Here is a 111,205-nt window from a genome sequence, read left to right as displayed (position 1 = left end):
CGGCAGGGTAGGGATAGCGTTCCCAGCCCAAGCCTTGGGTCATCGCGCCGACCCGGAAATAACCGGCCTGGGTGAGGGCAGCCGCTTTTCTCACGGCGGGTGGCAGTTCGTCTGGCTGCATGTGTAGGCGCACGTAGCGCAGCAGGTCGCTGGCGCTGGTCTTGATGCCGTAGGCCTCGTCTGCGTAGGGGCCGGGGCTGACCCGAACTGGGCGGTCCTGGGCATCGTAACCTTGAGCGTAGAGGTCTTGAGCGTTGGCGGGGATCTCCAGATAGGTATGCTTCAGTCCCATCTGCGGCAATAGGCCCTGGGTCATCAACTCGGCGAATGGCTTCTGCTGTGCGCGTGCGGCCAAATCACCGAACAGCCCCAAGCTGGGGTTCGAGTAGCAACGCTGGGTGCCGTGTTCGCTCTTGGGCTGCCAGTTACGGAAAAAGTCCAACGCCTGTTCGTCGGTTTTCACTGCATCGGGGAATTGCAACGGCAGGCAGTCGGCGCTGTAAGCACCCAACTCGAGCACGCTGGCTTTGCCAAGCGGCGTGCCGGCCAGAGCGGGTTGGTAGCGTTGGGCTGGGGCGTCGAGGTCAAGCTTGGCCTCGGCGCTGGCCAAGGCGGCGAGTGTGGCGGTGTAGGTCTTGCTCAGTGAACCGATCTCGAACAGCGTATCGGCGGTGACGGGTTGATTATCGGCCTTGCTGGCCACGCCATAGTTGAAATAGTGCGCCTGGCCATTGGCATACAGCGCTACGGCCATGCCAGCGATTCCCTGATCCTGCATCAGTGGGCGGATGACTTCGTCGACTCGCCGCTGCAGTGGATCAGCTGCGAGTACAAAGGTCGTACTCAACGCCAAAGTCGTGGCGGCAGTGAGCGACGCGAGGCGAACGAGGGGCATGCAAGGTTCCTTTTCGGGTATGTGTCCGTTGAGCGACACCGGTGGGGGTTCCGGCGTTAGCAGGAAAAAGCCTCAGACCTTATCGTCTGCCCCTGCACAACGACAAGATGGATATGTTCATGAAGTATTTGCGCATGTTGTTCGACAACTTCACCTTGGCCTTACTCGGGGTCGTGCTCATCGCCACCGTGCTGCCCTGCTCGGGCGACGGCGCGGTGTATTTTGGCTGGCTGACCAACCTGGCCATCGGCCTGTTGTTCTTCCTGCACGGTGCCAAGCTGTCGCGTGAGGCGATTATCGCCGGTGCCGGGCATTGGCGTCTGCACTTGCTGGTGTTCTCCTGCACCTTCGTACTGTTCCCGCTGCTGGGCCTTGCGTTCAAGCCGCTGTTCGTGCCGCTGGTGGGCAATGAGTTGTATCTTGGCGTGCTGTATCTGTGTGCCTTGCCAGCAACCGTGCAGTCGGCGATTGCCTTTACTTCGTTGGCGCGTGGCAATGTGCCGGCGGCCATCTGCAGCGCTGCGGCCTCCAGCCTGATCGGTATCTTCCTGACCCCGCTGCTGGTGATGATGTTGCTGGGTGCCAGTGGCGATACCGGTTCGGGCCTGGATGCGGTGCTGAAGATCACCCTGCAGTTGCTCGTGCCCTTCGTCGCCGGGCAGATCGCCCGGCGCTGGATCGGTGCCTGGGTCAAGCGCAATGCGCGCTGGCTCAAGGTCGTGGACCAGGGCTCGATCCTGCTGGTGGTCTACACCGCGTTCAGCGAGGCGGTGGTCACGGGCTTGTGGCACACGGTATCGCCACAGCATCTGGCAGGGTTGTTCGCCGTCTGCGGCATTCTGCTGGCGGTGGTGCTGTTCGGTACGCGCCTGCTGGGCAAAGCGTTCGGCTTCAATCTTGAAGACCGCATCACCATTCTGTTTGCCGGCTCCAAGAAGAGCCTGGCGACCGGCGTGCCGATGGCGCAGGTGCTGTTCGTGGGGAGTGGGATCGGGGCGATGATCTTGCCGCTGATGCTGTTCCATCAGATTCAGTTGATGGTGTGTGCGGTATTGGCGCAGCGGTATGCCAGCCGCGAGGAAGATGGCAAGGTGTCTCCAGTGTCTTCCTGATAATCGTGTGTCGTTAGTACCTGCCTCTTCGCGGGACAAGCCCGCTCCCACAGAGATCGGGTTGCCATCGGACCTGTGGGAGCGGGCTTGCCCCGCGAAGGGGTCAGTCCAGTCTACCGAGACTGCCCCGAGCTGCGCTGGCGCAATGCCTTGCTGACTTCGGCTTCGATCTTGTACGCCGGCCCCTCCAGTTCATCGTAATTGCGCGTATAGCGCCGGGCGAACTCTTCCACCCCCAATTCCTGATACTGCTGCACATGCTTGAGCTCGTGCGCCCACAGCGCCACGTTGTCCTCGGCATCACCGGCATGCCGGAAGATGATCGTGTCGATCAAGGTCACCGCATTCACATCCGGGTTTTGCAGCAGGGCGTTGGCGGCACTGATCTGTTGTTCGTCACCCACCCGGTAGCGCGCAGCATCGAGCACGGCAAAGTCATACCAGGGTTCGAGTTGGGCGCGGATATGCAGCGGGATTGGTTGGCTGCCGCTGGCCGTTGCCTCGTCACGGGCCTGGCGCAGGGCGAAGGCCAGGCTGCTGGAGGCCATGACTTCGACATCCTTGAGCACCTGGCCTGCCTGGCCGGGGTCGATGGGCGCGCAGAAACAGCCCATTAGGCAAACCTGGTACTGCCCAGGCGGGCAAGCTTGCTCGGCGTGGGCTGCGGTGCTCAGCAACAGGGCACCCAGTAGGCTAGCGGCTTTCATTCAGCGCCCTGTCGACGAAGCTGCGGCTGGCGTCCAGCACCTGTGCCTGAACCACCTCAGTGGCCAGCATGCGCCCGACCACCAGCGCCCCGACGCATTGGCTGATCAATACCCAGGCGATCGCCTCGTCTTCCAGCGTCTGGCTCCAGGCAGCGTGCAGACTCACCAACCAGTGCTCGGCTTCTTCGCGTACTGGCCGTTCGGCCCGGGCGATTTCCACGCCCAGCGGCGGCAGCGGGCAGCCACCCTCGGTGTTATGCAGGTGCGCCAGGCTCAGATACTGCTGCAGGCAGCGCGCCAGGCGCTCGCGGCTGGCGCCCTGGTTGGCCAGGCGGGCCAGCGGGCTGTTGCAGAGCTCCTGACGGACCACTTCGGTAAACAGGTCGTCCTTGGACGGGAAGTGGTTGTAGAACGCACCACCGGTCAGGCCGATGGCTTTCATCAGCCCGGCAACGCCGGTGCTGGCAAAACCCCCACGCTTGGCCAGTGCGCCGCTGCTGGCCAGCAGCTTGTCGCGAGTCTGTTGCTTGTGTTCGCTGGAGTAGCGCACCGGAAACCTCTGAACGCTGGCTTGACGATGGCGCTGATCATAACATAGCGTTCGTTTACTAAACGATCATTCATCAATGGAGGCGCGCATGACAGAACAACAAAAAGTGGTGCTGGTGATTGGCGCGGGGGATGCCACGGGCGGCGAAATCGCCAAGCGCTTCGCCCGGGAGGGTTATATCGCCTGCGTCACCCGTCGTCAGGCCGAGAAGCTACAGCCGCTGGTGGATGAGATCCGCGCTGCAGGCGGGCAAGCCCACGGTTTCGGCTCGGATGCGCGCAAAGAAGACGAAGTCGCGGCGCTGGTCGAAACCATCGAGCGTGATATCGGCCCCATCGAAGCCTTTGTCTTCAATATTGGCGCGAATGTACCGTGCAGCATTCTCGAAGAAACCCCACGCAAGTACTTTAAAATCTGGGAAATGGCGTGCTTTGCCGGCTTCCTCACTGCCCAGGCAGTAGCGCGGCGTATGGTGGCTCGTGAGCGCGGCACTGTGTTGTTCACGGGGGCTACCGCGGGCACGCGAGGGGCGGCTGGTTTTGCCGCCTTCGCCGGCGCCAAGCACGGCCTGCGAGCCTTGGCGCAGAGCATGGCGCGGGAGTTGGGGCCGCGCAATATCCACGTTGCCCACGTGGTGGTGGATGGTGCTATCGACACCGCCTTCATCCGTGACAGCTTCCCTGAACGCTATGCGCTCAAGGATCAGGACGGCATTCTCGACCCTGCACACATAGCCGACAGCTACTGGTTTCTGCACGCACAGCCGCGCGATGCCTGGACCTTCGAACTGGACCTGCGCCCGTGGATGGAGCGTTGGTAAGCCCCGACTCATCAAGGAGTGTGCTGCATGAACAAGACCATGGAGTTCTTTTTCGATCTGGGTAGCCCGGCCAGTTACCTGGCCTGGACGCAATTGCCAGCCTTGTGCGCCCGCCATGGCGCAACACTGCAGTTTCGGCCGATGTTGCTCGGCGGAGTCTTTCAGGCCACGGGCAATGCGTCGCCCGCGATGATCCCGACCAAGGGGCGTTACATGTTCACCGACCTCGGTCGATTTGCTGCGCGCTATGGCGTGCCGTTCGGGTTACCGCCAGGCTTCCCGCTCAATACCCTGGCCCTGATGCGGGGCGTGATTGGCATTCAGCTACGCTCGCCGGATCGCTTCGAGGCCTTGCTGTCGGCGTTGTTCAACGGGATGTGGGCGCAGCGCCGTAACTTCGCGGATATCGAGGTAGTGGAGCAGGTGCTGGAGGAGGCGGGCTTCGATCCTGCTGAGTTTCATGCCTTGTCGACTGACGTAGAAGTGAAGGCGGCGCTGAAGCAGGTGACCGAAGAGGCTGTGGAGCGTGGAGTGTTTGGCGCACCGACCTGTTTTGTCGACGGGCAGATGTACTTCGGCCAGGATCGACTGGATTTCGTCGAGGAGGCGTTGAAGCCATAAACACCACGGCCTCTTCGCGGGTTACCACGAAGAGGCCGCCAGGCTTACAACGGGATCAGAAGTTGGCCGGGGTGTTGGCGCTGATGATTTCCGCTTCGTCCTGGCCAATGTTCTTGAAGCTGTGCGGCAGGGTCGTCGGGATGTAGTAGCCATCGCCAGAATTGAGGATGCTGACCTGGCCATCGACCCACAGCTCCACGGTGCCGCGTGTGACCAGCCCGCATTCCTCGCCTTCGGCATGCACGATCGGCTCGCCCGAGTCGGCGCCCGGTGCGTACAGTTCGCGTAGCATGCGCATCTGCCGGGCTTCGACGCTGGCGCCGACCAACAGCATGCGCAGGCCATTGCGGCCCAGGTCCGGCTGCTCGCTGGCACGAAACACGAAGCGCTCTTCCCGTACCGGTTCGTCGAAGCTGAAGAACTCCGCCAAGGACATCGGAATCCCTTCGAGCAGTTTTTTCAGGGAGCTGACCGAAGGGCTGACGCGGTTCTGTTCGATCTGCGAGATCGTCGAGTTGGTCAGCCCGCTGCGACGGGCCAGTTCCCGCTGGGAAAGGCTGTTGCGTTCACGCACCAGTTTGAGTCGTGTCCCTGTGTCCATAGCCGCCTTGTAATCAGAGGTGTTAAAAATAATGAGCGACGCATTAAAACACACTCTGCACGCTTGCGCGCTGTGCGTGTCAGGCGCGTTGTTCGCGGGGCATTGGCCACAGTCCGACCAGCAGCAACAGCAGTGCCACCGCCAGGAACGGTAGCCGAGGGTCAAGGGCGTAGACCAGCGTACCGGCCAGCGGGCCGATCACCGCGCCCATTCCCTGCGCGGCGCCTATGGAGCCGGCCGTAGCGCCTTGTTCGGACGCTTGCATGGCATTGGCCGCCAAAGCCGAGAACGATGGGAACACAAAGCCCATGCCCGCGGCGGCGACGAAGTAGCAACCCCACAGCCAGGGAGCGCTGGTTGCCAACGCACCTGCAGCGAAGCCCAGTGCCGAGACGCTGGCGCCAACGCGGATCATTTTCAGCGGCGGCCACTGCAGTTGGCGCAGGATCACCTGCGACAAGATCAGCGCCACGCCCACCGTGGTCAGGGCGATGCCCGCGGTCTGAGCCGCCTCGGCCGGCCCGAGTTGCAGGCGGTCGAGGGCGAAGAAACCGACGATGATCTGCGATACCGTCACGCTGAGCATCGCGCTGAAGGCTACCAGCAGCGGGCGGCGCAGGCGCGGGTCGCTCAACCGTACCGGGCTGGGTGCATGGCTGACGGCCAGCGGTTGTGGCTTGAGTTTGAACAGTAGCACCAGGAACGCGCAGGCGGGCAGCAGCGACATCACATGGAACGGCAGGCTCAGGCTGTGCCGTGCCAGCAGCGCTGCCAGCGCAGGCCCCAGCACCAGGCCGACAGCGTTTGCCGCGCCCAACGAGGCCATGGCCCGCGCCCGCTGTTGCGGCCCGACATGGTCGGCGATCAGCGCATTGCAGCCCACCGGGATGGCTGCATAGAAGGCGCCGATGCAGCCGCGCGCGATCATCAGCCCGACAAATGCCAGCGTTGCCCCTGGCACCCAGCGCAGGGCGCCTTCGACGAACAGGCATAGCAGCCAGTAGGCCAGGGTGAACCCGGCGCTGCCCAGCAACAGAATGCGCCGCCTTCCCAGGCGGTCGGCGGCGCGGCCCCAGGGCCTGGCGAGCAAAACCCACACCACGCCGGCCACGGTCACCGCCGCGCCGGCTTGCCAGGTGGACATGCCAAGCAGGCGGGCGATGGGCCCGATCAGGGCGACGAAGGCCATCATCGACATGGTGCAGGCCATGTTGGCCAGCAGCAGCGGGCGTAAGTCCAGGGTGCTGGCGGGGGTCAGGGTGGCAGGGTCCTTTGCGGCATTCATTGGGCAGTCCAGGGCAGGGGAGCAGAAGCGGCTCAGCTTAATGAGAATATTTATCGCTTGTCGAGCCTGCCCTGAATTGCCTGACTTCGTTCACTGCGACGCAGGGGGCCTGGCCACATGCTACGCAACACCCCGTCCCGGCGCACCAGTGCATGCATCAATGCTGCCCCCAGATGCACCAGCACTGTGGCGAACAACAAGTAGCCGGCCCAGCCGTGGGCCTGGCGCAATACTGCGTAAAGCTGCAGGTCGTGCGGGGTGATCGCCGGCAGTTGCAGCGGGCGTGGATAACCGCCCGCCGACAGCATGGCCCAGCCCAGCAGCGGCATGGCCAGCATCAAACCGTAGAGCAGCAGGTGCGAAGCGCCGGCAGCGATGCGCTGCAGGGTGGGCAGATCCTGTGGCAGGGGCGGATGGGGCAGCGTCAGGCGCAGGCCGATACGCACGATCACCAGGGCCAGCAATGCCAGGCCGGTGGCCTTGTGCAGTTCGACCAGCAAGGGGTGACGCAATGACAGGTCGCCGACCATGCTCACGCCAATGAACAGCATGGTCAGGATCAATATTGCCATCAGCCAGTGCAGCAGGCGGGCCAGCGGATGGAAGGCTTCAGGCTTCATGGGTGGGCTCCTGCGCCGAGGGATTCGCGGCTGCGGCGGTTGAAGGATTCCGAGTAGGCAGCCGAGCGGGCGGCAAGGATCGGGTCATTGGAAGGTTGGATGCCGGTTGGCAGAATCAGCGGGTCGAAGTTCAGGTCGCGACAGGCGCCTTGCTCGGGCGCATCCACCTGTTCGATGACCAGGGTGCCGGCATCGACGCTGCGTGGGTCGGCGGGCCAGGGGCTGGCGGGGTCGTCCTGGGTATCGCCGGGGTCGGCCAGGACCAGGCGCATCGTCCAGCGCAGCGGGCCTTTGGCCAGCCGCTGTTGCAGGTCATGTTGCAGGAACTGTTTGTCATCGACCTGGCCGGGCAATGCCGCGAAAGGCGTCTGCGGCTCAAGCTGCCAGCGCACCGGCTGGATGGCCCCGCTGCCATCGATCAGGCGGAAGGCATTGATGCTGTGATACTGCGTGTTGGCGAAACTGTCGCTGGCTTTGTAGCCCGCAGCCCATTGACGGAACGCTGCGCTTTCCGGGTGAGCAGCAAAGAATGCCTGCTGCTTGGCCGGGTCCGGTTTACCGGTGGCCGGGTCCGGCGCGCCCGCCAGCACCAGGTCGTAGAAGCCTTGCGGCGTGCTCACCGCCAGCACCGGTGGATTGTTCATTCCGGTACGCCACACCTGGCCGTCGTCGGTGCTCAACTGGATCGCCAGGCTGCGCACCGGTATGCCGGTGTCGGGTGCGAACGGGTTGGCGCCGCCGATGGCGAAACGGCCGATCACCGGCACGTGGTTTTGGCTGAAGGCGCGCGCCGTCGACAACGCGGCGGCCTGCCCGCTGGGCTGGAAGTAACCACTGACGCACAGGCCCTTGGCGTGGTTCTTGCGGTAGCCCGGGTAATGGCCGGCCTGGGCTTCAAAGGTGTCGATGATGCGTTGCGGCGTCAGTTGCGGCTTGCCGATCCAGCCGGCTGCGTAGGCAAAGCCTGCGCCCAGGGCCAGCATCACGGCGCCGATACCGACCAGGCGCAGGGCCTTGGCCGGCCCTTGCAAGGGTGAGTTCATGGTGTGCGTCCGGTTCATTGAAGATGCCGGTACGACGGCGAAGGGATAAACTTATTCCATGGGCGGGAATAGATTTTCCTGCCAGGCGTCTGCCCCATACACTGATTAACCCCTAAGGCCGGTACCTAGCCATGCACGACCTGGACGAACAGCAGTGGCGCGAGCTGCTGCAGCGCCTGCGCCGCTTCGCCTTGTGGCTGACCCGCGAGCCGGGGAGTGCCGACGACCTGGTGCAGGGCACCGTGGAGCGTGCCCTGAGCCGTAGCGGCCAGCAACGCGACGCCGATGCGTTGCGCGCCTGGCTGTTCACCATCCTTTACCGGCTGTTTCTCGACGGTAAACGTCGCGAACGCCTGCATGCGCGCTGGCTGTCCTGGTTTGGTCGCGGCGAACGCGAAGATGAAGCCATTGGCGGCAACATCGAGAACATCGTCCTGGCACAGGCCGACCTTGAGGCTTTTGCCCAGTTATCGAGCGAACAGCGCGCCCTGCTGCTGCTGATCAGCGTCGAGGGGCTGAGCTACAAGGAAGCGGCCCAGGCGCTGCAAATCCCCATCGGCACGGTGATGTCGCGCTTGTCGCGTGCCCGCGCCGCCTTGCGTGACCTGACCGAGGGCAACCCCCAGCCCCCGGCCTTGCGGAGACTGAAATGACACGCCTGATACCCAGCGAAGATGAGCTTCATGCCTACGTCGACGACCGGCTCGAGCCACCGCGCCGCGCTGAGGTGCAGGCGTGGCTTGCGGCCAATCCACAAGAGGCAGCGCGCCTTGATGCGTGGCGTAACGATGCCCGGCGCCTGCGGGCGGCACTGGCAGGTTTTGGCGAACAGCCTGGGGCGGTGCAGCTCGACCTGGTCCAGGTGAAACGGCGCTTGCGCCAACGTCGGCAACGGCGTTTGGCGTCGGCAGCGATGCTGTTGTTGGCCTTGGGCGTGGGTGGCCTGGGAGGCTGGCAGGCGCGGCAGGTGACCTTGGCGGGCAATGCGTTGCCGATGGCCGATGCTGTTCAAGCGCACCGGTTGTTTGCCGGCAGTGAGACGCTGGATATCCAGGCCAGTGATCCGACGCAGTTACGCGACTGGCTTGGCAGGCACTTCAATCGCGTGGGGCAGCTGCCCGACCTGGCTGGCTACGGGTTTCAGCCAGTGGGCGCGCGGTTGCTGAGCAACGAACAGGGGCCGGCGGCTTTGTTGGTGTTTCAGGACCGCAATGGTCAGCGCATCAGCCTGTTTCTGCGTTCGCCGGGCGAGCGTTACGAACGCATGCCGCAAGGGCAGCGGGTCGATGGGCAGTTGGAGGCGCGTTACTGGTCGCACGGGGCGTACAACTTCGCCTTGGTCAGCGCGGCAGACGATGTGCGTGGGGCGGGGGTGGGGGAGGCGTTGCGGTTGGGGCTATAGCGGATCTGTGGGAACGGCTTCAGCCGCGAACACCGGCGAAGCCGGTGCCATGCATTGTGTCGTTTGCTTCGCGGCTAAAGCCGCTCCCACAGGGTAAGCGCAGAGGCGCTGGATCAGCTCAACTCCAGCCAGATCGGCGCATGGTCCGAAGGCTTCTCCATTGCGCGCAGGTCATAATCCACACCCGCTGCCTTGATCCGCGGCACCAGGTTCTGCGAAGCCATGATCAGGTCGATGCGCAGACCACGCTTGGGCTCATCCTCAAACCCGCGGCTGCGGTAATCGAACCAGCTGAAGCGGTCGGTCACTTCCGGATGCAGGTGGCGGAAGCTGTCGACCAGGCCCCAGCCCTTGAGGCGCTCCATCCACTCGCGTTCTTCCGGAAGGAAGCTGCACTTGCCGGTTTTCAACCAGCGCTTGGCGTTTTCCGGGCCGATACCGATGTCGCAGTCCTGAGGCGAGATGTTCACGTCGCCCATCACCAGCAGCGGCTGGTCGTTCTTGAACTGCCCTTCGAGCAGCGCCTGCAGGTCGCTGTAGAAGCGCTGCTTGGCCGGAAACTTGGTGGGGTGATCGCGGCTTTCGCCCTGGGGGAAATAGCCATTCATGATCGTGATCGGTGTGCCGTCGGCATCGGCGAAGGTCCCCCAGATGAACCGACGCTGGGCGTCTTCTTCATCGCTTGCGAAACCTTTGAACAGGCTCAGCGGTGCCTGGCGCGAGAGCAGGGCGACACCGTAATGGCCTTTCTGGCCGTGGTAATGCACGTGGTAGCCCAGGGCTTGCACATCGGCCAGGGGAAACTGATCGTCACTGACCTTGGTTTCCTGCAGGCCGATCACGTCCGGCTGGTGCTTTTCAATGAGCGCCGCCAGCTGGTGCGGGCGGGCCCGCAGGCCGTTGATATTGAAACAGACGATCTTCATGGAAAGACAATCCTGGATAAAAGGCCGGATGCTAGCCGACATCGGCCATCATCACCAGCGTGGCAGCTTCGTACGGGCACTGCTAACGTGCACGAAGAGGTGAACGAAGCGCTGTGGGGCACCTCCAAGGCACTGTATGCCCATTCCAGGAGGATTGCCCGCAATGCCCGAAGCCACCGTCGCCCAGGCCCGCATCTGCACGCTCGATGACGGCTATAGCCGTGAAGCACGCTCGCTGCTATACAACGCTTATCGCCACGAGCCGACCTTCGCCTATATCTTCGAGGCCCAGCGCCCCGGCTATGAACGACGCTTACGCGTCATGGTGCGCGAGTGGGTTCGTCAGCATTTCTATCTGCAATTGCCCGCCATTGGCTTGCTGCTGGACGACCGGCTGATCGCGCTGGCGTTGATCGTGCCACCGCAGCGCAGGTTGGGGGTGGCCGACAGCTGGGCCTGGCGCCTGCGCATGTTGCTTGGCACTGGTCAACGCTGTACCCGACGTTATATGGATTACCAGGCGGCGCTCATCAGTTGCCTGCCGACAGAGCAGGTCCACATGCTGCCGTTGTTGGGCGTGCACCCACAGTTCCGTGGTCAGCACTACGGTGAACAGTTGTTACAGGCTGTGCACGACTGGTGCGCGGAAGACCCCAATACCCAAGGTGTGGTACTGGATTCGGGCAATGAGCACTACCTGGCCTTTTATGAGCGCCAGGGATATGAAGAGATTGGTGAGGTGGCTGTAGGACCAATCCGAGAGAGGGTGTTCTTTCATTCCAATCCGGTATCATCCTTGTCTTCAATTGCCTGACAGGCCGCTGCCTTGAGCGTCCGGCTCTGGTAGCATGCGCGGCATGACGTATTCAGGAAGACTAACCTGGGGCTTGGTAATCTGGGCCGCCAGTTTCGCAGCATGGGGCCAGAGCGAGTTGCTGGTGCAGGTAAAACCGGCCAACAAGGCGCTCAAGGCCAATGTCGAAGGCTATATCGGTACCCTTGGAGACCGCGACGAAGAGGCGCTGTTGCGCTTCAGTCGCGGAGCGCAGGAGCAGGCGCGCAAAGCCGCACAGGCACTTGGCTACTATCAAGCGCATATCGACACCGAGGTCAAGCCACCCGCCAAGGCCGACCAACACGCCAAGCTGATCATCCAGATCGATCCCGGTGAGCCGGTGCGCTTGCGTAACGTGACCGTGCGCATCGAAGGGCCAGCCAGCGAAATGAAGGCATTTCGCGTACCCGACAGCAAGGCGTTGCGTGCTGGCGAACAACTCAACCATGGGCTGTATGAGGACGCCAAACGGCTGATCCAGAACCAGGCTTCGCGCTATGGCTTTTTCAGTGGGCGCTTCAGTCGTCAACGCCTGGCGGTTGATCCGCAGGCCGGAGTGGCCGATATCGAATTGGTTTACCAGAGCGGCCCACGCTACCGCCTGGGTGCGGTCAGATTCAGCGGTGACACGCCGTTGGATGAGGACCTGCTGCAACGCATGGTGTCCTTCAAGCCAGGCACCCCCTACGATTCCGAACTGATTGCCGAACTGAACAACGACTTGCAATCGAGCGGCTATTTTGAAGGCGTACGGGTGGACGCTGCGCCCACTGCGGCAGTGGCCGAACAAATCCCCGTGGATGTTCGCCTCGACACCCGCAAGCCGCGGACCATGGGCCTGGGCCTGGGCTTCTCGACCGACGTCGGCCCGCGCGGCAAGGCCAACTGGACGCGCCACTGGGTCAACCCCCAGGGCCATAGCTATGGTTGGGAAACCGAACTGTCAGCCCCCCGGCAGAACGTTGGCCTGTGGTACGACGTGCCCCTCGACCCGCCACTGACAGACAAGCTGCGCTTCGCTGGCGGCTATCAGAATGAAGAAATTGCTGGCACCGACACACTCAGTAAGTTGCTGACCGTCGGCCCCGAGTGGCATAGCAAGCTGCCCAGCGGCTGGCAGCGGGTGATTTCGCTCAAATACCAGCGTGAAGAGTATCGCCTGGGCGACGATTCGGGCTTGAGTAACCTGCTGATGCCGGGTGTGAGCTTCTCCTACTTGCGCAGCGACAACCGCATCGATCCGCACAATGGCTATCGCTTGCAGTTCGACACGCAGGTGGCCAAGGAAGGCTTGGTTTCCGATACCAACCTTTTGCATGGCAATGTCCTGCTCAAGGGCCTGACCACGCTCGGCCACAACCACCGCCTGCTCGGCCGTGTGCAGTTCGGTGGCAGTGCCACCAACGGTTACAAGAACAACATTCCGCCGTCGCTGCGCTTCTTCGCCGGTGGCGACCAGAGCGTGCGCGGTTACGACTACCAGACGTTGTCGCCGAAAAACAGCGACGGAGACCGCATCGGTGGCCGCTACCTGGTCGCCGCAAGTGCCGAATACCAGTACTCACTGAGCGAAAAGTGGAGGGTGGCGACCTTCGTCGACCAGGGTAATTCCTTCAATACGCTGGAGTTGCCCAGCCTCAAGACCGGGGTTGGCTTCGGTGTTCGCTGGGTTTCTCCGGTTGGGCCGTTGCGCCTGGATCTGGCCAAAGCGCTCGATGACGACGGTGGGATTCGCCTGCACTTCTCCATGGGGCCTGAGCTGTGATGCGTGTGTTCAAATTCGTTCTGCTAGGCGTGCTCACCAGTGTGCTGGTGATGCTGTTGGCCGTGGGCATGTTGCTTGGCACTGAAGGCGGGAGCCGTTGGCTGCTGGGGCGCGTGCCGGGCCTGGAGGTCGACGATTTCCAGGGGCGTCTGGCAGGCACTTGGCAGGCCGGTCGCTTGAGCTGGATGGACGGTGGCAGCCGGGTCGACGTGCAGTCCCCGCTGCTGAACTGGTCGCCCGCGTGCTTGCTGCGTGCCAGGCTGTGTATCAATCAACTGCACGCCCAACGTATCGACATGGCCTTTGCGCCGAGCGACCAACCGGCCGAAGAGGGCCCGTTGCAGCTGCCGGCGTTGCATCTGCCGGTGGCCATCGAGCTGGGTGAAGTCAAGGTTGGCCAACTGCGCCTGGATGGCAGCGACCTGCTTGGCGACCTGCACCTGGCAGCACACTGGACGACCACCGGCTTGCGCATCGACAGCCTGCAACTGCAACGCGATGACCTGCATTTGAACGTACAGGGCGACGTGCAGCCGGAGGGTGACTGGCCGGTGCAACTCCAGGGGCAGGTGCAATTGCCTGCCGTGGAAGGGCAGGCCTGGCAATTGGCGCTGACCGCCAAGGGTGAGTTGCAGAAAACCCTGGCGCTTGATGCGACCAGCAGCGGCTATCTCAATGCGCGTCTGACCGGCGAATTACAGGCCTTGGCCGAAGATCTACCGGCCAAGCTGCAGATTCGCTCCGATGCCTTCAAAGCGGCCGGAGCGCTGCCCGACACGCTGCAGCTCAATCAGCTCAAGCTCGATGCCCAGGGCGATTTGCTCAAGGGCTACCAGCTGTCCGGCAGCGCCAACCTGCCAGCCGAACAAGCACCGATTGCCCTGGTACTGACGGGTAAGGTTGATGCCAAGGGGGCGAAGCTGGATGCCCTGAACCTGACAGCCAGCGATACCCAGCGGGTCACGCTGCAAGCCAGCGCTGACTGGCAAAAGGGGCTGGTAGCAGATGCAAATCTCGACTGGCAGGATTTCCCTTGGTTGCGCCTGTACCCCCTGGAGACGCCCCCGGAGGTTACGCTCAAACGCTTCAATGCCCAGGTGCAGTACCGCGATGGTACTTACCAAGGCACGTTCAATGGTGACCTTGATGGCCCCGCCGGGGCGTTCACCCTGACCAGCCCGTTCGAGGGTGACTTGGGCCAGGTGCGCTTGCCCCAATTGGCCCTCACCGCGGGTCAAGGCAAGGCTGCCGGCAGCGTCGCAGTGCGCTTCGCCGATACGCTGGCCTGGGATGTCGACCTGCAGTTGTCGGCACTCGATCCGGCCTATTGGCTTGCCGAACTACCCGGTACTTTGGCCGGCCCGTTGCGCAGCAAAGGGGAATTTAAGGGCGAACAGTTGACCCTCGATGCGCAACTTGACCTCAAGGGTCGACTGCGGGGCCAGCCGGCGGTACTCAAAGTCGAGGCTGAAGGGGCAGGGCAGAACTGGACCCTCGGCGCCCTTGCCGTGCAGTTGGGTGACAACCGCATCAACGGCAGTGGCAGCCTGCAACAGCGACTGGCCGGGCGTATCGACCTCGAACTGCCACGGCTCGGACAATTGTGGCCAGGGCTGCAAGGCCAGGCCAAAGGGCGGCTGGATGTTGGCGGTACGCTGAACGATCCCCAAGGGACCCTGAATGTGCAGGGCCAGCGACTGGCTCAGGAAGAGAACCGCATTCAGCGCCTTGACCTGGATGCGCGCCTTGACAGTGCCCAGCGTGGGGTGATCGACCTCAAGGCCAGCGGTATCCGAGTGGGCGAAACGGTGCTTGGCACCTTGCAGGCCAATGGCAAGGGCGATATACGCCAGCAGGCCCTGACCCTTGGCCTCGATGGCCCGCAATTGAAGCTCGACCTGGGCCTCGATGGCCAATTGAACAAAGGCGACTGGCGCGGCCGCCTGGCCAGCGGCAGAGTCCAGGCGGGCGGCCAGGACTGGCAGCTGCAAGCGCCGGCGCGCCTGCAGCGCCTGGCCAGCGGCCAGTTGGACTTCGGTGCGCATTGTTGGCGCTCTGGCCAGGCCAGCCTGTGCGGCGAGGACCAGCGCCTGGCACCGGAGCCGCGTTTGCGCTACCACCTCAAGCGGTTCCCGTTGGACAGCCTGGCCCAATGGCTGCCGAAGGATTTTGCCTGGCGAGGCCTGCTCAATGCCGACGTCAATCTGGATATTCCGGCCAGCGGCCCCAAAGGCACCTTCAGTGTCGATGCCAGTGGTGGCACGCTGAGGGTGCGGGACAACGGGCGTTGGATCGACTTTCCGTACCAGGCCCTGCGCCTGGACAGCACCCTCGCGCCTCGGCGTATCGATACCCGCTTGAGTTTCCGTGGCGAGCGCCTGGGTGAGCTGAATCTCGACGCCCGTATTGACCCGTTGGGCAAGGACAAACCGCTGTCGGGTGACTTCCGTCTGGCCGGCCTGGACCTGTCGATCGCCAGGCCGTTCGTACCCATGGTCGAGCGCCTCACCGGGCAATTGAACGGCAGTGGCCGGTTGTCCGGGACATTGCTGGCTCCGCAGGTCAACGGCAACCTGATGCTCAGCGGTGGCGAAGTCAGTGGTGCCGAGTTGCCAGTCAGTTTGCAGGACCTCTCGCTGCAAGCGCTGATCGCTGGCGAACAGGTGCAGCTCAATGGCAACTGGCGCAGCGGGGAGGCGGGCCGCGGTCAGTTGGCCGGTCACCTGACCTGGGGTCAGGCCCTGGGCATGGATCTGCGTCTGCAGGGCCAGCAGTTGCCGGTCACCGTGGAACCTTACGCAACCCTCGACGTGGCACCCGACCTGACCTTGCGCCTGATTGACGACAAGCTGGCGGTTACCGGCAAGGTTCGAGTGCCCAAGGGCAAGATCACCGTGCGCGAGCTGCCACCATCGACCGTCAAGGTGTCGGACGATACCGTCATCGTTGGTCATCAGACCGAAGAGGGCAAGCCACCCATGGCGATGGCCATGGACATCGATGTAGAGGTGGGGCAAGACAAGCTGTCGTTCAGCGGCTTTGGCCTGACTGCCAACCTGCTCGGCCATGTGCACATCGGCGACAACATGGATACCCGGGGTGAGCTGAGCCTGGCCGATGGTCGCTATCGTGCCTATGGCCAGCGCCTGACCATTCGCCGCGCGCGCCTGCTGTTTGCCGGGCCCATCGACCAGCCATACCTGGATATCGAAGCCATCCGCCAGGTCGATGATGTGATCGCCGGTATTCGCCTGAGTGGCAGCGCCGAGCAACCCACCACCAAGGTGTTCTCGGAGCCGGCCATGAGCCAGGAGCAGGCATTGTCCTATCTGGTGCTGGGGCGCCCGTTGGGCACTTCGGGTGAAGATAACAACATGCTGGCCGAAGCGGCTTTGGGCCTGGGGCTGGCGGGCAGTGCCGGAATCACCGGCAGCCTGGCATCGGGACTGGGTATCGAAGACTTCCAGCTGGACACCGAAGGCTCCGGCAATACCACCAGCGTGGTGGCCAGTGGCAACCTGACCGAGAAGCTCAGCTTGCGGTATGGGGTCGGGGTATTCGAGCCGGCCAACACCATTGCACTGCGCTACAAATTGAGCAAGAAGGTTTATTTGGAGGCGGCCAGCGGGCTGGCGAGTTCACTGGATATCTTTTACAAGCGCGATTTCTGAGGGCCGTCATCAGTACAAGACGGCCTTGATGAACGCGCTGGCGGTCAGCGAACGTAGGGTTCCTGGCGGCGAATGTTGCCAATCTGACGCAGGCTCAGGCCGTACTTGTCGGCCAGCAGGCTGCGCGACAAGCCATCGGCGCTCTCCTTCTGGATTTGCAGGTTGCGCAATTGCCGCAGGAAATGGTCCGCCTTGGGAATTTCCAGGGCCACTCCGGCAAAACGCTTGATCAGCGCATCCAATGCATCGCTGGGGAGGATGTCGGCAAGCTTGGTACGCTCGCGGTGTTTGGGGATGTACTTTGGCCTGCCACCGTATGCGCAGGTCAGCTGATAGGCGTTTTCAATACCGATGCATTCGATCAATGCCTGCAGCGAGTGCGGCAATTGACTGATATCGATGGCTGTAAGATCGGGCAATTCCATATGAGGCTCCCTCGCGCAAAATACAGCGCGATGTCTTGAAGATCCGTGAAAGCGGGTCGGCGATGGCCAGCGGCGGGCTGTCGTTGGCATGGCTGAATTGTCAGTGAGCGGCGGAGGCTGTCGCTAGGTGACAATTGGGCTGATGCTTGTAGTCTTGGTGGGCAGGACTTGCAGGCATAAATTTCCCGTAATGTAGGACATCGCCTCAGTTGTGCCCTTCAAGCCATGGTTTATCGCAACAGCTCTTTTTCAGAACTTCAGTGGGTACCTACACCCTCGTTACCAGGGAAAGGCGCTGAGGGAAGGAAAGCATGGCGGGGATGCCATCAGCGGTAAAACGATCGCCTGTGCTTTCAGGCCGGAAGTAAATACAGCGGCAAAGGCCATGGGCGTTGTATCATTGCCGCGGCTCGTCGCGAGCCGATTACCTCGATGTTGCTAGGAAATTCAGATGACACACGTGCAGCGCCTTAAATATTCCCTCCTGATCATCCTGGTGGTTCTGGGCCTCATGCTCGGCCTTTCTCATCTGCAGAAACAGGGCACGATCAGTGAGCAGACCTTCCAGATGCTGGCCATTGCCATTGCCGTGGTCGTGGTGGTGATCAACGGGATTCTGCGACGTAAGGTCAAACCCTGACCTGTGCCGGCCGACCAGCAATGGCCGGCCCTGCGCTCAGCGTGCCAAGGGTTGGTCCAGCACAGCCCGGGCTTGTGGGTTGAGGCTGTAGCACTTGTCACTGCCAAGGGTGATCACGCCCTCTGCGCACAGCCGCTTGAGCACTTCGCGTACGCTAAGGAACGATAGCGGGATGTCCAGTTGTTCGAGCTGTGCATGCACACCGCGCACGCCAATGCTGCGGCCTGCGCGGTTGGCGTTATGCAGGGCATCGATCACTTTCAGGCGGATCAGGCTGGTGCGCAGGCCGTAGGTGCGCAGAAGCTCGCGAATTTGCTCGTTGCCTACACGCTCTTCCCCGCAGGCGTCCTGTCCATTGGCCGCCTTGACCGGAGTGTGCCCGGTCTGCAATGAGGGTTGCGGGTTGTACATGTGAATGCTCCTTTTCGTGGACTATCCCGAAATATGGGTGCCTCACTTACTAGGACGAATGAGAACGGAAAATCTGCAGCTTTTGTGCGAAAAAAGATTATGCGCGGTTCAATGAAGACGATTTAGCTGCGTGTATTGCGTAAAATTTTCATCTGGCCATTCGTCTGATCGGGACTAATCCCTGGATCCGAGGAATGCCCGTGCTCTCAATTACGCGTCCCCTGACCTGTGCAAGCCTGGCGGCTGTGCTGGTTGCCTCCAGCATTGCCGTGCAGGCGCGGGAAACTGGCACTGATGCGAGTGCGCAGATTCGCCGCACCAGCTTCGGTGTGCCGCATATCGTCGCCAAGGATGAACGTGGCCTGGGCTACGGTATTGGCTATGCCTATGGCCAGGACAACCTGTGTCTGCTGGCAAACGAAGTGCTGACTGTCAACGGTGAGCGCTCGCGCTTCTTCGGCGCCCAAGGCAAAACCCTGGAGCAGCGCGATAACCTCGCCAGCGACCTGTTCTTCACCTGGTTCAACGCACCGGCGGCGGTGAGCGGGTTCCTTCAGGCCCAGCCGACTCAGGTCCGGGATTTGCTTGAGGGCTATGCCAGTGGCTTCAATCGCGCGCTGGCTGAGCGGCGGAGTCAAGGGCTGCCAGCCGAATGCGGGGGCGGTGAATGGCTGCGGCCGATCACCAGCCTGGATTTGATCAAGCTGACCCGTCGCCTTTTGGCAGAGGGCGGTTTGGGCCAGTTTGCCGAGGCGGTGGCGGCAGCTCAGCCGCCGCAACTGGCCAGCCAGCGTGGGGCGCCCGCGTTTGGCGCGGCCCTCGCCCAGCAGCAACGTTTCGCCTCGGAGCGCGGCAGCAACGCCGTTGCGGTAGGCGCCGAGCGTTCGGCCAATGGCCGAGGCCTACTGCTGGCCAACCCGCATTTCCCGTGGATGGGCGGGATGCGTTTCTACCAGATGCAACTGACCATTCCCGGTCAGCTGGATGTGATGGGCGCCGCATTGCCCGGCCTGCCAGTGGTGAACATCGGTTTCAACCAGCACCTGGCCTGGACCCATACCGTCGATACCTCGAAGCATTTCACGCTCTACCGTTTGCAGTTGGACCCCAAGGACCCGACCCGCTACCTGCTCGATGGCCAGTCATTGCCGCTGGCCCGTCAGGCCGTGAGCGTAACAGTCAAGGCTGCCGACGGCACGCTGAGCCAGGTCGAACGCCAGATTTTCAGTTCGAAGTTCGGGCCGGTGGTGCAGTGGCCTGGGCGCCTGGACTGGGACAACAAGGCGGCCTACAGCCTGCGCGATGCCAACCTGGAAAACACCCGCGTGCTGCAGCAGTGGTATCGCATCAACCGGGCCGATAGCCTGGAAGCCCTGAAGGGCTCGATCGAGCAGTTGCAAGGCATTCCCTGGGTCAATACCTTGGCTGTCGATGCCGCTGGGAAGGCACTGTACCTGAACCAGTCGGTAGTGCCCTATGTGGACCAGCAACTGTTGAGCCAGTGCAGCAACCCGGCACTGCAAGGACCGCTGGTGGTATTGGACGGTTCACGCAGTGCTTGCCAATGGAAAGTCGATGCGCAGGCGGCGCAGCCCGGCATCTTCCCAGCGCACCTGTTGCCGAGCCTTGAGCGTAGCGACTACGTACAGAGCTCCAACGACCCTGCCTGGATGACCAACCCGGCCCAGCCGTTGACAGGCTTTTCGCCACTGGTCAGCCGCAGCGACCAGCCGCTGGGCATGCGTGGGCGCTTCGCCTTGGAGCGCTTGCAAGGCAACGCCAAGGTCGGCGTGCAGGACCTGCAGCGCATGGTGATGGATGACGAAGTCTACCTGGCCAGCCTGGTGCTGCCAGACCTGCGGCAATGGTGCAAAGGCGCCGAGGTCGACCTGCAGGCGCTGTGCGCAAGCCTGGTCAGCTGGAATGGCAAGGCTGACCTGAACAGCGGCATTGGCCTGGTGCATTTCCAGAACATCGTCGAGGCGCTGGCCAAACACCCGGAAAGCTGGCGAGTGGCGTTCGATCCGGCGGACCCGCAACACACACCGCGCGGTCTGGCAGTCGAGCAGGCGGCGGTGCGCGCATTGCTGCGTGAAGCGGCACTGGCCTCGCTGCAGCAGGTAGCCAAGGCGGGTGTTGACGAGGGTAGCCAATGGGGGCAGATCCAACAGTCGGCCGATGGCACGCCAGTGCCGGGTGGTCCGCAGGGGTTGGGGGTATATAACGCGATCTTCAGTGTGCCGCACGGTCCAGGCAAGCGCCTGGTGGTCAGCGGTACCAGTTACCTGCAACTGGTCAGCTTCACCGAGCAGGGGCCACAAGCACGCGGGTTGTTGGCGTTCTCGCAGTCTAGTGAAGCCGCTTCGGTACACGCGAGCGACCAGACCAAGGCGTTCTCGGCCAAGCAGTTGGCGCCGATCCCGTTCACCGAGGCGCAGATCAAGGCTGACCCGGAGTACCGGCAGTATGTGATCAGCGAGCGGGACAAGGGAGCGGTGGCGAGCCAGAAATAACTTAAGCCTGTGCCGGCCTCTTCGCGGGCAAGCCCGCTCCCACAACTCCGCCACAATGCCTGAGAGCTGTGGAGAACCTGAGGGAGCGGGCTTGCCCGCGAAGAGGCCGGTATAGCTACCGCCTAAGTTTCAGGAAAACTCGAACGGCTCCAGCGCAAAGCCCTGGGCATCCACTTGCAGGGTCCAGCCACGACGGTCCCAATCCCCCAGCACAATGCGCCGGGCAGGCTCGCCGTTCACCACCAGTTTGTGTATCGCCGGGCGGTGCGTGTGGCCATGCACCAGGGTTTTCACGCCATGTGCCGCCATCACCTTCGGTACTTCCTCCGGCGTGACGTCGACGATGTCGGTCGCCTTCATGCGCGTCTGCGAGCGGCTTTCACGGCGCAGCTTGCGCGCAAGCTTGTGCCGCGTGGACAGCGGCAGGTGCCGCAGAATCCATAGCGTCAACGGGTTGCGCAGGTAGCGGCGCATCTTCATGTAGGCCAGGTCGCGGGTGCACAAGGTGTCGCCGTGCATCAGCAAGACCTGCTCGCCGCCGAGGCTGATCACGCTCGGGTCGGCCAGCAGCGTGCAGCCAGCGACCTTGCAGAAATCCTGGCCAATCAGAAAGTCACGGTTGCCATGCATCAGATAGACCGCCGTGCCGCTGTCGCTCAACTGGCGCAAGGCCTGGCAGATAGACTGCTGGAACGGTGTCATGGCGTCGTCACCGATCCACGCTTCGAAGAAATCGCCAAGGATGTACAACGCCTTGGCGTGGCGCGCGCGACCGTCGAGCAGATCAAGAAACGCCCGGGTAATGTCCGGGCGTTCTTCTTGCAGGTGCAGATCGGAGATCAGCAGTATCACCCAATGATCTCGGCTTTCTCGATGATCACGTCGTCTTTCGGCACGTCCTGGTGGCCAGCGTTGGAACCGGTGGCGACTTTTTCGATGGCGTCAACCACTTCACGGCCATCGGTCACTTCGCCGAATACTGCGTAGCCCCAGCCCTGGACATTCTTGCCGCTGTGGTTGAGGAAGTCGTTGTCGGAGGCGTTGATGAAGAACTGTGCCGAGGCGGAGTGCGGCTCCATGGTGCGGGCCATGGCGATGCTGTATTTGGTGTTCTTCAGGCCATTGTCGGCTTCGTTCTGGATGCTGGCACGCTTGTCACGCTTCTCGTTCATGCCTGGCTCGAAACCGCCGCCCTGGATCATGAAGCCCTTGATGACGCGGTGGAACACGGTGTTGGTGTAGTGACCAGCGTTAACGTATTCGATGAAGTTGGCCACGGTGATCGGGGCTTTTTCAGCGTTCAGTTGGATGACGATGTCGCCGTGGTTGGTGGTCAGTTTGACTTGGGTCATGCTCAAATTCGCTCTTTCAAGGCATTTGGGAATTAGGGTGCGCAGTGCGCCGGTAGTTCACCTGACGCAGGATCGGGCGACCACGACACATGGCGCGCACGGGCCATTTTGCCAGGCTGCGGCAAAAAGCTGCGATAAATCACGGCAGTTTGTCCGGGCGCGGCTGTCAGCAGCTTGACTGCTTCGGCTATGATAGGCCCTTTGATTCAATCGGCCTACCCAGGCCGGACACGTGCATTCAAGGATCCTATGAGCAAGCCCACTGCCGACAACGCGCCCAACGCCGCTGCCAAAGGCGCTCCCGCCGTCCCTGCGAACTTCCTGCGGCCGATCATCCAGGCCGACCTGGACTCGGGCAAGCACAGCAGCATCGTCACTCGTTTTCCGCCGGAGCCCAATGGCTACCTGCACATCGGCCATGCCAAGTCGATCTGCGTCAACTTTGGCTTGGCCAAGGAATTCGGCGGCGTCTGCCACCTGCGCTTCGACGACACCAACCCGGCCAAGGAAGACCAGGAATACATCGACGCCATCCAGAGCGACGTCAAATGGCTGGGCTTCGACTGGGCCGGCGACGTGCGTTATGCCTCCAACTACTTCGACCAGTTGCACGACTGGGCCGTTGAACTGATCAAGCGTGGCAAGGCCTATGTCTGCGACCTGACCCCTGATCAGGCCAAGGAATACCGCGGCAGCCTGACCGAGGCTGGCAAGAACAGCCCGTTCCGCGAGCGCAGTGTCGAAGACAACCTCGACCTGTTCGCGCGTATGAAGGCCGGCGAGTTCAAGGACGGCGAGCGCGTGCTGCGCGCCAAGATCGACATGGCCTCGCCGAACATGAACCTGCGCGACCCGATCCTGTACCGCATCCGCCACGCCCACCACCACCAGACCGGTGACACGTGGTGCATCTACCCGAACTACGACTTCACCCACGGTCAGTCGGATGCCATCGAAGGCATCACTCACTCGATCTGCACCCTCGAGTTCGAAGGCCATCGCCCGCTGTACGACTGGTTCCTCGACAACCTGCCAGTGCCGGCGCACCCGCGTCAGTACGAGTTCAGCCGCCTGAACCTGAACTACACCATCACCTCCAAGCGCAAGCTCAAGCAGCTGGTTGACGAAAAGCACGTCAGCGCCTGGGACGACCCGCGCATGTCGACCCTGTCGGGCTTCCGTCGCCGCGGCTACACCCCGGCTTCCATCCGCAACTTCTGCGAAATGGTCGGCACCAACCGCTCCGACGGCGTGGTCGACATGTCGATGCTCGAATTCAGCATCCGTGACGACCTCGACCGCACCGCGCCGCGCGCCATGTGCGTGCTGCGTCCGTTGAAAGTGGTCATCACCAACTACCCGCAAGGCCAGGTCGAGCAACTCGAACTGCCGCGCCACCCGAAGGAAGACATGGGCGTGCGCGTGCTGCCATTCGCCCGCGAGCTGTACATCGACCGCGACGACTTCATGGAAGAGCCGCCGAAGGGCTACAAGCGCCTGGAGCCGGCCGGTGAAGTGCGCCTGCGTGGCAGCTACGTGATCCGCGCCGACGAGGCGATCAAGGATGCCGACGGTAACATTGTCGAGCTGCGCTGCTCGTACGACCCGGACACCCTGGGCAAGAACCCCGAGGGCCGCAAGGTCAAGGGCGTGATCCACTGGGTCCCTGCCGACGCCAGCGTCGAATGCGAAGTGCGCCTGTACGACCGTCTGTTCCGCTCGCCTAACCCGGAAAAGGCCGAGGAGGGCGCCAGCTTCCTCGACAACATCAACCCGGACTCGCTGCAAGTGCTCACCGGCTGCCGCGCCGAGCCGTCGCTGGGCCAGGCACAGCCCGAAGACCGCTTCCAGTTCGAGCGCGAAGGCTACTTCTGCGCTGACCTCAAGGACAGCCAGCCGGGCCGCCCGGTGTTCAACCGCACCGTCACCCTGCGTGACTCCTGGGGCAGCTAAGGAACCGTCGTGCTTAATATCTACAACACGCTGAGCAAAACCAAGGAAGTCTTCACGCCGCTCGATGGCAACAAGGTGCGCATGTACGTCTGCGGCATGACCGTTTACGACTACTGCCACCTGGGCCACGGCCGCAGCATGGTGGCCTTCGACCTGGTCACTCGCTGGCTGCGCAAGAGCGGTTACGAGCTGACCTATGTGCGCAACATCACCGACATCGACGACAAGATCATCAATCGGGCCAACCAGAACGGCGAGACGTTCGACGCACTGACCGCCCGTATGATCGATGCGATGCACGAAGATGAGCGCCGCCTGAACATCCTCAAGCCGGACCTGGAACCGCGTGCCACCGACCATATCGCCGGCATGCACGCGATGATCCAGACCCTGATCGACAAGGGCTACGCCTACGCGCCGGGTAACGGCGACGTGTACTACCGCGTGGGCAAGTTCGTCGGGTACGGCAAGCTGTCGCGCAAGAAGATCGAAGACCTGCGCATCGGTGCCCGCATCGAAGTCGACGAGGCCAAGCAGGACCCGCTGGACTTCGTTCTGTGGAAAGGCGTCAAGCCGGGCGAGCCTTACTGGGATTCGCCGTGGGGTCCAGGTCGTCCGGGCTGGCACATCGAATGTTCGGTGATGTCCACCTGCTGCCTGGGCGAGAGCTTCGACATCCATGGTGGCGGCAGCGACCTGGAGTTCCCGCACCACGAGAACGAGATCGCCCAGAGCGAAGCGGCCACCGGCAAGCAGTACGCCAACGCCTGGATGCACTGCGGCATGATCCGTATCAATGGCGAGAAGATGTCCAAGTCGTTGAACAACTTCTTCACCATTCGTGACGTGCTCGACGTGTATCACCCGGAGGTGGTGCGTTACCTGCTGGTGGCCAGCCACTATCGCAGTGCGATCAACTACTCCGAAGACAGCCTGCGCGATGCCAAGGGCGCCCTTGAACGTTTCTATCACGCACTGCGCGGCCTGCCGCGCGTGGCGGCCAAGGGGGGCGAGGAATTCGTCGAGCGTTTCAGCGTGGCGATGAACGACGACTTCGGTACCCCGGAAGCCTGCGCTGTGCTGTTCGACCTGGTGCGCGAAATCAACCGCTTGCGCGACAGCGACCTGGAGGCTGCTGCTGGCCTGGCGGGTCGCCTGCGTGAGCTGGGTGATGTGCTGGGTGTGCTGCAGCTGGAGGCTGATGACTTCCTGCGTGCAGGGGCCGAGGGCAAGGTCGATGCGGCTGAGGTCGAGGCCTTGATCCAGGCGCGCCTGCAGGCGCGTGCTGACAAGAACTGGGCAGAGTCCGACCGTATCCGTGACCAGATCACCGCCATGGGCGTGGTACTGGAAGACGGCAAGGGCGGGACTACCTGGCGCTTGGCTGACTGATCAGCAATTGGGGCTGCTCTGCAGCCCTTCGCGGGCAAGCCCGCTCCTACAGGCTTGCGCGGTACCTGTGGGAGTGGGCTTGCCCGCGAAGGGCCGTAGAGCGGCCCCAATGTTTATCCGGCCAATGGGCAATGCAACACCAGCTTCGCCCCACCCAATTCGCTTTCACCAATCTCCAGCCCAAAGCCATGCAGGTCGACGATTGCCGCAACGATCGACAACCCCAACCCGAAGCCTGAGTGGCGGTGGCCTTCCTCGCTGCGATAGAACCGCTTCAAGACCGCAGTCCGTTCTTCCTCGGGAATCCCCGGCCCACTGTCTTCGATGGCGATATGCACGCCAGCATCGTCCTGTGTCGCGCTTACCACCACCTGGCCTCCTTCAGGCGTGAACTTGATGGCATTCCCCATCAGGTTGGCCAGCGCCTCGAACAGCAACTCACGGTCCCCATGCAGCGCTGGCAACTGGGCTGGCTGCTGCAGGCTCAGGCGTATGCCGCCGTCCTCGGCCAGTGGCAGGTAGAAATCGTGCAGTTCCACCAGCAAACCATGCGGGTCCAGCTGAACGAAGCCGGCCCGGCGCTGGCGATCTTCCAATTCACTGATACGCAGCAAGCCGCGAAAACGCGCCATCAGGGTATCGGTTTCGCCGATGGCCTGGTCCAGCGCCTCGGCCTGCGGTGAGTCCACCGCGCTCTGCTGGCGAATGCGGTACAGCTGTGCGCGCAAGCGGGTCAGGGGTGTGCGCAGGTCATGGGCAATGTTGTCGCACACGCCCTTGACCTCATGCATCAGCCGTTCGATACGGTCGAGCATGGCGTTGACGATGGCAGCCAGCATGTCCAGTTCGTCGCGCCGTGCCGACAGCGGCAGGCGGTGGGTCAGGTCGCCGGCGACGATCAACTCAGCCTGGGCCTGGATCGCGCGGATGCGCTTCAGGGGCCTGCGGCGCAGCAGGTACCAGCCGGCAAAACCGGGGATCAGGGTCAGGGAGATGCCCCACAGCAACGCATCGAGGATGATGCGGGTGACCACGAACAGTGAACCATTATCGCGGAACAGCACCAGCCAGCGGCCGTCCTGAACCTTGATCGCCACCGCGTCGCAGCTGTCACGCGGCATATGCGGGTCATCGGCGTCCAGGCAGCGCTTGAGCTCGTGCACCTTGCCATCCATGCCCAGCTCCGGCGGAATGGCGCGGATACGCCCGCCGATCGGGTTGAGCTTCGCGTCGAACAGGCCGTAGGCGTCAAACGCGCGCTCCTCGAACGCCTGGCTGGCGATCAGGGCGTCGTCCAGCTGTTTGCCACTCATGTGCGCGAACAGGTGTTGGCGCTGCAGCATGGAGTGGCGAGTGAGCTTGTTCAGGTAGCTGGATACCTCGAAGTACAGCACCCCCATGAGGATGCTGCTCCAGGCCACGAACAGGAAGCTGTACAACGCCAGCAGGCGGCTGGTCGAGGAGCTCCAGCCTTTAGACGGGTTCAGCAATGGCATAGCCCGAGCCCCGAACGGTACGGATCAGCGGCGACTGCCCGGGGGAATCGATCTTCTTGCGCAGGCGGCCGATGTGTACATCGATCAGGTTGGTGCCGGGGTCGAAATGGTAACCCCAGACTTCCTCGAAGATCATCATCCGCGTGATCACCTGGCCGCTGTGGCGCATCAGGTACTCCAGCAGTTTGTATTCGGTGGGCAGCAGGTTGAGCGTCAGCTCGCCTCGGCGGGCCTCGTGACTGATCAGGTCAAGCTGCAGGTCGGCAACCTGCAGGCGGGTCTGGGTCATTGGCACACTGTTGCGTCGTAGCAGCACTTCCACCCGCGCGGCCATTTCGTCCGAAGCGAACGGTTTGGTCAGGTAGTCGTCACCACCGGCGCGCAGGCCGCGCACGCGCTCGTCGACGTCGGACAGGGCGCTGATCATCAGGATCGGCGTGGCGATCTTCAGGTTGCGCAGGGTGGTGACGATGGTCAGCCCATCGACCTCGGGCAGCATGCGGTCCAGGGTGATCAGGTCGTAACCGCCGGCGATGGCCTTGGCCAGGCCCTCGCGGCCGTTGTCGGCCCAATCCACATCCAGGCCGTGGCTGGAGAGTTCGGCGACGATTTCCTGGCCGGTGACGGCGTCGTCTTCGATGGTCAGTACGCGTGGCATGCTGGTTCCTGGGCGTCTATTGGAGACTTGATTGTGCCAAAGAATAGCCAAACGGCGATTTAAGAAAAATTCATCTGCGCCGCAGCAAAACAAAACGGGGCATGCCAGCGACTGGCATGCCCCGTGGTTCAGCGTGGCGCGGCGGCTCAGGCGACCTTGACGATCCAGCCGGCTGGCGCTTCGACGTCACCGCTCTGGATGCCGGTCAGCTCGTTGTAGAGCTTTTGGGTAACCGGGCCGACTTCGGTTTCGCTATGGAACACATGCAATTTGCCGTTGTACTGGATGCCACCGATCGGGGTGATCACCGCAGCGGTGCCACAGGCACCGGCTTCGATGAAGCGCTCGAGGTTGTTGATCTCGACATCGCCTTCGATCACTTTCAGGCCCAGGCGCGATTCGGCCAGCTCCATCAGCGACAGGCGGGTGATACCTGGCAGTACGGAGGCCGACTTCGGGGTAACGAATTCGTTGTTGGCAGTGATGCCGAAGAAGTTCGCAGAACCAACTTCCTCGATCTTCTTGTGGGTCAGCGGGTCGAGGTAGATGCAGTCGGCGAAACCGGCTTTTTTGGCCTCGTAGCCCGGCTGCAGGCTCGCGGCATAGTTGCCACCGACCTTGGCGGCGCCCGTACCCTGTGGAGCGGCGCGGTCGTAATCGGAAATCAGGAACTTGTGCGGGGTCATGCCGCCCTTGAAGTACGAGCCGACCGGGATGGCAAAGATCGAGAAGATGAACTCGGGTGCGGTGCGCACACCGATGTTATCCCCTACACCAATGACGAAAGGACGCAGGTACAGCGCGCCCTTGCCGTGGGGCGGAACAAATCGCTCGTTGGCCTTGACCACCTGCTTGCAGGCTTCGATGAACTGTTCGGTCGGTACGCGCGGCATCAGCAGGCGGTCGCAGCTGCGCTGCATACGCAGGGCGTTCTGGTCAGGGCGGAACAGATTGATGGAGCCATCCTTGCAACGGTAGGCCTTCATGCCCTCGAAGCACTGCTGGCCGTAGTGCAGGGCGGTGGAGCCTTCACTGATGTGCAGCACATTGTCTTCGGTCAGGGTGCCTTTGTCCCACTCGCCATCGCGAAACACGGACAGGTAGCGCTTGTCAGTCTTGATGTAGTCGAAGCCAAGCTTGTCCCAGTTAATCTCGTTACTCATGACACCCTCGTTTGTCTTGCAAGTGCCCGATCGCTCGGGCTGCTGTTATATGCGCACCACGCCACGATAATACATCCGTCGCGGATCGGGAACGGCCAGTCACGAATTGGGTGGGGCAGCGGGCGCTTGACGGCAGATTTTCAGTGGCTAGCCGCCAGTCGCCTGTTCCAATCCCCAGCATGACCACGAACGCAAGCCTCTTCGCTGTCGAAGCGCACATGCCATGCAGGGTGATCCAGCTGAATGCCAGCGTCGTCGAGGGCCTGGGCGCTGAGCGTGAGCATGCGCGCTTTAGCCTCGCCTGCCAGGGCTGCGGCCTTGTCGGTCTCACGCTCGAAGACCCAGGTAATGCGCAGGCTGGCCGGGAACTGGTCAGGCTCCAGCCGATGCGTCAGCCAAGTGAACCCGACAATTTCCGCCTTGGCGGCTTCGCACGCATCGGTCAGGCAGGCGATCAGTTCACGCTCCAGGCGCGCCAGCTCGCGCTTGCCCAATGCTTTCATTGTGCGGCCTCGTCGTCGATCTGCTGGCAGAAGCGCAACAGGTTGCCGAACGGATCGCGAACCAGCATCTCCAGGCCCCAGTCGACACGGGATGACTGAGGACGGGCATAACCGTACTGTTTGTCCTGCAGCTCGCGCTCCAGCGCCAGCAGTTCTTTTGTGCGGGCGAATACGGTCGAGCCCGGGCAGGCGTCGCCGTGATGTTCGCTCAGGTGCAGGATCAGCCCGTCGCGGTGGATTTGCGCATAAAGCGGCAGGTCCGGGCTGAAGCGGTGCTCCCAATCCAGCTGAAAACCCAGGAAGTCCAGATAGAACTCCTTGGCCTTGTCGACAGAGAAAATCCGCAGGACCGGGATGGCGGGGGCGAGAGGCATGGCGATTCCTTGGCCGAAGGTTGAAGGCAGACTTTAGCGCAGCACCGAAAGAGGGCCAAGTGCCGCCCTCACACTGTGCGTCTCACGCTTGTATGCCCTATGCCAGAGCCATCGCCTTGAGGTTTCATGAGCCTTCACCTGCGGAGTTGGCCCGCAACCTGCTATATCCCCATCCATCGTATTTGATCGAGTGGTCAGGCCAGCAACACGAGGATGCGCCGGCCTGACCCTCATAATGGCTGCGGGCCACGTATATCAGGGGCTATAGGATGTTGCTGGGAGAGCACCTGGAACAATCTGATGGGGATGCAGGATGGAGCGCCCACCTGCAGCTGCGCTTCATCGAGCGCAATGGCGTGACCCGCCTTGGTGCGCGTCGGCATTTCGGCCCGCTTTTGGTGCAGCGCCCGTTCTACCCGGAGGGTGCGCCGTGCCACGTTTATGTGCTGCACCCACCCGGTGGAATCGTCGCTGGTGACCGGCTGGAACTGGACATTCATCTGGAACCTGGCAGCCATGCACTGCTGACCATGCCTGGCGCCAGCAAGTTCTACCGCAGCATTGGCCCCACTGCATGGCTGGCCCAGCGTTTTCACCTGCAAGCCGGTAGCACGCTGGAGTGGCTGCCGCAGGACAGCATTTTTTTCTCCGGCGCCCGTGTCAGCCTCGACAGCCGCTTCACCCTCGAACCCGGCGCCCGGTTGCTGGCCTGGGAAACCTTGTGCCTGGGCCGCCCGGTGATGGGCGAACGCTTCGATCAGGGGGCATTGGACAGCCGCCTGAGCATCGAATTGCCCAATGACCCCGGCCTGCACGAACGCCTGCGCATCACTGGCGGCCAACTCGACAAACTCGGCGGTCACCCGCTGCTCGCGACCTTCTGCGCCTCACCGGCATGCCCCAGCGTACTGGAACTGGTGCGGACCCTGCTCGATGAGCTCGAAACCCCCGCAGGCGCAACCTTGCTCGGTTCGCTGCTGGTTATCCGCCTGCTCGACCACGACAACCAACACTTGCAACACACCCTGCAGCGGCTCTGGCACCTGCTGCGGCCGGCCGTCCTCGGCCTGCCAGCGTGCCCGCCGCGGATCTGGGCCACCTGAGAGAGCGCCATGGAGCTGACCCCAAGAGAGAAAGACAAACTGCTGCTGTTCACCGCCGCATTGCTGGCGGAACGGCGCTTGGCCCGTGGCCTGAGGCTCAACTACCCGGAGGCGGTGGCGCTGATCAGCGCCGCGGTGCTCGAAGGTGCCCGCGATGGCCGCACTGTGGCTGAGCTGATGAGCCTGGGCCGCGAAGTGATCGGCCGTGAACAGGTGATGGACGGTGTCGCCGAGATGCTCCATGACGTGCAGGTCGAAGCCACGTTCCCCGATGGCACCAAGCTGGTGACCGTGCATGACCCCATCGTCTGACCTGGCCGAGGAGCCCAGCATGATCCCAGGTGAAATCCAGACCGCCGCCGGCGACATCGAACTCAACGCCGGCCGCGAGACGGTCAGCGTCAGCGTGGCCAACCATGGCGACCGCCCGGTGCAGGTTGGTTCGCACTACCACTTCTATGAGGTCAACGACGCGCTGGTGTTCGACCGCGAACCGAGCCGCGGCTTTCGCCTCGACATCCCGGCTGGCACTGCAGTGCGATTCGAACCGGGCCAGTCACGCACCGTTCACCTGGTGGCCTATGCCGGCAAGCGCGAGGTCTACGGCTTCCAGGGCAAGGTGATGGGTGCGCTGGAGGGCAGGGCATGAGCCGTATTTCGCGCCGCGCCTATGCCGACATGTTCGGCCCCACTGTCGGCGACCGGGTGCGCCTGGCCGATACCGCGCTGTGGGTGGAGGTAGAGAAGGACTTCACCATTTATGGTGAAGAGGTGAAGTTCGGCGGTGGCAAGGTCATCCGCGACGGCATGGGGCAAGGCCAGATGCTCGCGGCCGAGGCCATGGACCTGGTCCTGACCAACGCCCTGATCATCGACCACTGGGGTATCGTCAAGGCCGACATCGGCGTCAAGCACGGGCGCATCGCCGCGATCGGCAAGGCTGGCAACCCCGACGTGCAGCCGGGTGTCACCGTGCCGGTCGGCCCGGGCACCGAAGTGATCGCGGCCGAAGGCAAGATCGTCACGGCGGGCGGCGTCGACTCGCACATCCATTTCATCTGCCCGCAGCAGGTGGAGGAGGCGCTGACCAGTGGCGTCACTACCTTCATCGGCGGCGGCACCGGGCCGGCCACCGGTACCAACGCCACCACCTGCACACCCGGTCCTTGGTACCTGGCCCGCATGCTCCAGGCCGCCGATTGCCTGCCGATCAACATCGGGCTGCTGGGCAAGGGCAATGCATCGCAACCCGAGGCGCTGCGCGAGCAGATCGCTGCCGGTGCGGTGGGCCTGAAGCTGCACGAGGACTGGGGCTCGACCCCGGCTGCCATCGACTGTTGCCTGAGCGTGGCCGAGGAAATGGACATCCAGGTGGCGATCCACACCGACACCCTCAACGAGTCCGGCTGCATCGAAGATACACTGGCCGCCATCGGTGACCGCACCATCCACACCTTCCACACCGAAGGCGCCGGTGGCGGCCATGCCCCGGACATCATCCGCGCGGCGGGGCAGGCCAACGTGCTGCCATCCTCGACCAACCCGACCCTGCCGTACACGGTCAACACCGTCGATGAACACCTCGACATGCTCATGGTCTGCCACCACCTGGACCCAAGCATCGCCGAGGACGTGGCCTTTGCCGAGTCGCGCATTCGCCGCGAAACCATCGCCGCCGAGGACATCCTCCACGACATGGGCGCGTTCGCCATGACCTCGTCCGACTCGCAGGCCATGGGCCGGGTCGGCGAGGTGGTGCTGCGCACCTGGCAGGTGGCGCACCAGATGAAAGTGCGGCGCGGCCCGCTGGCGCCGGACACCCACTACAGCGACAACTTCCGGGTCAAGCGCTACATCGCCAAGTACACCCTCAACCCGGCGCTGACCCATGGCATCGCCCATGAAGTCGGCTCGGTGGAAGCCGGCAAACTGGCCGACCTGGTGCTCTGGTCGCCGGCATTCTTCGCGGTCAAGCCGGCGTTGGTGATCAAGGGCGGGATGATCGTCACTGCGCCCATGGGCGACATCAACGGCTCGATCCCGACCCCGCAACCGGTGCATTACCGGCCAATGTTCGGCGCCCTCGGCGCGGCCCGCCATGCCACGCGCATGACCTTTCTGCCCCAGGCCGCCATGGACGCTGGCCTGGCCCAGCAGCTCGGGCTGCAGAGCCTGATCGGGGTGGCCCACGGCTGCCGTCGGGTGCGCAAGGCCGACATGGTCCACAACACCCTGCAACCGGTGATCGAAGTCGACTCGCAAACCTACCAGGTGCGCGCTGACGGTGAATTGCTGGCGTGCGAACCGGCCCGCGAACTGCCGCTGGCCCAGCGTTATTTTCTGTTTTGAAGGAGCGAAGATGATTGTCCTGACCCGCCGCATCGCTGAAGCCGACACGGTCACCGGCACCGTTACCCTGGACGTCGACAGCCGTATCAAGAGTCGCTTGCGGGTGACCCTCGACGATGGACGCGAGGCCGGCCTGATGCTCGAACGCGGTCACCTGTTACGCGGTGGCGAACTACTCGCCGATGCTGCCGGTAACCAGGTGGTGCGCGTGCTCGCGGCCCCCGAAGCGGTTTCGACCGTGCGCTGCAGCGACCCCCACCTGCTTGCCCGTGCGGCCTATCACCTGGGGAACCGCCACGTACCCTTGCAGATCGAGCAGGGCCTGCTGCGTTACCAGCACGACTACGTGCTCGACGACATGCTGCGTGGCCTGGGCCTGACAGTGGAGGCCGAGCAGGCACCGTTCGAGCCGGAAGCCGGGGCCTATCAAAGCGCTGCGCACAGTCACGGTCATGGCAACGATCACCCGTTCGTGCGCCTGCCAGCCCATTCCTGAACTGCCCTTGGAGCCCACAATGAAAAAAACACTCGCCCTTGTCCTGCTGATGGTCGCACTGCCGGCCTTCGCCCACCCGGGCCACGACAGCAACCCGCTGCACGATGGCCTGCTGCACCCGCTGACTGGGCTGGACCACCTGCTGATGTTGCTGGGCACTGGCGTGCTGGCAGCGCTGACCCGACGCAACCTGACCCTGCCACTGGCGACATTGGCAGCCATGTTCGCCGGTGCCGTGTGCGGCCATCTGTACGGCGGCATGCTGGGCATGGAAACCGTGATTGCTGTCTCCGTGCTGGTGGCCGCCGTCGCCATACTGCTGCCCAGCCGCCAGATGCTGCTGGCACTGGCCATGCCAGTATTTGCCCTGTTCCATGGCTGGGCCCATGGCGTGGAAGCGACACCCAGCGCGTTCTGGCTGTTCAGCGCCGGTTTCGTCACCGTCAGCGGCTTGCTGCTGGTAGTCGGCTTTGCCCTCGGTTGCCTGCTGCGCCGCCACAGCGGCCTGCAAAAAGCCTTTGGTGGCGGCATGCTGGCCGGTGCCGCACTGGTGCTGGCCGGTTGATGAACAGCGACCTGGCACTGCTGCGCCTGCTGCAGTTGGCCAGCCCCGGCTTGCCGGTGGGTGGCTTCACTTACTCGCAGGGCCTGGAGTGGGCTGTGGAGGCCGGCTGGGTGCGTGACATCGCCGGCTTCGCTGCCTGGCAGCGCGAGCAGATGCACGACACCCTCGCTTACCTGGACTGGCCAATCCTGTCGCGCCTGTACCACGCCTGCCAGGTCGACGATGCCGAGGCGTTTGCGCGCTGGAGCCGCTTTCTGCTGGCCAACCGCGAAACCGCCGAGCTGCGCCTGGAAGAGCAGCAGCGCGGCGCCGCTCTGGCGCGCCTGCTCGATGGCTGGCAACTGGGTCAGGACCCGGCTTGGCGCGCCAGCCTCGAACTCAGCCAGCTGGGCGGCATGGCTTGGCTGGCCGTGCACTGGTCGATCCCCCTGCGCCAGCTCGCCCTCGGGCATGCCTTCGCCTGGCTAGAGGGCGCGGTGATGGCAGGCGTCAAGCTGGTACCGTTCGGCCAGCAGGCAGCGCAGACCCTGCTGCGCGACCTGAGCGCAGCCTTGCCCGAGGTCATCGACCAAGCGTTGACCCTTGGCGACGACCAGCTCGGCGGCGGCCTGCCGCTGCTGGCCATTGCCTCATCGCGTCATGAAACCCAATACACACGTTTGTTCCGTTCCTGAGGACTGCCACTATGCAAAGCTATCAGCAACCCCTGCGCGTCGGTGTCGGCGGCCCGGTCGGCTCCGGCAAGACCGCGCTGCTCGAATGCCTGTGCAAGGCCATGCGTGATCACTACCAGATCGCCGTGGTCACCAACGACATCTACACCAAGGAGGACCAGCGCATCCTTACCGAGGCCGGTGCCCTGGAGCCCGAACGCATCGTCGGCGTCGAGACCGGCGGCTGCCCGCACACCGCCATCCGCGAGGATGCTTCGATGAACCTGGCCGCGGTGGAAGGCCTGGCGCGCAAGTTCGGCAACCTCGAAGTGATCTTTGTCGAAAGCGGCGGCGACAACCTCAGCGCCACCTTCAGCCCGGAACTGGCTGACCTGACCATCTACGTCATCGACGTTGCCGAAGGCGAGAAGATCCCGCGCAAGGGCGGCCCCGGCATCACCAAGTCGGATTTCCTGGTGATCAACAAGACCGACCTGGCGCCCTATGTCGGCGCCTCCCTGGAAGTGATGGAGCGCGACACCCAGCGCATGCGCCCGCAGCGCCCGTGGACCTTCAGCAACCTGAAGAAAGGCGAGGGCCTGCAGGCGGTGATCGACTTCATCGTCGAGCGCGGCATGTTGGGCGTCAGGGGCTGACCCCGTCATTCATGGCAGCAGTGCGGCTTCCCGGTTTGCCCTTCATAGCGATCGTGATGCCGCACCCAGTCCATGGTCCCTTCCTCGTTGCGCCCAAGCGGTGCGATGTCGAGGAAATTGTAGGTGTTGACCAGTATGTCCAGCCCGCGGGCATAGGTGGAGTAGGTGTGGAAGACCGTGCCGTCCGGGTCCCGGTAGAAGGCGCTCAGGCCCGGTAGTTCGCTCTCGTCACCGGTGTAGGGCTCGTAGTTGTACTGCCGCTCGCCCAGATTGGCGATGCTCACGCCGAAGTCTTCATTGAAGTTGCTGCCGTTCGACGAGAACCAGGGGAAGCGCCAGCCCATGCGCTGGCGAAACGCCTGGAACTCGGCATAGGGCGCGCGCGACACGGCGACCAGCGATACGTCGTGATGGGCCAGGTGCAGGTTGGCGCCGTCGAAATGGTCAGCGAGAAACGAGCACCCGGGGCAGCCTTCGCTCCAGCCTTCGGCGAACATGAAGTGGTAGAGCAGCAGTTGGCTGCGACCGGCGAACAGGTCGGCCAGGGTCCGATCGCCGTCCGGGCCGTGGAAGCGGTAGGGTTTTTCGACCTGGACCCAGGGCAGGGCGCGGCGGGCGGCGGCCAGTTCGTCGCGCTGGTGGGTGAAGGCTTTTTCATGCAGCCAGAGCTGATGGCGGGCGGCTAGCCATTGGCTGCGGGAAACGGTTTGGTGTTTTGGGAGGTTCATGGGCTGACTCCGCGCTGGGGGGATTCAGGTAGTGGTCGAGTGGGGAAGGGGTGTATCGACAGTTGGCTTGTTTCTGGCGACGAATGGTGTGGGACCGGGCGCATGACGCAAGAGTTTCAGTGATGCATAAATCGAGCGCCGCCCGCGCGGCGCTCGATCTCAAGAACACTGCAAAGCCCAAGACGAGCACCCCAGGCAATCACCCCCGCATCGCGTCAATCACCGACCACAATCGCGGATCCTCAAAATCATCCACCACCAGCTGCGCCCCGGCGGCCAAGAGGCGCTCGGGTGTCTGAGTGGTCGCAATCCCCACCGTGAAGATCCCCGCACCGCTGGCAGCTTGCACCCCCGGCAACGAATCCTCGAAAGCCAACGCCTGACCGGCATCCGCGCCCAAACACTCAAGCCCGGTCAGATAGGGCAGCGGGTCTGGTTTGGGCCGCACCAGTTCCTCAGCCACCAGCACATGCTCAAAACGCGCGCCAAGCCCCATGGCCGACAGCATGTGCTCGGCATTGAGCCGGGGTGCATTGGTCACCACGCACATGCCGATCCCGTTCGCCTCGGCATGCTCCAGCAGGCGCAACAAGCCCGGCATGGGTGCGAGCGCCGGGGCCAGCTCGCGGAACAGGGCCTCCTTGCGAGCGGCCAGCGCCAGGCAGTCCACCGTGCTGGCCTGCGGAAACAAGTCGGCGAACAACGGCCCATTGGCGCGCCCACTGACCTGGGCATCGAACTGCGCCTGGGTCAGCTCACGGCCGTCATGCTCGCGCAGCAGCTGCCGGAAAGCCTGCAAGTGCAGGGTGTCGGTGTCGGTCAGGGTTCCGTCGAGGTCGAACAGCAGGGCAGTCAGCATCAGGTATCCATCTGGTTAAAAACTTAAGCCAGGGGATGATAACCAAACCTGACGACGAAGGGGGCTGTTCAGCGCATCACGAAAAGAGTACAAATGTGCTCCATGGACAATCTGACTCCCAAACGCCGCGCAATCCTCGACTTCATCCGTGAACGTATCGGCGATCACGGCCAGCCACCGAGCCTTGCCGACATCGCCAGCCGCTTCGGTTTCGCTTCGCGCAGCGTCGCACGCAAGCACATCACCGCCCTGTGTCAGGCCGGTTACATCGACGTCACACCCAACCAGGCGCGGGGTATCCGCCTGGCCGAGCCGTTGCGTCGCCCGGAGATCCTCGAAGTCCCCGTGCTGGGCCAGGTGGCGGCAGGTGCGCCGATCGGCCCCGACCTGGGTATTCACGAACAGTTGCTGCTCGACCCTAGCTTGTTCCGCCGCACGCCCGACTACCTGCTCAAGGTGCGCGGCGACTCGATGGTTGATGACGGGATCTTCGACGGCGACCTGGTGGGTATCCTCCAGCAGCGTGATGCCCGTGATGGCCAGATCGTGGTCGCGCGCCTGGACGGGGAGGTCACCATCAAACGCCTGCAACGCCTAGCTGGCGGCTACCGGCTGTTGCCGCGCAACCCGGCCTATGCGCCGATCGAGGTGGGCCCCGAACGCGAGTTCTTCATTGAAGGTGTGTTCTGCGGCCTGTTGAGGCGTGACTGATGGGCGCGGTAGTCGATCTCGATCGGCTGCTGGATCAGCGCCAGGTCTGGCGCGGTCGGCAAGTTCAGGCGCGACCGACCGGGTTGCAGCCCACGGGCCATGTCCTGCTTGACCAGCACCTGCCGGAGGGCGGCTGGCCGGCGGCGGCGCTCAGCGAGTTGCTGCTGGCAAGCCCTGGCTGCGGCGAGCTACACCTGCTGTGGCCAACGTTGGCACGGCTGACAGCCGACAGTGGGAGGGTGGTGCTGGTAGCGCCGCCTTTCATTCCTTATCCGCCGGCCTGGCAGGCGGCTGGCGTGGATCTGCGCTGGCTGGTCCAGGTCGATGCCGAACCGGCCGACGCGCTCTGGGCGGCTGAACAATGCTTGCGCTCTGGCAGTTGCGCCGCCGTCTTGTGCTGGCCGGATCGCGCTGATGATCGTGCCCTGCGCCGCTTGCAGGTGGCGGCCGAAACCGGCCAGGCGCTGGCTTTCGCCTGCCGGCCACAGCAGGCGGCGCACAACCCTTCCCCGGCAGCGCTGCGCATTGCCATCGACACTCGGCCCGCACAATGGCGCGTGCTCAAGTGCCGAGGCGGCATGCCGCCCGCTGCAGCCATTGCTAGCCCAGGGTTGGGCTGATGTATGCTCTGGGCTTGCATCCTCTTGCCACAACTGGCGCTTGACTCGATCCTGCGCGAACGCGATGACGCTGATACGCCACTGGCGCTGATTGGCGGTCCCCTGCAACGGCGTGTCCTGCAGGCTGTCAACCCGCAGGCGGCCGCACTTGGCTTGCGCGCCGGGCAAACACTTACAGCCGCCCGTGCCTTGGCCGATGGTTTCACCTGCGTCGAAGCCGATGCCTCGCGTATCGAACAACTGCAGCAGTTGCTCGCCGCCTGGGCCTATCGCTACAGCGCACAGGTCAGCCTGCACTATCCGCGCGCCCTGTTGCTGGAAGTGGGTTCCAGCCTGAAGCTGTTTGGCCCCTGGCCGTTGTTCGAGGCTCGCCTACGTGAAGAGCTGAAAGCGTTGGGCTTGCGCCAGCGCATCGTCCTGGCCACCAACCCGGTTGCGGCGCGCATGTTAGCCAACGGTCATGACGGCCTGGCGGTGACATGCGCCGAGGATACCCGCGTCGCATTGGCGCGCATGCCCATCGCGCGGATAGGGCTGCCCATCGATGCCGCCGAAGCCTTTGCCCGCATGGGCCTGCACCAGCTCGGTCAGGTGCTGGCCATGCCGCGTGATGCCCTGGCCAGGCGTTTTAGCGCCCAGGTGCAGTTGCACCTGGACCAGTTGCTTGGCCTGCGTACCTTGGGGCTGGATTTTTATCAGCCGCCTGACCGATTCGAAACGCGTCTGGAACTCAATTTCGACGTCGAATCACACCAGGCGCTGCTGTTCCCGCTGCGGCGCATGCTCAATGACCTTGGCGCATTCCTCGCCGGGCGTGATTGCGGCGTGCAGCGTTTCTGCCTGCACCTGGAGCATGCCGAAGGAGCGGACACACAGCTACAGGTTGGTCTGTTGGCCGCCGAGCGTGATCCGGCGATGCTGTTCGAACTGGCCCGCGGGCGTCTGGAGCCCCTGCGCATCCCGGCCCCGGTACGCAACCTGCGCTTGGTCGCCGATGACCTGCCAGCGTTCGTGCCTCAGCACCAGGCGCTGTTCGATCCCCGTGCCCAGCAGGCCCAGCCCTGGGAGCAATTGCGTGAACGCTTACGCGCGCGGCTGGGCGACGAAGCAGTCAAGGGCCTGCGGGCCGAAGCCGACCACCGCCCCGAATGTGCCTGGCAGCTTGCCGAGCAGGGTGCTCAGGGCAGCCTGTCAGCGCTGCCGGGGAGCCGCCCTGGCTGGTTGTTGCCCCAGCCACAGGCATTGGACGCCAACGCCCACACATTGCTCGGGCAGGCCGAGCGTATCGAGTCGGGTTGGTGGGACGGTGGCGATGTACGCCGTGACTATTACCGCATCGAAACCCGTGAAGGGCTGCGAGGCTGGGCCTACCGCGACCTGGCGCAACCTGGCCCGCTGTGGCTGCAGGGATGGTTCGCATGAATACGCCTGCGTATGCCGAACTGCATTGCTTGTCCAACTTCAGCTTTCAGCGCGGCGCATCCAGCGCGCAAGAATTGTTCCGCCGTGCCCAGGAACAGAGCTACCAAGCCCTGGCGATCACCGATGAGTGCACTCTGGCTGGCATCGTACGTGCCTGGCAGGCCGCCAAGGCGCAACAGTTACGCTTGATCGTCGGCAGTGAAGTACGCCTGCAGGACGGCCCGAAGCTGGTGCTGCTGGTGGAGAACCTCACGGGTTACCAGAACCTGTGTGCGCTGATTACCCGTGCGCGACGGCGCGCGGAGAAGGGCGATTACCAGCTGTTCAGCGATGATCTGCACCAGCACCACCAGGGGCTTCTGGCGTTGTGGATTGCCGAAGACCCCAGCGACCCGACACCAGGCCAATGGCTGCGCAGCTTGTTCGGCGAGCGGCTGTGGCTAGGCGTGCACCTGCACCGCGGCAGTGATGATGAAAAGCGCCTGGTCCAATTGCGCGGCTTGGCGCAGCAACTGGGCATCCGTGCCGTCGCCTGTGGTGACGTGCACATGCACGTACGTGGTCGGCGGGCCTTGCAGGATTGCATGACCGCCATCCGCCAACACTGCAACGTCGCCGACGCCGGGCGTTTCCTGTTCGCCAATGGCGAACGCCACCTGCGTACGCGTGAGCAATTGGCCGAGCTTTATCCGCCCGATCTGTTGTCAGAAAGCATCGGCATTGCCGAGCGTTGCCAGTTCGACCTCAGTGAATTGCGCTACCAATACCCGCATGAGCTGGTGCCGGACGGCCAAACACCTGCCAGCTGGCTGCGCGAGTTGTGCGAGCGTGGCCTGCCGCAGCGCTGGCCCTCGGGGCCGAGCGACAAGGTGCGGGACGTGCTGGCCAAGGAACTCGCACTGATCGAAGAATTGGGCTACGAAAGCTACTTTCTGACCGTACACGACATCGTCGCCTTTGCCCGTGACCAGCATATCCTTTGCCAAGGCCGTGGTTCTGCGGCCAACTCGGTGGTGTGTTTCGTGCTCGGTATCACCGAACTCGACCCTATGGAGCATCGGCTGCTGTTCGAGCGCTTCCTGTCCCGCGAGCGCAACGAACCGCCGGACATCGACGTGGACTTCGAGCACAACCGCCGCGAAGAAGTCATCCAGTACGTATTCCGGCGCTATGGCCGGCATCGCGCAGCGCTCACGGCAGTGGTCAATACCTACCACGCTGCCGGCGCGGTACGTGATGTGGCGCGGGTGCTGGGCTTGCCTGCCGATCAGGTGGACGCTCTGGCTAAATGTTGTGGCCGCTGGAGCGACCGCATCCCCGACGAGCAGCGTCTGGCCGAGGCCGGTTTCGAACCTGGCAGCCCTTCGTTGCGGCGCATCCTGGTGCTGGCTGGCGAGCTGATCGGCTTTCCGCGCCACCTGTCCCAGCACCCGGGGGGCTTTGTCATTTCCGAGCAGCCACTGGATCATCTGGTGCCGGTGGAAAACGCCGCCATGGCCGAACGCACGGTCATCCAGTGGGACAAGGACGACCTGGACATGGTGGGCCTGCTCAAGGTCGATGTGTTGGCCCTGGGCATGCTCAGCGCCTTGCGCCGCTGTTTCGACCTGCTGCAACGCCACCGTGGTCGGCGCCTGACCCTGGCGACCATCCCCAGTGAAGACCCGGCCACCTACGCGATGATCAGCCGCGCCGAGACCATGGGCGTGTTCCAGATCGAATCACGCGCGCAGATGGCCATGCTGCCACGGCTCAAACCCACGACCTTTTACGACCTGGTGATCGAGGTGGCCATCGTGCGCCCAGGGCCGATCCAGGGCGACATGGTCCATCCCTACCTGCGCAGGCGCTTGAAGCAGGAGCCGGTGACCTACCCATCGGAGAAACTCAAGGAGGTTTTCGCGCGCACCTTGGGCGTGCCGTTGTTCCAGGAACAGGTGATGGAACTGGCCATGGTCGCCGCGGACTACAGCCCCGGCGAGGCGGACCAGCTGCGCCGTAGCATGGCCGCCTGGAAACGCCATGGCGGCCTGGAACCTCACCGCGCGCGGTTGGTGCAGGGCATGTTGCGCAACGGTTACGACCTGACCTTTGCCGAGCGCATCTTCGAGCAGATCAAAGGCTTTGGCAGCTATGGCTTCCCCGAATCGCACGCGGCCAGTTTCGCCTTGTTGTGCTATGCCAGCAGCTGGCTCAAATGCCATGAACCGGCGATTTTTACCTGCGCCTTGGTCAACAGCTGGCCGATGGGCTTCTACAGCCCCGATCAACTGCTGCAAGAGGCGCGGCGACAGGGCATCGAAGTGCGGCCGGTGGACGTGTTTCAGAGTCAATGGGATTGCACACTGGAGCCCGTCGCTGAAGAGGGCCTGGCCATCCGCCTGGGGCTGCGCCAGATTCGCGGTTTCGCCGAAGCCGATGCCAGGCGGTTGGAAGCGGCCAGGTCCGACAGGCCGTGGCGCGATGTTGAAGATCTGTGCCTGCGCGCCGGGCTCGACAGCAGGGCCCGGGCCCGATTGGCCGATGCTGGCGCTTTACGTGCACTTGCCAGCGACCGCCATCAGGCACGTTGGCAGGTGGCCGCCGTGCAGCCGCAGTTGCCGTTGTTCGCAGAAGTCGAGGCAGCACCTGAGGTTGCAGTGGCATTGCCGGCGCCAACCGTCGGCGAGGATCTGGTGGCCGACTACCAGACCCTGGGCACGACCCTCGGCCCACATCCGCTGACGTTATTGCGCCCGCGGCTGCGCGCCTTGGGCTGTCGCAGCTCGGGTGAGCTGGAGGGGGTCGAGCATGGCGATGCAGTCGCCGTGGCCGGTCTGGTGGTAGGGCGTCAGCGGCCGCAGACTGCCAGCGGGGTAACTTTCGTGACCCTTGAAGACGAATTCGGCATGGTCAATGTGGTGGTGTGGCGTGATCTGGCCGAGCGGCAAAGGCGGGCGCTGGTCGGGTCGCAATTGCTCAAGGTGAGCGGGCGGTTGGAACAGGAGAAGGGGGTCAGACACCTGATTGCCCGGCGGCTGGAGGACATCAGCCCCTTGTTGCAGGGACTGGATGTCCGCAGCCGGGATTTTCACTGAATTCACCGGCCTCTTCGCGGGGCAAGCCCGCTCCCACAGGTTCAGGTCCTGCGCCGTACCTGTGGGAGCGGGCTTGCCCCGCGAAGAGGCCGGTAAGTTTCACACCATCGCCAAATGCTGCTTGCGTGTCGGCGCCGGAAACGCCCGATCAATCGCCCGCAGATCCTCGCTGGTCAAGGTCAACGCCCCCGCCGCTGCATTCAACCGCACGTGTTCAGGCGCCACCGCCTTGGGAATGGCAATCACGCCGTCATCGCGCGTAACCCAGGCCAAGCTGACCTGCGCCGGCGATGCGCCGTGCCGCTCGGCAATCTCGCTCAACAGTGGATGCTGCAACAGATGACCAGCCTGGGCCAACGGGCAGTAGGCCATGATCGGCAAACCGCGTTGCCGGCTCCACGGCAGCAGGTCGAACTCGATGCCGCGCTGCACCGGGTTGTACAGCACCTGGTTGGTGGCGCACTCGGGGTTGTGCAGCGCGCGCAAGTCATCGACATCGAAATTGGAAACGCCCCAGCGGCGGATCTTGCCCTCTTCGCGCAAGCGCTTGAACGCCTCCACGGTTTCTTCCAAGGGGTACTGGCCACGCCAGTGCAGCAGGTACAGGTCGATGACATCGGTGCCCAGGCGTTTGAGGCTGCGCTCACAGGCAGCAGGCACACCACCTTGGCTGGCATTGTGCGGATACACTTTGCTGACGAGGAACACCTGATCACGCCGCCCGGCGATGGCCTGGCCGACCACTTCCTCGGCGCCACCTTCGGCATACATTTCGGCGGTGTCGATCAGGCCCATGCCCAGCTCGATGCCTTGCTGCAGGGCAGCAACCTCAGCGGCCCTGCGAGCAGGATCCTCGCCCATGTACCAAGTGCCCTGGCCAATGGCCGGCACGTCGCTACCTGCCAGTTTCACGTATCGCATGTCACCTCCGGAGTCTGGGTATGGGAAAGCAGTACCTCCAGCAGCGCCTGGGCTGCCGTGGACAGTTTGTGGTCGCCAAGGGCAATCACGCCGATGCGCCGTTCGACGGCGGGCTCGACCAGTGTGATGCAGCGCGCGCCCAGTTCCTGCATCTGCTTGATGCACAGCGCTGGCACTGCGCTGACGCCCAGGCCGTTGGCGACCATGCGGCCGACGGTCGACAGCTGGTGGCTTTCGAACGCCACCGCCAGTTTGCCGTGCTGCGCCGCGACATTCTGCTCCAGCAGCAAGCGCACGGCCGAAGGGCGTTGCAGTGCGATGAAATCTTCGGCCAGCAACTGCGCCCAGCTGACTTCGCCATGCAAGGCCAGTGGCGAATCGGCCGGCACCACGGCGACGAAACGGTCCAGGTACAGTGGGTAGAAGCGCAGGCCTTCGGTATTTTCCGGCTCGAAACCAATGCCCAGTTCGACGCGGCGGTGGCGTACCAGTTCCAACACCTGTTCGTTGATCACGTCGTGCACGGTGACGTTGACCTTCGGGTAGCGCTGGCGAAACACCTTTAGCGTATGCGGGAGCAAGTTGCCGGCAAAGGCCGGCATGGCCGCCACCGAAACCCGCCCCAGTTGCAGGGTGAAACGCTGGCGTAGCATCTCTTCGGTATCGTCCCAGTCGGCCAGCAGGCGCCGGGCCAGCGGCAACAGCACTTCGCCTTCGGCCGTCAGGCTGACGCTGCGGGTGGTGCGGGTGAGCAGGGCGCCGCCGAGGTTGTCCTCCAGCGCCTTGATGGTCAGGCTCAGGGCCGGTTGGGACACATGCAGATGCTCGCCCGCCTGGGCGAAGCTCTGGTACTTGGCCACGGCGACGAAGGCGCGCAGTTGCTTGACGTTCATGGCGGGCTCACGGGTTATTTTGAAAAAGTTATCAATCGATGACGAAATCAAAATTAACAAATCAGTCGCCAGCGGTGAAGATGCATCTACACGCTCACCGACAGCCTCGTCGGTCAACAACTACAAAAGGCGGATCAGCATGGCCGGACTGGACAAGCGCGTAGCAACCTATGAACAGGCCCTTGAAGGCCTGACCGACAACATGACGGTACTGGCCGGCGGCTTCGGCCTGTGCGGCATCCCGGAAAACCTCATCGCAGAAATCAAACGCCGTGGCGTCAAGGGCCTCACCGTGGTTTCCAACAACTGCGGCGTCGACGGTTTTGGCCTGGGCGTGCTGCTGGAAGACCGGCAGATCCGCAAGATGATTGCCTCTTATGTGGGCGAGAACGCCGAATTCGAACGCCAGTTGCTCAGCGGCGAATTGGACGTGGAACTCACCCCTCAAGGCACCCTGGCCGAAAAAATGCGCGCCGGTGGTGCGGGCATCCCGGCGTTCTATACCGCCACCGGCTATGGCACTCCGGTGGCCGAAGGCAAGGAAGTGCGCGAATTCAAGGGTCGCAAGTACATCCTCGAAGAATCCATCACCGGTGATTTCGCCATCGTCAAAGGCTGGAAGGCCGACCACTATGGCAACGTGGTGTACCGCAACACCGCGCAAAACTTCAACCCGCTGGCCGCCACCGCCGGCAAGATCACCGTGGTCGAAGTGGAAGAGATCGTCGAGCCAGGCGTGCTGCTGCCCAGTGAAATCCATACCCCGGGCATCTTCGTCGACCGGGTGATCGTCGGCACCTTCGAAAAACGCATCGAAAAGCGCACCGTCAAGGCCTGAGCGCCGCCCATCAGAACAACAAAGAGATCCTGACCATGGCATTGACCCGCGAACAGATGGCGCAACGCGTCGCCCGTGAACTGCAGGACGGCTACTACGTCAACCTCGGCATCGGTATTCCGACCCTGGTGGCCAATTATGTACCGGCCGATATGGACGTGATGCTGCAGTCGGAAAACGGCCTACTTGGCATGGGCGAATTCCCCACCGAAAGCACGATCGACCCCGACATGATCAACGCCGGCAAGCAGACCGTCACTGCCCGCTGCGGCGCGTCGATCTTCGACTCGGCGCAATCCTTCGCCATGATCCGAGGCGGTCACGTCGACCTCACAGTGCTCGGTGCCTTTGAGGTGGACGTGGAAGGCAACATCGCCTCCTGGATGATCCCGGGCAAGTTGGTCAAGGGTATGGGCGGTGCCATGGACCTGGTCGCCGGTGCCGAGAACATCATCGTCACCATGACCCACGCCTCCAAGGACGGCGAGTCCAAGTTGCTGCCGCGCTGCAGCCTGCCATTGACCGGTGCTGGCTGCATTCGCAAGGTGCTCACCGACCTGGCCTACCTGGAGATCGAAGACGGCGCCTTCATCCTGCGCGAGACCGCACCGGGGGTGAGCGTTGAAGAGATCATCGCGAAGACCGCCGGCAAGCTGATCGTGCCGGATGACGTGAAGGAAATGACGTTCTAGGGCCCCACCGCCGACCCTGTGGGAGCGGGCTTGCCCGCGAATGCAATGGTGAATCGACCAAAGCATTCGCGGGCAAGCCCGCTCCCACAGGGTTTTGTGCTTTTTGCTAGCTACTGATCCAACTCACAAAACCAATAAAAGGAAGTCACAAGTGGCCGCTGATATCCAAGACAGCCGCTCCGCCCGTTTTGCCCTGCGCTGCTCGAACTGGGCCGAGCGCTGGTTCCCCGATTCCTGGGTATTCGCCGCCCTGGCGGTGATGCTGGTGTCGCTCGGCGCCCTGGCCATGGGAGGGAAACCCACCGATACCGCCAAGGCCTTTGGCGATGGTTTCTGGAGCTTGATCCCGTTCACCATGCAGATGGCCTTCGTGGTCATCGGCGGCTATGTGGTGGCCAGCTCGCCACCGGCGGCACGGCTGATCGACCGCCTGGCCCGTGTACCAAAGAACGGCCGCTCGGCGGTGTGCTGGGTGGCGCTGATTTCGATGCTGGCCTCCTTGCTTAACTGGGGCCTGTCACTGGTGTTCGGCGGCCTGCTGGTGCGTGCGCTGGCGCGCCGCAGCGACTTGAAGATGGACTATCGGGCGGCCGGCGCCGCCGCCTACCTGGGGCTCGGTGCGGTCTGGGCGCTGGGCTTGTCGTCCTCGGCGGCGCAGCTGCAGGCGAACCCGGCCAGCCTGCCGCCGTCGATCCTGTCGATCACCGGGGTGATTCCGTTCACCGAAACCATCTTCCTCTGGCAATCCGGGGTCATGTTGGCCGCGCTGGTCATCGTATCGTTGGTGATCGCCTATGCCACCGCACCTGGGCCGAACAGCGCGCGCAGCGCTGAGGACTGCGGCGTCGACCCCAGCTTTACGGCGCCGCCCGCACCTCAGCGCACCCGACCGGGCGAGTGGTTGGAGTACAGCCCGATCCTGATCCTGCTGATGGTTGCCCTGGCAGGCGGCTGGTTGTACCAGGAATTCGCCACCAAACCGGCGATTACCGCGATCTCCGGACTGAACACCTACAACTTGCTGTTCATCATGCTCGGTGCCTTGTTGCACTGGCGGCCGCGCAGCTTCCTCGACGCCGTGGCGCGGGCGGTGCCGACCACCACGGGTGTGCTGATCCAGTTCCCGCTGTACGGTTCGATCGCCGCCATTCTCACCCAGGTCAAGGGTGTCGACGAACAGACCCTGGCCCACCACATTTCGCTGTTCTTCACCCAGATCGCCACCCACGACACCTATGCCGTGCTGATGGGCGTGTACTCGGCGGTGCTGGGCTTCTTCATCCCTTCGGGCGGTGGCAAGTGGATCATCGAGGCGCCCTACGTGATGCTGGTGGCCAACGACCTGCAGTATCACCTGGGCTGGGCGGTGCAGATCTACAACGCCGCCGAAGCGCTGCCCAACCTGATCAACCCGTTTTACATGCTGCCGCTGCTGGGAGTACTGGGGCTGAAGGCCCGAGACCTGATCGGCTTCTCATTCGTGCAGTTGCTGGTGCACGTGCCACTGGTGCTGGTGCTGTTGTGGGCCTTGGGCACCACGTTGCAGTACGTGCCCCCTGTAATGCCGTGAGCTGACGGGTTGCTGCTGGCAGAAGGGCGACTGAACATCGCCCTTCTTTACGTTTTGTTGACAAATCGATAACGATTCTCACACGAGATTCGTTTTCATGTGAATGCCAGGCAATGGCAGCCACGGATCTTCAGCAAACGTACAAGGAGTAAGGCAGCGATGTTCGCGCCCATCAAACGTTCCACGACCCTGACCCTGGGCCTATGTGCCACCCTGATCGGCTCGGCCGAAGCGCATGCAGAGGAGGGGGTACTGGAACTTGGCTCCACCGAAATCCTCGCCCAAAGCCTGGGCAGTACCACCGAGAACAGCGGCTCCTACACCACCGGCAGCATGAGTGCGGCCACGCGCCTGAACCTGTCGATCAAGGAAACCCCGCAATCGGTTTCGGTCATCACCCGCCAACAGCTCGACGACTTTCAACTCGATACCCTGTCCGAGGCGCTGGCTCACGTCACCGGCGTGACCGTGCAGCGCAATGACTCCGAGCGGCCGACCTATTATTCGCGCGGCTATGCGATCAACAACTTTCAAATCGATGGGATGCTCAACACCTTCTCTGGGTTGAAGTCGGACTCGGACACCATCATCTACGACCGCATCGAAGTGGTGCGCGGCGCCACCGGCCTGACCACCGGCGCGGGCGACCCCTCCGGCACCATCGCCATGGTGCGCAAGCGTCCGACCCATGAGCTGGCGGTCAAGAGCGGCGTCAGCGCCGGCAGTTACGACAACTACTACAGCTACCTGGACGTCGGCGGCCCGCTGGGCTGGGACGGGCGCCTGCGTGGGCGCACAGTGCTGGCCTACCGCGACAGCAAGTCGTACATGGACAAATACGCCAGCCAGCGTGAAGTGGCCTACGGCATCCTCGAAGCGGACCTGACCGACAGCACGGTCCTGGCAGTGGGCTATGACTACCAGAACAAGGATGTCCAGGGCGCCTCGTGGGGTACGGTGCCGTACTGGAACGCCGAGGGCGGCAAGGCTGATCTGCCGCGTTCCACCAATATGTCGGCGCCCTGGTCGTCCTGGCCGCTGAAGGATAAGACGGCGTTCATCACCCTCGACCAACGCCTGGCCAATGACTGGCTGCTCAAGGCTGCCTACACGCACCGCGAGAGCGATACCGATGGCAAGGTCTACTACGGCGGCAGCGGTTTCCCCGCCGCCGACCGTAGCGGCATGGGTGCCTATATCAGCCACTTCTCCGGCGAGGAGAAGATGGATGCAATCGACTTCAACCTGGCCGGCCCCTATCAACTGTTCGGTCGTAGCCACGATTTCATGGTCGGCTATGGCGTCTCCGAACGTCGCAACCGCTCGCCCGCGTTTGCCGGGCGCAACGACCCAGCCGGCTACGGGGTGATTCCCGACTGGAAGTACATGGGCAATATCGTCAAGTTCAGCGATTACGACACCGGCCTGGATTCATCCCGTTCAAGCACCAAGCAAAAAGCCGGCTACATCGCGACACGCCTGAACCCGACCGACCGCCTGCACTTCGTGCTCGGCAGCCGTTATGGCAGCTGGGAAACCGAATCCAAGAACTGGTCCTATGACAACAACCTTGCGGTCACCCACAGTACGCGCAGCGAACAGACCCAGAACGATCAGTGGACGCCTTACGCCGGTGTACTCTACGACCTGACCGACCAATACACCGTGTATGCCAGCTACGCCGACATCTTCAACCCGCAGACGGTGCGTGATGTCGACGAAGAATACCTGGAGCCCATCGTTGGCAAGGTCTACGAGATCGGCCTGAAGGGTGGACTGCTGGATGATCGATTGAATGTGAGCACTGCGGTCTTCCGCAGCAAGCAGGACAACGTCGCCGAACAGGACGACTCTGTTCCTCCGGGGCCCAATGGCGAGATCTACTACAAGTCGGGTGGCAAAGGCGTCGTGGTGGAGGGTTTCGAAGCCGAGATCGCGGGTGAACTGACGCCCGACTGGCAGATGAGCCTGGGTTACAGCTATACCCACGCCGCAACCGGCGACAAGCAGCGCAAGAATACCGAGCAGCCGCTGAACCTGGTGCGTTTCTCCACCACCTACAACGTGACCCCGGCGCTGACCGTGGGCGGCACCGTGGACTGGCAGAGCGACAACTACAAGGCTGCCAGCCGGCCGGTAGGGCGCAATGCCGATGGCAGGATCATTACCGTTGCCGACACTATCAGCCAGAAGGCGTTCTCGGTCGTCGGGCTGATGGCCCGCTATCGATTCGACGAGCACCTGTCGGCATCGCTGAACGTGAAGAACCTGTTCGACGAGCATTACTACAACAACCTGGGGTTCTACAACGGCGTGTACCACGGCGAGCCACGGACGATGATGGTGAGCCTGGACTGGACGCTGTAAGCGTACGGCTCCCTGTGGCAGTGCAACCGCCCACTGCCACAGGGGTGGCTTTATACCTTGATATCGAGGCTGTTCAGCAGCGCCGCCAGCTGCTTGCATTCTTGCTCATCCAACCCGAACACCGGACGCCGTGGTTCACCTACTGGCAACCCGGTCATTCCCAGCCCGGCCTTGATGGTCGCCGGTAGCCCACCCTTGAGAATGAAATCGAGCAAGGGCAGCTGCCGGTAGAACAGCGCTTTGGCTTGCTCCAGGTCGCCGGCCAGTACGGCCTGATACAACTGCTGATTGAGCGCCGGGATCAGGTTCGGCGCCGCCGTGCACCAGCCCTTGGCCCCCGCCACGAACGCCTCCAGCGCCAAGGGATTGCAGCCGTTGTAGAACGGCACCTGGCCTTCGCCGAGCAATTGCAGCTTGTGCATGCGTTGGATGTCGCCGGTGCTTTCCTTGACCATGGTGACGTTGGCGACCTCGCGCACGATGCGCAGGATCAACTCCACCGGCATGTCGGTGCCGCTGGTGGCGGGGTTGTTGTAGAGCATGATCGGGATATCGATGGCGCTGCCGATGCTGTGGTAGTGCTGGAGGATTTCGGCCTCGCTGAGCTTCCAGTACGCCGCAGGCAGCACCATCACCGCATCGGCGCCGTGGGCTTGGGCGAAGCGGGCGCGGCGCACGGCGCCGGCGGTGGTCAGGTCGGAGACGCTGACGATGGTGGGTACGCGCTTGCCCACCTGGGCGAGGCTGTATTCAGCCACCTGCTGCCATTCGCTGTCGCTCAGGTAGGCGCCTTCGCCGGTGCTGCCCAGTGGTGCGATGGCCTGCACGCCGCCGTCGATCAGGCGCTCGATGGATTGGCCGAGGGCCGGCAAGTCAAGTTGCTCGCCGTCGGCGCTGAACGGGGTGATGGTGTAGCCGATGATGCCGTGGAAATCAGTGGTCATGGTTATAAGCTCCGCAAGCAAGGCATTCTGGAATCAGTTCAGGCAGTCGGCGTGGGCGCGCAGGCTCTGCCGGGCAAAGTAATTGAAGGCGGCGGCATGGCGCTTGGGCCGGTCGATCCAGTCATGCGCTTCGCGGCCCAATTCAGGTGCTATAGGTTTGACGGTGCCGGCTGCCATGGCCAGCAACTGCAGACGCGCGGCGCGCTCGATCAGTTGGGCGTACACGCAGGCCTGCTCGATGCTGGTACCGGTGGACAATTGCCCGTGGTGCGAGAGCAGGATGGCGCGTTTGTCTCCGAGGGCGGCGCTGATGATCTCGCCTTCTTCATTCCCAACCGGCACGCCTGGCCAGGCTTCGAGGAAGGCGCAGTCGTCATACAGCGGACACAGGTCCATGTGCGACACCACCAGCGGCACTTCGAGCATGGACAAGGCCGCCACGTGGGTCGGGTGGGTGTGGATGATGCAGTTCACATCCGGGCGTGCGCGGTACACCCAGCTGTGGAAGCGGTTGGCCGGGTTGGGCATGCCCTGGCCTTCGAGCACATCGAGATCTTCATTGACCAGCAGCAGGTTACTGGCGCTGATTTCATCAAAACCGAGGCCCAGTTGCTGGGTATAGAAGGTGCCTGGCTGTGGGCCGCGGGCGCTGATCTGCCCGGCAAGGCCCGAGTCGTGGCCGTGCTCGAAGAGAATTCGGCAGGTCAGGGCCAGCTTTTCCTTCACAGTCCACGTATTATCGGCGAGCGAGCCTTGCATCTGCGCCAATGCGTTTTGCACTAGCTGGTCTTTGCTGTGGGTCAGGGTCTTGGCCATGGGAAAGTCCTCTGTGGCGTGATGGGCGACGTCAGCGCTTGAACATTCCGATGCTTTGGTCGGTGGAGGAAGGTTCTCAGACGTGACACAAATTATCCTATATGACACAAAGTGTCATAAGCAAGCCTGTAGGTCCGGGAAAAACACGCGGCATGTCTAACCGACTGAAATTGTTGAGAAAGAAACTTGGCATCACCCTTGAGTCGCTGGCTGAAAAATCCGCCATGACCAAGAGCTATCTGTCGAAAGTCGAACGTGGCCTCAATACGCCGTCGATCGCTGCCGCGCTGAAACTGGCGCGGGCGCTGAACGTCAACGTGGAGGAATTGTTCGCCGAAGAGCACGCTGGGCAAAGCCGTTACAGCCTGGTGCGCCAGGGCGAGCGGCAGGCGCTGGTGGGGGATGGGCACGGGCCGGGATATGCGGCGCTGACCACTCAGGTCGGGCAGCGCAGCCTCTTGCCGTTCCTGATCCAGCCACCAAGCGAGTTCACCGACCCGACCTTCAAAGAGCATCAGGGCGAAGAATTCCTGTTCGTCCATGCGGGGCAGGTGGAGGTGGACTTCATGAATGAGCGGGTGCTGCTGGAGCAGGGCGATGCACTGCACTTCAACGCCCAGACCCCGCACCGCCTGCGCTCGGTGGGTGAACACCCGGCGCAGTTGCTGGTAGTGGTGCACGACGGCAACGAATGAGGGCCGGGCAATGATCGAGGTGTCGCGGTTCTGGCGGGATCCGGCATTGCCGTTCGTTGAGGCCCGGTGTGTGGGGGACGGGCGCAAGGTGTGCTACGCCGCGCACTCCCACGAGAGCTTCTCGATTGGCGTGATCACGGGGGGGCGGAGCACCTACCTGAGTGGCGGCAAGCAGATCGAGGTGGCTGCCGGGACCACGGTGCTGATGAACCCTGGTGTCGTCCACACCTGCAATCCGATTACGGGGCTGGGGTGGTCATATCTGATGTTGTTTGTCGATTGGCCGTGGCTGCAGGCGCTTGGTTTCGAACTGCCAGCGCAGGCCTGGAGCACCTCGCCGGCGCTTTACAGCCGCTTGCTGCAACTGTTTGCCGGCCTGTTCGATAGCGAACTGAATGACCGGGAAGGGCATTTGGCAAACTTTTTCAATGAGCTCCCAGGCTATCTGCAAACCATTACTGGGCAAACGCTGCCCGAGCATCCTGGTCTGCAGGCGGCAGCGGCGTTCATTCGCGCGCACCGGCTTGACCCGCTGACGCTGGAGGACATCTGTACCGCCAGCGGTTTGTCTCGTTCTTACTTGATCCGCGCCTTTGCTCAGCGGTTCGGCCTGACCCCGCATGGGTACCTGCTCGATCAGCGGGTACAGCATGCCCGGGCGCAACTGCGCAGGGGGCGGGCGATTGCCGAGGTGGCACTGGAAGCGGGGTTTGCCGACCAGGCGCATCTGCAGCGGGCGTTCAAGAAGCACCTGGCAGCGACGCCTGGGCATTATCGCGATGCAGTGCAGACACCTTCAGACAGCTAAATGCATCGCGCTAGCCATCAACAACACGGCCAGCCCCCAATTGAGCTGCCGGATGTAGCGCGAATCCAGCAGATACTGGCGAATCACACTCCCGGCCCAGGCCCAGCAGGCTACTGAAATAAAACAGATCGGCCCGTAGATCCAGGTGAACATCCACAACAACGGTTGCTCACCGCCGGTGTAAGCCCCTACGCCGGCCACTGCCGCCAGCCAGGCTTTGGGGTTCAACCACTGCATTGCCGCTCCGTGCCAGGCTGAGGGTGGGCACTGCGAGTGGGTGTCATCCAGCTGTCCAACATTCCTAGCCAGCTTCCAAGCCATATACAGCAGAAATGCCACGCCACCCCAATGCAGTGCTATAGCCATCACCGGCCAGCGCAACAGCAACTCGTGCACACCCAGGCCAACCAGTACCAGCAGCAGGCAGAAGCCTAATGTAGCTCCCGCCACATGCCACAGGCTCGCCAGCAGGCCGTGGCGTGCGCCGCTGGCGAGCGCTACGAGGTTGACCGGGCCGGGTGAAATCGATGCGGCAAGCGCGAAAGCGGCCATGGAAAGGGGCAGGCTCATTGGCGATACTCCGAGGGTTGACTGATGCTTCCATCCTGCCCACTGGGCGCGGCCAGGTATTGAAGAAAAGTCCCCTGCGACCTGTTACAGGTTTTGTAATAGTTTCGCGCTATCTGAAAAACCTGCTGTGCTTGTAGGATCACCTTCCCAATTTTCTATTCAGGTCCCTATGAGCACCTTCGCGGAGCCCCCCAGTCCTCGGCCTTTCCGGCCATCCTCCCGCCGTCCTCGTGACGCTTCCTTCGAGAGTACCCGCTAATGGAATGGCTAGCCGACCCCACGGCCTGGCTGGGCCTGTTGACGCTTATCGTCCTCGAGCTGGTGCTGGGCATCGACAACCTGGTGTTTATCGCCATCCTCGCCGACAAGCTGCCACCGCACCAACGCGACCGTGCTCGGGTGATCGGCCTGAGCCTGGCGCTGATCATGCGTCTGGGCCTGCTGGCCAGTATCTCGTGGATGGTCACGCTGACCGCGCCGCTGTTCGAGGTGTTCGGCAAGAGCTTCTCCGGCCGTGACCTGATCATGCTGTTCGGTGGTGTGTTCCTGTTGTTCAAGGCCACCATGGAATTGCACGAACGCCTGGAAGGCCATGTCACGCAGGCCAGCGGTACGCTGCGCCATGCTGCGTTCTGGCCAATCGTGGCGCAGATCGTCGTGCTCGACGCGGTGTTCTCGCTGGATGCGGTGATTACCGCCGTGGGCATGGTCGAAGAACTGTCGATCATGATGATCGCGGTCATCTTCTCGATCGGCATCATGATCGTTGCCAGCAAACCGCTGACCCGCTTCGTCAACGCCCACCCGACAGTGATCATGCTGTGCCTGGGCTTCCTGATGATGATCGGTTTCAGCCTGACTGCCGAAGGCTTGGGCTTCCATATCCCGAAAGGTTATCTGTACGCGGCCATTGGTTTCTCGATCCTCATCGAGATGTTCAACCAGTTGGCCCGGGCTCGCCGCAAGCGCAGCCTGCAGCAGCACCGACCGCTGCGTGAGCGCACCGCCCACGCTGTGTTGCGCTTGCTGGGCGGGCGCAGGGTCGAAGCTGACGAGGTAGGTGAAGAAATCGCCGATCTGGTTGAGGGTGGCGAGGAACACGTGCTGTTCGACCGCCGCGAGCGGGTGATGATCAGTGGTGTGCTGAACCTGGCCGAGCGGCCGATCCGTACGGTGATGACCGCCCGCGCCGAAGTCGATGTCCTCGACCTGGCGCAGCCTGCGGCGGCTATCACCGAGGCGCTCGCCAACTCGCCATACTCGCGTCTGCCGCTGATTCGCGACGGCCGTATCGATGAACCTGTGGGCTTCGTGCACAAGAAGGAGCTGCTCAAGGAGCTACTGTCGGGCAGTCAGCCAGACCTCGAACGGATGGCCCGGGCGCCGTTGAACCTGCTGGAGAGTTTCAGCATTCTCAACGCGCTGGAGCAGATGCGTAGCCAGTCGACGCACATCGCCTTCGTGGTCAACGAGTTCGGTGATTTCACCGGCTTGCTGACCATGACCGATATCCTTGAGTCGATTGCCGGTGAGCTGCCCGACGCCAGCGAAGTGGAGGGTCCGGGGATCGTCGAAGAGGCCGGCGGCTTCGTCGTCAGCGGTGCGCTGAACCTTAGCCAGGTACAGGCGCGGACCGGTTTCAGTGCCCGCGCTACCGAGGATTACCAGACCCTCGCGGGCCTGGTGATGAGCCTGCTGGACCGCCTGCCGGTGGTCGGCGACCAGCTGGCCTGGAACGGCTGGGACATGACCGTGGTGGAGGTGGAAGAACGGCGGGTACGCCAGGTACGCCTTAAACCGAACGCCGACGTTGACGCATCAGGTGCTTGAAACCTTCGAGTACCAGCACCAGCACCGCGGCCCAGATCGGCAGGTACGTCAGCCACTGATCCGGGCCAATGGTCTCGCCCAGCAACAGCGCCACGCCGACCAGCAGCACCGGCTCGACGTAGCTGAGCAGGCCAAACAGGCTGAACGGTAACAGGCGACTGGCCAATACGTAGGCGATCAGGGCCGAGGCACTGATCGCCCCGAGCACCGGGATCAACGCGTACAGGCCAGGGTGTCCGAGCAGGTCCGCGCTCGACAGTGGCCCTTGGATCACGAAATACAGGGCCCACGGCAGCAACAGGCACATGTCGCACCACAGGCCGCCCAGGTGGTCGGTGCGGCAGCGTCGTCGCAGGACGAAGTAGATCGGGTAGCCGATCATCACCAGCAGGGTTTCCCAGGCAAAGCTGCCGTTCTGGTACAGCTCGTGACCTACGCCCAGTACAGCAAAACTCACCGCCACTTTTTGCAGGCGTGACAGGCGTTCGCCGTAGACCAGCCGCCCCGTCAACACCATTGCCAAGGGCAGCAAGAAGTAGCCCATCGACACCTCCAGGCTACGCCCATGCAGCGGCGCCCACAGGAACAGCCATAGCTGCACCCCCATCAACCATGAGGTACCGATCATGCCCAGCAGCAGCAGGGGTGTCTGGCGCACACGTCCGAGCAGCTCGCCGACCCGTTTCCAGTCTTTGCTGACGAGCATGAACAACGTCAGGCAGGGCAGGGTCAAGAGGGTGCGCCAGCCAAAGATCTCTTCGCCATCGAGCGGCGTGAGCAGGGAGGTATAGAAGTACATCACGGCGAACAGGCAGGACGCCGTGACCGAACAGATAATGCCTTTTGACACGAATGCCTCGAACAGGGGGAGGTGAGCGGGTGGGTCAGCCGCGCATGATCTCAGGGGGCGTGCCCTGCGGCAACCGTACAATGCCTGGACGGCCAGCCAAGGCCTGGAGGAACTCGGCCGCAGGCATCGGGCGGGCGAACAGGAAGCCTTGCTGGAAGTCCACCCCGTGTCGGGCCAGGTAGTCACGCTGTACTTCGGTTTCCACACCTTCGGCGACAATGCCAAGCCCCAATTTGCCGGACAGCTCGATGATGCTGTCGAGTATGTGCAGCGAAAGCGCATCACCACCGATCATTGCCACGAAGCTCTGGTCGATCTTCAGGTAGTCGACCTTGAACTGGCGCAGGTAGTTGAGGCTGGATTGGCCGGTGCCGAAGTCGTCCAGGGCGATCATCACGCCCATGTCGTGCAGTTTTTCGAAGAGTTCCAGTGCGACGGGGGTGGCCTCGATCAGCTTGCGTTCGGTCAGCTCCACGGTCAGGACCACCCGTCCGGGCGGAAAATGCTGAAGGAAGGTCCTGCAGTCGTCCACGAGCGACAGGTCGCGGCAATGGTCGGCGGTGATGTTGATGCCGACATGGAAGCCGTCTTCGAGCAATGCCGCGTAAGGCGCCAGGACATGCGCCGTATGCAGCATCAGTGCGCGGGTCATCTCGACGATTTGCCCACTGTGTTCGGCATAGGGGATGAACAGGTCGGGACGTACCAGGCCTTCATGCGGATGGTTCCAGCGCATCAGCACTTCGGCGCCGGCCCAGCGGTAATCGCCCTTGCACACCACAGGCTGGAAATACGGCAGGAACTCATCGGCCTCCAGGGCACGGCGCAGCTCGGCGCGAGGTGAGTTGGCGCGGCGAATTTGCCAGCGACACACCGTACCGGCCGCAACCCCCAGCAACAGCAGCAGACTGAGTAGCGCCGGGTAATGACTGCGCATGAGTTCACCGCGCTTGTCGGCGGCGTAACCGCCATGCACGCTGAACGGGTAGCGGGTCGACCCCAGGGTGGTATTCGCGAGCGGGGCAACGGGTGGTTGGCCTTGCTGCACCGCGCCATCTTTGCCTAACCAGGCATGGCCTACACGCAGGTGCAGCGCTTCGTCGGGGCCGATGAGGCGCAGCGCGGTCAGCAGGTGGTCGCCATCAACGGTGACGATGGCACCGTCGCCGCCATTGCTGGCACGGTAGACCAGCAAGGCATGGCCTGGGGTCACCGAGTTGCCATCCATCAGCCACAGTTTGCCGTCGGTGTAGTCGCCGGCATCGACCGGCTCATCGAACTCGCCGAACAACGATGTGCAATAAAGGGTGTTGTCGCGGAACAGATTGGTCGAGCGCACGAAGGCGTTGCGCGTGACCTGACTGCGCAAGGTCAGCTGAACCTGCTCGCACGGGCTGCCGGCCAGGGGCAGCAGGGTGTGCGCGGTGCTGGCCAAACTATCGAGGATACGCTCGACCTGCTGCACCACCTGGAGCGTGGTGGCCTGGCTGCTGGCGCGCAGTTCGCGTTCGATCTGCCAGTTCATCACCAACAGGCCGAATGCCAAAGGCACTGCGCCAATTCCCCATGGCAGCAGGTTGCGCCAGCTGCAGCGGGCGGGACGGTTTATGCGCAGGGGCATGCTGGCCTATCTTCGTAGAGGGGAACGTGCTGAGAATAGCCGTTTGTCGGCGCGCATGACGAACAAACGCGCGACAAAGGAATTTACGCCCTGTAGAATCGATTTACGAATACAACAATAAGGTTCTTCTTCACCGAAGAATCAAACCCCACCGAGATTGGGTCCATATGAAAAACCAAGGGTTCAAGCTGATCATTGGTGACTTCCTCGCCCGCAGCGTGCGCGGTATTCCGTGCGCACCGCCATCGTTTCCTCACATCCCAGGCATTCACTAATATTTCGCTGCAGATGAGGATACGAACATGGCTGACATCTTTGAAAACCCAATGGGCCTGATGGGCTTCGAATTCATTGAGCTGGCTTCGCCAACGCCTGGCGTACTGGAACCGGTCTTCCAGATAATGGGCTTCACCAAGGTAGCCACCCACCGCTCCAAGGATGTGCACCTGTATCGCCAGGGCGACATCAACCTGATCCTCAACAACGAGCCTAAGAGTGTCGCTTCTTATTTTGCTGCCGAGCATGGCGCTTCGGTGTGCGGCATGGCCTTCCGCGTGCGCAACGCCCATGAAGCCTATGCCCGCGCCCTGGAGCTGGGTGCCCAGCCGGTCGAGATCGAAACTGGTCCGATGGAGCTGCGCCTGCCGGCAATCAAGGGTATTGGCGGTGCGCCGCTGTACCTGATCGACCGTTTCGAGGAAGGTAGCTCGATTTATGACATCGACTTCAATTTCATCGAAGGTGTAGACCGCAACCCAGTGGGGGCGGGCCTGAAGATCATCGACCACCTGACCCATAACGTCTATCGCGGGCGCATGGCGTATTGGGCCGGGTTCTACGAGAAGCTGTTCAACTTCCGTGAAATTCGTTACTTCGACATCAAGGGTGAATATACCGGCCTGACCTCCAAGGCCATGACGGCACCCGACGGCATGATCCGAATTCCGCTCAACGAGGAGTCCTCCAAAGGGGCGGGGCAGATCGAAGAATTCCTGATGCAGTTCAACGGCGAGGGCATCCAGCATGTTGCCTTCCTTACCGACGACCTGATCAAGACCTGGGATGCGCTCAAGGGCTACGGCATGCGCTTCATGACCGCTCCGCCACAGACGTATTACGAAATGCTCGAGGGGCGCCTGCCGGGTCACGGTGAGCCAGTCGACCAGTTGCAGGCCCGCGGTATTCTGCTCGACGGCGCCTCCGAGTCGGGTGACAAGCGTCTACTGTTGCAGATTTTCTCGGAAACCCTGCTCGGTCCGGTGTTCTTCGAGTTCATCCAGCGCAAGGGTGACGACGGCTTCGGTGAAGGCAACTTCAAGGCATTGTTCGAGTCCATCGAGCGCGACCAGGTGCGCCGCGGTGTGCTCGATGTAGAGTGAGTGTCAGGGTGCGCCGTCACGCCTGGTTGACGGCGTTGCCCTGTCGCATGCCGCGCCGCCTGAACACGGCCCAGTAGAAGATCGATCCCGTTGCAATCCCGACCAGTACGAGGGAGGGAAGGGTTTGCATTGCGGCTTGGCGTGCCTCCCGAGCACTGAAACCCTGCGCATATCCGGCCGTCACGGTTTAGCCATATTGTTTCGATACGCCGGTTTCCAGGTGTTCGGCTTGGGAAGGGCGGTCAGCATCGCGGCTGTTGCCAAGCGCCCACAGGTATGAATCACCGAATTCAATAAGCACGTTCAGCCCATCTTGAAACCCATGCAGTTCATTGCGAAGTTGAGTGGCATAGGTGGTCGCGATTGCACTTACGTCGCCGCGTCGAACCTGGTAGCTGAGGATCACCCTGCCAGGGGTGGACGGGGTGTCGAATATCAACTGCAGCGGTACTTGCGCATCAGCGAAATAAGCGTCGTGATAAGTCAACGTGCCCAGCGTGTTGCAGTAAGTGCGGCCCTTTTCCATGAGTGCCAGCGAGCGTAGGTCCTGAGTTATATCGATTTGTTTGAGCAAAGTCTCCCGCACTTCCTCGCAGGAATTGCCCGCTACCGCCAGGGCGTTATTGGCCGCTGCGTGCAGCCTTTCCAGCGGTCGGTCGACAGCGAAGATCGCTTCCTGGACCGCGTAGCGTGCGTTATCGGCAAGTCTCTTTTCCTGCTGGTGAAGCATGGCCATCAGGCCTATACCCACAGGTATCAAGCCGATTGCCAGTGCTAAAAGCAACTCCATCAAACATCGACCGGCATAGATAATTTTTGACATAGGCTTTTCCTGTTCGAGACGCTGTCGCAGATGGACAGATCACGAAAAGCCTATGTGTTCAGCGCCTTACATTCTGTAGTCCTGGACCAGACGGCCTAGGGCGATTCGGTGTATCACTCTGTCGGATTGAGACATTTCAGATCGCTAGCATTACCGCTTCCGCCAGTGCCGCGGTGGATGCCGGATTCTGTCCAGTGATCAGGCGGCCATCGGTGATCACGAAAGACTTCCAGGGCTCGTCATGCTTGCTGTAGTTACCCCCTCGTGCAACCAGCTCGTTTTCCGTGAGAAAAGGCACTGCTTCTTCAAGTCCGGCAAGCTTTTCCTCGGTGTTGGAAAACCCGGTAACCTGACGTTCCTTGAGCAGCAGCCGGTTATCACTGAGCTTGATGTTCAACAGGCCTACTACGCCATGACAGACAGCGGCCACCACACCGTTGCTTTCGTATATCTTGCGCGCCAGGTCCTGCAGCGCGGTGTTATCCGGAAAGTCCCACATCACTCCGTGACCACCGCTGTAATAAATGGCGCAGTACTCCTCGGCGTTGACCTCGCCGGGGCTGAGCGTACTGCCCAGACGGTTCATGAACGATCGGGTGTTGTAATACTGCCAGTCCAAGTCAGGGGCCATCTGTAGGCTGTGAGGGTCGACCGGCACATAACCGCCAGCGGGGCTGACATAGTCCACTGTGAACCCTGCCTGCTGGACTTTATCGACAAAATGTACAGCCTCACCCAGCCACAAGCCGGTGGCCCTGTTCAGGGTCGGATATTTGGCAGTATTGGTCAGCACCACCAGAATCTTCTTGTTCATCACTACACTCCTATCTGTAGGCAAACTGCTAAGTCAGTCCATGGAGCAGGGAAACCTAAACAGCATAGCTGTGCTTTGCAGGCACGCCGTACGATTAATGGCGTTGTGCTACTGTTGTGGGTACGTATTTCCCCAGTGGCCCTTCGGTAGTTCAACTGCGAGCCGGTTCACACAGCTGCTGTTGCATCGGCGCTTTTTGCAGATGATGATGCGGGAAACCTTGAACATCCCAGAGCAAAGGCGGGAATAACCCCTTGGTCGCTAACGGCAATTCGCACTCACTTTCGCCTCGCGGCAGCCAATTGTCCGCCGACGGTCCGTCGACAGGCGGTATGGGCGAGAGAATCGCGCATTTCGACTGGCGACAAGCAGGCCCTGGGCCGCTGCCTCACTGGCAGGCGTCTTTGCGCATCGCGGTCGACATGATGCTCCAATCGCCATTTCCCAGCGCCGTGGTTTGGGGGCCGAACATGACGGTCATCCACAATGACGCCTATGTGATGTTGCTCGAGGGTCTTGAACACGCTTTGGGCAAGGGCTTCGACAAGCTGTGGGAGAGGGCCTGGGGGAATATCGGCGCCTGGGTGTTCAAGGCCCTGGAGGGCGGTTCCAGCTTCGTCGAAGATCAACCCCTGTGGATCGAGTGCGCCAAAACCGGCGTCAAGGCATGGTATGCCTTCAGTTACACGCCCATTCGCGACGAGCAACACGACGTAGTTGGGTTTCTGCATACGGTGATCGAAACCACCGCCAGTGTCGATGCCCATAGCAAATGGCGCGAGCAGGCGCAGACCTTCGAGCGCCAGATCAAGCGCTACATGAATGATCGCGAATACATGTGGCAACTGTCGGGCGATGCCATGATCACCGTCACGCGCGATCTCAAGTTGCAAGCTGCCAACCCCGCCTGGCACCGCATGCTGGGCTGGAGCGTGCAGCAAGTGAAAGACTTGCCGATTCTGCAACTGATTCACCCCGCTGACCGTGCCGAGGTGAAAGTATCAGTAACCGACTTCGTCCGTGAGCGGGGCGCTGAGCAGCTCGAAACCCGCATGCGCCATGTGGAGGGTCATTACCGCTGGTTCCGCTGGACGGCCAGTTTTGACGGTACGCTGCTGACTGCGGTAGGACGGGATATCTCTGCGGACCGCGAGGAGGCCATGCGTCAGTCCGAGGCCTTGTTGCGAAACACTCAGCGGCTGGAGGCCGTCGGGCATCTCGCAGGTGGCATGGCCCATGAGTTGAACAACCTGTTGTCAGGTATCGGCGGCAGCCTGGAGTTATTGCAACGGCGCCTCGGTCAAGGGCGCCTGGAGCGGGTAGACAATTACGTGGAATTGGCCCGCGACTCGGTGCAGCGGGCGATGAATCTGACCCACCGCCTGCTGGCGTTTTCTCGCCATCAGCCGCTTGCACCCAGGCCCCTGGACATGAATACCCAGCTTTTGAACTCGGAACCGTTCCTGCGCCAGGCTCTGGGAGCGGAGATACGCTTGGCGTGGGAAATGGACGTTGAGCCGTGGACCGTCTCGCTCGATATCGCGCAACTGGAAAACAGCTTGGTCAACTTGTGTGTCAATGCCCGCGACGCATGCCTGGGGCGTGGCAACGTGACGATTCGCACCATCAACACGCGCCTTGCCTGCGCGTTTCCGGACCAGGATGGCCTGCCGCCCGGAGACTATGTTGCCTTGCAGGTGCTCGACGATGGCCATGGCATGCCGGCCGAGGATGTAGCCAGAGCGTTCGAACCGTTTTTCACCAGCAAGCCTGCCGGGCGAGGTTCCGGGCTGGGGTTGCCGATGGTCCATGGTTTTGTCGGCCAGTCTGGCGGTTACATCTGGATAGAATCGGTTCAGGACCAGGGCACAAAAGTCTGCATGCTATTCCCTCGTTGCCATGAGGCGATTCCTCCAGTGCCTGCGCTACCCGCGCCGCCGCTGTCGCGGGCGAGCGGTCAGCGGCTGCTGCTGGTCGACGACGAGCATAATCTGCGCTCACTCATGCGCGAGGCGCTTCATGAGCGTGGTTTCGAAATATGCGACGCAACAGATGCCAATTCCGCGCTGGAGCGGTTCCGTCATGATGGCCCCTTCGATCTGGTGATCACCGACATCGGCTTGCCAGGGGGCTTCAGCGGGCGTCAAGTGGCCCGAGCGATGCGCATGATCAACCCAGATCAGAAAATTCTTTTTATCACGGGATACACCGACCATCCTCTGGAGCCGCAACTGCTTGAGGTGCCAGGTACCGCGCTGATGCTCAAACCCTTCGAGCTGGCAGCCTTGGGCAACCAGGCCTTACTGATGCTGATCGAGTGACGCGGCTCAACCGTCACCGAGTATTTGCGCCACTTGCTCCTGTAACTTGCTGAGTGCGAAGGGTTTGCAAATCAACTGCATGCCCGGCCCGAGAAATCCCTCGCGGGCCATGGCCGTCTCGGCGTAGCCGGTAATGAACAGGACCGGCAGCTGCGGGCGCAACGTGCGGGCAATCTCTGCCAGTTGGCGACCATTCATGCCCGGTAGGCCGACATCGCTGATCAGCAAATCGATGGCTTGGGAAGAGCGCAACACCTGCAACGCTTCGCTGGCATTGCAGGCACTGCGGCATGGGTAGCCGTGGTCCAGGAGGGCATCGCATAGCAGTTGCCGCACATGCGGGTCGTCTTCAACCACTAACACGTCGCGGCCATTGCCGGTTGGCAGCGTCGGTGCGGGCCTTTGCGCTTGCGCCTGGTCGACGTGACGCGGTAGATAAAGGTCCACACGAGTACCCTGGCCAATCTGGCTGTGTAGCTCCACATGCCCTTGCGACTGTTTGCTGAAGCCATAAACCATTGAAAGACCCAGGCCGATACCTTGACCCACCGGTTTGGTACTGAAGAACGGCTCGAAGGCATGTTCCAAGGTGCTTTGCGACATGCCCTGGCCTTCATCGATGATACTCAGGCAAGCATACTCACCTCGTGCCAGTCCGCCGTCGGCGAACTGCTTAGCCGCTATCTTGCGATTGCTCGCCTCGATGCGCAGCCGTCCACCACTGGGCATGGCCTCACGGGCATTGAGTAGAAGGTTGTCGAGCGCTTCTTGCAGTTGTAATTCGTCGGCCTGCACTGGCCAAAGGTCTGAAGGAAGTTGCAGTTCGAGTGCCACGTCAACTTCAAGTACCGCCTCCAGCCGTTGGGGTTGCAACAATGCATGTAAGTCAATGTGTTGACTGTGCAGCGATTGCCTGGAGGAAAATGCCAGCAGGCGATGGGTCAGTCTCGCCGCGCGTGATACGGCGTCCCGGCCCATGCTGAGGAAGTTCTCGACGCCCTGGGTACTGCCTTGTTTCAAACGCCGGTCGATCAATTCGAAACTGCCGCCAATGCTGGTCAGCAGATTATTGAAGTCATGTGCTACACCACCGGCCAGTTGGCCGATGGCCTCCATCTTGCGGTTTTGTTGCATCGCCAGCTCCGCCGCCTGCTGCTCCGGGCTTCGGGCATCCAGCCGCTGCTGCAGCTCAAGTACCTGGTCGCGCGCCCGGTACTGCCGCCGGCGGTGGCGTAACGCGATTGTGATCACGTCACGCAATTGTTCTTGTTCAAACGGAATCGCCAGCAACGTCAAGTTACCTAACGGATGGTCGTTAGGTGTTAGGGAGGGTGAGGCTTGCGCGGTCTGTGTGAGCAACACGATTGGCAGATCCGACCAGGGGGGTTGCTGGTCGATGAACCCTTGCAACAACTCGCTTTTGCAGTTGTTGAGCGTAATTTCGTCGATGATCGCCAGGCCTGCACCTTCTCCAAGGTCATCGCGCAAATGGCTGATGTCGGATGAGCACAGGCAATCGATACCCACACTCGCCAGGTACGTGGACGTGTCCATGGCGAGTTGCGTGGGTGCCAGAATCAGGGCACGTTCGTCTAGCGACAGCGTGCTGGCCAATGCGATTCTCCTTGGGCACCGCCGCAGGCGGCCAATGCCGTGAATGATCCAATACCCTCTGGACCACAGGCATCCACCCAGGGTTCAACACATCTATAGCCCTTGCTGCAAGAAAGGATCGTCCGGGTTCTGCCGCTCAAGTTCGGCCAGCAGAACCTGGACGTTCTGCAATTGCCCGGTTTCTTTCCAGTACTGGATCAACAGCACCCGTGCCCGGCGGTTGGCAGGTTGCCGGCTGAGCAAGGTTTCCAGCTGTTTCTGTGCCGCATCGGACTGTTCAAGGTCGTGCAGGGTCACGGCCAGGGTGTAGCGATAATCGGCATTGTCCGGCTCGAGTTCGACTGCCCGCGACAAGGCGAGCAGGGCGTACTCGCGCTGGTCATGGCGGATCAGCCAGAGCCCCAGCTCGTATTGCAGGAAGGCTGAATCTGGGCGCAATGCCAGGGCCTTTGCCAGGACTTGCCTGGACTGGTCGTGATGGGCCTGGCGCTCCAGTAGGCGTACCTGGGTCGCCAGGGCGTCGGCGTTTTCCGGGGCCAGCGCGAGGCTGCGCTGCAGCGCAGCGGCCGCTAGAGGGTAGTCATTTTCGTGCAGGTACAGACGCGCCAGGTGCACCTGGGCATCGGCATCTTCAGGCTGCTGCTCCAACGCCTGCTGATACTGCTCCAGCGCGACCTGCAGCGGCCCGAAGTACAGGCCGATGGCGTCTGGATCAAGGCCGAGCAAGGCATCGACGGCGGCGAAGCGCACGCTCTGCTCGTCGTCGTCCAGCAACGGCCCCAGCACCAGGCTGCGTTGCGCCGCCGGCAGCAGACGGCGAATGCTGGCGATGGCGGCGCGACGCACCAGTGGCTCATCGTTTTCCAGGTCCACGCGTGCCAGTTTCAGCGCTTGTGGTGACGGGTAATTTGGCAGCTCGGCATACAGGGCCGCGCGACGGATCGGCGCCAGGTCGTCACGTTGCAGTTGTTGGTACAGCACCCGCGCGGCGCCCGGCTGGCCTTCGTGTGCCTGGCGCAGGGCCTTGGCGTAGCTGTGCGCAGGGAGTGCTGGCGCTGTTGGTGGGGAATCTTTGCGCAGGTACAGGATACCGACCGATACCAGGATCAGCAGCAACACAGCGATCAGGTAACGGTGACGTCTGGGCATCGGGCGGTCCATGGCGGGGGAAAGGGAGAGCTTGGGGCAGATTGCATTGGGGTGCAAGCCGCATAAAAAAGCCCCGCAGGCCTCAGCCTGCGGGGCAAACGGTTGGGGGAGGATCCAACCAAAGGAGTCGTTGCAAAAACGTTGATCAGCGTGTGCTGGCTAGCGCTTCCGGCTGCCAGCCGCCGCCAAGGGCCTTGTAGATCGAGACAATGCCGCGATACAGGTCGACTTCGCCCTGCGCCTGGGCGTCTTCGGCGCTCAGCCGTTCACGCTCGGCGTCCAGCAGCACGAGATAGTCCACCGTGCCTTCGCGATAGCGCACCGAGGCCAGCTCTGCCGCTTTGCGGCTAGCATCGCTCTGGCGCATTAGCGACAACAGCCGCTGCTGGGTCTTGTCGTAGTCACTGAAGGCGTTGGCCGACTCTTCCAGGGCCAGCAAGACCTGCTGCTCATAGTTGGCCAGGGCACCTTCGGCATCAGCCTTGGCGCCCCGCAGGCGGGCCCGCACGCTGCCCAGGTCGAACGCCGCCCAGGTGATGCTTGGCCCCAGGCTCCAGGCATTGGCCGCCGAGGAGCCTATCTGCGAACCGCGCGCGGCGGTAAAGCCGAGGAAACCGCTGAGGCTTACACGTGGGAACAGGTCGGCAGTGGCCACGCCGACATTGGCAGTGGCCGCCGCCAGTTGGCGCTCGGCGCTGCGGATGTCCGGGCGGCGGCGCAGCAGCTCACCCGGATCGCCCACTGGCAGCGCCTTGGCGATGGCCGGCAAGGCCTTGGGCGAGAGGTCAACGCTCAACGCATCTGGGCGCTGGCCAAGCAAGGTGGCGATGCGGTGACGCGCACGGGCTTGAACCGCTTGCAGCTGTGGCACGGTGGCTTCGACCCCGGCCAAGCGGGCATCGGCCCGCACCACGTCGAGCTCGTTGCCGACCCCAGCGTCGCGCAGGGTCACGGTGATGGTGCGCGATTCCTGCTGGGTCTTGAGGTTGGCCACGGCGATATTCTCGCGCAGTTGCGCGCCCCGCAGCTGGCCGTAGGCGTCGACCAGTTCGGCGATCAGGCTGACCTGCAGCTGTTGCAGGTCGGCCTGGGCAGCATCCGCCTGGGCATCGCTGGCTTCGATCTGGCGCTGGATGCGGCCGAACAGGTCGAGCTCCCAGGCCATATCCAGGCCCAGGTCGTAGCGCTCGCTGTTGACCCGCTGTTCGGTCTGACCGGGAATCTGGCCCTTGCCGATTTCGCTGCTGGTACGGCTGGTGACCACCGGCAATTGGTCATTGGCGGCGTCATCGCGAATCGCCCGCGCCGATTTGAGCCGGGCGAAGGCCACGCGCAGGTCACGGTTGCCGTCCAGCGACGCTTGCACCAGTTGGTTCAGCACCGGGTCGTCGAACTGCTTCCACCACACGCTCTCGAAGCGGCTGCGGTCGAAGGCCTTGGCCTGCACAGCGCTGTCGAATTGCGCCGGTTCAGTGGCCGGCGTCTGGTAGTCAGGGCCTACTGCACAGGCCGCCAGGGCCAGTGCCAGCAGGCTCGGAGTCAGCGGTTTGAGCAGGTTCATGCGTGGCTCTCCAACGATTGAACGCGTGCGGCCTTGCGGGCCTGGCGACGCTCGACGAAACGGCGGATCAGGAAGAAGAACACCGGGGTCAGGAACAGGCCGAACACGGTCACACCGATCATCCCCGAGAACACCGCGACACCCATGGCATGGCGCATTTCCGAACCAGCACCGGAGGAGAACACCAGTGGTACCACGCCCATGATGAAGGCGATCGAAGTCATCAGGATCGGCCGCAGACGCAGGCGGCAGGCTTCCAGAACCGCCGCCAGCGGGTCGAGGCCCTTGGCCTGTTCATCCTTGGCGAACTCGACGATCAGGATCGCGTTCTTGCACGCCAGGCCCACCAGTACGATCAAGCCGATCTGGGTGAAGATGTTGTTGTCGCCACCTGAGACGATCACCCCGGTAATGGCTGACAGCAGGGTCATCGGCACGATCAGGATCACCGCCAGCGGCAGGCTCCAGCTTTCGTACTGGGCCGCCAGCACCAGGAAGGCCAGCAGTACGCACAGCGGGAACACCAGCAGCGCGGTATTGCCGGAGAGGATCTGCTGGTAGGTCAGGTCGGTCCACTCGAAGGTCATGCCGTTAGGCAGTTCCTCTTTCAGCAGTTTCTCGATGGCCGCTTCGGCCTGGCCGGAGCTGTAGCCTGGGGCGGCAGCGCCGTTGATTTCCGCGGTGATGAAGCCGTTGTAGTGCATCACCCGGTCAGGCCCGGAGGTGTCGCTGACCTTGAGGAAGGTCGCCAGCGGGATCATCTCGCCCAGGTTGTTGCGCACCTTCAGCTGGCCGATCTGCTCGGCGTCGAGGCGGAACTGCTGTTCGGCCTGGACGTTGACCTGGTAGGTGCGACCAAAGCGGTTGAAGTCGTTGGTGTACAGCGAGCCCAGGTAAACCTGCAGGGTATCGAAGATGTCGGTGATCGCCACGCCGTGGGTCTTGGCTTTTTCCCGGTCGATGGCGGCATCGACCTGTGGCACGTTGACCTGGTAGCTGGTGAACAGGCCCGCCAGCTCCGGCACGTTGTGGCTCTTGGCGATGATGTTCTGGGTTTCCTTGTACAGCGCTTCGTAGCCCAGGTTGCCGCGGTCCTCGATCTGCAGGCGGAAACCCCCGATGGTCCCAAGGCCCTGTACTGGCGGCGGTGGGAAGATCGCGATGTAGGCGTCCTGGATGTCGGCGAACTGGGCGTTCAGCGCAGCGGCGATGGCGGCTGCCGACTGGCTCGGGTCCTTGCGCTCATCGAACGGCTTGAGCGGGGTGAACACGATGCCGCTGTTCGGGCTGTTGGTGAAACCGTTGATCGACAGGCCCGGGAAGGCGACCGAGTCGGCAACGCCAGGTTGCTTCAGGGCGATTTCGCTCATGCGCTTGATCACCGCCTCGGTGCGGTCGAGGCTGGCGGCGTCGGGCAGCTGGGCGAAGGCCACCAGGTACTGCTTGTCCTGGGCCGGCACGAAACCGGTCGGGGTGGAGGAGAAGCCCAGGTAGGTCAGGCCCATCAGGCCGGCATAGACGAACAGGGCGATGCCGCTGGAACGAATGACCCGGCGCACGCCGCCGACGTAACTGTGGCTGGCACGGTCGAAGAAGCGGTTGAACGGCGAGAACAGCCAGCTGCCCAGCAATTTGTCGAGGAACCGCGAGAAACGGTCCTTGGGCGCGTGATGGTCCTTGAGCAGCACTGCAGCCAACGCCGGCGACAGGGTCAGCGAGTTGAACGCCGAAATCACGGTGGAGATGGCGATGGTCAGGGCGAACTGTTTGTAGAACTGCCCGGTAAGGCCGGAAATGAACGCAGCAGGTACGAACACCGCGCACAGCACCAGGGCGGTGGCGATGATCGGGCCGGTCACTTCGCTCATGGCCTTCTGCGTGGCTTCCAGCGGTTTCAGGCCCAGCCCGATATTGCGCTCGACGTTCTCCACCACGACGATCGCGTCGTCCACCACGATACCGATAGCCAACACCAGCCCGAACAGTGACAAGGCGTTGAGCGAGAAGCCGAACAGGTGCATCACTGCAAAGGTACCGATCAGCGATACCGGCACGGCCAGCAGTGGGATGATCGAGGCGCGCCAGGTCTGCAGGAACAGGATCACCACCAGCACCACCAGCACCAGTGCTTCGAACAGGGTATGCACCACCGCTTCGATGGAGCCGCGGACGAAGATGGTCGGGTCATAGACGATGCTGTAGTCCATCCCTTCCGGGAAGTCTTTCTTCAGCTCGGCCATTTTCGCCCGCACTTCGTCGGAGATCTCGATGGCGTTGGAGCCTGGGCGCTGGAAGATCGGAATGGCCACTGCCGGCTGGTTGTTCAGCAGCGAGCGCAGGGCGTATTGGCTGGAGCCGAGCTCGACTCGAGCGATGTCCTTCAGGCGGGTGATTTCGCCATCTGCACCGGCACGGATGATGATGTTCTCGAACTCTTCCTCGTTGACCAGGCGGCCTTGGGTGTTGATCGACAGCTGGAAACTGGTCGAGCCGGGGGCGGGCGGAGCGCCCAACTGGCCGGCAGCCACCTGGCGGTTCTGCTCGCGGATGGCCGCGACCACGTCGCTGGCCGTCAGGTTGCGTGAAGCAGTCTTGTTCGGGTCGAGCCACACGCGCAGCGAGTAGTCGCCCATGCCGAACAGCTGCACATCACCCACGCCGCCCAGGCGTGCCAGCTCATCCTTGATATTGAGGATGGCGTAGTTGGACAGGTAGAGCATGTCGTAGCGGTTGTCCGGCGAGGTCAGGTGCACGACCATGGTCAGGTCGGGCGAGGCCTTGTCGACAGTGATACCGATACGCGTCACTTCCTCCGGCAGCTTGGGCTGGGTGCGGGTCACGCGGTTCTGCACCTGCACCTGGGCGTTGTCCAGGTCAGTGCCCAAGGCGAAGGTGATGGTCAGGGTCAGCTTGCCGTCGGCGGTGGACTGCGAGGACATGTACAGCATGTTCTCGACACCGGTGATGGCCTGCTCCAGCGGCGCAGCGACGGTTTCGCCGATCACCTTGGGGTTGGCGCCGGGGAAGTTGGCGCGCACCACTACGGTAGGCGGTACCACTTCCGGGTATTCACTGATCGGCAGCTGGAACAGCGAGATGGAACCGGCGATCAGCAGCACCAGCGACAGCACCGCGGCGAAGATCGGCCGGGTAATGAAGAATTTCGAAAAGTTCATCGATGTGGTCCCTTAACCGCGTGGCGCCTGGGCGCTGGCGACTTTCTCAGTGGAGCCCGCTACTTTCTGCGCCGGGTTGCTGGCTTCGAGGGCCTGGCGCTGCTGGGCGAGGGCGGCGAGGGTCTGTTCGCTGGCCATTGCTGTTTCTTCTGGGGTGACCTGTGAACCTGGGCGCACGCGTTGCAGGCCCTTGACCACGATGCGGTCGTCCTTGGCCAGGCCACTGCGTACGATGCGCAGGCCCTCAAGCTTTGGCCCCAGCTCCACGGCGCGGTAAGCGGCCTTGTTGTCCTTGTCCATGACCAGCACGAACTTCTTGCCAAGGTCCGTGCCCACGGCTTCATCGTTGATCAGCATGGCGTCGTACTGGGCGCTACCCACCAGCTTCAGGCGCGCATACAGGCCGGGGGTGAACTGGCCGTCACGGTTGTCGAACACGGCGCGGCCACGGATGGTGCCGGTGCGCGGGTTGACCTGGTTGTCGACAAAGTTCATCTGGCCCAGGTGCGGGTTGCCGGTTTCGTTGGTCAGGCCCAGGTACACCGGGGTGGCTTGGCCGCGCTGGCCTTCACGCGCCAGCTGGGTGTACTTGAGGTACACGCGCTCGTCGGCGTCGAAATAGGCATAGACCTTGTCGGTGGAAACCACACTGGTCAGCGGCGTGACATCGGCGCTGACGATGTTGCCAGCGGTGTACTGGGCGCGGCTGACGCGGCCACTGATCGGCGCGGTGACGCGGGTGAAGCTGAGGTTCAGGCGGGCCAGGTCGAGTTGGGCCTGGATCGCATCGACACCAGCGCGGGCTTCGGCGGCGGCGCTGCTGCGCGACTCGGCCAGCTCGGCGGAGATGGCATTGCTGTCACGCAGGCGCTCGCCACGACGGGCTTCGTTGGCGCTGCGGATGGCGGTGGCCTTGGCTTGTTGCAGTTGTGCTTCAAGGCGGCGCACTTCGGCCTGGAACGGGCGTGGGTCGATCTGGAACAAGAGATCGCCTTTCTTGACCTGGGCACCTTCGGTGAAGCCGACCTGATCGATCTGGCCGGAGACCCGTGGGCGAACTTCCACGGTTTCCGGCGCTTCCAGGCGGCCGGTAAACTCGTCCCATTCGTTGATCGGTTGTTCGATCACCTTGGCCACGGTGACTTTGGGCGCGGCGGGAGCCTGCACGGCGTCTGGGGTTCGACCGCAAGCGCTGAGCACCACCACTGCCAGGGCAGCGAGGGGAAAGCGCAAGGGTTTGAGTGAGTGGTCCATGGAGAACTCCGCCAAGATATTAGTAGTGGGCGGAGTGTGAGTGCCTTGCGCGTGACGCACGAATCGAACGCAGCGAAGGTTATTATCACGGGCAATGATATCTCTGGATATTTCATCGATGATGGGCATGCTAGGGTGCCTGCGCTGGCCCGCGAAGCGGCCGATGCAGACACCCTCGTATGTAACTCAAGGCTCGATAGTGATAAACCCCGCGCAATTCCCCAGGCCCTTCGGCATCGTCTGCCTGGGCATCCTGCAAATCCTGGTCTGGGGTGGTTCGTTCTTCCTCATGGCCGTGATGGCCGACCCGATCAGCCGTGACACTGGCTGGCCCAGCCAATGGGTGTACGGCGCGCTGTCGCTGAGCCTGATGGTTTCCGCGCTGTTCGCCCCGCTGTCCAGCCGCCTCGTCGCCCGTTACGGCGGCCGTCCGCAAATGGCGGCCAGCGGCGCAGTGGTAGCGGTTGGTTTGTTGATCATGGCCGCCAGTCACAGCCTGGCGTTGTTCCTGCTGGCCTGGGCGGTGATCGGCATAGGCATGGCCATGGGGCTGTACGAAACCCTGTTCGCCACCCTCGGCGGGCTCTACGGGGAAGGTGCAGGCAAAGCCATTACCGGCATCACCCTGATCGCTGGCTTTGCCTCGACCCTGTCCTGGCCGACCGTGGCAATGGCCATCGAGCACCTTGGCTGGCGCATGACCTGTGTGTGTTACGCAATCGTCCTGCTGTTGGTGGTGGCGCCCTTGTATTGGCGGGTGTTACCGCCGGGCGGGCGGGTCGAGGTGCGCAAGGCGCAGGAAAACGGTGCTGCACTTGGGGTGGATCGCCAGCTCTACCTGCTGCTGACCAGCATGTTCGCCATCGGTGCGATCATCATGACGGCGATTGCCGTGCACCTGGTCGCCGTGCTCCAGGGCCTTGGCCACTCGCTGCCGGTGGCGATCGGCCTGGCGGCAATGCTCGGCCCCAGCCAGGTTGCATCGCGGGTGTTGCAGATTCTGGCGGGCAAGCGTCACCCGATCTGGACGGCGCTGGCCTGGGTCAGCCTGGTGCTGGTCGGCTTGCTGCTGGTGACGCTGGTGCCTGCGGCCACGGCGGTCGGGCTGCTGGTGTTCGGTTGCGGTAATGGTTTGCGCGCGATTGTGCGCGGGCTGCTGCCGCTGGCGATGATGCCGCCGGCGCAATATGTACTGCTGATGGGGCGCATGTCGCGGCCATCACTGATCGGGCAGGCATTGACCCCGCTGGTTGGAGGCTACCTGTTCGAGCATTTTGGTTCGATGGGGGTGCTGCTCACCCTGTGCCTGCTGGCGTTGGTCAACGTGGTGCTGGTGGGCGTGGTGATGCGGCGGGTGCGTGGCCAGTAGGTTGCCGCTCGGCAACGGCGCGTAATGTTCTCAGCGTGACCACCGGCGCATCCACCACGAAGCGGTTGGCCAGCCAGCCCGGCACATCGCCAGCCGGGTCGGCCTGCAGCTGATAGGTCACTTCGGTCTCACGCTCGCCCAAAGGTTTCATGATCCACTCGCCGCTCAGGCGCTGCACACGGATTAATCCAGCCTGCTCCGGCAGCTTTCCAGGATCGGCACTCAGGTGCCGCACCAGCGTACCGTCGTCCAGGCGTTCGCTGGTGACTTTGAGGATCATGTCCCGTGGCAGGGTGGGCCAGGGCAGGTTGGTGGTCAGGTAGACCCAGGTGCTGTCGCCGTCGACTTCCAGCAAGCGCATCTGTTCGCAGGCATACAGCCACTTGCAGGCCACGCGTAGGTTTTCCTGCAGGTCGGTGAGTGTGCGTACGCTGGCTTTCATGGTGCTGACACCACGGAACTGCTGGTAGGGCGAGTCGCCGGCAGCGCGCAGGTAGACGCGAATGCCTTCACGGTCGTAGGCCAGGTTCCAGTCGTCGGCGGCCTGGGCGCAGGTACAACACAGTACGGCGGCAATCAGCAGGCTGCGGCTCATGGCGAGCACCGCGCGGCGGGTAAGTTTTTGAGTATGCGCGGCAAACACAAAGCCCGCCAGAGGGCGGGCTTCGCTAAAGCAGTCAGGGCTTAACGCTGTGGGTTCAGCGTCAGGTGCACGTGACGGTTCACGTCCTTGTACAGCAGGTAGCTGAACTTGCCTGGGCCGCCGGCGTAGCAGGCTTGCGGGCAGAAGGCGCGCAGCCACATGAAGTCGCCGGCTTCCACTTCGACCCAGTCCTGGTTCAGGCGGTACACCGCCTTGCCTTCCAGCACGTACAGGCCGTGCTCCATGACGTGGGTTTCGGCGAACGGAATCACGCCACCCGGGGCGAAGGTGACAATGTTGACGTGCATGTCGTGGCGCATGTCGGCCATGTCGACGAAGCGGGTGGTCTTCCACGCACCTTCGGTGCCCGGCATTTCGATGACGGTGGCGTTGTCGCGGTGGGTAACGAACGATTCAGGGATGTCCAGGCCTTCGACCTTCTGGTAGTGCTTGCGCAGCCAGTGGAAGGTGACGTTGGACTTGCTGTTGTTGCGCAGGCTCCACTCGGCGCCTGGGGCGAGGAAGGCATAGCCGCCCTGGCCCAGGGTGTGGTGCTTGCCTTCGACGGTGATGTCGATTTCGCCTTCGACGACGAACACCACCGCTTCGGCGTTGGGGTCCAGCTCAGGGCGCTCGCTGCCGCCTTCCGGGGCCACTTCGACGATGTACTGGGAGAAGGTTTCGGCAAAGCCGGTCAGCGGGCGGGCAATGACCCACATGCGCATCTTGTCCCAGAACGGCAGGTGGCTGGTGACGATGTCACGCATCACGCCTTTGGGGATGACGGCATAGGCTTCGGTGAACATGGCACGGTCAGTCAGCAGCTCGGTTTGAGCCGGATGCCCACCGTGGGGGGCGAAGTAGGAGTGATTCGACATGAACGGTCTCGACTTGTTGTTCTCTCCCCGTGCCTTGGACCACACCGGCCGGTGCGTGCAGGGGATGCACGGACAGCATAGGGGCCAGCCCGTGGCATCCACAAATTAAATGTTGAAATACCCGGTATTTACTTACTGAATGCGAACGTGCCGCCCGACATGGGCTTCGGGCAACCGGTTGCCTTGGCCGAACAACTTGTGGCGCAGGGTGCCGTCGCTGTAGCTCAGCGGGTAGCGGCCGCGGCGCTGCAACTCGGGTACCAGCAGCTCGACGACATTGGCCAGGTCGTCCGGTTGAACGGCATAGGTCAGGTTGAAACCGTCGATGCCAGTCTGGTCCAGCCAGCTTTCCAGCTGGTCGGCGATCTCGCTGGCGCTGCCCACCAGCACCGGGCCACGGCCACCGAGGCCGACGAACTCGGCCGCTTCACGCACGCTCCAGCGGCGGTTCGGGTCGGCGGCGGTAAAGGCAGCCAGGGCAGCACGGCCGGCGTCGTTCTCGACGTATTCGATATAGGTGTCGGGGTCTAGGCCGGCGAAGTCGATGCCGGTCCAGCCCGACAGCAGGGCGAGGGCGGCGTCCAAGTCGACATAGCGGCGGTATTCGGCAAAGCGCTGCTGAGCTTGCTCGGTGGTCGGAGCGACGATCAACAGCGCCTGCGCATAGATAAGCACTTCACTGCGGCTACGCCCGGCCCCTTCACTGGCCTGGCGAATGCCGTCGGCATAGCGGCGCAGCACGGTGGGCGTCGGCCCGCTGATGAACACGCATTCGGCATGTTTGGCGGCGAACTGCTGGCCGCGCGCCGAGGCGCCGGCCTGGAACAGCACCGGCGTGCGTTGTGGTGAGGGCTGGCACAGGTGCATGCCGGGCACCTGGAAGTACTCTCCGGCATGGCCGATGGCGTGCACTTTCGATGGCTCGATGTAGCGGCCGGTGTCCCGTTCCAGCACCACGGCGTCGTCATCCCAGCTTTTTTCCCAGAGCTTGTACAGCACCTCCAGGTATTCCCCGGCCAGGTCGTAGCGCTGGTCGTGGCCGAGCTGGCGGGCCAGGCCCAGGTTGCGCGCGGCACTGTCCAGGTAGCCGGTGACGATGTTCCAGCCGACCCGGCCATTGCTCAGGTGGTCGAGGGTGGACATGCGCCGGGCGAAGGGGTAGGGGTGTTCGTAGGTGAGCGAGAAGGTCACGCCAAAACCCAGGTGCTCGGTGACCCCGGCCATGGCCGGCACCAGCAGCAGCGGGTCGTTGACCGGCACCTGCACGCCACCACGCAGGGCCGCCTCGGGGCCGCCCTGGTAAACGTCGTAGATGCCCAGCACATCGGCGATGAACACCGCGTCGAACAGCCCGCGTTCCAGCAGGCGCGCCAGGTCGGTCCAATAATCCAGGCGGTTGAAGGCCACGCTGGTATTGCGCGGATGGCGCCACAGGCCAGGCGACTGGTGGCTGGCGGCGTTCATGCTGAAGGCGTTGAAACGGATGTGGCGGGGCATCGCGAGGGTTCTCCGCTCAAGGCAGCACGGAAGCCGGGTAGACAGCATCGGCCACCTGCAGCTTATGCGGGATCAGGCCCAGGCCCTGGAAGGTGTCGGCCAGCTTCTGCTGTTCGGCGACGATCTGCGGGGTGATGGCCACGGCGTTGTAGTTGCGCCGCTGGCTGGCCACTTCCAGCACGCTGGCGTTGATGCCCAGTTGCGGCGCCAGCAAGGTAGCGACCTCGGCAGGCTTGGCGTTGGCCCACTGGCTGACCTTGCCCAGTTCGGCGAAGAAGGTCTTGAGCAGGTCGCGGTGCTGGTCGGCGAAGGCGGCGGTGGACAGGTAGAACGTGCGGTTGTTGGACAGCCCGCTGCCATCGCGCAGGCTCTTCAGGCCCGGCTGGCTTTGCGCGGCGGCGAGGAACGGGTCCCACAGGGTGGCGGCCTGGACGCTGCCCGACTGCAGCGCGGCGACCGCATCGGCGGCGTTGTTGACGTAGGCCGGGGTGATGTCCTTGTAGCTCAGGCCAGCCTGCTCCAGGGCAACTGCCAGCAGATACTGGGCGTTCCAGCCGCGGCCAGTGGCCACACGCTTGCCTTTGAGGTCCTGCACGCCGCTGAGGTGATCCTGCTCGCGGACCACCAGGCCGATACCGCGCGGATAAGGTTGTTCGGCGGCGAGGTAGACCACCGGCTTGCCGGCGGCCTGGGCGAATACCGAAGGCGCATCGGCGGCATGGCCGAGGTCGATGGCACCCGTGCTCAGGGCTTCGAGTAGTTGCGGGCCGGCGGCGAACTCGTGCCAGCTGACCTTCACGCCCTGTGGGGCCAAGGCCTTTTCCAGCGCGCCGCTGCCTTTGAGGATGTTGATGCTGTTGAATTTCTGGTAGCCGATGCGCAGGGTCTTGGCGTCATCGGCGAAGGCATTGGACCAGGGCAGCAGGGCGCTGGCAGCGGTCGCCAGCAAGCCGCCGATGAGTAGGCGGCGCAGGGGGGAAAAGGCACGGGCGGGCATGGGCTTGATCCTTGAGCTGGGTGGGAAGCGATGTATCCAGCGTAAGGAGGCGACAGTTGCCTTTCAATTTTTTAATTCCATTTGGTTAGAATGTTTTGTTCTTTTTATATCCATTTTGCATTTTTTATTTGTCAGGTTTGTAACGGCGTTTCGTGGTTGACAATTTTTTCACATCCCCTTGCTAGGATCCTGCGCACTTCCCAGGAGCTTCCCTTTCATGCCCATCCTGCGCCAGCGCGGCCCGCGCATTGCTCTAGCCTCAACCGCCGCACTGCTCACCGCCACCCTGGGCTTTTTCGCCTGGCAAAGCTTCTACCCGGTCCAGGCCAGCAAGGGCTGGGATGTCGAGGTGTTGCACCGTGACGTCGCCAAGGCCGCCTCGCTGCTGCCCCAGGCCGATGGCAGCCTGCTGGTCAGCCGCGAGCTGGACGACGGCCACGGCAGCATCCTCAAGATCACCGCCCAAGGCGAGCGTGTGGTGCTGATCGACAACCTGTCCAAGCCCGACGGCATGGTCGCGGCCCAAGCTGGTTGGGTATTCAGCCAGGAAGGCGGCCACGCACCGGTCAGCCTATCGCGCGATGGCCAGGTGACCCACCTGTTCGACGGCGAGAGTGTGCAGGGGCTGTGGAACGACGGCGACTACCTGTACGCCATCGAGGACCGTAAGGGCAATGGCCGCCTGATGCGTTACCAGTGGGCCAGCGGCCAGCTGGAGGTGTTGCGCTCGGGCTTGACCGAAACCGAGGGGTTGACCCGTTGCGTCGATGGCCGCCTGCTGTACACCGAAAAAGGCACTGGCAAGGTACGCGCGTTATCTGACGATGGCCAGGACCCGGTGGTGGTCGAGGGCTTGCGCCATCCCACCTTCCTGATGTGCGACCAGCGTGGCCTGTGGATCAGCGAAGACAATACCCATCGTGCCCGCCTGCTGCGTATCGATGCCGATGGCACCCAGCACACCGTGCTGACCTTCCTCAAGGCACCCCAGTCAATCGTTCCGGACGGCAAGGGCGGTTACCTGCTGGCCGAAGGCGGGCGCAACCGCGTGCTGCAACTGACCCCACCGGCCGAGCAAAGCACCGCGCAGCGGTAACTTCGCCCTGAAATCTAGTCTGCCACCAACAGCAATGACTGCGGCACCGCACTTTGTGGATGCTGCGGCTCCTGCAAACTCACCAACCTGAACCCCGCCATATCCAGCGCATTCAACCAGCTGGCCAATGTGCGGAAATACCACGGCATCGGTCGCCACTCGCCGGCAAACCCGGTGAATGCTTCTTCGCGCCAGCCATCCTGGTAATCCCCGTTCGCCACGCTCCAGGGATGCACGGTCTGGATCAGCAAGGCGCCGCCTGGCCGCAAAAGCGCTTTCATTGCAGCCAGCAGCGGGATGATGTCCTGCTGCAGCAAGGCGAAGTTAGCGCAAATCAGGTCGTAGCCCGTGCCGATGTTTACATCGCCGTTGACCAGTTGCTCGTAATTGGCGTGATATACCTTTGATGAACCGGCTGCCCTCGCGGCTTCAACCAGCGCTGCATCGCCATCCACTCCGGTCACGTCGATGCCACGATCTGCCAGGGCACGCAGTAGCCACCCCTCACCGCAGCCTAGGTCGAGTATGCGTTCGGGCTGGCGACACATGACAGCCAGTACGATGGCCTGATCGGTAACCTGCTGGCGACTCTCGATGGCGCCGCCGCGAATGGCTTCGATCCAGGCATTGGCATTGAGCTGCCAGCTATGCAGCAAGTCGGCTTCGGGTGAGGGCATGACGGTCTCCGGCCAGAGCGTTGACCCAAGCATAGATGGCCCCGACCAGCGCCCGCTAGCCCTGCCAGCCACCTCCAAGCGTCTTGTACAGCGTCACCCGGTTCACCTGTTCCGCCAGCTCCAGGCTGATCAGCCCCTGTTGCGCCGAATACAGCGAGCGCTGCGCGTCCAGTACGTCGAGGAAGCTGTTCGAGCCCTGCTTGTACAGGGCCAACGACAGGTCATAGCGGGTGCGGGTGGCGTCGCTCAGGTTGCGTTGGGCATCCAGCCGTTCGTTGACGTGGGCACGCACGGCGAGGGCATCGGCCACTTCGCTGAAGGCGGTCTGCAGGGTTTTTTCGTAAGTGGCCACTTCGATCTCGCGACTGACCTTGGCCGCATCGAGGCTGGCGCGGTTGCTGCCGGCGTTGAAAATCGGCAGGTTGATCGACGGTGCGAAGCTCCAGGCCGCGCTGCCTGACTTGAACAATCCGGACAGCTCGCTGCTGGCGCTGCCGCCCGTGGCGGTCAGGGTGACGCTTGGGAAGAACGCCGCCCGCGCAGCGCCGATATCGGCGTTGGCCGCTTTGAGTGAGTGTTCGGCGGCGAGCACGTCCGGTCGGCGCTGCAGCAAAGTCGAGGGCAGGCCCGCCGGTACGCTGACCAGCAGCGCTGCATCCAGTTGGCCAGCGCCTGGCAGCTGGGTTTCACTCAGGCGCTGGCCGACCAGCAGTTCCAGGGCGTTGCGGTCCTGCTCGACCTGGCTGGCATAGTTCGCCGTATCGGCGCGGGCCGACTCCACGGTGCTGCGCGCCTGGGCCAGGCTCACCCCGGACTCGCCGCCCAGGCCGTGGCTCTGCTTTACCAGCGCGTAGGTCTTCTGCTGGCTGGCGTAGGTGTCGTTGGCCAGCTTGAGCAGTTGCTGATCGGCGGCCAGGGTCATCCAGGCGCTGGCCACCTCGGCCACCAGGCTGATCTGTGTGCTGCGGCGGGTCTGCTCCAGTGCCAGGTAGTCCTCCAGTGCGGCGTCCTTCAGGTTGCCCAGCCGCCCGAACAGGTCCAGCTCGTAGCTGCTGATACCCAGGCCCACGCTGTATTGGCTGCTGACCGCCGTGCTGTCATTGGACAGCGCACGCTGGCGGGTGCCGTCGGCGCTGGTCGAAAGCGCCGGGAACAACGCGGCGCGTTGTATGCGGTACTGAGCGCGCTGGTATTCGACGTTCAAGGCCGCTACCCGCAGGTCGCGATTATTGGCCAGGGCCAGTGCCACGGTGTCGCGCAGGCGGTTGTCGACGAACAGCCTTTGCCAGCTGATATCCGCGCCAGTCTTGCTGGCGCTGGTAATGTTCGGCCACTGCTCGGCGACCGGCGCCGTGGGACGCTGGTAGTCGGGGGCCAGGTTGACGCAGCCGGTCAGGGCCAGCGCCAGTAGAACAGGGGACAGACGCATCAGGCTTCTCCTGCAACGGTATCGACGGCAGCCGCGCGGCGGCCTGCCAGGCGTTGCACCAGGACAAAGAACAACGGGATGAAGAACAGGCCGAGCACGGTCGCAGCGAGCATGCCGCCGAGCACACCGGTGCCGATCGCCTGGCGCCCGCCGGCACCGGCGCCGCTGCTCAGGGCCAACGGCAGTACGCCGAGGATGAACGCCAGCGAGGTCATCAGCACCGGGCGCAGGCGGATGCGCACCGCTTCCAGGGTGGCGCTCAGCAAGTCCTGGCCGCGCTCGTAGCCTTCCTTGGCGAACTCGACGATGAGGATCGCGTTTTTTGCCGAGAGGCCCACGGTGGTCAGCAAGCCGACCTGGAAGTACACGTCGTTGGATAGCCCACGCAGGCCGGTCAGCAGCAGTGCACCTAGAATGCCCACCGGCACCACTAGCATCACCGCGAACGGCACCGACCAGCTCTCGTACAAGGCGGCCAGGCACAGGAACACGAACAGGATCGAGATGGCGTACAGCAGTGGCGCCTGGTTGCCGGCCAGGCGTTCCTGGTACGACTGCCCGGCCCAGCCATAGCCGATGCCCTCGGGCAGTTGTGCCATGATCTGCTCGACCGCGGCCATGGCGTCACCGGAGCTGACCCCGCTTGCCGGTTCGCCGACCAGTTCGTACGAACCGAAACCATTGAAGCGCTCCAGCAGTGGCGAAGCAGTGCTCCAGTAGGTGCTGGTGAAGGCCGACAGCGGCACCATCGCCTCGCTGTCGTTACGCACGTACCAGGCACCGATATCTTCGGCCTGCATGCGCTGATCGGCCTCGCCTTGCAGGTAGACCTTCTTGACCCGCCCGGCATCGAGGAAGTCATTGACGTAGCTGCCGCCCATCACCGTGCTCAGGGTGTCGTTGATGTCGCTGGCCGACACGCCCATGGCGCCGGCCTTGCGGTCGTCGATGGCGACGTTCAGTTGCGGGGTGTCTTCCAGACCCTGGGCGCGTACGTTGGCCAGGCGCGGGTCTTGGCTGGCGAGGGCGATGAACTGGTCGCGTGCCTTGAGCAGCTCGGCATGGCCGAGGCCGGCAAGGTCTTGCAGTTGCACGTCGAATCCGGAACTTTGGCCTAGCCCCTGAATGGCTGGCGGGGCGATGACGAAGACATTGGCATCGAGGATTTTCGACAACGCCATATTAGCCCGCCGTGCCACGGCGGCGGCGCTGTGTTCGTCACCCTGGCGTTCGCTCCAATCCTTCAGTTTGACGAAGCCGCGGCCGGCGTTCTGGGCGTTGCCGCCATTGCCGAGGCCGCGCACGGTCAGCAGCGAAGCCACTTCCGGCTGCTGCAGCATGTAGTCCTGCACCTGGCGGCTGACCGCCTGCAGGCGCTCGTCGGTACCGCCCACGGGCAGGGTCATCTGCATCATCAGCATGCCCTGGTCTTCTTCGGGCAGGAATGCGCTGGGCAGTTTCTGGAACATCAACGCGACGCCGCCGAGCACCAGCGCGTACACCAGCAGGCCACGCAACGGCCGCATCAGCACCGTGCCGACGGCCTGCTGGTAAGCCAGCGAGGTGCGCTCGAAGGTCCGGTTGAACCCGCCGAAGAACCCACCTGCAGGTTTGCCGTGGGCCGTCACCGGCTTGAGCAGGGTAGCGCACAGCGCCGGGGTCAAGGTCATCGCCACCAGCACCGAAAGCGCCATGGCCGCGACCATGGTCACCGAGAACTGCCGGTAGATCACCCCGGTGGAGCCGCCGAAAAACGCCATGGGCACGAACACCGCCGACAGCACCACGGCGATACCGATCAGTGCACCGCTGATTTCGCCCATTGACTGGCGTGTCGCCTCACGCGGTGACAAGCCCTGTTCGGCCATGATGCGTTCGACGTTTTCCACTACGACGATGGCGTCGTCCACCAGCAAGCCGATGGCCAGCACCATGCCGAACATCGTCAGGGTATTGATCGAATATCCCAGCAAGGCCAGCACACCAAACGTACCCAGCAGTACGACCGGTACGGCAATCGCCGGGATCAGCGTGGCGCGCAGGTTCTGCATGAACAGGTACATGATCAGCACCACCAGGGCGATGGCCTCGAACAGGGTCTTGACCACTTCCTCGATGGAGATCTTCACGAACGGCGCGGTGTTGTAGGCCACTTCGCTGTGCAGCTGCAGGTTGCTGGGGAAGAACTGTTCCAGCTCGCCGAGCTTGGCCTGCACCGCGTCGGCCACGTCCAGGGCATTGGCGCCGGTGGCCAGGCTCACGGCCAGGCCGCCGGAAGGCCGGCCATTGTGCTCGGCGACCACGTCGTAGCTTTCGCTGCCTAGCTCCACCCGCCCCACGTCGGCCAGGGTCACCACGGCGCCGGAGCTGGCGTACTTGAGCACCAGCTCGCGGAACTGCGCAGCCGTCTGCAGCTTGCTGCGGGCGCTGATGGTGGCGTTGAGCTGCTGGCCGGCGCGGGCGGGCAGGGCGCCGAGCTGGCCGGCCGAGGTGTCGACGTTTTGCGCCTGCAGCGCGCTGCTCACGTCCGATGGCATCAGCGCGTACTGCTTGAGCTTGTCCGGGTCGAGCCAGATGCGCATGGCGTAGCTTGAGCCGAGGGTGGTCACCTGGCCAACGCCGGTGACCCGGCTGATCTGGTCGTACAGCGTGCTGGAGATGAAGTCGCTGATATCGGTGGCGTTGACCTCGGGGTTGTCCGACACCAGCGAGAGGATGATCAGGAAGTCGCTGGCCGAGTTGCGAATCTTGATGCCCTGCTGCTGCACCGTGTCCGGCAGGCGCGCCTTGGCCTGTTCCAGTTTGGTCTGCACCAGCACCCGCGCGGTGTTGATGTCGGTGCCGGCCTCGAAGGTCAGGGTGATGTTGGCGCTGCCGGCCGAGCTGCTGCTCGAAGACATGTAGGTGAGGCCATCAAGGCCAGTCATCTGCTGCTCGATGACCTGGGTCACCGAGTCTTCCATGGTCTTGGCCGAGGCGCCGGTGTAGGTGGCGCTGAGGGTGATCTGCGGCGGCGCGATGTTGGGGTACTGCGCCAGCGGCAACTGGAAGATGGCCAGGCCGCCACCGAGCATCACCAGAATGGCGATGACCCAGGCGAAGATGGGCCGGTCGATAAAGAAACGTGCCATGTAATACGCCTCACTGGCTGTCGTTGTGGGCGGTCAGGGCGTTGTCCTGCACCTGGACCTGTTGGCCGACGCGGACCTTCTGCAAGCCCTGCACGATCACCTGGTCGCCGTCGGCCAGGCCCTCGCTGACCCACCAGCGGTTGCCCACTGCCCGGGCCAGGGTCAGCTCGCGCTGCTGCACCTTGCCGTCCACCACCACCAGGGCGGTGGCGCCACCGCGCTCGTCGCGGCTCACGGCCTGTTGCGGCACCAGGATGGCGTCGGTCTGCACGCCCTCCTGCAGGGTGGCCTTGAGGTACATGCCCGGCAGCAACAGGCCTTCGGGGTTGGGCACCAGGGCGCGTAGGGTCACGCTGCCGGTGCTTTCATCGACGCTCACGCCATTGAAAGTGAGCGTGCCTTCGTGGGCATAGGTGCTGCCGTCCTCCAACTGCAGGCTGATGCGCGTGGCGTCCTGCTGCTCGCTGGGCGCCAGCTTGCCTTCGGCCAGTTCGCGCTTTAGGCGCAGCAGGGTGCTGCTGGGCTGGGTGAAGTCGACGTAGATCGGGTCCAGTTGCTGCACTGTGGTCAGGGCGGTGGTCTGCTCGGCGGTGACCAGCGCGCCGGGGGTAACCGATGAAGTGGCGGTACGGCCATCGATGGGGGCGTTGATGCGGGTGTAGTCGAGGTTGATGCGCGCACTGTGTTGCGCGGCCTGGGCCGACTGCAGGCTGGCGCGGGCCTGGAGCAGGGCGGCCTGGGCGCTTTCGTTGTCCTCGGCGCTGATGGCGTCGATCTTCACCAGCTGGGCATCACGCTTGGCTTTCAGTTCGGCGGCCTTGAGCGTGGCGCGCGCGGAGCTGACCGTGGCGTCGGCCTGTGCCAACGTGGCCTGGTACGGCTGCGGGTCGATCTGGTACAGCGCCTGGCCGGCCTTGACCGTATCGCCTTCGTTGAACAAGCGCTTCTGGATGATGCCGCCCACCTGCGGGCGAATGTCGGCGATCAGGTGCGCAGTGGCGCGGCCAGGCAGGGTGGTGCTCAGGGCCTGGGGCGCGCTGGCCACGTGGTACACCGCGACTTCCTGCAGTGGGGCGGGCGCGGTGGTGATCTCGCCCTCGCGGCAGCCGCCGATGGCGATCAGGCCGGTACTCAGCAACAGCGCGCGCCCCAGGGGCGAGCGAAGCAGCATCAGGGATTGCAACAAAGTAGGCATCGCGGGCTCCGAGCCAAGTGATTTCGATGGCGCCAGCGTGTTCGGAAAATGTGCAGCCATTGTGCAGAAATCTGGGAGATTGCCCGGTGCGCCTTGCGGGGCTGTTGGTGGCGCGCTTCAATGTCGGCAATTCCAGTGTGTCGGCGGTTACATGAAAGTCAGCCTGTCCAGCAAGTTCTTCTGCGCCATGCTCGCGGTGTGCGCGTTCGCCGTGCTGGGCATGGTGTTCGCCGCCTACGTGAGCTTGAAGTACGGCTTTCTGGGTTACCTCAACCAGCAGGCCGAGGAGCGTATGGAGCGCATCGTGCCGCGCGTCGAGCTGGCGTACGCCCGGCATGGCAGCTGGGACTTCATCCGTCGCGACAAGGACCAATGGTTCGAGCTATTGCGCCCGGATGACGCACAGCCGGACAAGACCTTCGATTCCAGGCTGCTGACCGTTTCCGACCTCACCGGCGCTTTCGTGCGTTTTGCTCTGCTGGATGCGCAGCGCCAGCCGATCATCGGCTACCAACCCGCCAGCAGTGACATGCTGCTGCGGCCCATCCATCACCAGGGCCAGGTGGTCGGCTGGATGGCGCTGGCACCGTTGCAGTCGGTCACCAGCGTTGGCGACCAGCGCTTCCAGTTCAACCAGTTGCGCTCCAGCCTGGTGATCGGCCTGGCCTGCCTGTTGGCCACCGCGGTGATCGCCTGGTGGTTGAGCCGCGCGCTGCTTCGCCCGATCCGCGAAGTGGCCAGCGCGACTCACCGCCTGGCCGCTGGCGACTATGCGATCCAGTTGCCGGTACGCTCGGCAGACGAGGCGGGGCAGCTGGCCGGTGACTTCAACCGCATGGCCGCCACCCTGGCCAGCAACGAGCGCCTGCGCCGTGACTTCATGGCCGATATCTCCCATGAGCTGCGCACGCCGCTGGCGGTGATGCGCGCCGAACTAGAGGCTATGGAAGACGGCATCCGCCCGCTCGATGGCAATGCCCTGCGTTCGTTGCAGGGCGAGGTCGGAGCGCTGAGCAAGCTGGTCGACGACCTGTTCGAGTTGTCATTGGCCGAGGTCGGTGGCCCTACCTATCGGCGCGAACGCATCGACCTGTGTGTGCTGTTGTCGGTGGTCGCCGAGGCGTTTGCCGCAAGCTTCGGCGAACGTGGCCTGGCCCTGCGGCTGGAGCTGCCGGCGCAGCCGTTATGGGTGCTGGGCGACGAGTCGCGCCTGGGTCAATTGTTGCACAACCTGCTGGAAAACAGCCGGCGCTACACCGATGCTGGCGGCCACACCGTGTTGCGTGCTTTCCAGGCGGGTGACCAGATACTGGTGCAGTGCGAAGACACCGCCCCCGGTGTCGACAGCGCCTCACTGGCGCGGCTGTTCGAGCGCTTCTACCGCGCCGAGCGTTCGCGCAACCGCGCCAGTGGCGGTACCGGCCTGGGCCTGGCGATTTGTCGGGGGATCGCCGACGTACACGGCGGCAAACTCACGGCCAAGCCGTCGGCCATGGGCGGGCTGCTGCTGTCTTTGGCGTTGCCAGTTGCAGGAGAACATGCATGAGTCAGATTCTGCTGGTGGAAGATGAGCCCAAGCTCGCGGCATTGGTGGCGGACTACCTGCGGGCGGGCGGTTATACGGTCGACCACCTGGCCGACGGCTTGGCGGTGATCCCGGCCATCCGCCAGGGCCAGTACCAGCTGATCCTGCTCGACCTGATGCTGCCGGGCCGTGACGGCCTGGACATCTGCCGCGAGCTGCGCAGTTTCAGCCATCTGCCGCTGATCATGATGACCGCCCGGGTCGATGAGATCGACCGCCTGCTTGGCCTGGAGCTGGGGGCCGACGATTACATCTGCAAGCCGTTTTCGCCGCGCGAGCTGGTCGCTCGGGTCAAGGCCGTGCTGCGTCGCAATGGGGGCCAGGCGCCGAGCCTCGGGCTGGAGCTGGATGCCCGGGCGTTCCAGGCACGCTACAAGGGCGTGGCGCTGGAACTGACCCCGGTGGAGTTCCGCATGCTCGCCGCCCTGGCCGCGCGCCCCGGGCAGGTGCTGTCGCGTGACCAGCTGATGAACCATATCTATCAGGACCACCGGGTGGTAGCCGACCGCACGGTCGACAGCCATGTGAAGAACCTGCGGCGCAAGCTGACGGCGATCACGCCGGGGCTTGACCCGCTGCGGTCCGTGTACGGGGTTGGCTACAGCCTGGAATTTGAATGATGTATTGCTTTGGCGGGCCTCGCTCCCACAGGATCGCCACAGTTCTTGAGTTTTGTGGTGATCTTGTGGGAGCGGGCTTGCCGAGACGTCGGACCGCCCGCGAAGAGGCCGGTACAGACTACAGCGCCAGTTCACTTGCCTTGATATCGGCAATCGGTCCAAGTACTGACCCATCGAATTCGGCGATCGCCTGCCCGCCGGCCAGCCGCTGCGGGTAGTCCGGGTTGGCCAGGGCCGCCTTGCCCAGGGCGATCATATCCGCCCCATCACTAAACGCGGTATCGGCACGCTCAATGCAATGGAGGCCGCCATTGGCAATCATCGACACCTGCGGCGCAAAGCGACGTGCCAGAGCCACCAGGCTTGCCTGGCCGTGATCGAACGCTGGCTGCCAGGCCTCGAATTCGGTGGTATGGATAAAGTCCACGGCCGCCTCGCCCAGCGCGCCGAAAATCAGTTCGGCATCGGCTTCACCGTTGGCCCATTTGTGCCCGAAGTCATTGACCTTGCCCTGCGAAATGCGCACGCCGACCGGCACTGCGCTGCCAACTGCGGCCCTGACCGCCTTGATCACTTCAAGAGTGAGCGCAATTCGGTTCTGCGTAGTGCCGCCCCAGCGGTCGGTCCGTTGGTTGGCGTAGTCCGTCAGAAACTGGTCGAGCAGGTAGCCATTGGCGGCATGGATCTCGAGGCCATCGAAACCGGCCTGGCCGATCGCGCGCTTGGCTGCCTGGGCAAAGCCTTCGATCGCGTCTGCGATTTCTTCATCGTTCATCGTTTTGGGCACGTGGTAATGGCCTTCACCGTAGTAGAAGCGCATCTGCTCACCTTTGGGGCGGATGGCCGAAGGTGCGGCCGATTGCTCGCAGAAGCGGTTGCCCTGGCTCAGGGCCCCGGCGTGCATCAGTTGGGCGAACATGGCGCCCTGATGAGCGTGTACCCGGTCGGTAACCGCCTGCCAAGCTGTGGCCTGTTCGGTGTCGGTAAGGCCGGGCTGGAACGGATAACCCTGTGCATGGCGTTGGTCGGTGTAGATCCCTTCGCTGATCACCAGGGCAAAACCACCTTGGGCAAAGCGCGCGTAGTACTGCGCCATTGCCGCACTGGCATGGCCGGTTTCGCTGGCGCTGACCCGGGTCATGGGTGCGACCGCCAGGCGGTTGCGCAACGGCAGGCCATTGATAGCATGTGGTGTTAAGATCTTGCGAGTTGAGTGGGTCACTGTGAATCCCCCTGAGGTACTGTGTGTGCCAGAAGATTAGGGGTTCAAAAGGTGCAGACCAATCCGTTGGGGCGTGAAGCTGCTTTAACTGAAAAGGATGTAATCATGCTGATAGCCGATCTGCGTATCTTTCTTGCCGTGGTGGCTGCGGGCAGCCTCTCGGCAGCAGGGCGTCAGCTTGGCCTGGTGCCGATGCAGGTTTCCAGGCGTATTGCCGCACTGGAAGAGGAACTGGCGGCGCGGCTGTTCCACCGCACCACGCGCTCGGTATCGCTCACCGCCGAAGGTGAAGCATTCCTGCCCTACGCGCAGACCCTGACCGATACCGAAGACACGGCGTTGAGCGAGCTGCGCCCGGCATCGAGCAAGGTGTCCGGCGTATTGCGCGTGACGGCGCCCAGCGTATTTGGCCAGTCGATCGTGTTGGCGATGCTGCCGCGGTTGCTTGAGCAACATCCTGAGTTGCGTATCGACCTGGATGTCTCCGACCGAGTGGTCGATATCGTCGGGCAGGGGTTCGACCTGGCCTTGCGCGTTGCGCCATTGGCCGACTCCGAACTGGTAGCGCGGCGCGTGGCACCCAACCCCAGGGTACTGTGCGCCGCGCCCGCCTACCTGCAGCGCCATGGCCAGCCGCCCTGCCTGGCAGCGTTGGAGGAGCACCAGTGCATCCAGCTGCAGGCGGTGCCGCGTTGGCCTTTCATCATCGACGGCGTATTGCAACGGCGGCGAGTGAACGGGCGCGTGAGCACCAGCAGTGTCGACGCGGTCAGGGCTGCGGCAGTGCAGGGGCTGGGGATTGCCATGCTGGCGTACTGGGATGTGTATCAGCAGCTGCGTGACGGTTCATTGGTCGAGATCGAACTGGCGGATGCCGGGGCTGAGCAGCTGTCGGTATGGGCGGTGATGCCGACGCGGCGCTATGTGCCTGCGCGGGTCAGGGTCTTTCTTGAATTGCTGGAGTCGGAGCTGGCGGCTTTGGCCCAATAGCGCGTCAGCTGTGGCGATCGCGGGATCGCCGGCCCTTCATGCACCAGGTTGCCCGACGGCAGGGGCATTGGTCTGGCGACGGCCAAACTGCTTTCCCAGCGTGGGCATGCACTGCTTCTACTGTCCCGTCGCCTGGAACCGATGGCGCAACTGGGCCTGCCCAACACCCTGGCGCTGTCTGTCGACATCACTGATCGCGAGGCGCTACTGGCGGCAGTAGCTCAGGCCGAGCAACGCTTCGGCCCGGTGGATGCAATCATCAACAACGCCGGGGTGATGCTGTTGGGCAGCATCACCAGCCAGGATCCGAACGAATGGGACCGCATGCTCGACGTCAACGTCCGCGGCCTGCTCAATGGCATCCATGCCGTGGCCAGCGGCATGGTCGAGCGCGAGCACGGCACCATCATCAATGTAAGCTCGGTGGCGGGGCGCAAGGCCTTCCCGAATCATGTCGCCTATGTCGGCACGAAGTTCGCCGTTACCGGGCTTTCCGAAAACCTGCGTGAAGAGCTGTCGCCAAGCAACGTAAGGGTCATCACCATCGAGCCAGGGGCGGTCGATACCGAGCTTCTGAGCCACACTACCGACGATGCCATCAAGGCCGGTTATGACGACTGGAAGCAGGAAATGGGCGGGGTGTTGGCTGCCGACACCATCGCTGAGGTGATCGGCTTCGCTTATGGCCAGCCGCAATCGGTGTGCGTGCGTGAGATCGTGGTCTGCGCTACCCGCCAGCAACCGTGATTGCAGGCTGACCCACTAGGCCAGTTGTTTGCGCATGAACACCCGGGCAAAACCCTGCTCCTGCGCCCGGTGGGTCTCCACGTAGCCCAACTTGCGGTAAATCTCGATATTCTCGGTCATGCGCTCATGAGTATAGAGGCGGATTGCACCGCACCCGGCCAGCCGTGACTGCGCCTCGCAAATAAGCATCAACTGCTTGCCAATGCCCTGGCCCTTGCACGCGGCGAGGACCGCCACATTCACCAGCAGCATCTCGCTGCCTTCGCGGCTCATCACCAGCACTCCGACAATCCGTGCAGCATCCAGAGCCACATACACCTCGGCTTCGGCAACCACCTGGCGGTAGTCATCCAGCATCGGCGCTGGCGCTTTGCCAATCCTGGCGATATAGGGCGTGTAGGCTTCATGAACCAGTGCGGTAATGGCATCGACGTCGGCCATATCCGCTCGGCGAATAGATAAGGCTGAGTGCATCCTGGTAGTTCCGAGGGTGGGCGAGGGGGTGATGTTTACACACACCATGCCGATAGGTGAGCGCTTGCCACGCTTCACTTCGCTGATTTCATATCCAAGCGGCGCAAGGCACGTGATAGAACGGCCAATAAAAACAAACGGGAAGCCGGCGCCGACAGGCCCGCTTGCCCGACAAGGAATGCCCGATGTCCTCGAAATCCCCCGCCAGCCAGGCGCCTGTCAATCGTCTGTTCGGCCTGTTCTGCTTCAGCAGCTACCTGCTGGCAAGGTCATTGTTCAGGCCGGCATGCCCGTACACCCTTGCAACTGCTACTGGTGATTGCGCTGGCGAATTGGGCCATCACTGTTGGACGCCTCGCGTGGCGTCGCAGGCAGGCAGTGGCGGTCGCCTGAGGATGTGCGATCGCCGTCCTTGGCCAGTCGGCGTATGATGCGTGCCCCGCAAACGGAGCCGCCCATGGCCAAGGACATCGACAACCCCTGCGTCTCGCTCTGCCAGCTCAACAGCGAGCTGTGCGTGAGCTGCGGCCGCACGCGCGAGGAAATCCGCAAATGGCGCGGCATGAAACGCCCGGAAAAGATGGCCACGGTGCAGCGGGCCGCTACGCGGATGAAGGCCATCGTCAAGAAAAACGCCAAGCGCAAGGGCAGTGACTGATTAACTGCTAAACTGCACGCCCCGCATTTTACCGAGCCTGCAACATGGACCCGCACTCGCTTCTTGCCTTCACCCTGGTCGCCGCAATCGCCATTGCCAGCCCCGGCCCCGCTACCCTGATGGCCATCAACAACAGCCTGGCCCATGGGCAGCGCAGTGCCATATGGTCGTCGTTGGGCAATGGCAGTGGTCTGTTCTGCCTGTCGGCGGCGGCCATGCTCGGTCTGGGTGCGTTGCTTGCCAGCTCCGAAATGCTGTTCAACGCGGTGAAGATCATCGGCGCAGGCTACCTGTTCTACCTTGGCGCTCGGCAACTGCTCAAGAAAAGCTCGGCACAAGTGGACACAACCCAGGCCAGTGCCAGCAAGCCAACCCCGCTCAAGCTCTACAAGTCGGCGTTCCTGACTGCGGTGACCAACCCTAAGGCGACGATGTTCTTCACCGCCTTGTTCCCGCAGTTCATCGACCAGGGCGCGGCATTGCTGCCGCAGTTCCTGACCCTGACCGGCATCTTCGTGGCCTTGTCGCTGGGGTCGCTCAGCCTTTACGCCGCGCTTGCTGCGCGGGCCAAGGGTGTGTTGACCCGGCCTGAATCTTCGCGTTGGGTGAACCGCGTGGTGGGGACTACGTTCATCGGTTTTGGCGCGGCGATTTTGGCCATGCGCAGGCAGACGAGCTAGTTATCACAGCGCTTTACGCGCTTCACGGGTAAAGCTGTCTTTGAATGCACTACACAGAGTGGCAATCACCTTATCGACCGAAGGGCCCTGAACCCGCGGCGGGTCAGGGCGCTCACAAAACTCTCGCCAAACGAATAGTGTCAATTCAGCGCCGTCAGTCTGGGGTTGTGCGCTTTCAATCGAGCCAAAAGCTTGCAGCGACCGGTAGCGTTCGTCCTCCCAGAACATCGTTTCAACCCAGGGGTACACGGGGATGAAATGGAAGTGAATCGAAAAGCCGGCTTCATGCCCGAAACGGCTGATGTAAAGGCGTTTGGGCTTGAGCTGGCTTTCAATCGTCTCCTGGATCCTGGCCTGCAGAACACCCAACTCTGCCAGTGCTTCCAAGGGTAGAGCTGACAAGGTATTGATCTTCTGCTTTGCGCTGAGCATCAGGTAACCAGGCAATGCACTGTCCACACGATGGTTGACAATCCAGTGCCTAGATTCGTGCAAGATGAAGCGAGGCGCAATATCCATATCGAGGCCTTGAGTGAAGTCTGGCGCAGAGTAGCAAGACGGCACGTCAGTGTCCGCACCCGTGGCATCAGGCGTCGATATCAACCTCGCTGCGAAACGTCGCCTTGTTCGCTGACTACCCATGGCATTTTTTCCGCATTGATCAGGACCCCGCCTACCCAGCGTGGTGGGGGAGCCTGATCAAGCCAATTGGCTAGCCCGTTCAGGATGCTCTGGCCAAGTTCAGTCAGCCGCAAGGTTCGCTGCGCCCAGGCCTCACCCGGCCCTTCCAGCAGCAACGGGCGCGGTGCATGGATCAACGGTTGCAGCAGCACGTGAAACATCTGGTCGCCCAGGTAAGGCAGCGGTTCATCGTGCATCATCAGCTGAGCAAAGACGCGGCCAGCGGGCAGTTCGCCTTTTTGCGCGAGAATACGCAACAGCAAACGCTCCGTGAGACTCAGGCCGTCGTTCACCCCAGGCAGCTCCTGCAGCTGTCGCGCCAATGCTGCTTTCAAGCGCGGTAAAGACGGGTGGTCCTGGCCCGCAAGGCTTGCCCAGGCGCGAGGGTCCGGGGCGGTATAGGCCGCCCACGCCTGCTTCGCCAACACCAGCGCGTCTTCACCCAAGGCCCGCCGTTGCGGCCAGAGCCAGGCAAGCAGGTCGGGGGCCAGTTGCCCAATGCCGATGAAACGCTCGACACCAGGTACCTCAGTGATTTCGATCAGTTCGAGCCGTCGCGCAAGGCAGGGCAGGCTTGCCAGAACACGAACCAGAAACAGCTGGTCGTAGGCGTCTCCTTCGCACCAGAGGACCATTTCGCTGTCGGCGTTCAGCTGTGCCAATGCCGCGCGCTGATTGGCCTGCCGCTGTTCGATGTGCACGGGGTCAAGGTTGAATGCCTGCTGCGTGTAGGCGGCACGCACCTGCCAGTACTGGTCTTCTGGCAGTGCCGGTACCGGTCCCATGACCATCGGATCGACGAACATTTGAAACGCACCGCTGAAGCCCGCAATGCGCAAGCTGTGGGCGATGTCATTGCCGCAGCGCCAATGCTGCACGCTGGCCTCGCCATCGGCGCTGAAACGTGGGTGGCGCGCCGCAAAGGCGACGGCATCTGCATGAGCCTTGAGCTTCGGCCAGCTGTGGATGGCGGGCATGCCAACTCCTTTGAGGCTCGGTCCGCCGACAAGCCGGGAGCTGGAATGAAAGGTGATGAAGCATGGCTTGGGCAACCCCTTTGCGCGGACCGCAGGCGCAGCGAACGCCCAGGGCAGACTCTAGCGGCAAGCGCGAGGTGAATCAATGTTACGTTTCCCAGGTGCGCGCGTATGATGTGTGCAGTCCGATCAAACCTGCACACCGAGTGGCACCATGAACCGACGCAAGAAAATCAATCAGCTACTGAAAGCCCACCAGAAAAAGGCTGCGGCCAAACTGGCACCGAAAAGCAAACCTAAGTACATCTGCAAGGCCGATAGGTTGAAAATGGAAGCAGAAGCTGAAGCCGCTGGCGAGCAAGGCACGGCTAGCTGAACGCGTGAAATTCACAGGGCATATTGCGCGATGCCGTTGCCGAACGACCAGTTCTCCTTGCGCACTTCGACCAGGTTGATGAACACATCTTCCATGCGCACGCCCACGTCGCGGTTGAGCCCTTCGGCGATGGCCAGGTACAGCGCTTTCTTCTGTTCCAGCGTGCGCCCTTCGCTGAGGGTGATCTGGATGAACACCTGGCCATCCGTGCGCTGGATGCCCAGGTACTGCGGGTCATAGACCAGACGATCGCCGTCGTGCTCGGTCAGTATCTGGAAGTTGTCGTGGTCGGGAACGTTGATGGTGTGCTTCAGGGCAGCATAGACGACCTTGCCAATCGACTGCAGATGGGTGGGGTCGGTATGCCGTTTGATGTCGATGCGTACCAGAGGCATAGCGGGGCTCCTTGGCCATTCAACACCTGCGAGCTTAGCCAAGGCTGAAAGAGCCGCAAGCGCGTGACCGGACGGTGGAAGTAAAAACCTGAGTAATGCCACGAGCGTTGCATTAGCATGGGTTGCCCGTCTGCCTACCGTACAGCGCAAGGGGCATCTTCCTGTATTTATCTTTGATATAGCGCCCGATGACTGTCTTCTACCTCAAGTTCCTCATCACCCCCACACTCATGCTGGCAATCTCGCTGGCGGCCAGACGCTGGGGCACCCAGATCGGTGGCCTGCTGTCTGGGCTGCCCGTCACCTCGGCGTTGGTCATGCTGTTCCTCAGCCTGGAACAGGGGCCGGGTTTTGCATTGCAGGCCGTACCGGGTGCACTGGCTGGGCTGGCGGCGGTACAGGCGGCCTATCTGTGCTACTTCCTGGTAACAAAGCGGGTATCGGCATTCACCGGCTGCATCGCGGCCCTGGCGGTTTACGCGGCAACCGCGTTCGCGATGAGCCGGCTGGGGGTAGTGGCATTGTCGGTCGCCGTGACAGTGCTACTGCTCACGCTGATCATCGTCGTCGCCTCACAAAAGGCTGAGGCCCCTGCAGCCAAGGTGGTTGCATTGCCGCGCTGGGTAATCCCGATGCGCATGCTTACAGCCACCTTGCTGTTGGTGGCAATCACCGCCAGCGCCCAATGGCTGGGGCCGGTGGCCAGCGGACTGCTGGCGCCGATCCCGGTGATCGCCTGGCCCTTGGCAGTGTTCACTCATGTACAGGGTGGCCACCACGAACTGGGAGCGATCGTGCGCGGCAATGCTATCGGCGCGGTGGGTGTCCTGGGCTTCTACCTGGCCGTCAAGAGCACGATCGTGACGCTGGGCACGGTGCCGTCCATCGCGGCTGCAGTGGTGCTGGCGGTGGTGGCCACGTTCGTGCTGGCGAAGGTGCTGGATCGGCGTTGAAGCCAACCGCTAGCCTTGAACTTGGCCTAAAGTTAGCGGCACAGCAGATGGCGCAATGAAATTATTCGGCCAAGCCACAACTATTTAGATCGACCGATGTCATTTTTCCAAGCCGGCAAGATGATCATTTCATCGGCTTGTCATTTTCAGGAGCAAACCGCACATGGCAGCACTGCACAACAGCACGTTGGACGCGATCGTTGGCAATCAGGCGCAATTAGTCGGCGACTGGCTGGGCGCGCTGGAAGCTAACGGTGCAACTCGAAATGTCCGCGAACAGGACGTGCGTCAGGACACCCGTGATTTTCTGCAGCTGATCATCGACGGCCTGCGTAACGAGAACGGTACGCAAATTGCGGCAGAAGGTTGGAACGAGATTCGCCGTTTCCTTGAGAAGCTGTCTGCCAGCCGTGCGCAGGCGGGTCAGGAGTCCCATCAGACCGCTTACTTCATCTTCGCTCTCAAAGGCCCGCTGTTCACGCTGCTGCAAGACCATTACCGAGAGCAACCGGCGTTGCTCGCCGAGCAATTGTGGGAGGTGTCGCAGCTGCTCGATGCGTTGGGCCTGCACACCATCGGCACGTACCAGAAAAGCCGCGAGGCAGTGATCAAGCGCCAACAGGAAGAGCTGCTGGAGCTGTCCACCCCCGTGGTCAAGCTGTGGGACGGCGTACTGGCCTTGCCGCTGATCGGCACCCTGGATTCGCAACGCAGCCAGACCGTGATGGAATCACTGCTGCAGCGGATCGTCGATACCGGCTCTGAGATCGCCATCATTGACATCACCGGTGTACCCACGGTGGACACCTTGGTGGCCCAGCACTTGCTCAAAACTGTGACGGCCATCCGTCTGATGGGCGCCGATTGCATCATCAGCGGCGTGCGTCCGCAGATTGCCCAGACCATCGTGCACCTGGGCCTGGACCTGGGTACGCTGACCACCAAATCCAACCTCGCCGATGCGCTGAAGCTGGCGCTGGCGCGATTGGGCACGGCCTACGGCGAGCGAGTGTGAGCTGATGGAACGCATTCCCATTCTGCAAATGGGCGAGTTCCTGCTGGTGACCATCCAGGTCGACATGCATGATCAATTGGCCCTACAGCTGCAGGAAGACCTGACCGAGCGCATCGACCACACGTCGGCCCGAGGCGTGCTGATCGACATCTCCGCATTGGACATGGTCGACTCGTTCATTGGCCGGATGATCGCCAGTATCTCTGGCCTGTCGCGGATCATGGACGCCGAAACCGTGCTGGTGGGCATGCAACCGGCAGTGGCGATCACCCTGGTGGAGCTTGGCCTGACCCTGCCCGGGGTCAGCACCGCACTCAATGTCGACCGTGGCATGAACCTGCTACGTCAGCGGGTGGGCCGCGCATGAACACTCGCGAAAGCGGTAGCCAGCCGGTGCGCATCGAACAGGACGTGGTACTGGCCCGCCAGCTCACACGCAAGATCGCCAGCGATTGTGGCATGCGCCTGGTGGACCTTACCAAGCTGGTCACGGCAGTCAGTGAGCTGGCCCGCAACACCGTGGTGTATGGCGGGGGTGGCGATATGGACTGGACGGTCATCGAAGAGGCCGGGCGTGTTGGCGTGCGCCTTGTATTTCGTGATGAGGGTCCAGGCATTGCCGACGTCAAGCTGGCCCTCACCGATGGCTGGACCTCGGGCGGCGGGCTGGGCCTGGGGCTGACCGGTGCTCGACGCCTGGTCGATGAATTCGAACTCGACACCGCTCCCGGGCAAGGTACCCGGGTAACGATCACCCGATGGACCTGAACCTGGCGGCGACCCTGACGCAGGTCTTGAAGCTTGACGATGCCAGCCAGGTCGGCCATGCACGTCGGGAAGTGCGCATGCTCGCCGAGCAGCAGGGCTTCAGCGTCGCCGATGCCGAACGAGCCGCCCTGGTGGCCACCGAGCTGGCCAGCAACGTGCTCAAGCATGCCCAGCGCGGCGAGTTGCACGTGCGCGTGCTTGCCCACGGTAATCACCCTGGAGTCGAACTGGTTGCCGTGGATCGCGCGCAAGGTTTCGACGTGCACCGTTGCCTGGTCGATGGCTACTCCACCGTTGGCACCCAGGGCACTGGTCTTGGCGCGGTCAGCCGGTTGGCGCAAGTGTTCGACGTCCATGCCGATGGGCGGGGTGCTGTGGTACTGGCGCGTCTTTACCGTCAAGGCGTACAGGGCGAAGACGTGCGTATCGGTGTCAGTCAGCATTCCTTGCACGACGACCCTGCGTGTGGTGACAGCTGGCACGTAGCGCTGGCCAATGATCGCCTGAGCGCCTTGGTGGTAGACGGCCTTGGCCACGGCGAGGAGGCTGAGCGTGCGGCCAAGGCCGGTGTCCAGGCTTTTACCCAAAGCCCGTTCAGTGCGCCGGAGCCTCTGTTGGCAGAGCTGCACCATGCCATGGCGGGCACCCGCGGTGGGGCAGTCGCCATTGCCCAGTACGACCTCTCCCGTGACAACCTCACATTCATCGGCATCGGCAATATCGGCGCGACGCTTGTGGGCGGTGAGCGGCCACGTGGCCTGGCTTCGCACCCGGGTATCGTCGGCGGTCAATACCGCAAGGGCCAAGTGTTCGACTACGCTCACGTGAAGGGAAACCTGTTGATCATGTTCAGTGACGGCCTGCAGTCCCGTTGGAATCTTCAAGCCTATCCCGGCCTCGTTTACCGTCATCCGGCAGTGATCGCCGCTGTGCTGCATCGCGATTTCTGCCGTGGTCGGGACGACGTGACGGTACTTGTCATTGATCTGGAGGCCGTGCATGGCTGAGCCAATGCCCGACAGCGGCACCCTACTGGCCGATGTGGCACGCTTGCAGGCCGAGAATCAGGCTTTGCGCGCCGAGCTCGAGGACACCAACCAGGGGGTACTGGCGCTTTATGCCGAGTTGGACACACAGGCCGAGCAGTTGCGCCAGGCCTCGGACTTGAAGAGCCGTTTTCTGTCCTACATGAGCCATGAGTTCCGCACGCCGCTGGGCTCGATCCTGAGCATTACCAGCCTGCTCGCCGATGAGGTGGACGGGCCGTTGAGCAAGGAGCAGCAATTGCAGGTGGCATTCATCAATACCGCAACGCGCGAGCTCAGCGACATGGTCGATGATCTGCTCGACCTTGCCAAGATCGACGCGGGTCGTATTACCATCTCGCCTGCCTGGTTCGACATGCTCGACCTGTTCGCCGCCCTGCGCGGCATGTTCCGCCCGATCGTCGACACCGGCACCGTTGACCTGATCTTCGAAGAGCCGCAGGGTTTGCCGAGGATGTTTACCGATGACAAGAAACTGGGGCAGATCCTGCGCAACTTCATCTCGAATGCGCTGAAGTTCACCACTCGCGGCGAAGTACGGGTTTCGGCGCAATTGCATGGCAGCGACCAGGTCCGATTCGCCGTCAGTGACACCGGTATCGGCATTGCACCTGAATTGCTCGGTGGGTTGTTCGAAGATTTCGCCCAGCTCGACTCGCCACTGCAGAAGCGCCTGCGTGGCACCGGCCTGGGCCTTTCGCTGTGCAAGCGCTTCGCCGCACTGCTCGGCGGCGAGGTGGGCGTGGACAGCGCACCGGGCGTTGGCTCGTCGTTCTTTGTCATTCTCCCCCTGGCGCTGGCCGAGGAGCGCGCTGATGAACGCTGATGTTCGCCTGCTGATCGTCGACGATAATGCGGCCACACGTTACGCACTGCGCCGACGTTTGGCGATGCACGATTACCAGGTAATGGAGGCCGGTACCGGTGGCGATGGCTTGGCGTTGATTCACAGCGAACCGATCGATGCGCTGATTCTCGACGTGAACCTGCCCGACATGAGTGGTTTCGACATCGTCAGATTGCTGCGCGCGGACCCGGCGACCGCCTTGTTGCCGGTGATTCACGTGTCGGCGGCGTCGATTCAGACCGGGGACATCATTACTGGCCTGGATGCCGGCGCCGATGCTTACCTAGTGCATCCGGTGGACCCCGACGTGCTGGTCGCGACCCTGCGTACCCTGCTGCGGGTGCGCGACACCGAGCGGGCATTGCGTGACAGCGAGGCAAGGTTTCGCGAGATTTTCAGCAATGTTTCCGCACCCATCGCCGTGTTGGATGCCGAGCTGAAAGTCCATGAATGCAACCAGGCCTTCGCCTTGCTGCTTGAAGATAACCGTAACCCCGAAGCATTGCAGGAATGCTTCGCGGACGACCAGCAGACAACCCTGGGCGCATTGCGCCAGCACTTGGCCGATGGCCAGCGCTGGCGCGGCAATCTGAGCATGACTGTGGGCGGCCAGCCGCGAGAAACCGAGTGGCAACTTTCACCCTATCGGGCACCCGGGCTATGCCTGGTGTTTGTCGAGGATGTCACCGAGCATCGGCACCGCGAGCGCTCGCACTTGGCACGCCTGGACGATGCCAATAGCCAACTGGCGCGGGAAGTGGAGCAGCGGGCGCGCTCCGAGGCGCAACTGCTGCAATTGCAGAAGATGGACGCCTTGGGCAGCCTTACCGGAGGTATTGCCCATGACTTCAACAACCTGCTGACGGGCATCATTACCAGCCTTGAGCTGATCCGCAAGCGCGTGGCGCAGAACCGTGTGGAGAAAGTGCCAAGCTACGCCGATGCCGCCCTCACGTCGGCCATGAGCGCCGCGTCGCTGACCCATCGCATGCTGGCCTTCGCCCGTCAGCAGCCGCTGGACACCCGCCCGGTGGACATCAACGAGAGAGTGCGGTCGCTGCAAGAATTGCTTACCCGGACCATCGGCGAACGCATCGTGCTGACGCTGATGCTGTCCAGCGAGCCTACGATCGCCCTGGTCGATCCGATCCAGCTCGAAAGCGCGGTGCTCAACCTGGTGATCAACGCCCGCGATGCGTTGGCCAAAGGTGGGCAGATCTGGGTGAGTACCGCCGCCGCGTGGTCGCACGGCGACCCCAATCTGCAGGATGGCCCCTATATCGCGGTGACGGTGCGCGACGATGGTTGCGGCATCGAACCGGCGCTGCTGGAAAAAGTATTCGACCCGTTCTTTACTACCAAGCCGGTGGGGCAAGGTACCGGGCTCGGGTTGTCGACCATCTACGGCTTCGCTCGCCAGTCCGGGGGGCATGTCGCGCTGCGCAGTGTTCCGGGGCAAGGCACCGAGGTTTCCCTGATGCTGCCTGCCAGCAACCAAGAGGTGGCCCGCGAAGAATGCAACCCACAACCTGAGCAAACGGGGGCGGGCGAGCATGTGCTGGTGGTTGAGGACATGGCCTCGGTTCGCTTGTCGCTGGCCGAGGTGCTGGCCGATGCGGGCTACCGCTGCACCCTCGCCGAGACCATCGAGCAAGCCCTGGATCATTTGCGTGAAGACGTCAGCATCGAGCTGCTGCTGACCGATGTCGGACTTCCAGGCATCAGTGGCCGGGAACTGGCCGACATGGCGCGGACCTACCGGCCCGGACTGCCGGTGCTGTTCATGACGGGCTATGCCGAGACGGCGCTGGAGCGCCAGGCATTCCTCGACACCGGCATGGACCTGCTGATCAAACCCTTCCAGACCGGTGAGCTGCTGGCCAAGGTGCAGAAAACGCTAGGTCATGTCAGCTGAAAGACAGGGCAGGCAGTATGTATCACTCTGTATCTAGCCCAGCGTCTCGCTTCCTTGCTTACAAATGCCGTTCCTTGCGGATACGTCACGGATACATGCCTCGGGCCAAATGAGCCAACCCGAACGAACAGCCCATAGGCCTGTTGTTCTGGCTCTTTCGCCCTAGAGGCATGACCGCGCATCCTGGCTGCGCAACAATCCGGAGACACACCATGACTCGCTTCCCTAACACGACCCGCCTTGGCCTGTTGAGCATTGCCCTGGTCGGCGGTATCAACCTGGCATCCTCGGCGTTCGCCGTTGAAGCGCTGCCCCAGGGCTACCAGCTCGCTGCCGCCGAGAAGGCCGCAGAGGGTAAGTGCGGTGAGGGCAAATGCGGCGCCGGCGCTGCCAAGGCCAAAGCCACCCAGGGCGAAGGCAAATGCGGCGAGGGCAAATGTGGCGCCAGCGGCGCTGCGGGCAAGGCTGCTCAGGCCGAAGGTAAATGCGGTGAAGGCAAGTGCGGCGATGCCTCCTTCGCCCGTACCGATGCCGACCACGATGGCCGCGTTTCCCGTGCCGAGCTGCTGGCCGTGGCGCCGGGCGCCAACGCCGAATTCGACGCGATCGATGCCAACCACGACGGCTACCTGTCCGAGGGCGAGGTGTTCCAGTTCCGCAAGCACCAGTTCGACGCCAATGGCAACCCGTTCCCGACCGACCTGTACAGCAAGCTGAGCCAAGCCAAGAACTGACCGCAACCGGCATCCTTCCCGCGCTGATTGGCCGGGGAGGGCGCTGCGTCTAAAGGATCCATCCATGAGCACTACTCTCTCTCTGCAAGGTGCCGGCCTTGGCCTGCGTCGTGGGTTGTTGCCTGAATTGTTGACCATGGCCCCTGGCGCCGTGGACTTTCTCGAATGTGCCCCGGACAACTGGATTGGCGTAGGCGGTAGCTACGGCAAAGGCCTGGCACAGCTGGCCGAGCGTTATCCGCTGGCCTGCCACGGCCTTTCATTATCGCTTGGTGGCCCAGCACCACTCGACCATGCCTTCCTACGCCAAATCCGCGATTTTCTCGACCGTTACCACGTGCCGCTGTTCAGCGAACACCTGAGTTACTGCGCCGATGACGGCCATCTCTACGACCTGATTCCCATGCCCTTCACTGACGAAGCAGTGCGCCACACTGCCGCGCGCATCAGGGAAGTGCAGGATGCCCTTGGTCGGCGCATTGCGGTGGAGAACATCTCCTACTACGCCGCGCCCTACCAGGCGATGAGCGAAATCGATTTCCTTCGCGCGGTCCTCGACGAGGCCGATTGCGACCTGCTGCTGGACATCAACAATGTGATCGTCAATGCCTGCAATCACCGCTATGACGCTGCCGATTTCCTCGCCCGTGTGCCGGCCGAGCGCGTGGCGTGCCTGCACGTGGCCGGGCACTACGACGAAGCGCCGGACCTGAAGATCGATACCCACGGTGCGCCTGTGAAGGCGGATGTCTGGAGCCTGCTGGCCAGTGCCTACCAGCAGCTGGGTAGCGTGCCGACCTTGCTGGAGCGCGACTTCAACTTACCGTCGTTGCCCGAATTGCTGACTGAAGTGGACTGCATCCGCGGGTTGCAATTCGCCGCCCAAGCGCCGGAGGTGCGCCATGGCTGAGACCCTGCGCGAGCAGCAGTTGCGCATGACTGGCTTCATTCGAGACCCGCAGGCCAACCCGCCGCCGCCGGGTATCGAGGCACGGCGCCTAGGGGTTTATCGGCAACTGTTCTTCGGCAACATGCAGTCGCTGCTGGCCGGCAGCTTCCCAGTGTTGCATGCCAGCCTGACGAGCGCGCGGTGGCAGGCGCTGATCGAAGATTTCTACACCAACCATCGTTGCCAGACGCCGTTGTTCACCGAGGTGGCCGGTGAGCTGGTGGGCTACCTGCAAACCCGTGCCGACCTTCCCGGCTGGGTGGCAGAGCTGGCCCATTACGAATGGATCGAGACGGTGTTGTTGCTCAGCGACGATAGCGAGCCCGAGCATGACCCTGATGGGGATCTGCTCGAGGGTGTGCCGCTGCTGTCCAACCTGGCTGTGCCGCTGGCCTATACCTGGCCAGTCAGCCACATTGGCCCTGGGAACATTCCTCTGCTGGCGCCGACGGAGCCAACCCTGCTGCTGGCCAGCCGTGGTGCCGACTTCAAGGTGCACTTCTCGCGCCTGGCGCCACTGGCTCATGCGTTGCTGATGTCGATACAAGGGCAGCAGCTCAGTGGCCGTGAGCACCTTGCAGCGTTGGCAGCGCTTGCCGACATCGAGCTTAAAGACATTGAGTCTCAGGGGCTGGAGCTGATGCATAACCTCAGATCTCAAAACATAGTGCACACGAAGCGATGAGTGATTCACGAAATGTGAACTTATAGTGCACTGAATGCCAGTTGATGCTCGATTTTGTATGGATATCCTGTTGTTAACGCTGCCATCGCAGTGATTAACAACAAGGGTACGTACTCGTGATCAGCACCCCAAGAACGCTTTACCAGAAGCACATCGACTCCCACGCCGTCTGTGAGCTGGACGATCAGGGGCATGTGCTCCTGTACATCGATCGTCAAGTCGCCAACGAGTACACCAGCCCCCAAGCGTTCAGCGGGCTGCGCGAGGCGGGGCGCAAAGTCTGGAGGCCATCCGCGACGCTGTGCGTGGTCGACCACGTCAACCCCACAGCCCCGGAGCGTATTGCCGACATGCCTGATGCCGGAGGCGCACTTCAGGTCAGTTACTTCGAACAGAACTGTCGTGATTTCGGCATCGAGCTGTTCGACGTGTTGGACAAGCGCCAAGGCATCGAGCATGTGGTCGCCCCAGAGCAGGGCTTCATCCTTCCAGGCATGGTCGTGGCTGCCGGTGACAGTCATACCACCACCTACGGTGCGCTCGGTGCGTTCGGGTTCGGCATCGGCACCTCGGAAATCGAGCACCTCTTGGCCACCCAAACCCTGGTGTACAAACGCCTGAAAACCATGCGAGTCACGGTGGAAGGCGTACCTGGACGCGGGTTGGTGTCCAAGGACATCATCATGGAACTCATTCGCCAGATTGGCGCTGCCGGGGCAACGGGATACGCCATCGAATTCGCCGGGCCAGCCATCCGCGCGTTGAGTGTGGAAGCGCGCATGACCATCTGTAACATGGCGGTCGAGGCGGGCGCTCGGGGTGCCTTCATGGCGCCCGACGAGAAGGTCTTCGCCTACCTCGACGGCAAACCACGTGTGCCGAAGGGCGCCCTGTGGGAGGCGGCGGTTGAACAGTGGAAAACCCTTTACTCCGATCCTGAGGCTGCGTTCGATCTAGAAGTCAGGATGCATATCGCTGACCTGCAGCCGATGGTCACGTGGGGCACCAGCCCGGATCAAGCAGCGTCCATCACCGATACCGTACCCGATCCCTTGCAGGAGCCTGATCTCATTCTCCGGCAGGACCTGCAACGCGCATTGCGTTACATGGGGTTGCAGCCGGGCGCTCCTCTGGAAGGTATTCAAATCAGCCATGCGTTCATTGGATCGTGCACCAACGCCCGGATCGAAGATCTGCGCGACGCAGCGCGGGTGGTGAAGGGGCGCACGGTCGCAGAGGGTGTGCGCGCCATGATCGTCCCAGGCTCTACGTTGGTCCGTGACCAAGCTGAATCTGAGGGGCTTGCACAAGTCTTCCGTGATGCGGGCTTCGAATGGCGACAGTCTGGTTGCTCGATGTGCCTGGCCATGAACGATGACGTGCTCAATCCCGGTGACCGCTGCGCATCCAGTACCAATCGCAACTTCGAAGGTCGTCAGGGGGCAGGCGCCCGCACTCACCTCATGAGCCCCGCAATGGTTGCCGCAGCCGCGGTTACTGGCCACTTGGTCGATGTACGTTCTTTGGCGTTGGAGGCATGAACATGGAACCTTTCAAATTCGTAGAGGGCCACGCAGCGCCAATGCTGGCGGCCAACGTAGATACCGACGTGATCATGCCCAAGCAGTTTCTCAAAGGCATCGACCGCAGTGGGTTGGACCGAGGGGTGTTCTTCGATCTGCGGTTCCTCGCAGACGGCACTGCTCATCCAGATTTCGTGTTGAACCAGGCGCCGTGGAATAACGCCTCATTCCTGGTGGTCGGGCCTAATTTTGGCTGTGGGTCCAGTCGCGAGCATGCGGTGTGGGGGCTCAAGCAGCTCGGCATCCGTGCGCTGATCGGTACAAGCTTTGCAGGTATTTTCTACGACAACTGCCAGCGCAATGGGGTGCTGACCATTGAGCTGTCACCCACCGAATTGAAAGAGCTGGGCCAAGTCGTGGGTGAGCCAGGTAGCGCATGCATCGCAATTGATCTTGAAGCACAGCACATTTTGTTGGTGGATGGTCGCGCTATTGCCTTCACCATCGACTCACTGCGGAAGGAGGCGCTGATGCTTGGGCTCGATGCTATCGGCACAACGCTCCAGCGCCATGAAGAGATCCGTGCGTTCGAATCGCGCCACCTTCAAAGCAATCCTTGGTTGGCCTGAAAAGATGAACGCCCGGGGTGTGGTTCAGTCTGCCCTCAGTCGACTGAACCATGCTTCGAGGAACTCAACGCATGCCCGCAGCTTCCCTGACTCTGCAAGCCGGGTAGGGTAGACCGCCCAGACATTCGCGCTTTGACTGTAATCATGTAGCACTTGCACCAGTCGGCCCTGTTCGAGCAGCGGTTTAACGTCCCACATAGAACGGAGTAACAAGCCACGGTGTTTGAGTGCCCACTGCAAAACGATTTCACCGTTGTTTGAAGACAATTGGCCGTTTACCCGTACCGCGATTGTTTTCTGGCCGTTACGCAACTGCCACACACCAAAGCTGTTATTACGCTCTTTCAGTACCAGGCAGTCGTGATCCGCCAAGTCTTCGATTGTGTGAGGTGTGCCCCTGCGCGCCAAGTATTCAGGGGTGGCACAGATCACCCGCCGATTGGCCACGAGTTGCCGGCCGATATGCTGACCTGGGATGTCATCGCCCACACGAATTTCCAGGTCGAAGCCTTCGGATACGATGTCAACGACACGATCGAATACATCGACACGCACTTCAAGGTCTGGGTACTCGATTGCCAGCTCGGCGATGGCTGGCGCTACGTAGTTTCGTCCGAAGCCGAAGCTGCTACAGATATGCAGACGGCCCCTTGGCGCCTTGCGCACCTGGCTCAGATCACCCATGAAATCATCAATGTCATTGAGGATTCTGGTCGCCCATTGCTCGGCCCGCACGCCGGTATCGGTCAGGGCTATACGGCGGGTTGATCGATGGATGAGCTTCGTCCCCAGTGTTTCCTCCAAAATCTTGATGCGCTTGCTCACGTAGGCAGGCGATTGTTGTAGCTCTGCTGCAGCGCCTGCAAAGCTGGATTTGCGGATAACGGTGAGGAACACCCGCAGGTCGTCAGGTAGCGGTGTTTCTTCATGAATCGTGTTCATAGGCTTTATGGAGTTCGTATTTTTCCACGGTTCGTCAAAGGATAGCATGGGCTTAGTCTCGGAAACCCGTGATCCGAGCCGATGCATTTCTCCTCACACAACAATAATCGAGGACTTCCGTATGACCTCCGTTACCCTTGCCTCTCAACCCAAGCGCCGCTTCAGCGCATTGATGGAGTACGAAATCGGGGTGATCCCACTTCCGTATTTCCTGGGTATCTCGATCATTGTGTTCATGTCCGCCCATTTTGGATTGTTGCCCAAGAGCATGATCGGTGGCTTGGCCGTCATCATGACGCTGGGTATGCTCCTGGGGCAGATCGGGCAGCGCTTACCCATCCTCAAAGATATTGGCGGCGGCGCGATTCTCTGTTTATTGCTTCCCTCCGTACTGGTGTTCCACGGTTTCTTCGGTAGCGCGACTATCGATGCCACCAAGATGCTGATGAAGGATGCCAACTTTCTTTATTTCGTCATTGCCAGCCTGGTCGTTGGCAGCATCCTGGGGATGAATCGTACGATTCTGGTGCAGGGTATGATCCGTATGTTCGTTCCGCTGGTGGCGGGTACGGTAGCCGCGATTTCGGCAGGCATTCTCGTAGGTGTTGGCTTCGGCTATACCGTGCACCATACGGTCTTCTACATTATTGTCCCCATCATTGGCGGTGGCATTGGTGAGGGTATCTTGCCGCTGTCATTGGCTTATGCGCATATCTTGGGAGGCACCCCAGAGCAATTTGTAGCGCAGTTGGTCCCCGCGGCGGTGGTTGGCAATATTGTGGCGATCATTTGTGCGGGCGTCCTCGCCCGGCTCGCTAGCCGCAAGCCCCATCTGAATGGTGACGGTGTCCTGATTCGCGCAAAAGAAGAAAACGACAAGTTCAAAGTCGAAGAGCAGGACGACAATGGCATCGACTTCCGTTACATGGGAGCCGGGGTCCTGCTGATTTGTGCCTTCTTTGTCCTGGGCGGCCTGCTGGAGAAAGTGGTTCATATCCCCGGCCCGGTCATGATGATCGTTGTAGCTGTCTTGTTCAAATACCTGCGGGTACTGCCTGATCGCTTGGAAAACGGCAGCAAGAAGTTCTACAAACTGGTTTCGACCGTGTTTATCTGGCCAACGATGATTGGCTTGGGAATGCTGTATGTGCCGCTGGAAAGCGTGGCAAGTGTGTTCTCGGTCGGCTATGTCATGGTGTGTATCGCGGTCGTGGTCGCCATGGCGCTAGCAGGTTTCCTGGTCGGCAACCTGCTGAACATGTACCCCATCGAGTCAGCCATCGTGACGTGTTGCCACAGTGGTTTGGGCGGCACCGGTGATGTCGCGATCCTCTCTGCTTGCAACCGCATGTCACTGATGCCTTTTGCTCAGATTTCTACGCGTATCGGTGGCGCTTCGACCGTTATTGGCGCCACCCTCCTGTTGGGACTTTGGCACTGAGGGGTGAAGGCCAGGCATTGGGCGAACGTGCCGTTGGTGCCAGCCCGTCAAGCAACAGGCGTACGGAGGACGTGGAGCCAGTCTCGACCTGAGCTAGCGGCGATAGTAGTGGTGGTCGGCCTCATAACGATGGTGCATGGCCCGATCATGGTGGCGCTGCCAGTCGCGGCGGCGTTCGGCTTCACGGCGCGCCTGCTCCCGACGCCATTGCTCCCGGCGCCAGTTCTCGCGGCGCCAGTCGTCACGACGGTCATGCCGGTAGCCGTCGTGGTGGTAACGGTCATCATGGGCCAGCAGCGTGGCGGGCTGCTGTGCGGTCACGCTTGCCAGGCTCGGCCAGGGGTTGTTTGGGGCCTGCACAGGCGTTACTTCGGTTACTGGGACTGGCGTTGACGCCTTCATGGGTGTTGCAGATGCCGAGCCCATTGCCGCGAACGCGAACAGGCCGAACAGCACTATCCGTGGGACATGGATTTTCATGAGCGAAGACAACCTCTGCTGGAAATTGGGCGTTAGGCCATGCGCTAGGGAAAAGCTGCATGAGCCTGATCACATAGACCAGCAAAGCGGAAAAAGTTCGGGAAAACCGCTACTTAAATGGCAAGGCTGTGCTACCGACAGTTGGCAGAATGCGCTCAAGGCCTGGCTTGAGCGGTATACTTCGCGCCTTTGCCAATGCCCCGGAGAAGTTCATGCGGCAGGTTTTGCTAATCGTCGATGTCCAGTCCACATTCAGCCCGCCGGAGTGGCTGGTGGACGGCGTGCGTGCATTATCCGCGACGATCCCGACCATCGCCTCGGTCGAGCTGCATGACGAGCAGGCGACCCCGTTCAATCGGCAACTCGGCTGGCACCCTGCGGCAGAAGACGAGAGCCTGGTCGAGGCCGACAAGGTCTTTATCAAGCACGGTTATGGGCAGACCGCCGAGACCCTCGACTACATCTGCCAGCTAGGTGCCGAGCGGGTGCTGGTCTGCGGGCTGCAGACCGAGACCTGCGTGTTGGCCGCCGGCTTCGCACTGTTCGATGCGGGTTTGATGCCGACGTTGATCACAGACTTGACGGTGGGGTCTTCCCTGGACCGCTCAGGCAAGCTGGGGATCGAACTGTGGAAGCACCATTTCGGCAAACTCACCACTCGGGCCGAGGTGCTGGCCGGTCGCTGATCCAGACCAGCGGGCGAGAGGGGGCATGGCTGGCCATGTGCTTGAACGTTTCTGATTCGAGCATCGCCTTGAGCTGGTTGCCCAGGGTCAGCATGCGCTCGGCAAAGTCCGGGTTGATGCTGCCGCTGTCTTCCAGCGACCAATCGCTGCCGGCATCCTGGATCGCCAGGTGGTACTGACCGTCGTTACTGACGGCCAGGATTATCGCGTAGTGTGGGGGGAGAAGGCTGGCCAGGCTTTGCTGAACCAGGTCTATTTCTTCTTGTTGCATGGAGAGAGTCTGCCAGGCGAATTCTAGGGGACGCCAGCTTAGAAAAGCGGACTGTCAATTTGGGTTAAGCCGGAGTAAAAGCGGGTAATACCTCGTACTAGCGGCTTCAGCCGCGAACACCGGCGAAGCCGGTGCCATCCACCGCGTCGTTGGCTTCGCGGATAAATCCGCTCCTACAGGTTAGGTGTCCAGCCGCGGCGGAGTTAGAACGTCTGCCCCAGCGAGAACTGGAATACTTGGGTTTCAGCGCCCTCCGGCTTCTTCACCGGTGTGGCCAGGCTGAACGTCAGCGGCCCCATCGGGCTGTACCAGGTCACTCCGACGCCCAGTGACACCGCCAACTGATCAAGGCCCACGCTGCCACACCCTTGCGTGGTGGACAGGTAGCAGGTGTCGGAATACACGTTGCCGGCATCGACGAACACCGAACTGCGCAACTGGCGCTGGTCCTTGATGAAGGGCATCGGGAAGATGTACTCGGCGCCGCCGGTCACCAGGATGTTACCGCCCAACGCATCGGTGTCGCGGTCAGAGTAATAGGCCTGGCCGGCGCTGGCATAGGTGCCGGTCGCCGGTGTGTTGCGCGGCCCCAGCGACCCATCCTTGAAGCCGCGCACCGAACCCTGACCACCGGCGGTGTAGTTCTCGTAGAACGGCAGGCCGTCGGTGGAGCCGTAGCCATTGCCATAACCCAGGCTGGTATGCAGACGCAGGGTGGTGCGGTCGCTGAGCGGCAGGTAGGTCTGGCCGTTGTAGTCGAGCTTATAGAACGACAGGTCGCTGCCGGGTGTCGTGGCCATCAGCGTGAGGCTCTGCGAGTGGCCACGGGTCGCCAGCACGCCTTTGTTCAGGGTCGATTCGGACCAGCCGATCGAGGCCTTGAGGTTGTTGAAACTCTCGCCTTCGCGCTGGATGAAGTCGTAGATCTCATCGGCGCTGTAGGTGCCGGGGGAAATGTCGTCGTGCTGCAGGGTCAGGCCGTAGGTCAGGCGTGAGGTTTCGCTGATCGGGTAGCCCAGGCTGACGCCTGCGCCATAGCTGTTGATGGCGTAGTAGGAGACGCCGTCGTCGTAGTAGTCGCTGTAGTCGGTGCTGCTGTAGAACAGGTTGTAGCCCAGGCTGACACCGTCAGCCGTGAAGTAGGGGTTGGTGAAGCCGAAGTTGTACTTGGTCTGGTATTCGGAGCGGGTCAGGCCGATCGACACCTTGTTACCGGTACCGAGGAAGTTGGTCTGGCTGATCGAACCGCCGAGGATCAGGCCGGCGCTCTGGGCGAAGCCGACGCTGGCGGTGATCGAGCCGGAAGCCTGCTCTTCGACGCTGTAGTTGACGTCGACCTGGTCGTCGGTGCTGGCTACCTGCGGGGTTTCGACGTTGACTTCCTTGAAGAAGCCCAGGCGCTCCAGACGGGTCTTGGACTGGTCGATCAGATAGGTCGAGGCCCAGCCACCTTCCATCTGGCGCATTTCGCGGCGCAGCACTTCGTCTTCGGTCTTGGTGTTGCCGCGGTAGTTGATGCGGTTGAC

Annotated in this window: 106 protein-coding genes (1 of these 106 cut by a window edge); 56 read left to right on the top strand and 50 right to left on the bottom strand. The window is 62.6% G+C overall.

Annotated elements, in window-relative coordinates:
* Nucleotides 1-895, bottom strand: the 5' portion of a protein-coding gene (ampC, locus tag ACZ6YA_RS17340; RefSeq protein ID WP_465898328.1) for a class C beta-lactamase. It extends 254 nt beyond the left edge of the window; the window shows 895 of its 1,149 coding nt (coding positions 1-895); it begins with the start codon at nucleotides 893-895; the stop codon falls past the left edge of the window.
* Between the two features lie 119 nt (nucleotides 896-1,014).
* Here ampC and ACZ6YA_RS17335 point away from each other — a divergent pair, with 119 nt between their 5' ends.
* On the top strand, nucleotides 1,015-2,007 hold the full coding sequence (locus ACZ6YA_RS17335) for a bile acid:sodium symporter family protein (RefSeq protein ID WP_465898327.1): 993 nt from the start codon (nucleotides 1,015-1,017) through the stop codon (nucleotides 2,005-2,007).
* A gap of 113 nt (nucleotides 2,008-2,120) precedes the next feature.
* On the opposite strand, the gene ACZ6YA_RS17330 is transcribed toward ACZ6YA_RS17335, so the two are convergent.
* Nucleotides 2,121-2,714, bottom strand: coding sequence for an eCIS core domain-containing protein (locus ACZ6YA_RS17330; RefSeq protein WP_465898326.1), 594 nt, complete (start codon nucleotides 2,712-2,714; stop codon nucleotides 2,121-2,123).
* Nucleotides 2,701-3,264, bottom strand: a complete 564-nt coding sequence (locus ACZ6YA_RS17325) for a TetR/AcrR family transcriptional regulator (RefSeq protein WP_465898325.1) — start codon at nucleotides 3,262-3,264, stop codon at nucleotides 2,701-2,703. Before ACZ6YA_RS17325 ends, ACZ6YA_RS17330 begins: the two co-directional genes overlap by 14 nt.
* 88 nt (nucleotides 3,265-3,352) lie before the next feature.
* Between ACZ6YA_RS17325 and ACZ6YA_RS17320 the strand changes: the two genes are divergently transcribed.
* Both ACZ6YA_RS17320 and ACZ6YA_RS17315 read left to right on the top strand, forming a co-directional pair.
* Nucleotides 3,353-4,084, top strand: a complete 732-nt coding sequence (locus tag ACZ6YA_RS17320; RefSeq protein ID WP_465898324.1) for an SDR family oxidoreductase — start codon at nucleotides 3,353-3,355, stop codon at nucleotides 4,082-4,084.
* Between the two features lie 27 nt (nucleotides 4,085-4,111).
* Nucleotides 4,112-4,705 carry a 2-hydroxychromene-2-carboxylate isomerase gene (locus ACZ6YA_RS17315; protein WP_465898323.1) on the top strand — a complete coding sequence of 198 codons (594 nt, stop codon included), beginning with the start codon at nucleotides 4,112-4,114 and terminating at the stop codon, nucleotides 4,703-4,705.
* A 55-nt stretch (nucleotides 4,706-4,760) separates the two neighbouring features.
* Here the strand turns inward: ACZ6YA_RS17315 and ACZ6YA_RS17310 are convergent, their stop codons facing one another.
* The 4 genes from ACZ6YA_RS17310 to ACZ6YA_RS17295 form a co-directional block, all read right to left on the bottom strand.
* A complete protein-coding gene (locus ACZ6YA_RS17310; RefSeq protein ID WP_401077109.1) occupies nucleotides 4,761-5,306 on the bottom strand; it encodes a cupin domain-containing protein in 546 nt (181 codons plus the stop codon).
* 79 nt (nucleotides 5,307-5,385) lie between these two features.
* Nucleotides 5,386-6,591 (bottom strand): MFS transporter, encoded by a 1,206-nt coding sequence (locus tag ACZ6YA_RS17305; RefSeq protein ID WP_465898322.1) that lies wholly within the window; start codon nucleotides 6,589-6,591, stop codon nucleotides 5,386-5,388.
* 50 nt (nucleotides 6,592-6,641) lie between these two features.
* On the bottom strand, nucleotides 6,642-7,211 hold the full coding sequence (locus ACZ6YA_RS17300; RefSeq protein ID WP_465898321.1) for a cytochrome b: 570 nt from the start codon (nucleotides 7,209-7,211) through the stop codon (nucleotides 6,642-6,644).
* Nucleotides 7,208-8,254, bottom strand: a complete 1,047-nt coding sequence (locus ACZ6YA_RS17295) for a catalase family peroxidase (RefSeq protein WP_465898320.1) — start codon at nucleotides 8,252-8,254, stop codon at nucleotides 7,208-7,210. The genes ACZ6YA_RS17300 and ACZ6YA_RS17295 overlap by 4 nt, the downstream gene beginning before the upstream one ends.
* A gap of 131 nt (nucleotides 8,255-8,385) precedes the next feature.
* Here ACZ6YA_RS17295 and ACZ6YA_RS17290 point away from each other — a divergent pair, with 131 nt between their 5' ends.
* Both ACZ6YA_RS17290 and ACZ6YA_RS17285 read left to right on the top strand, forming a co-directional pair.
* Nucleotides 8,386-8,907 carry a sigma-70 family RNA polymerase sigma factor gene (locus ACZ6YA_RS17290; RefSeq protein ID WP_465898319.1) on the top strand — a complete coding sequence of 174 codons (522 nt, stop codon included), beginning with the start codon at nucleotides 8,386-8,388 and terminating at the stop codon, nucleotides 8,905-8,907.
* A complete protein-coding gene (locus ACZ6YA_RS17285; RefSeq protein ID WP_465898318.1) occupies nucleotides 8,904-9,656 on the top strand; it encodes an anti-sigma factor family protein in 753 nt (250 codons plus the stop codon). The genes ACZ6YA_RS17290 and ACZ6YA_RS17285 overlap by 4 nt, the downstream gene beginning before the upstream one ends.
* A 113-nt stretch (nucleotides 9,657-9,769) precedes the next feature.
* Here the strand turns inward: ACZ6YA_RS17285 and xthA are convergent, their stop codons facing one another.
* Nucleotides 9,770-10,582, bottom strand: coding sequence for an exodeoxyribonuclease III (gene xthA / locus ACZ6YA_RS17280; RefSeq protein WP_465898317.1), 813 nt, complete (start codon nucleotides 10,580-10,582; stop codon nucleotides 9,770-9,772).
* A 163-nt stretch (nucleotides 10,583-10,745) separates the two neighbouring features.
* Here xthA and ACZ6YA_RS17275 point away from each other — a divergent pair, with 163 nt between their 5' ends.
* The 3 genes from ACZ6YA_RS17275 to ACZ6YA_RS17265 are packed head-to-tail and all read left to right on the top strand — an operon-like array spanning nucleotide 10,746 to nucleotide 16,853.
* A complete protein-coding gene (locus tag ACZ6YA_RS17275) occupies nucleotides 10,746-11,396 on the top strand; it encodes a GNAT family N-acetyltransferase (RefSeq protein WP_465898316.1) in 651 nt (216 codons plus the stop codon).
* Nucleotides 11,397-11,439: 43 nt separating this feature from the next.
* Nucleotides 11,440-13,182 carry an autotransporter assembly complex protein TamA gene (locus ACZ6YA_RS17270; protein WP_465898398.1) on the top strand — a complete coding sequence of 581 codons (1,743 nt, stop codon included), beginning with the start codon at nucleotides 11,440-11,442 and terminating at the stop codon, nucleotides 13,180-13,182.
* Complete coding sequence (locus ACZ6YA_RS17265) at nucleotides 13,179-16,853, top strand: translocation/assembly module TamB domain-containing protein (protein WP_465898315.1); 3,675 nt, start codon at nucleotides 13,179-13,181, stop codon at nucleotides 16,851-16,853. The genes ACZ6YA_RS17270 and ACZ6YA_RS17265 overlap by 4 nt, the downstream gene beginning before the upstream one ends.
* A gap of 44 nt (nucleotides 16,854-16,897) precedes the next feature.
* Here the strand turns inward: ACZ6YA_RS17265 and ACZ6YA_RS17260 are convergent, their stop codons facing one another.
* Nucleotides 16,898-17,278 (bottom strand): Mor transcription activator family protein, encoded by a 381-nt coding sequence (locus ACZ6YA_RS17260; protein WP_465898314.1) that lies wholly within the window; start codon nucleotides 17,276-17,278, stop codon nucleotides 16,898-16,900.
* A gap of 451 nt (nucleotides 17,279-17,729) precedes the next feature.
* On the opposite strand from ACZ6YA_RS17260, the gene ACZ6YA_RS17255 reads away from it, so the two are divergent.
* Nucleotides 17,730-17,918, top strand: coding sequence for a hypothetical protein (locus tag ACZ6YA_RS17255; protein ID WP_003248064.1), 189 nt, complete (start codon nucleotides 17,730-17,732; stop codon nucleotides 17,916-17,918).
* Between the two features lie 36 nt (nucleotides 17,919-17,954).
* Here the strand turns inward: ACZ6YA_RS17255 and ACZ6YA_RS17250 are convergent, their stop codons facing one another.
* Nucleotides 17,955-18,329, bottom strand: coding sequence for a fe2+ zn2+ uptake regulation protein (locus ACZ6YA_RS17250; RefSeq protein ID WP_465898313.1), 375 nt, complete (start codon nucleotides 18,327-18,329; stop codon nucleotides 17,955-17,957).
* 194 nt (nucleotides 18,330-18,523) lie between these two features.
* On the opposite strand from ACZ6YA_RS17250, the gene pvdQ reads away from it, so the two are divergent.
* On the top strand, nucleotides 18,524-20,842 hold the full coding sequence (gene pvdQ / locus ACZ6YA_RS17245; protein WP_465898312.1) for a bifunctional acylase PvdQ: 2,319 nt from the start codon (nucleotides 18,524-18,526) through the stop codon (nucleotides 20,840-20,842).
* Between the two features lie 129 nt (nucleotides 20,843-20,971).
* Here pvdQ and lpxH read toward each other — a convergent pair whose 3' ends face one another.
* Nucleotides 20,972-21,694, bottom strand: a complete 723-nt coding sequence (gene lpxH / locus ACZ6YA_RS17240; RefSeq protein ID WP_465898311.1) for a UDP-2,3-diacylglucosamine diphosphatase — start codon at nucleotides 21,692-21,694, stop codon at nucleotides 20,972-20,974.
* A complete protein-coding gene (locus tag ACZ6YA_RS17235; RefSeq protein WP_465898310.1) occupies nucleotides 21,691-22,194 on the bottom strand; it encodes a peptidylprolyl isomerase in 504 nt (167 codons plus the stop codon). Before ACZ6YA_RS17235 ends, lpxH begins: the two co-directional genes overlap by 4 nt.
* A gap of 249 nt (nucleotides 22,195-22,443) precedes the next feature.
* Between ACZ6YA_RS17235 and ACZ6YA_RS17230 the strand changes: the two genes are divergently transcribed.
* On the top strand, nucleotides 22,444-24,147 hold the full coding sequence (locus tag ACZ6YA_RS17230; protein ID WP_465898309.1) for a glutamine--tRNA ligase/YqeY domain fusion protein: 1,704 nt from the start codon (nucleotides 22,444-22,446) through the stop codon (nucleotides 24,145-24,147).
* Nucleotides 24,148-24,156: 9 nt separating this feature from the next.
* Nucleotides 24,157-25,539 (top strand): cysteine--tRNA ligase, encoded by a 1,383-nt coding sequence (gene cysS / locus ACZ6YA_RS17225; protein WP_465898308.1) that lies wholly within the window; start codon nucleotides 24,157-24,159, stop codon nucleotides 25,537-25,539.
* 113 nt (nucleotides 25,540-25,652) lie between these two features.
* Here cysS and ACZ6YA_RS17220 read toward each other — a convergent pair whose 3' ends face one another.
* From ACZ6YA_RS17220 to ACZ6YA_RS17200, 5 genes are all read right to left on the bottom strand, one after another.
* Nucleotides 25,653-27,035, bottom strand: a complete 1,383-nt coding sequence (locus ACZ6YA_RS17220) for a sensor histidine kinase (protein WP_465898307.1) — start codon at nucleotides 27,033-27,035, stop codon at nucleotides 25,653-25,655.
* Entirely contained in the window at nucleotides 27,013-27,693 is a 681-nt protein-coding gene (locus ACZ6YA_RS17215; RefSeq protein ID WP_465898306.1) for a response regulator transcription factor, read from the bottom strand. The genes ACZ6YA_RS17220 and ACZ6YA_RS17215 overlap by 23 nt, the downstream gene beginning before the upstream one ends.
* Before the next feature lie 146 nt (nucleotides 27,694-27,839).
* Complete coding sequence (locus ACZ6YA_RS17210) at nucleotides 27,840-28,856, bottom strand: branched-chain amino acid aminotransferase (protein ID WP_465898305.1); 1,017 nt, start codon at nucleotides 28,854-28,856, stop codon at nucleotides 27,840-27,842.
* A 140-nt stretch (nucleotides 28,857-28,996) separates the two neighbouring features.
* Nucleotides 28,997-29,359: a hypothetical protein gene (locus ACZ6YA_RS17205; protein WP_465898304.1), complete on the bottom strand. Its 363-nt coding sequence runs from the start codon at nucleotides 29,357-29,359 to the stop codon at nucleotides 28,997-28,999.
* Nucleotides 29,356-29,733 carry a glyoxalase superfamily protein gene (locus ACZ6YA_RS17200; RefSeq protein ID WP_465898303.1) on the bottom strand — a complete coding sequence of 126 codons (378 nt, stop codon included), beginning with the start codon at nucleotides 29,731-29,733 and terminating at the stop codon, nucleotides 29,356-29,358. The genes ACZ6YA_RS17205 and ACZ6YA_RS17200 overlap by 4 nt, the downstream gene beginning before the upstream one ends.
* A 269-nt stretch (nucleotides 29,734-30,002) precedes the next feature.
* On the opposite strand from ACZ6YA_RS17200, the gene ACZ6YA_RS17195 reads away from it, so the two are divergent.
* From ACZ6YA_RS17195 to ureG, 8 genes are read left to right on the top strand one after another with little or no spacing between them, the layout of a single operon-like run.
* Complete coding sequence (locus tag ACZ6YA_RS17195) at nucleotides 30,003-30,836, top strand: urease accessory protein UreD (protein WP_465898302.1); 834 nt, start codon at nucleotides 30,003-30,005, stop codon at nucleotides 30,834-30,836.
* Between the two features lie 9 nt (nucleotides 30,837-30,845).
* Nucleotides 30,846-31,148 carry an urease subunit gamma gene (locus ACZ6YA_RS17190; protein WP_236235799.1) on the top strand — a complete coding sequence of 101 codons (303 nt, stop codon included), beginning with the start codon at nucleotides 30,846-30,848 and terminating at the stop codon, nucleotides 31,146-31,148.
* A gap of 19 nt (nucleotides 31,149-31,167) precedes the next feature.
* Entirely contained in the window at nucleotides 31,168-31,485 is a 318-nt protein-coding gene (locus ACZ6YA_RS17185) for an urease subunit beta (protein WP_465898397.1), read from the top strand.
* Complete coding sequence (gene ureC, locus ACZ6YA_RS17180) at nucleotides 31,482-33,185, top strand: urease subunit alpha (protein WP_465898301.1); 1,704 nt, start codon at nucleotides 31,482-31,484, stop codon at nucleotides 33,183-33,185. Before ACZ6YA_RS17185 ends, ureC begins: the two co-directional genes overlap by 4 nt.
* 10 nt (nucleotides 33,186-33,195) lie before the next feature.
* The gene (gene ureE, locus ACZ6YA_RS17175; protein ID WP_465898300.1) at nucleotides 33,196-33,681 is read left to right on the top strand and encodes an urease accessory protein UreE; all 486 of its coding nucleotides are present in this window, start codon (nucleotides 33,196-33,198) and stop codon (nucleotides 33,679-33,681) included.
* A 19-nt stretch (nucleotides 33,682-33,700) separates the two neighbouring features.
* A complete protein-coding gene (locus ACZ6YA_RS17170) occupies nucleotides 33,701-34,246 on the top strand; it encodes a HupE/UreJ family protein (protein ID WP_465898299.1) in 546 nt (181 codons plus the stop codon).
* The gene (locus ACZ6YA_RS17165; protein ID WP_465898298.1) at nucleotides 34,246-34,920 is read left to right on the top strand and encodes an urease accessory protein UreF; all 675 of its coding nucleotides are present in this window, start codon (nucleotides 34,246-34,248) and stop codon (nucleotides 34,918-34,920) included. Before ACZ6YA_RS17170 ends, ACZ6YA_RS17165 begins: the two co-directional genes overlap by 1 nt.
* 11 nt (nucleotides 34,921-34,931) lie before the next feature.
* Nucleotides 34,932-35,555, top strand: a complete 624-nt coding sequence (gene ureG / locus ACZ6YA_RS17160) for an urease accessory protein UreG (RefSeq protein ID WP_008093751.1) — start codon at nucleotides 34,932-34,934, stop codon at nucleotides 35,553-35,555.
* 5 nt (nucleotides 35,556-35,560) lie between these two features.
* On the opposite strand, the gene ACZ6YA_RS17155 is transcribed toward ureG, so the two are convergent.
* Entirely contained in the window at nucleotides 35,561-36,283 is a 723-nt protein-coding gene (locus ACZ6YA_RS17155; protein WP_465898297.1) for a DUF899 domain-containing protein, read from the bottom strand.
* A 199-nt stretch (nucleotides 36,284-36,482) separates the two neighbouring features.
* Nucleotides 36,483-37,142 (bottom strand): HAD family hydrolase, encoded by a 660-nt coding sequence (locus ACZ6YA_RS17150; RefSeq protein WP_465898296.1) that lies wholly within the window; start codon nucleotides 37,140-37,142, stop codon nucleotides 36,483-36,485.
* Between the two features lie 102 nt (nucleotides 37,143-37,244).
* Between ACZ6YA_RS17150 and lexA the strand changes: the two genes are divergently transcribed.
* From lexA to ACZ6YA_RS17130, 4 genes are read left to right on the top strand one after another with little or no spacing between them, the layout of a single operon-like run.
* Nucleotides 37,245-37,853: a transcriptional repressor LexA gene (gene lexA / locus ACZ6YA_RS17145; protein ID WP_465898295.1), complete on the top strand. Its 609-nt coding sequence runs from the start codon at nucleotides 37,245-37,247 to the stop codon at nucleotides 37,851-37,853.
* Nucleotides 37,853-38,473 (top strand): translesion DNA synthesis-associated protein ImuA, encoded by a 621-nt coding sequence (gene imuA, locus ACZ6YA_RS17140; RefSeq protein ID WP_465898294.1) that lies wholly within the window; start codon nucleotides 37,853-37,855, stop codon nucleotides 38,471-38,473. Before lexA ends, imuA begins: the two co-directional genes overlap by 1 nt.
* 3 nt (nucleotides 38,474-38,476) lie before the next feature.
* The gene (locus ACZ6YA_RS17135; RefSeq protein ID WP_465898293.1) at nucleotides 38,477-39,895 is read left to right on the top strand and encodes a Y-family DNA polymerase; all 1,419 of its coding nucleotides are present in this window, start codon (nucleotides 38,477-38,479) and stop codon (nucleotides 39,893-39,895) included.
* Nucleotides 39,892-42,972: an error-prone DNA polymerase gene (locus ACZ6YA_RS17130; protein ID WP_465898292.1), complete on the top strand. Its 3,081-nt coding sequence runs from the start codon at nucleotides 39,892-39,894 to the stop codon at nucleotides 42,970-42,972. Before ACZ6YA_RS17135 ends, ACZ6YA_RS17130 begins: the two co-directional genes overlap by 4 nt.
* Before the next feature lie 99 nt (nucleotides 42,973-43,071).
* Here ACZ6YA_RS17130 and ACZ6YA_RS17125 read toward each other — a convergent pair whose 3' ends face one another.
* Both ACZ6YA_RS17125 and ACZ6YA_RS17120 read right to left on the bottom strand, forming a co-directional pair.
* Entirely contained in the window at nucleotides 43,072-43,893 is an 822-nt protein-coding gene (locus ACZ6YA_RS17125) for an aldo/keto reductase (protein WP_465898291.1), read from the bottom strand.
* A complete protein-coding gene (locus ACZ6YA_RS17120; protein ID WP_465898290.1) occupies nucleotides 43,881-44,786 on the bottom strand; it encodes a LysR family transcriptional regulator in 906 nt (301 codons plus the stop codon). Before ACZ6YA_RS17120 ends, ACZ6YA_RS17125 begins: the two co-directional genes overlap by 13 nt.
* 139 nt (nucleotides 44,787-44,925) lie before the next feature.
* Between ACZ6YA_RS17120 and ACZ6YA_RS17115 the strand changes: the two genes are divergently transcribed.
* From ACZ6YA_RS17115 to ACZ6YA_RS17100, 4 genes are all read left to right on the top strand, one after another.
* Nucleotides 44,926-45,624, top strand: a complete 699-nt coding sequence (locus tag ACZ6YA_RS17115; RefSeq protein WP_465898289.1) for a CoA transferase subunit A — start codon at nucleotides 44,926-44,928, stop codon at nucleotides 45,622-45,624.
* A gap of 35 nt (nucleotides 45,625-45,659) precedes the next feature.
* A complete protein-coding gene (locus ACZ6YA_RS17110; protein ID WP_465898288.1) occupies nucleotides 45,660-46,316 on the top strand; it encodes a CoA transferase subunit B in 657 nt (218 codons plus the stop codon).
* A 151-nt stretch (nucleotides 46,317-46,467) separates the two neighbouring features.
* A complete protein-coding gene (locus tag ACZ6YA_RS17105; RefSeq protein WP_465898287.1) occupies nucleotides 46,468-47,886 on the top strand; it encodes a short-chain fatty acid transporter in 1,419 nt (472 codons plus the stop codon).
* 159 nt (nucleotides 47,887-48,045) lie between these two features.
* On the top strand, nucleotides 48,046-50,253 hold the full coding sequence (locus ACZ6YA_RS17100; protein ID WP_465898286.1) for a TonB-dependent siderophore receptor: 2,208 nt from the start codon (nucleotides 48,046-48,048) through the stop codon (nucleotides 50,251-50,253).
* Between the two features lie 50 nt (nucleotides 50,254-50,303).
* On the opposite strand, the gene ACZ6YA_RS17095 is transcribed toward ACZ6YA_RS17100, so the two are convergent.
* Both ACZ6YA_RS17095 and ACZ6YA_RS17090 read right to left on the bottom strand, forming a co-directional pair.
* Entirely contained in the window at nucleotides 50,304-51,197 is an 894-nt protein-coding gene (locus ACZ6YA_RS17095; protein WP_465898285.1) for a dihydrodipicolinate synthase family protein, read from the bottom strand.
* 33 nt (nucleotides 51,198-51,230) lie between these two features.
* The gene (locus tag ACZ6YA_RS17090; protein WP_465898284.1) at nucleotides 51,231-52,013 is read right to left on the bottom strand and encodes an aldolase; all 783 of its coding nucleotides are present in this window, start codon (nucleotides 52,011-52,013) and stop codon (nucleotides 51,231-51,233) included.
* Between the two features lie 152 nt (nucleotides 52,014-52,165).
* On the opposite strand from ACZ6YA_RS17090, the gene ACZ6YA_RS17085 reads away from it, so the two are divergent.
* Entirely contained in the window at nucleotides 52,166-52,708 is a 543-nt protein-coding gene (locus ACZ6YA_RS17085; protein ID WP_465898283.1) for a helix-turn-helix domain-containing protein, read from the top strand.
* A 10-nt stretch (nucleotides 52,709-52,718) separates the two neighbouring features.
* Nucleotides 52,719-53,516, top strand: a complete 798-nt coding sequence (locus tag ACZ6YA_RS17080) for an AraC family transcriptional regulator (protein ID WP_465898282.1) — start codon at nucleotides 52,719-52,721, stop codon at nucleotides 53,514-53,516.
* Here the strand turns inward: ACZ6YA_RS17080 and ACZ6YA_RS17075 are convergent.
* The gene (locus tag ACZ6YA_RS17075) at nucleotides 53,505-54,086 is read right to left on the bottom strand and encodes a LysE family translocator (protein ID WP_465898281.1); all 582 of its coding nucleotides are present in this window, start codon (nucleotides 54,084-54,086) and stop codon (nucleotides 53,505-53,507) included. The two genes, ACZ6YA_RS17080 and ACZ6YA_RS17075, sit on opposite strands and share 12 nt — an antisense overlap.
* Before the next feature lie 258 nt (nucleotides 54,087-54,344).
* On the opposite strand from ACZ6YA_RS17075, the gene ACZ6YA_RS17070 reads away from it, so the two are divergent.
* Entirely contained in the window at nucleotides 54,345-55,916 is a 1,572-nt protein-coding gene (locus ACZ6YA_RS17070) for a TerC family protein (RefSeq protein ID WP_465898280.1), read from the top strand.
* On the opposite strand, the gene rarD is transcribed toward ACZ6YA_RS17070, so the two are convergent.
* Entirely contained in the window at nucleotides 55,879-56,766 is an 888-nt protein-coding gene (gene rarD / locus ACZ6YA_RS17065; RefSeq protein WP_465898279.1) for an EamA family transporter RarD, read from the bottom strand. The genes ACZ6YA_RS17070 and rarD overlap by 38 nt on opposite strands.
* A 34-nt stretch (nucleotides 56,767-56,800) precedes the next feature.
* A complete protein-coding gene (locus ACZ6YA_RS17060; protein WP_465898278.1) occupies nucleotides 56,801-58,387 on the bottom strand; it encodes an EAL domain-containing protein in 1,587 nt (528 codons plus the stop codon).
* A 302-nt stretch (nucleotides 58,388-58,689) separates the two neighbouring features.
* Here ACZ6YA_RS17060 and hppD point away from each other — a divergent pair, with 302 nt between their 5' ends.
* Nucleotides 58,690-59,766, top strand: a complete 1,077-nt coding sequence (hppD, locus tag ACZ6YA_RS17055) for a 4-hydroxyphenylpyruvate dioxygenase (protein ID WP_465898277.1) — start codon at nucleotides 58,690-58,692, stop codon at nucleotides 59,764-59,766.
* Nucleotides 59,767-59,953: 187 nt separating this feature from the next.
* Here hppD and ACZ6YA_RS17050 read toward each other — a convergent pair whose 3' ends face one another.
* Nucleotides 59,954-60,589, bottom strand: coding sequence for a CSS-motif domain-containing protein (locus tag ACZ6YA_RS17050; RefSeq protein WP_465898276.1), 636 nt, complete (start codon nucleotides 60,587-60,589; stop codon nucleotides 59,954-59,956).
* Between the two features lie 136 nt (nucleotides 60,590-60,725).
* Complete coding sequence (locus ACZ6YA_RS17045; protein ID WP_465898275.1) at nucleotides 60,726-61,403, bottom strand: type 1 glutamine amidotransferase domain-containing protein; 678 nt, start codon at nucleotides 61,401-61,403, stop codon at nucleotides 60,726-60,728.
* A 332-nt stretch (nucleotides 61,404-61,735) separates the two neighbouring features.
* On the opposite strand from ACZ6YA_RS17045, the gene ACZ6YA_RS17040 reads away from it, so the two are divergent.
* Nucleotides 61,736-63,724: an ATP-binding protein gene (locus ACZ6YA_RS17040; protein ID WP_465898274.1), complete on the top strand. Its 1,989-nt coding sequence runs from the start codon at nucleotides 61,736-61,738 to the stop codon at nucleotides 63,722-63,724.
* A gap of 6 nt (nucleotides 63,725-63,730) precedes the next feature.
* Here ACZ6YA_RS17040 and ACZ6YA_RS17035 read toward each other — a convergent pair whose 3' ends face one another.
* From ACZ6YA_RS17035 to mexE, 5 genes are all read right to left on the bottom strand, one after another.
* On the bottom strand, nucleotides 63,731-65,338 hold the full coding sequence (locus ACZ6YA_RS17035; RefSeq protein WP_465898273.1) for a response regulator: 1,608 nt from the start codon (nucleotides 65,336-65,338) through the stop codon (nucleotides 63,731-63,733).
* A 93-nt stretch (nucleotides 65,339-65,431) separates the two neighbouring features.
* Nucleotides 65,432-66,487, bottom strand: coding sequence for a tetratricopeptide repeat protein (locus tag ACZ6YA_RS17030; RefSeq protein ID WP_465898272.1), 1,056 nt, complete (start codon nucleotides 66,485-66,487; stop codon nucleotides 65,432-65,434).
* A gap of 145 nt (nucleotides 66,488-66,632) precedes the next feature.
* A complete protein-coding gene (locus ACZ6YA_RS17025; protein ID WP_465898271.1) occupies nucleotides 66,633-68,048 on the bottom strand; it encodes an efflux transporter outer membrane subunit in 1,416 nt (471 codons plus the stop codon).
* Nucleotides 68,045-71,224: an efflux RND transporter permease subunit gene (locus ACZ6YA_RS17020; RefSeq protein WP_400803503.1), complete on the bottom strand. Its 3,180-nt coding sequence runs from the start codon at nucleotides 71,222-71,224 to the stop codon at nucleotides 68,045-68,047. Before ACZ6YA_RS17020 ends, ACZ6YA_RS17025 begins: the two co-directional genes overlap by 4 nt.
* A 12-nt stretch (nucleotides 71,225-71,236) precedes the next feature.
* Nucleotides 71,237-72,478: a multidrug efflux RND transporter periplasmic adaptor subunit MexE gene (gene mexE / locus ACZ6YA_RS17015; RefSeq protein WP_465898270.1), complete on the bottom strand. Its 1,242-nt coding sequence runs from the start codon at nucleotides 72,476-72,478 to the stop codon at nucleotides 71,237-71,239.
* Nucleotides 72,479-72,728: 250 nt separating this feature from the next.
* Between mexE and ACZ6YA_RS17010 the strand changes: the two genes are divergently transcribed.
* Entirely contained in the window at nucleotides 72,729-73,847 is a 1,119-nt protein-coding gene (locus tag ACZ6YA_RS17010) for an MFS transporter (RefSeq protein ID WP_465898396.1), read from the top strand.
* Here ACZ6YA_RS17010 and ACZ6YA_RS17005 read toward each other — a convergent pair.
* From ACZ6YA_RS17005 to ACZ6YA_RS16990, 4 genes are all read right to left on the bottom strand, one after another.
* A complete protein-coding gene (locus tag ACZ6YA_RS17005) occupies nucleotides 73,798-74,442 on the bottom strand; it encodes an START domain-containing protein (protein ID WP_465898269.1) in 645 nt (214 codons plus the stop codon). The genes ACZ6YA_RS17010 and ACZ6YA_RS17005 overlap by 50 nt on opposite strands.
* 89 nt (nucleotides 74,443-74,531) lie before the next feature.
* The gene (locus ACZ6YA_RS17000) at nucleotides 74,532-75,368 is read right to left on the bottom strand and encodes a bifunctional allantoicase/(S)-ureidoglycine aminohydrolase (RefSeq protein ID WP_465898268.1); all 837 of its coding nucleotides are present in this window, start codon (nucleotides 75,366-75,368) and stop codon (nucleotides 74,532-74,534) included.
* Between the two features lie 132 nt (nucleotides 75,369-75,500).
* Nucleotides 75,501-76,865 carry an LLM class flavin-dependent oxidoreductase gene (locus ACZ6YA_RS16995; protein ID WP_465898267.1) on the bottom strand — a complete coding sequence of 455 codons (1,365 nt, stop codon included), beginning with the start codon at nucleotides 76,863-76,865 and terminating at the stop codon, nucleotides 75,501-75,503.
* Between the two features lie 16 nt (nucleotides 76,866-76,881).
* Complete coding sequence (locus ACZ6YA_RS16990; protein WP_465898266.1) at nucleotides 76,882-77,862, bottom strand: aliphatic sulfonate ABC transporter substrate-binding protein; 981 nt, start codon at nucleotides 77,860-77,862, stop codon at nucleotides 76,882-76,884.
* A 217-nt stretch (nucleotides 77,863-78,079) separates the two neighbouring features.
* On the opposite strand from ACZ6YA_RS16990, the gene ACZ6YA_RS16985 reads away from it, so the two are divergent.
* A complete protein-coding gene (locus tag ACZ6YA_RS16985) occupies nucleotides 78,080-78,958 on the top strand; it encodes an NHL repeat-containing protein (RefSeq protein WP_465898265.1) in 879 nt (292 codons plus the stop codon).
* A 14-nt stretch (nucleotides 78,959-78,972) separates the two neighbouring features.
* Here the strand turns inward: ACZ6YA_RS16985 and ACZ6YA_RS16980 are convergent, their stop codons facing one another.
* The 4 genes from ACZ6YA_RS16980 to ACZ6YA_RS16965 are packed head-to-tail and all read right to left on the bottom strand — an operon-like array spanning nucleotide 78,973 to nucleotide 85,390.
* The gene (locus tag ACZ6YA_RS16980) at nucleotides 78,973-79,635 is read right to left on the bottom strand and encodes a class I SAM-dependent methyltransferase (protein WP_465898264.1); all 663 of its coding nucleotides are present in this window, start codon (nucleotides 79,633-79,635) and stop codon (nucleotides 78,973-78,975) included.
* Between the two features lie 55 nt (nucleotides 79,636-79,690).
* Nucleotides 79,691-81,064, bottom strand: coding sequence for an efflux transporter outer membrane subunit (locus ACZ6YA_RS16975; protein WP_465898263.1), 1,374 nt, complete (start codon nucleotides 81,062-81,064; stop codon nucleotides 79,691-79,693).
* Complete coding sequence (locus tag ACZ6YA_RS16970; RefSeq protein WP_465898262.1) at nucleotides 81,064-84,195, bottom strand: efflux RND transporter permease subunit; 3,132 nt, start codon at nucleotides 84,193-84,195, stop codon at nucleotides 81,064-81,066. Before ACZ6YA_RS16970 ends, ACZ6YA_RS16975 begins: the two co-directional genes overlap by 1 nt.
* A 10-nt stretch (nucleotides 84,196-84,205) precedes the next feature.
* On the bottom strand, nucleotides 84,206-85,390 hold the full coding sequence (locus ACZ6YA_RS16965) for an efflux RND transporter periplasmic adaptor subunit (RefSeq protein ID WP_465898261.1): 1,185 nt from the start codon (nucleotides 85,388-85,390) through the stop codon (nucleotides 84,206-84,208).
* Between the two features lie 151 nt (nucleotides 85,391-85,541).
* Here ACZ6YA_RS16965 and ACZ6YA_RS16960 point away from each other — a divergent pair, with 151 nt between their 5' ends.
* Complete coding sequence (locus ACZ6YA_RS16960) at nucleotides 85,542-86,936, top strand: ATP-binding protein (protein ID WP_465898260.1); 1,395 nt, start codon at nucleotides 85,542-85,544, stop codon at nucleotides 86,934-86,936.
* On the top strand, nucleotides 86,933-87,595 hold the full coding sequence (locus ACZ6YA_RS16955; protein ID WP_465898259.1) for a response regulator: 663 nt from the start codon (nucleotides 86,933-86,935) through the stop codon (nucleotides 87,593-87,595). Before ACZ6YA_RS16960 ends, ACZ6YA_RS16955 begins: the two co-directional genes overlap by 4 nt.
* 118 nt (nucleotides 87,596-87,713) lie before the next feature.
* Here the strand turns inward: ACZ6YA_RS16955 and ACZ6YA_RS16950 are convergent, their stop codons facing one another.
* Nucleotides 87,714-88,817 (bottom strand): oxidoreductase, encoded by a 1,104-nt coding sequence (locus ACZ6YA_RS16950; protein WP_465898258.1) that lies wholly within the window; start codon nucleotides 88,815-88,817, stop codon nucleotides 87,714-87,716.
* Nucleotides 88,818-88,922: 105 nt separating this feature from the next.
* Between ACZ6YA_RS16950 and ACZ6YA_RS16945 the strand changes: the two genes are divergently transcribed.
* Nucleotides 88,923-89,807 (top strand): LysR substrate-binding domain-containing protein, encoded by an 885-nt coding sequence (locus tag ACZ6YA_RS16945; RefSeq protein WP_465898257.1) that lies wholly within the window; start codon nucleotides 88,923-88,925, stop codon nucleotides 89,805-89,807.
* Between the two features lie 48 nt (nucleotides 89,808-89,855).
* Nucleotides 89,856-90,554, top strand: coding sequence for an SDR family oxidoreductase (locus ACZ6YA_RS16940; RefSeq protein ID WP_465898256.1), 699 nt, complete (start codon nucleotides 89,856-89,858; stop codon nucleotides 90,552-90,554).
* Nucleotides 90,555-90,569: 15 nt separating this feature from the next.
* On the opposite strand, the gene ACZ6YA_RS16935 is transcribed toward ACZ6YA_RS16940, so the two are convergent.
* Nucleotides 90,570-91,028, bottom strand: a complete 459-nt coding sequence (locus tag ACZ6YA_RS16935) for a GNAT family N-acetyltransferase (protein ID WP_465898255.1) — start codon at nucleotides 91,026-91,028, stop codon at nucleotides 90,570-90,572.
* A gap of 457 nt (nucleotides 91,029-91,485) precedes the next feature.
* Between ACZ6YA_RS16935 and ACZ6YA_RS16930 the strand changes: the two genes are divergently transcribed.
* A complete protein-coding gene (locus ACZ6YA_RS16930; RefSeq protein WP_465898254.1) occupies nucleotides 91,486-91,686 on the top strand; it encodes a DUF1289 domain-containing protein in 201 nt (66 codons plus the stop codon).
* A gap of 44 nt (nucleotides 91,687-91,730) precedes the next feature.
* Nucleotides 91,731-92,366, top strand: coding sequence for a LysE family translocator (locus ACZ6YA_RS16925; RefSeq protein ID WP_465898253.1), 636 nt, complete (start codon nucleotides 91,731-91,733; stop codon nucleotides 92,364-92,366).
* A gap of 3 nt (nucleotides 92,367-92,369) precedes the next feature.
* On the opposite strand, the gene ACZ6YA_RS16920 is transcribed toward ACZ6YA_RS16925, so the two are convergent.
* Both ACZ6YA_RS16920 and ACZ6YA_RS16915 read right to left on the bottom strand, forming a co-directional pair.
* Complete coding sequence (locus tag ACZ6YA_RS16920; protein WP_465898252.1) at nucleotides 92,370-92,885, bottom strand: HIT family protein; 516 nt, start codon at nucleotides 92,883-92,885, stop codon at nucleotides 92,370-92,372.
* An 80-nt stretch (nucleotides 92,886-92,965) separates the two neighbouring features.
* Nucleotides 92,966-94,024: a DUF1835 domain-containing protein gene (locus ACZ6YA_RS16915; protein ID WP_465898251.1), complete on the bottom strand. Its 1,059-nt coding sequence runs from the start codon at nucleotides 94,022-94,024 to the stop codon at nucleotides 92,966-92,968.
* Nucleotides 94,025-94,238: 214 nt separating this feature from the next.
* On the opposite strand from ACZ6YA_RS16915, the gene ACZ6YA_RS16910 reads away from it, so the two are divergent.
* A complete protein-coding gene (locus ACZ6YA_RS16910; RefSeq protein WP_403129336.1) occupies nucleotides 94,239-94,400 on the top strand; it encodes a DUF2986 domain-containing protein in 162 nt (53 codons plus the stop codon).
* Between the two features lie 11 nt (nucleotides 94,401-94,411).
* On the opposite strand, the gene ACZ6YA_RS16905 is transcribed toward ACZ6YA_RS16910, so the two are convergent.
* Nucleotides 94,412-94,795, bottom strand: a complete 384-nt coding sequence (locus ACZ6YA_RS16905; protein WP_465898250.1) for a tautomerase family protein — start codon at nucleotides 94,793-94,795, stop codon at nucleotides 94,412-94,414.
* A 188-nt stretch (nucleotides 94,796-94,983) separates the two neighbouring features.
* Between ACZ6YA_RS16905 and ACZ6YA_RS16900 the strand changes: the two genes are divergently transcribed.
* The 12 genes from ACZ6YA_RS16900 to leuD all read left to right on the top strand — a co-directional run bounded on the left by ACZ6YA_RS16900 (nucleotide 94,984) and on the right by leuD (nucleotide 105,859).
* The gene (locus tag ACZ6YA_RS16900) at nucleotides 94,984-95,748 is read left to right on the top strand and encodes a hypothetical protein (RefSeq protein ID WP_465898249.1); all 765 of its coding nucleotides are present in this window, start codon (nucleotides 94,984-94,986) and stop codon (nucleotides 95,746-95,748) included.
* A gap of 163 nt (nucleotides 95,749-95,911) precedes the next feature.
* Nucleotides 95,912-96,763, top strand: coding sequence for an STAS domain-containing protein (locus tag ACZ6YA_RS16895; protein WP_465898248.1), 852 nt, complete (start codon nucleotides 95,912-95,914; stop codon nucleotides 96,761-96,763).
* A gap of 4 nt (nucleotides 96,764-96,767) precedes the next feature.
* Nucleotides 96,768-97,130 carry an STAS domain-containing protein gene (locus ACZ6YA_RS16890; protein WP_465898247.1) on the top strand — a complete coding sequence of 121 codons (363 nt, stop codon included), beginning with the start codon at nucleotides 96,768-96,770 and terminating at the stop codon, nucleotides 97,128-97,130.
* A complete protein-coding gene (locus ACZ6YA_RS16885; protein WP_465898246.1) occupies nucleotides 97,127-97,531 on the top strand; it encodes an anti-sigma regulatory factor in 405 nt (134 codons plus the stop codon). The genes ACZ6YA_RS16890 and ACZ6YA_RS16885 overlap by 4 nt, the downstream gene beginning before the upstream one ends.
* Nucleotides 97,522-98,538: an ATP-binding protein gene (locus tag ACZ6YA_RS16880; RefSeq protein ID WP_465898245.1), complete on the top strand. Its 1,017-nt coding sequence runs from the start codon at nucleotides 97,522-97,524 to the stop codon at nucleotides 98,536-98,538. Before ACZ6YA_RS16885 ends, ACZ6YA_RS16880 begins: the two co-directional genes overlap by 10 nt.
* Entirely contained in the window at nucleotides 98,531-99,403 is an 873-nt protein-coding gene (locus tag ACZ6YA_RS16875; RefSeq protein ID WP_465898244.1) for a sensor histidine kinase, read from the top strand. Before ACZ6YA_RS16880 ends, ACZ6YA_RS16875 begins: the two co-directional genes overlap by 8 nt.
* Nucleotides 99,393-101,339, top strand: a complete 1,947-nt coding sequence (locus tag ACZ6YA_RS16870) for a response regulator (RefSeq protein ID WP_465898243.1) — start codon at nucleotides 99,393-99,395, stop codon at nucleotides 101,337-101,339. The genes ACZ6YA_RS16875 and ACZ6YA_RS16870 overlap by 11 nt, the downstream gene beginning before the upstream one ends.
* 212 nt (nucleotides 101,340-101,551) lie before the next feature.
* A complete protein-coding gene (locus tag ACZ6YA_RS16865; RefSeq protein ID WP_465898242.1) occupies nucleotides 101,552-102,073 on the top strand; it encodes an HvfA family oxazolone/thioamide-modified RiPP metallophore in 522 nt (173 codons plus the stop codon).
* Nucleotides 102,074-102,137: 64 nt separating this feature from the next.
* Nucleotides 102,138-102,983 carry an HvfB family MNIO-type RiPP peptide maturase gene (locus tag ACZ6YA_RS16860; protein WP_465898241.1) on the top strand — a complete coding sequence of 282 codons (846 nt, stop codon included), beginning with the start codon at nucleotides 102,138-102,140 and terminating at the stop codon, nucleotides 102,981-102,983.
* Nucleotides 102,976-103,707: an HvfC family RiPP maturation protein gene (locus ACZ6YA_RS16855; protein ID WP_465898240.1), complete on the top strand. Its 732-nt coding sequence runs from the start codon at nucleotides 102,976-102,978 to the stop codon at nucleotides 103,705-103,707. Before ACZ6YA_RS16860 ends, ACZ6YA_RS16855 begins: the two co-directional genes overlap by 8 nt.
* A 119-nt stretch (nucleotides 103,708-103,826) precedes the next feature.
* Entirely contained in the window at nucleotides 103,827-105,248 is a 1,422-nt protein-coding gene (gene leuC / locus ACZ6YA_RS16850; RefSeq protein WP_465898395.1) for a 3-isopropylmalate dehydratase large subunit, read from the top strand.
* Nucleotides 105,245-105,859: a 3-isopropylmalate dehydratase small subunit gene (gene leuD / locus ACZ6YA_RS16845; protein ID WP_465898239.1), complete on the top strand. Its 615-nt coding sequence runs from the start codon at nucleotides 105,245-105,247 to the stop codon at nucleotides 105,857-105,859. The genes leuC and leuD overlap by 4 nt, the downstream gene beginning before the upstream one ends.
* Nucleotides 105,860-105,883: 24 nt before the next feature.
* Here the strand turns inward: leuD and ACZ6YA_RS16840 are convergent, their stop codons facing one another.
* Nucleotides 105,884-106,801: a LysR substrate-binding domain-containing protein gene (locus ACZ6YA_RS16840; RefSeq protein WP_465898394.1), complete on the bottom strand. Its 918-nt coding sequence runs from the start codon at nucleotides 106,799-106,801 to the stop codon at nucleotides 105,884-105,886.
* 121 nt (nucleotides 106,802-106,922) lie between these two features.
* Here ACZ6YA_RS16840 and ACZ6YA_RS16835 point away from each other — a divergent pair, with 121 nt between their 5' ends.
* Nucleotides 106,923-108,242: a 2-hydroxycarboxylate transporter family protein gene (locus ACZ6YA_RS16835; RefSeq protein ID WP_465898238.1), complete on the top strand. Its 1,320-nt coding sequence runs from the start codon at nucleotides 106,923-106,925 to the stop codon at nucleotides 108,240-108,242.
* Between the two features lie 93 nt (nucleotides 108,243-108,335).
* Here the strand turns inward: ACZ6YA_RS16835 and ACZ6YA_RS16830 are convergent, their stop codons facing one another.
* Complete coding sequence (locus ACZ6YA_RS16830) at nucleotides 108,336-108,722, bottom strand: hypothetical protein (RefSeq protein ID WP_465898237.1); 387 nt, start codon at nucleotides 108,720-108,722, stop codon at nucleotides 108,336-108,338.
* A gap of 212 nt (nucleotides 108,723-108,934) precedes the next feature.
* Here ACZ6YA_RS16830 and ACZ6YA_RS16825 point away from each other — a divergent pair, with 212 nt between their 5' ends.
* Nucleotides 108,935-109,408, top strand: coding sequence for an isochorismatase family protein (locus ACZ6YA_RS16825; RefSeq protein ID WP_465898236.1), 474 nt, complete (start codon nucleotides 108,935-108,937; stop codon nucleotides 109,406-109,408).
* On the opposite strand, the gene ACZ6YA_RS16820 is transcribed toward ACZ6YA_RS16825, so the two are convergent.
* Together ACZ6YA_RS16820 and bamA are read right to left on the bottom strand one after the other, a co-directional pair.
* Entirely contained in the window at nucleotides 109,374-109,679 is a 306-nt protein-coding gene (locus tag ACZ6YA_RS16820; RefSeq protein ID WP_465898235.1) for a hypothetical protein, read from the bottom strand. The two genes, ACZ6YA_RS16825 and ACZ6YA_RS16820, sit on opposite strands and share 35 nt — an antisense overlap.
* 203 nt (nucleotides 109,680-109,882) lie before the next feature.
* The coding region (bamA, locus tag ACZ6YA_RS16815; protein ID WP_465898234.1) for an outer membrane protein assembly factor BamA at nucleotides 109,883-111,205 on the bottom strand (1,323 nt) is incomplete at its 5' end.

This window comes from Pseudomonas sp. NPDC090752, from assembly GCF_055584805.1.
Note: the sequence above shows the minus strand (reverse complement) of the source record. Positions and strands in the feature narration are given on the sequence as shown.

Excerpts from the sequence above, each read along its gene's own strand:
- ACZ6YA_RS16910 (WP_403129336.1), top strand. The coding sequence starts at position 94,239 with ATGAACCGACGCAAGAAAATCAATCAGCTACTGAAAGCCCACCAGAAA.
- ACZ6YA_RS16860 (WP_465898241.1), top strand. The coding sequence starts at position 102,138 with ATGAGCACTACTCTCTCTCTGCAAGGTGCCGGCCTTGGCCTGCGTCGT.
- ACZ6YA_RS17110 (WP_465898288.1), top strand. The coding sequence starts at position 45,660 with ATGGCATTGACCCGCGAACAGATGGCGCAACGCGTCGCCCGTGAACTG.
- ACZ6YA_RS17310 (WP_401077109.1), bottom strand. The coding sequence starts at position 5,306 with ATGGACACAGGGACACGACTCAAACTGGTGCGTGAACGCAACAGCCTT.
- hppD (WP_465898277.1), top strand. The coding sequence starts at position 58,690 with ATGGCTGACATCTTTGAAAACCCAATGGGCCTGATGGGCTTCGAATTC.
- leuD (WP_465898239.1), top strand. The coding sequence starts at position 105,245 with ATGAACATGGAACCTTTCAAATTCGTAGAGGGCCACGCAGCGCCAATG.
- ureG (WP_008093751.1), top strand. The coding sequence starts at position 34,932 with ATGCAAAGCTATCAGCAACCCCTGCGCGTCGGTGTCGGCGGCCCGGTC.
- ACZ6YA_RS17250 (WP_465898313.1), bottom strand. The coding sequence starts at position 18,329 with ATGTACAACCCGCAACCCTCATTGCAGACCGGGCACACTCCGGTCAAG.
- ACZ6YA_RS16885 (WP_465898246.1), top strand. The coding sequence starts at position 97,127 with ATGAACACTCGCGAAAGCGGTAGCCAGCCGGTGCGCATCGAACAGGAC.
- ACZ6YA_RS17000 (WP_465898268.1), bottom strand. The coding sequence starts at position 75,368 with ATGTCGAATCACTCCTACTTCGCCCCCCACGGTGGGCATCCGGCTCAA.
- ACZ6YA_RS16955 (WP_465898259.1), top strand. The coding sequence starts at position 86,933 with ATGAGTCAGATTCTGCTGGTGGAAGATGAGCCCAAGCTCGCGGCATTG.
- ACZ6YA_RS17155 (WP_465898297.1), bottom strand. The coding sequence starts at position 36,283 with ATGAACCTCCCAAAACACCAAACCGTTTCCCGCAGCCAATGGCTAGCC.
- ACZ6YA_RS17255 (WP_003248064.1), top strand. The coding sequence starts at position 17,730 with ATGACACACGTGCAGCGCCTTAAATATTCCCTCCTGATCATCCTGGTG.
- ACZ6YA_RS16855 (WP_465898240.1), top strand. The coding sequence starts at position 102,976 with ATGGCTGAGACCCTGCGCGAGCAGCAGTTGCGCATGACTGGCTTCATT.
- ACZ6YA_RS17230 (WP_465898309.1), top strand. The coding sequence starts at position 22,444 with ATGAGCAAGCCCACTGCCGACAACGCGCCCAACGCCGCTGCCAAAGGC.
- ACZ6YA_RS16875 (WP_465898244.1), top strand. The coding sequence starts at position 98,531 with ATGGCTGAGCCAATGCCCGACAGCGGCACCCTACTGGCCGATGTGGCA.
- ACZ6YA_RS17020 (WP_400803503.1), bottom strand. The coding sequence starts at position 71,224 with ATGAACTTTTCGAAATTCTTCATTACCCGGCCGATCTTCGCCGCGGTG.
- ACZ6YA_RS17130 (WP_465898292.1), top strand. The coding sequence starts at position 39,892 with ATGAATACGCCTGCGTATGCCGAACTGCATTGCTTGTCCAACTTCAGC.
- ACZ6YA_RS16930 (WP_465898254.1), top strand. The coding sequence starts at position 91,486 with ATGGCCAAGGACATCGACAACCCCTGCGTCTCGCTCTGCCAGCTCAAC.
- ACZ6YA_RS16970 (WP_465898262.1), bottom strand. The coding sequence starts at position 84,195 with ATGGCACGTTTCTTTATCGACCGGCCCATCTTCGCCTGGGTCATCGCC.
- ACZ6YA_RS16965 (WP_465898261.1), bottom strand. The coding sequence starts at position 85,390 with ATGCCTACTTTGTTGCAATCCCTGATGCTGCTTCGCTCGCCCCTGGGG.
- ACZ6YA_RS17335 (WP_465898327.1), top strand. The coding sequence starts at position 1,015 with ATGAAGTATTTGCGCATGTTGTTCGACAACTTCACCTTGGCCTTACTC.
- ACZ6YA_RS17050 (WP_465898276.1), bottom strand. The coding sequence starts at position 60,589 with ATGTCAAAAATTATCTATGCCGGTCGATGTTTGATGGAGTTGCTTTTA.
- ACZ6YA_RS17295 (WP_465898320.1), bottom strand. The coding sequence starts at position 8,254 with ATGAACTCACCCTTGCAAGGGCCGGCCAAGGCCCTGCGCCTGGTCGGT.
- ACZ6YA_RS17315 (WP_465898323.1), top strand. The coding sequence starts at position 4,112 with ATGAACAAGACCATGGAGTTCTTTTTCGATCTGGGTAGCCCGGCCAGT.
- ACZ6YA_RS17195 (WP_465898302.1), top strand. The coding sequence starts at position 30,003 with ATGTTGCTGGGAGAGCACCTGGAACAATCTGATGGGGATGCAGGATGG.
- ACZ6YA_RS16880 (WP_465898245.1), top strand. The coding sequence starts at position 97,522 with ATGGACCTGAACCTGGCGGCGACCCTGACGCAGGTCTTGAAGCTTGAC.
- ACZ6YA_RS16895 (WP_465898248.1), top strand. The coding sequence starts at position 95,912 with ATGGCAGCACTGCACAACAGCACGTTGGACGCGATCGTTGGCAATCAG.
- ACZ6YA_RS17330 (WP_465898326.1), bottom strand. The coding sequence starts at position 2,714 with ATGAAAGCCGCTAGCCTACTGGGTGCCCTGTTGCTGAGCACCGCAGCC.
- ACZ6YA_RS17290 (WP_465898319.1), top strand. The coding sequence starts at position 8,386 with ATGCACGACCTGGACGAACAGCAGTGGCGCGAGCTGCTGCAGCGCCTG.
- ACZ6YA_RS17210 (WP_465898305.1), bottom strand. The coding sequence starts at position 28,856 with ATGAGTAACGAGATTAACTGGGACAAGCTTGGCTTCGACTACATCAAG.
- ACZ6YA_RS17100 (WP_465898286.1), top strand. The coding sequence starts at position 48,046 with ATGTTCGCGCCCATCAAACGTTCCACGACCCTGACCCTGGGCCTATGT.
- ACZ6YA_RS17200 (WP_465898303.1), bottom strand. The coding sequence starts at position 29,733 with ATGCCTCTCGCCCCCGCCATCCCGGTCCTGCGGATTTTCTCTGTCGAC.
- ACZ6YA_RS17215 (WP_465898306.1), bottom strand. The coding sequence starts at position 27,693 with ATGCCACGCGTACTGACCATCGAAGACGACGCCGTCACCGGCCAGGAA.
- ACZ6YA_RS16890 (WP_465898247.1), top strand. The coding sequence starts at position 96,768 with ATGGAACGCATTCCCATTCTGCAAATGGGCGAGTTCCTGCTGGTGACC.
- ACZ6YA_RS16825 (WP_465898236.1), top strand. The coding sequence starts at position 108,935 with ATGCGGCAGGTTTTGCTAATCGTCGATGTCCAGTCCACATTCAGCCCG.
- ACZ6YA_RS17190 (WP_236235799.1), top strand. The coding sequence starts at position 30,846 with ATGGAGCTGACCCCAAGAGAGAAAGACAAACTGCTGCTGTTCACCGCC.
- ACZ6YA_RS17150 (WP_465898296.1), bottom strand. The coding sequence starts at position 37,142 with ATGCTGACTGCCCTGCTGTTCGACCTCGACGGAACCCTGACCGACACC.
- imuA (WP_465898294.1), top strand. The coding sequence starts at position 37,853 with ATGGGCGCGGTAGTCGATCTCGATCGGCTGCTGGATCAGCGCCAGGTC.
- ACZ6YA_RS17040 (WP_465898274.1), top strand. The coding sequence starts at position 61,736 with ATGGGCGAGAGAATCGCGCATTTCGACTGGCGACAAGCAGGCCCTGGG.
- ACZ6YA_RS16925 (WP_465898253.1), top strand. The coding sequence starts at position 91,731 with ATGGACCCGCACTCGCTTCTTGCCTTCACCCTGGTCGCCGCAATCGCC.
- ACZ6YA_RS17170 (WP_465898299.1), top strand. The coding sequence starts at position 33,701 with ATGAAAAAAACACTCGCCCTTGTCCTGCTGATGGTCGCACTGCCGGCC.
- ACZ6YA_RS17260 (WP_465898314.1), bottom strand. The coding sequence starts at position 17,278 with ATGGAATTGCCCGATCTTACAGCCATCGATATCAGTCAATTGCCGCAC.
- ACZ6YA_RS17285 (WP_465898318.1), top strand. The coding sequence starts at position 8,904 with ATGACACGCCTGATACCCAGCGAAGATGAGCTTCATGCCTACGTCGAC.
- ACZ6YA_RS17235 (WP_465898310.1), bottom strand. The coding sequence starts at position 22,194 with ATGACCCAAGTCAAACTGACCACCAACCACGGCGACATCGTCATCCAA.
- ACZ6YA_RS17300 (WP_465898321.1), bottom strand. The coding sequence starts at position 7,211 with ATGAAGCCTGAAGCCTTCCATCCGCTGGCCCGCCTGCTGCACTGGCTG.
- pvdQ (WP_465898312.1), top strand. The coding sequence starts at position 18,524 with ATGCCCGTGCTCTCAATTACGCGTCCCCTGACCTGTGCAAGCCTGGCG.
- ACZ6YA_RS17045 (WP_465898275.1), bottom strand. The coding sequence starts at position 61,403 with ATGAACAAGAAGATTCTGGTGGTGCTGACCAATACTGCCAAATATCCG.
- ACZ6YA_RS17090 (WP_465898284.1), bottom strand. The coding sequence starts at position 52,013 with ATGGCCAAGACCCTGACCCACAGCAAAGACCAGCTAGTGCAAAACGCA.
- ACZ6YA_RS17095 (WP_465898285.1), bottom strand. The coding sequence starts at position 51,197 with ATGACCACTGATTTCCACGGCATCATCGGCTACACCATCACCCCGTTC.
- ACZ6YA_RS16905 (WP_465898250.1), bottom strand. The coding sequence starts at position 94,795 with ATGCCTCTGGTACGCATCGACATCAAACGGCATACCGACCCCACCCAT.
- ACZ6YA_RS17165 (WP_465898298.1), top strand. The coding sequence starts at position 34,246 with ATGAACAGCGACCTGGCACTGCTGCGCCTGCTGCAGTTGGCCAGCCCC.
- ACZ6YA_RS16975 (WP_465898263.1), bottom strand. The coding sequence starts at position 81,064 with ATGCGTCTGTCCCCTGTTCTACTGGCGCTGGCCCTGACCGGCTGCGTC.
- ACZ6YA_RS17080 (WP_465898282.1), top strand. The coding sequence starts at position 52,719 with ATGATCGAGGTGTCGCGGTTCTGGCGGGATCCGGCATTGCCGTTCGTT.
- ACZ6YA_RS16945 (WP_465898257.1), top strand. The coding sequence starts at position 88,923 with ATGCTGATAGCCGATCTGCGTATCTTTCTTGCCGTGGTGGCTGCGGGC.
- ACZ6YA_RS16900 (WP_465898249.1), top strand. The coding sequence starts at position 94,984 with ATGACTGTCTTCTACCTCAAGTTCCTCATCACCCCCACACTCATGCTG.
- ACZ6YA_RS17025 (WP_465898271.1), bottom strand. The coding sequence starts at position 68,048 with ATGAACCTGCTCAAACCGCTGACTCCGAGCCTGCTGGCACTGGCCCTG.
- ACZ6YA_RS17220 (WP_465898307.1), bottom strand. The coding sequence starts at position 27,035 with ATGCCATTGCTGAACCCGTCTAAAGGCTGGAGCTCCTCGACCAGCCGC.
- ACZ6YA_RS17320 (WP_465898324.1), top strand. The coding sequence starts at position 3,353 with ATGACAGAACAACAAAAAGTGGTGCTGGTGATTGGCGCGGGGGATGCC.
- ACZ6YA_RS17305 (WP_465898322.1), bottom strand. The coding sequence starts at position 6,591 with ATGAATGCCGCAAAGGACCCTGCCACCCTGACCCCCGCCAGCACCCTG.
- ACZ6YA_RS16870 (WP_465898243.1), top strand. The coding sequence starts at position 99,393 with ATGAACGCTGATGTTCGCCTGCTGATCGTCGACGATAATGCGGCCACA.
- ACZ6YA_RS17275 (WP_465898316.1), top strand. The coding sequence starts at position 10,746 with ATGCCCGAAGCCACCGTCGCCCAGGCCCGCATCTGCACGCTCGATGAC.
- ACZ6YA_RS16990 (WP_465898266.1), bottom strand. The coding sequence starts at position 77,862 with ATGCCCGCCCGTGCCTTTTCCCCCCTGCGCCGCCTACTCATCGGCGGC.
- ACZ6YA_RS16835 (WP_465898238.1), top strand. The coding sequence starts at position 106,923 with ATGACCTCCGTTACCCTTGCCTCTCAACCCAAGCGCCGCTTCAGCGCA.
- ACZ6YA_RS17135 (WP_465898293.1), top strand. The coding sequence starts at position 38,477 with ATGCTCTGGGCTTGCATCCTCTTGCCACAACTGGCGCTTGACTCGATC.
- ACZ6YA_RS16865 (WP_465898242.1), top strand. The coding sequence starts at position 101,552 with ATGACTCGCTTCCCTAACACGACCCGCCTTGGCCTGTTGAGCATTGCC.
- lexA (WP_465898295.1), top strand. The coding sequence starts at position 37,245 with ATGGACAATCTGACTCCCAAACGCCGCGCAATCCTCGACTTCATCCGT.
- ACZ6YA_RS17125 (WP_465898291.1), bottom strand. The coding sequence starts at position 43,893 with ATGCGATACGTGAAACTGGCAGGTAGCGACGTGCCGGCCATTGGCCAG.
- ACZ6YA_RS17030 (WP_465898272.1), bottom strand. The coding sequence starts at position 66,487 with ATGCCCAGACGTCACCGTTACCTGATCGCTGTGTTGCTGCTGATCCTG.
- ACZ6YA_RS17005 (WP_465898269.1), bottom strand. The coding sequence starts at position 74,442 with ATGAGCCGCAGCCTGCTGATTGCCGCCGTACTGTGTTGTACCTGCGCC.
- ACZ6YA_RS16820 (WP_465898235.1), bottom strand. The coding sequence starts at position 109,679 with ATGCAACAAGAAGAAATAGACCTGGTTCAGCAAAGCCTGGCCAGCCTT.
- ACZ6YA_RS17060 (WP_465898278.1), bottom strand. The coding sequence starts at position 58,387 with ATGCCCCTGCGCATAAACCGTCCCGCCCGCTGCAGCTGGCGCAACCTG.
- ureC (WP_465898301.1), top strand. The coding sequence starts at position 31,482 with ATGAGCCGTATTTCGCGCCGCGCCTATGCCGACATGTTCGGCCCCACT.
- ACZ6YA_RS17270 (WP_465898398.1), top strand. The coding sequence starts at position 11,440 with ATGACGTATTCAGGAAGACTAACCTGGGGCTTGGTAATCTGGGCCGCC.
- ACZ6YA_RS17085 (WP_465898283.1), top strand. The coding sequence starts at position 52,166 with ATGTCTAACCGACTGAAATTGTTGAGAAAGAAACTTGGCATCACCCTT.
- ACZ6YA_RS16840 (WP_465898394.1), bottom strand. The coding sequence starts at position 106,801 with ATGAACACGATTCATGAAGAAACACCGCTACCTGACGACCTGCGGGTG.
- ACZ6YA_RS16920 (WP_465898252.1), bottom strand. The coding sequence starts at position 92,885 with ATGGATATTGCGCCTCGCTTCATCTTGCACGAATCTAGGCACTGGATT.
- ACZ6YA_RS17070 (WP_465898280.1), top strand. The coding sequence starts at position 54,345 with ATGGAATGGCTAGCCGACCCCACGGCCTGGCTGGGCCTGTTGACGCTT.
- ACZ6YA_RS16915 (WP_465898251.1), bottom strand. The coding sequence starts at position 94,024 with ATGCCCGCCATCCACAGCTGGCCGAAGCTCAAGGCTCATGCAGATGCC.
- ureE (WP_465898300.1), top strand. The coding sequence starts at position 33,196 with ATGATTGTCCTGACCCGCCGCATCGCTGAAGCCGACACGGTCACCGGC.
- ACZ6YA_RS17115 (WP_465898289.1), top strand. The coding sequence starts at position 44,926 with ATGGCCGGACTGGACAAGCGCGTAGCAACCTATGAACAGGCCCTTGAA.
- mexE (WP_465898270.1), bottom strand. The coding sequence starts at position 72,478 with ATGGACCACTCACTCAAACCCTTGCGCTTTCCCCTCGCTGCCCTGGCA.
- ACZ6YA_RS17185 (WP_465898397.1), top strand. The coding sequence starts at position 31,168 with ATGATCCCAGGTGAAATCCAGACCGCCGCCGGCGACATCGAACTCAAC.
- ACZ6YA_RS16935 (WP_465898255.1), bottom strand. The coding sequence starts at position 91,028 with ATGCACTCAGCCTTATCTATTCGCCGAGCGGATATGGCCGACGTCGAT.
- ACZ6YA_RS16980 (WP_465898264.1), bottom strand. The coding sequence starts at position 79,635 with ATGCCCTCACCCGAAGCCGACTTGCTGCATAGCTGGCAGCTCAATGCC.
- ACZ6YA_RS17120 (WP_465898290.1), bottom strand. The coding sequence starts at position 44,786 with ATGAACGTCAAGCAACTGCGCGCCTTCGTCGCCGTGGCCAAGTACCAG.
- ACZ6YA_RS17205 (WP_465898304.1), bottom strand. The coding sequence starts at position 29,359 with ATGAAAGCATTGGGCAAGCGCGAGCTGGCGCGCCTGGAGCGTGAACTG.
- ACZ6YA_RS16830 (WP_465898237.1), bottom strand. The coding sequence starts at position 108,722 with ATGAAAATCCATGTCCCACGGATAGTGCTGTTCGGCCTGTTCGCGTTC.
- ACZ6YA_RS16995 (WP_465898267.1), bottom strand. The coding sequence starts at position 76,865 with ATGCCCCGCCACATCCGTTTCAACGCCTTCAGCATGAACGCCGCCAGC.
- ACZ6YA_RS16960 (WP_465898260.1), top strand. The coding sequence starts at position 85,542 with ATGAAAGTCAGCCTGTCCAGCAAGTTCTTCTGCGCCATGCTCGCGGTG.
- ACZ6YA_RS17075 (WP_465898281.1), bottom strand. The coding sequence starts at position 54,086 with ATGAGCCTGCCCCTTTCCATGGCCGCTTTCGCGCTTGCCGCATCGATT.
- ACZ6YA_RS16985 (WP_465898265.1), top strand. The coding sequence starts at position 78,080 with ATGCCCATCCTGCGCCAGCGCGGCCCGCGCATTGCTCTAGCCTCAACC.
- xthA (WP_465898317.1), bottom strand. The coding sequence starts at position 10,582 with ATGAAGATCGTCTGTTTCAATATCAACGGCCTGCGGGCCCGCCCGCAC.